The 115343-nt window shown below is 48.3% G+C and carries 85 protein-coding genes, 1 tRNA gene and 1 pseudogene (1 of these 87 cut by a window edge); 47 read left to right on the top strand and 40 right to left on the bottom strand.

Annotated elements, in window-relative coordinates; translation table 11 throughout:
• Window positions 1-284: 284 nt before the first annotated feature.
• The 7 genes from H164_RS15870 to proS all read right to left on the bottom strand — a co-directional run bounded on the left by H164_RS15870 (window position 285) and on the right by proS (window position 7695).
• Window positions 285-2138 carry a GH25 family lysozyme gene (locus tag H164_RS15870; protein WP_019967524.1) on the bottom strand — a complete coding sequence of 618 codons (1854 nt, stop codon included), beginning with the start codon at window positions 2136-2138 and terminating at the stop codon, window positions 285-287.
• A 22-nt stretch (window positions 2139-2160) separates the two neighbouring features.
• A complete protein-coding gene (locus H164_RS0104565; protein ID WP_025829993.1) occupies window positions 2161-2772 on the bottom strand; it encodes a LolA-like putative outer membrane lipoprotein chaperone in 612 nt (203 codons plus the stop codon).
• Between the two features lie 273 nt (window positions 2773-3045).
• Complete coding sequence (gene rny, locus H164_RS0104575) at window positions 3046-4584, bottom strand: ribonuclease Y (RefSeq protein WP_008566444.1); 1539 nt, start codon at window positions 4582-4584, stop codon at window positions 3046-3048.
• Window positions 4584-4931 (bottom strand): cell division protein ZapA, encoded by a 348-nt coding sequence (locus H164_RS0104580; RefSeq protein WP_008566445.1) that lies wholly within the window; start codon window positions 4929-4931, stop codon window positions 4584-4586. Before H164_RS0104580 ends, rny begins: the two co-directional genes overlap by 1 nt.
• Complete coding sequence (locus H164_RS0104585) at window positions 4928-5221, bottom strand: hypothetical protein (RefSeq protein WP_019967527.1); 294 nt, start codon at window positions 5219-5221, stop codon at window positions 4928-4930. Before H164_RS0104585 ends, H164_RS0104580 begins: the two co-directional genes overlap by 4 nt.
• A gap of 129 nt (window positions 5222-5350) precedes the next feature.
• Complete coding sequence (locus tag H164_RS0104590) at window positions 5351-5983, bottom strand: hypothetical protein (protein ID WP_019967528.1); 633 nt, start codon at window positions 5981-5983, stop codon at window positions 5351-5353.
• A 230-nt stretch (window positions 5984-6213) separates the two neighbouring features.
• Window positions 6214-7695 (bottom strand): proline--tRNA ligase, encoded by a 1482-nt coding sequence (proS, locus tag H164_RS0104595; RefSeq protein WP_019967529.1) that lies wholly within the window; start codon window positions 7693-7695, stop codon window positions 6214-6216.
• 125 nt (window positions 7696-7820) lie between these two features.
• Between proS and H164_RS0104600 the strand changes: the two genes are divergently transcribed.
• The 3 genes from H164_RS0104600 to H164_RS0104610 all read left to right on the top strand — a co-directional run bounded on the left by H164_RS0104600 (window position 7821) and on the right by H164_RS0104610 (window position 11587).
• On the top strand, window positions 7821-8498 hold the full coding sequence (locus H164_RS0104600; RefSeq protein WP_008566450.1) for an OmpA family protein: 678 nt from the start codon (window positions 7821-7823) through the stop codon (window positions 8496-8498).
• Between the two features lie 69 nt (window positions 8499-8567).
• Window positions 8568-9302, top strand: coding sequence for a monofunctional biosynthetic peptidoglycan transglycosylase (gene mtgA / locus H164_RS0104605; protein ID WP_019967530.1), 735 nt, complete (start codon window positions 8568-8570; stop codon window positions 9300-9302).
• 8 nt (window positions 9303-9310) lie between these two features.
• Window positions 9311-11587 carry an ATP-dependent helicase gene (locus tag H164_RS0104610; protein ID WP_019967531.1) on the top strand — a complete coding sequence of 759 codons (2277 nt, stop codon included), beginning with the start codon at window positions 9311-9313 and terminating at the stop codon, window positions 11585-11587.
• A gap of 511 nt (window positions 11588-12098) precedes the next feature.
• Here the strand turns inward: H164_RS0104610 and H164_RS0104620 are convergent.
• Complete coding sequence (locus tag H164_RS0104620; protein WP_026356240.1) at window positions 12099-12926, bottom strand: hypothetical protein; 828 nt, start codon at window positions 12924-12926, stop codon at window positions 12099-12101.
• 110 nt (window positions 12927-13036) lie between these two features.
• Between H164_RS0104620 and H164_RS0104625 the strand changes: the two genes are divergently transcribed.
• The 9 genes and pseudogenes from H164_RS0104625 (at window position 13037) to ilvC (ending at window position 22579) form a co-directional block, all read left to right on the top strand.
• Window positions 13037-14308: a replication-associated recombination protein A gene (locus tag H164_RS0104625; RefSeq protein ID WP_025829996.1), complete on the top strand. Its 1272-nt coding sequence runs from the start codon at window positions 13037-13039 to the stop codon at window positions 14306-14308.
• A gap of 20 nt (window positions 14309-14328) precedes the next feature.
• Complete coding sequence (locus H164_RS0104630; protein ID WP_019967535.1) at window positions 14329-15285, top strand: D-2-hydroxyacid dehydrogenase; 957 nt, start codon at window positions 14329-14331, stop codon at window positions 15283-15285.
• 10 nt (window positions 15286-15295) lie between these two features.
• Window positions 15296-15936: pseudogene (locus H164_RS14405) on the top strand (trimeric intracellular cation channel family protein).
• 331 nt (window positions 15937-16267) lie between these two features.
• Window positions 16268-18070, top strand: coding sequence for a dihydroxy-acid dehydratase (ilvD, locus tag H164_RS0104640; RefSeq protein WP_025829998.1), 1803 nt, complete (start codon window positions 16268-16270; stop codon window positions 18068-18070).
• On the top strand, window positions 18070-18222 hold the full coding sequence (locus tag H164_RS15440; RefSeq protein ID WP_154652105.1) for a hypothetical protein: 153 nt from the start codon (window positions 18070-18072) through the stop codon (window positions 18220-18222). Before ilvD ends, H164_RS15440 begins: the two co-directional genes overlap by 1 nt.
• Before the next feature lie 56 nt (window positions 18223-18278).
• Entirely contained in the window at window positions 18279-19994 is a 1716-nt protein-coding gene (gene ilvB / locus H164_RS0104645; RefSeq protein WP_019967537.1) for a biosynthetic-type acetolactate synthase large subunit, read from the top strand.
• A gap of 43 nt (window positions 19995-20037) precedes the next feature.
• Window positions 20038-20595, top strand: coding sequence for an acetolactate synthase small subunit (gene ilvN, locus H164_RS0104650; protein WP_008566462.1), 558 nt, complete (start codon window positions 20038-20040; stop codon window positions 20593-20595).
• Window positions 20579-21346, top strand: a complete 768-nt coding sequence (locus tag H164_RS0104655; RefSeq protein WP_019967538.1) for an acyl-[acyl-carrier-protein] thioesterase — start codon at window positions 20579-20581, stop codon at window positions 21344-21346. The genes ilvN and H164_RS0104655 overlap by 17 nt, the downstream gene beginning before the upstream one ends.
• Window positions 21347-21535: 189 nt before the next feature.
• Window positions 21536-22579 (top strand): ketol-acid reductoisomerase, encoded by a 1044-nt coding sequence (ilvC, locus tag H164_RS0104660; RefSeq protein ID WP_019967539.1) that lies wholly within the window; start codon window positions 21536-21538, stop codon window positions 22577-22579.
• Window positions 22580-22828: 249 nt separating this feature from the next.
• On the opposite strand, the gene H164_RS0104665 is transcribed toward ilvC, so the two are convergent.
• From H164_RS0104665 to H164_RS0104710, 11 genes are all read right to left on the bottom strand, one after another.
• Complete coding sequence (locus H164_RS0104665) at window positions 22829-25603, bottom strand: PD-(D/E)XK nuclease family protein (RefSeq protein WP_019967540.1); 2775 nt, start codon at window positions 25601-25603, stop codon at window positions 22829-22831.
• On the bottom strand, window positions 25600-28824 hold the full coding sequence (locus H164_RS0104670) for a UvrD-helicase domain-containing protein (RefSeq protein ID WP_019967541.1): 3225 nt from the start codon (window positions 28822-28824) through the stop codon (window positions 25600-25602). Before H164_RS0104670 ends, H164_RS0104665 begins: the two co-directional genes overlap by 4 nt.
• Entirely contained in the window at window positions 28824-30884 is a 2061-nt protein-coding gene (locus H164_RS0104675) for a DUF5686 family protein (RefSeq protein ID WP_019967542.1), read from the bottom strand. Before H164_RS0104675 ends, H164_RS0104670 begins: the two co-directional genes overlap by 1 nt.
• A gap of 171 nt (window positions 30885-31055) precedes the next feature.
• Window positions 31056-32486 (bottom strand): right-handed parallel beta-helix repeat-containing protein, encoded by a 1431-nt coding sequence (locus H164_RS0104680; protein WP_019967543.1) that lies wholly within the window; start codon window positions 32484-32486, stop codon window positions 31056-31058.
• A gap of 215 nt (window positions 32487-32701) precedes the next feature.
• Entirely contained in the window at window positions 32702-33520 is an 819-nt protein-coding gene (gene panB, locus H164_RS0104685) for a 3-methyl-2-oxobutanoate hydroxymethyltransferase (RefSeq protein ID WP_019967544.1), read from the bottom strand.
• A gap of 24 nt (window positions 33521-33544) precedes the next feature.
• Entirely contained in the window at window positions 33545-34195 is a 651-nt protein-coding gene (locus H164_RS0104690) for an HAD family hydrolase (RefSeq protein ID WP_025830000.1), read from the bottom strand.
• A gap of 19 nt (window positions 34196-34214) precedes the next feature.
• Window positions 34215-34832 (bottom strand): crossover junction endodeoxyribonuclease RuvC, encoded by a 618-nt coding sequence (gene ruvC, locus H164_RS0104695; RefSeq protein WP_008566472.1) that lies wholly within the window; start codon window positions 34830-34832, stop codon window positions 34215-34217.
• Window positions 34833-34835: 3 nt separating this feature from the next.
• Window positions 34836-35480: an MBL fold metallo-hydrolase gene (locus H164_RS0104700; RefSeq protein ID WP_025830001.1), complete on the bottom strand. Its 645-nt coding sequence runs from the start codon at window positions 35478-35480 to the stop codon at window positions 34836-34838.
• Window positions 35481-35482: 2 nt separating this feature from the next.
• The gene (gene rsmG / locus H164_RS0104705; protein WP_025830002.1) at window positions 35483-36112 is read right to left on the bottom strand and encodes a 16S rRNA (guanine(527)-N(7))-methyltransferase RsmG; all 630 of its coding nucleotides are present in this window, start codon (window positions 36110-36112) and stop codon (window positions 35483-35485) included.
• A 202-nt stretch (window positions 36113-36314) separates the two neighbouring features.
• The gene (locus H164_RS14410; protein WP_019967548.1) at window positions 36315-36524 is read right to left on the bottom strand and encodes a hypothetical protein; all 210 of its coding nucleotides are present in this window, start codon (window positions 36522-36524) and stop codon (window positions 36315-36317) included.
• Between the two features lie 107 nt (window positions 36525-36631).
• Window positions 36632-36719: transfer RNA gene (locus H164_RS0104710), tRNA-Ser, on the bottom strand.
• Window positions 36720-36871: 152 nt separating this feature from the next.
• Here H164_RS0104710 and uvrA point away from each other — a divergent pair.
• The 3 genes from uvrA (at window position 36872) to H164_RS0104725 (ending at window position 42182) form a co-directional block, all read left to right on the top strand.
• Window positions 36872-39691, top strand: a complete 2820-nt coding sequence (gene uvrA, locus H164_RS0104715; RefSeq protein ID WP_019967549.1) for an excinuclease ABC subunit UvrA — start codon at window positions 36872-36874, stop codon at window positions 39689-39691.
• Window positions 39692-39715: 24 nt separating this feature from the next.
• Window positions 39716-40582 carry a glycosyltransferase family 2 protein gene (locus tag H164_RS0104720; RefSeq protein WP_081622260.1) on the top strand — a complete coding sequence of 289 codons (867 nt, stop codon included), beginning with the start codon at window positions 39716-39718 and terminating at the stop codon, window positions 40580-40582.
• A 796-nt stretch (window positions 40583-41378) separates the two neighbouring features.
• Window positions 41379-42182, top strand: coding sequence for an MBL fold metallo-hydrolase (locus H164_RS0104725; protein ID WP_019967552.1), 804 nt, complete (start codon window positions 41379-41381; stop codon window positions 42180-42182).
• 4 nt (window positions 42183-42186) lie between these two features.
• Here the strand turns inward: H164_RS0104725 and tamL are convergent, their stop codons facing one another.
• Window positions 42187-44397 carry a translocation and assembly module lipoprotein TamL gene (gene tamL / locus H164_RS0104730; RefSeq protein ID WP_019967553.1) on the bottom strand — a complete coding sequence of 737 codons (2211 nt, stop codon included), beginning with the start codon at window positions 44395-44397 and terminating at the stop codon, window positions 42187-42189.
• A 515-nt stretch (window positions 44398-44912) separates the two neighbouring features.
• On the opposite strand from tamL, the gene H164_RS0104735 reads away from it, so the two are divergent.
• The 14 genes from H164_RS0104735 to H164_RS0104810 all read left to right on the top strand — a co-directional run bounded on the left by H164_RS0104735 (window position 44913) and on the right by H164_RS0104810 (window position 60376).
• The gene (locus H164_RS0104735) at window positions 44913-46532 is read left to right on the top strand and encodes an ABC-F family ATP-binding cassette domain-containing protein (RefSeq protein ID WP_025830005.1); all 1620 of its coding nucleotides are present in this window, start codon (window positions 44913-44915) and stop codon (window positions 46530-46532) included.
• A 113-nt stretch (window positions 46533-46645) separates the two neighbouring features.
• Window positions 46646-47224: a nucleotide exchange factor GrpE gene (locus H164_RS0104740; protein WP_019967555.1), complete on the top strand. Its 579-nt coding sequence runs from the start codon at window positions 46646-46648 to the stop codon at window positions 47222-47224.
• A gap of 19 nt (window positions 47225-47243) precedes the next feature.
• Complete coding sequence (dnaJ, locus tag H164_RS0104745) at window positions 47244-48389, top strand: molecular chaperone DnaJ (RefSeq protein ID WP_019967556.1); 1146 nt, start codon at window positions 47244-47246, stop codon at window positions 48387-48389.
• A gap of 4 nt (window positions 48390-48393) precedes the next feature.
• Entirely contained in the window at window positions 48394-49716 is a 1323-nt protein-coding gene (locus tag H164_RS0104750; protein WP_019967557.1) for a bifunctional folylpolyglutamate synthase/dihydrofolate synthase, read from the top strand.
• A 627-nt stretch (window positions 49717-50343) separates the two neighbouring features.
• Window positions 50344-51432 carry an aldose epimerase family protein gene (locus H164_RS0104760; RefSeq protein ID WP_019967559.1) on the top strand — a complete coding sequence of 363 codons (1089 nt, stop codon included), beginning with the start codon at window positions 50344-50346 and terminating at the stop codon, window positions 51430-51432.
• Window positions 51433-51445: 13 nt separating this feature from the next.
• A complete protein-coding gene (locus H164_RS0104765) occupies window positions 51446-52759 on the top strand; it encodes an MFS transporter (protein WP_019967560.1) in 1314 nt (437 codons plus the stop codon).
• 87 nt (window positions 52760-52846) lie between these two features.
• Window positions 52847-54016: a galactokinase gene (gene galK, locus H164_RS0104770; protein ID WP_008566489.1), complete on the top strand. Its 1170-nt coding sequence runs from the start codon at window positions 52847-52849 to the stop codon at window positions 54014-54016.
• Between the two features lie 197 nt (window positions 54017-54213).
• On the top strand, window positions 54214-54780 hold the full coding sequence (ahpC, locus tag H164_RS0104775) for an alkyl hydroperoxide reductase subunit C (RefSeq protein ID WP_019967561.1): 567 nt from the start codon (window positions 54214-54216) through the stop codon (window positions 54778-54780).
• A gap of 112 nt (window positions 54781-54892) precedes the next feature.
• Complete coding sequence (gene ahpF / locus H164_RS0104780; RefSeq protein ID WP_019967562.1) at window positions 54893-56446, top strand: alkyl hydroperoxide reductase subunit F; 1554 nt, start codon at window positions 54893-54895, stop codon at window positions 56444-56446.
• A gap of 473 nt (window positions 56447-56919) precedes the next feature.
• Entirely contained in the window at window positions 56920-57525 is a 606-nt protein-coding gene (locus tag H164_RS0104790) for an HU family DNA-binding protein (RefSeq protein WP_008566494.1), read from the top strand.
• 16 nt (window positions 57526-57541) lie between these two features.
• The gene (locus H164_RS0104795) at window positions 57542-58129 is read left to right on the top strand and encodes an isochorismatase family protein (RefSeq protein WP_019967564.1); all 588 of its coding nucleotides are present in this window, start codon (window positions 57542-57544) and stop codon (window positions 58127-58129) included.
• A 77-nt stretch (window positions 58130-58206) separates the two neighbouring features.
• Window positions 58207-59772, top strand: coding sequence for an acyl-CoA carboxylase subunit beta (locus tag H164_RS0104800; RefSeq protein ID WP_019967565.1), 1566 nt, complete (start codon window positions 58207-58209; stop codon window positions 59770-59772).
• 16 nt (window positions 59773-59788) lie between these two features.
• A complete protein-coding gene (locus H164_RS15445; RefSeq protein WP_008566497.1) occupies window positions 59789-59941 on the top strand; it encodes a hypothetical protein in 153 nt (50 codons plus the stop codon).
• Between the two features lie 9 nt (window positions 59942-59950).
• The gene (locus H164_RS0104810; RefSeq protein WP_008566498.1) at window positions 59951-60376 is read left to right on the top strand and encodes an acetyl-CoA carboxylase biotin carboxyl carrier protein; all 426 of its coding nucleotides are present in this window, start codon (window positions 59951-59953) and stop codon (window positions 60374-60376) included.
• A gap of 82 nt (window positions 60377-60458) precedes the next feature.
• Here the strand turns inward: H164_RS0104810 and H164_RS0104815 are convergent, their stop codons facing one another.
• Window positions 60459-61373, bottom strand: coding sequence for a TIGR01212 family radical SAM protein (locus H164_RS0104815; RefSeq protein WP_019967566.1), 915 nt, complete (start codon window positions 61371-61373; stop codon window positions 60459-60461).
• Window positions 61374-61464: 91 nt separating this feature from the next.
• Between H164_RS0104815 and H164_RS0104820 the strand changes: the two genes are divergently transcribed.
• Window positions 61465-63669, top strand: a complete 2205-nt coding sequence (locus H164_RS0104820; protein WP_019967567.1) for a S9 family peptidase — start codon at window positions 61465-61467, stop codon at window positions 63667-63669.
• Window positions 63670-63938: 269 nt separating this feature from the next.
• The gene (locus H164_RS0104825) at window positions 63939-66305 is read left to right on the top strand and encodes a TonB-dependent receptor (protein ID WP_026356243.1); all 2367 of its coding nucleotides are present in this window, start codon (window positions 63939-63941) and stop codon (window positions 66303-66305) included.
• Here H164_RS0104825 and pyk read toward each other — a convergent pair.
• From pyk to H164_RS0104845, 4 genes are all read right to left on the bottom strand, one after another.
• The gene (gene pyk / locus H164_RS0104830; RefSeq protein WP_019967569.1) at window positions 66302-67765 is read right to left on the bottom strand and encodes a pyruvate kinase; all 1464 of its coding nucleotides are present in this window, start codon (window positions 67763-67765) and stop codon (window positions 66302-66304) included. The genes H164_RS0104825 and pyk overlap by 4 nt on opposite strands.
• A 551-nt stretch (window positions 67766-68316) precedes the next feature.
• A complete protein-coding gene (locus H164_RS15665) occupies window positions 68317-68469 on the bottom strand; it encodes a hypothetical protein (protein WP_008566503.1) in 153 nt (50 codons plus the stop codon).
• Between the two features lie 6 nt (window positions 68470-68475).
• Complete coding sequence (locus H164_RS0104840) at window positions 68476-69375, bottom strand: RluA family pseudouridine synthase (protein ID WP_019967570.1); 900 nt, start codon at window positions 69373-69375, stop codon at window positions 68476-68478.
• Window positions 69372-70862, bottom strand: coding sequence for a glycoside hydrolase family 10 protein (locus H164_RS0104845; RefSeq protein ID WP_026356244.1), 1491 nt, complete (start codon window positions 70860-70862; stop codon window positions 69372-69374). Before H164_RS0104845 ends, H164_RS0104840 begins: the two co-directional genes overlap by 4 nt.
• Before the next feature lie 790 nt (window positions 70863-71652).
• On the opposite strand from H164_RS0104845, the gene H164_RS15670 reads away from it, so the two are divergent.
• From H164_RS15670 to H164_RS0104870, 5 genes are all read left to right on the top strand, one after another.
• Entirely contained in the window at window positions 71653-71829 is a 177-nt protein-coding gene (locus tag H164_RS15670; protein WP_008566507.1) for a hypothetical protein, read from the top strand.
• Window positions 71830-71831: 2 nt separating this feature from the next.
• Window positions 71832-73376: a RapZ C-terminal domain-containing protein gene (locus H164_RS0104855; RefSeq protein ID WP_019967572.1), complete on the top strand. Its 1545-nt coding sequence runs from the start codon at window positions 71832-71834 to the stop codon at window positions 73374-73376.
• A gap of 46 nt (window positions 73377-73422) precedes the next feature.
• Window positions 73423-74214, top strand: a complete 792-nt coding sequence (locus H164_RS0104860) for a nucleotidyltransferase family protein (protein WP_008566509.1) — start codon at window positions 73423-73425, stop codon at window positions 74212-74214.
• Window positions 74215-74244: 30 nt separating this feature from the next.
• On the top strand, window positions 74245-75789 hold the full coding sequence (guaA, locus tag H164_RS0104865; protein ID WP_019967573.1) for a glutamine-hydrolyzing GMP synthase: 1545 nt from the start codon (window positions 74245-74247) through the stop codon (window positions 75787-75789).
• 706 nt (window positions 75790-76495) lie between these two features.
• Entirely contained in the window at window positions 76496-77482 is a 987-nt protein-coding gene (locus H164_RS0104870; RefSeq protein ID WP_019967574.1) for a DNA-methyltransferase, read from the top strand.
• A gap of 93 nt (window positions 77483-77575) precedes the next feature.
• Here H164_RS0104870 and mscL read toward each other — a convergent pair whose 3' ends face one another.
• Window positions 77576-78001 (bottom strand): large-conductance mechanosensitive channel protein MscL, encoded by a 426-nt coding sequence (mscL, locus tag H164_RS0104875; protein WP_019967575.1) that lies wholly within the window; start codon window positions 77999-78001, stop codon window positions 77576-77578.
• A 250-nt stretch (window positions 78002-78251) separates the two neighbouring features.
• Here mscL and gap point away from each other — a divergent pair, with 250 nt between their 5' ends.
• Together gap and miaA are read left to right on the top strand one after the other, a co-directional pair.
• The gene (gap, locus tag H164_RS0104880) at window positions 78252-79280 is read left to right on the top strand and encodes a type I glyceraldehyde-3-phosphate dehydrogenase (RefSeq protein WP_008566514.1); all 1029 of its coding nucleotides are present in this window, start codon (window positions 78252-78254) and stop codon (window positions 79278-79280) included.
• Between the two features lie 129 nt (window positions 79281-79409).
• On the top strand, window positions 79410-80366 hold the full coding sequence (gene miaA, locus H164_RS0104885; RefSeq protein WP_051082183.1) for a tRNA (adenosine(37)-N6)-dimethylallyltransferase MiaA: 957 nt from the start codon (window positions 79410-79412) through the stop codon (window positions 80364-80366).
• Window positions 80367-80368: 2 nt separating this feature from the next.
• On the opposite strand, the gene H164_RS0104890 is transcribed toward miaA, so the two are convergent.
• Window positions 80369-81073 carry a Crp/Fnr family transcriptional regulator gene (locus H164_RS0104890; protein WP_019967577.1) on the bottom strand — a complete coding sequence of 235 codons (705 nt, stop codon included), beginning with the start codon at window positions 81071-81073 and terminating at the stop codon, window positions 80369-80371.
• A 270-nt stretch (window positions 81074-81343) separates the two neighbouring features.
• On the opposite strand from H164_RS0104890, the gene H164_RS0104895 reads away from it, so the two are divergent.
• The 9 genes from H164_RS0104895 to H164_RS0104940 all read left to right on the top strand — a co-directional run bounded on the left by H164_RS0104895 (window position 81344) and on the right by H164_RS0104940 (window position 97667).
• Window positions 81344-83278 (top strand): glycogen debranching enzyme N-terminal domain-containing protein, encoded by a 1935-nt coding sequence (locus H164_RS0104895; protein WP_019967578.1) that lies wholly within the window; start codon window positions 81344-81346, stop codon window positions 83276-83278.
• Window positions 83275-84543, top strand: coding sequence for a glycosyltransferase family 4 protein (locus H164_RS0104900; protein ID WP_019967579.1), 1269 nt, complete (start codon window positions 83275-83277; stop codon window positions 84541-84543). Before H164_RS0104895 ends, H164_RS0104900 begins: the two co-directional genes overlap by 4 nt.
• Before the next feature lie 38 nt (window positions 84544-84581).
• Window positions 84582-85958 (top strand): glycoside hydrolase family 57 protein, encoded by a 1377-nt coding sequence (locus tag H164_RS0104905; protein ID WP_019967580.1) that lies wholly within the window; start codon window positions 84582-84584, stop codon window positions 85956-85958.
• 791 nt (window positions 85959-86749) lie between these two features.
• Complete coding sequence (locus tag H164_RS0104915) at window positions 86750-87994, top strand: hypothetical protein (protein WP_248616182.1); 1245 nt, start codon at window positions 86750-86752, stop codon at window positions 87992-87994.
• Window positions 87995-88008: 14 nt separating this feature from the next.
• On the top strand, window positions 88009-89373 hold the full coding sequence (locus H164_RS0104920; RefSeq protein ID WP_019967583.1) for a sn-glycerol-1-phosphate dehydrogenase: 1365 nt from the start codon (window positions 88009-88011) through the stop codon (window positions 89371-89373).
• Between the two features lie 339 nt (window positions 89374-89712).
• Window positions 89713-93018 (top strand): SusC/RagA family TonB-linked outer membrane protein, encoded by a 3306-nt coding sequence (locus H164_RS0104925; protein ID WP_019967584.1) that lies wholly within the window; start codon window positions 89713-89715, stop codon window positions 93016-93018.
• Window positions 93019-93047: 29 nt separating this feature from the next.
• Window positions 93048-94823, top strand: a complete 1776-nt coding sequence (locus tag H164_RS0104930) for a RagB/SusD family nutrient uptake outer membrane protein (protein WP_019967585.1) — start codon at window positions 93048-93050, stop codon at window positions 94821-94823.
• A 59-nt stretch (window positions 94824-94882) separates the two neighbouring features.
• Complete coding sequence (locus H164_RS0104935; protein WP_019967586.1) at window positions 94883-96130, top strand: BACON domain-containing protein; 1248 nt, start codon at window positions 94883-94885, stop codon at window positions 96128-96130.
• 10 nt (window positions 96131-96140) lie between these two features.
• On the top strand, window positions 96141-97667 hold the full coding sequence (locus H164_RS0104940) for a calcineurin-like phosphoesterase C-terminal domain-containing protein (protein ID WP_019967587.1): 1527 nt from the start codon (window positions 96141-96143) through the stop codon (window positions 97665-97667).
• Window positions 97668-98371: 704 nt separating this feature from the next.
• On the opposite strand, the gene H164_RS0104950 is transcribed toward H164_RS0104940, so the two are convergent.
• The 13 genes from H164_RS0104950 to H164_RS0105010 all read right to left on the bottom strand — a co-directional run.
• Entirely contained in the window at window positions 98372-99742 is a 1371-nt protein-coding gene (locus H164_RS0104950; RefSeq protein WP_019967589.1) for an MFS transporter, read from the bottom strand.
• A gap of 29 nt (window positions 99743-99771) precedes the next feature.
• A complete protein-coding gene (locus tag H164_RS0104955) occupies window positions 99772-101940 on the bottom strand; it encodes a S9 family peptidase (RefSeq protein WP_019967590.1) in 2169 nt (722 codons plus the stop codon).
• A gap of 74 nt (window positions 101941-102014) precedes the next feature.
• Window positions 102015-103949, bottom strand: coding sequence for a membrane protein insertase YidC (gene yidC, locus H164_RS0104960; RefSeq protein ID WP_019967591.1), 1935 nt, complete (start codon window positions 103947-103949; stop codon window positions 102015-102017).
• Window positions 103950-105557 (bottom strand): CTP synthase, encoded by a 1608-nt coding sequence (locus tag H164_RS0104965; protein WP_025830044.1) that lies wholly within the window; start codon window positions 105555-105557, stop codon window positions 103950-103952. It abuts the gene before it with no gap.
• Between the two features lie 69 nt (window positions 105558-105626).
• Window positions 105627-106913, bottom strand: coding sequence for a DUF3078 domain-containing protein (locus H164_RS0104970; protein ID WP_019967593.1), 1287 nt, complete (start codon window positions 106911-106913; stop codon window positions 105627-105629).
• A 632-nt stretch (window positions 106914-107545) separates the two neighbouring features.
• Complete coding sequence (locus H164_RS0104975) at window positions 107546-109045, bottom strand: NADH-quinone oxidoreductase subunit N (protein ID WP_036872864.1); 1500 nt, start codon at window positions 109043-109045, stop codon at window positions 107546-107548.
• Between the two features lie 32 nt (window positions 109046-109077).
• Window positions 109078-110580 (bottom strand): complex I subunit 4 family protein, encoded by a 1503-nt coding sequence (locus H164_RS0104980; protein ID WP_025830042.1) that lies wholly within the window; start codon window positions 110578-110580, stop codon window positions 109078-109080.
• A 33-nt stretch (window positions 110581-110613) separates the two neighbouring features.
• Window positions 110614-112596, bottom strand: a complete 1983-nt coding sequence (gene nuoL / locus H164_RS0104985) for an NADH-quinone oxidoreductase subunit L (RefSeq protein ID WP_019967596.1) — start codon at window positions 112594-112596, stop codon at window positions 110614-110616.
• A gap of 5 nt (window positions 112597-112601) precedes the next feature.
• Window positions 112602-112913, bottom strand: a complete 312-nt coding sequence (gene nuoK, locus H164_RS0104990; protein ID WP_004372602.1) for an NADH-quinone oxidoreductase subunit NuoK — start codon at window positions 112911-112913, stop codon at window positions 112602-112604.
• Window positions 112910-113431 (bottom strand): NADH-quinone oxidoreductase subunit J family protein, encoded by a 522-nt coding sequence (locus H164_RS0104995; protein ID WP_025830040.1) that lies wholly within the window; start codon window positions 113429-113431, stop codon window positions 112910-112912. Before H164_RS0104995 ends, nuoK begins: the two co-directional genes overlap by 4 nt.
• Before the next feature lie 6 nt (window positions 113432-113437).
• Window positions 113438-113971 (bottom strand): NuoI/complex I 23 kDa subunit family protein, encoded by a 534-nt coding sequence (locus tag H164_RS0105000; protein ID WP_004372600.1) that lies wholly within the window; start codon window positions 113969-113971, stop codon window positions 113438-113440.
• A 35-nt stretch (window positions 113972-114006) separates the two neighbouring features.
• A complete protein-coding gene (gene nuoH / locus H164_RS0105005; protein WP_025830037.1) occupies window positions 114007-115077 on the bottom strand; it encodes an NADH-quinone oxidoreductase subunit NuoH in 1071 nt (356 codons plus the stop codon).
• Window positions 115078-115079: 2 nt separating this feature from the next.
• Window positions 115080-115343 carry the end of an NADH-quinone oxidoreductase subunit D-related protein gene (locus H164_RS0105010; protein ID WP_025830036.1) on the bottom strand. It continues 1308 nt past the right edge of the window, so the window shows 264 of its 1572 coding nt (coding positions 1309-1572); the start codon falls outside the window, past its right edge; it ends in the stop codon at window positions 115080-115082.

The following is a 115343-nucleotide window of genomic DNA, read 5'->3' on the forward strand; positions in this document are numbered from 1 at the left end:
ATCAGAAATCGCTGTATTCTGTTCAGAAACGCATGTTTCTGAATAGAAAACAGAGAGCCTCCCCCAGCCCCTCCAAAGGAGGGGTGCACGAATTGCACGTAAGCTAATCTGCTCCCGTTTCCGCTCCTCTCCTTTGGAGGGGCCGAGAGAGGCTCTCGTTTCTACTCCCCTCCTTTGGAGGGGCTGGGGGAGGTTCCGATTTTTTTGCAAAATACAGCGATTTCCGCCAAGAAATTGCGATTTATTGGCAGAAGAAGTTTGAGCGTATTGTTTTTTCGATTTATTTATTTGTCCGCGCAGAATTTCTGGAATTCGCTTTGGTATCCGTTGAAGACATTGATGTCGACGGGTCCGTGAATTCCTTTTACTCGGCCGTCGGGCGAGAGCTGCCAGAAAACGAGGCGGACGTCGGGCTTGTATTCGCCGTAGCGCGCTATCCAGATGCGGTAGCGGAGCTTAAGGTCGGGCGCTTGCGGCAGGTAGCGGTTGACGAAAGGCTGGTTGACGTAGAGAATTGGCTTTCGGCCGGTGGCGCGCTCCACAATATGCAGCCATGCCCTTACGGCATGGAACAGCGCGGCGGGACCGCCCATTCGTTTGATTTGCGCGTGGTGTGGTTCGACGTCCAACACGGGTGGGAAGTCGGCAGAGGCGACCGAAGCGTTGCGCAGGAAGTTGCGGGCCTGAAGGGCTGCGGGGGCTGTCGTGAAAAAGTGGTAGCTGCCCACTTTGAAGCCTGCGGCCTTGGCGGCGCGATAGTCTTTTTGATAATAAGGATTGAGCAGCCGTTTGCCCTCGGTGCATTTCAGGTAGATGAAGCTGACGGGATAGTCGACGTGACCCGTGACGCGCTTTTTGCTGATGGTTCCGAGGCTGGTGATGCGGAGTTTGCTCCAATCGATGGCGTAGTATTTGCGGCCTTTGACGTGTTGGTGCTTTGAAACGTCGATGCCGTAGATGCGGTCGCTGGTGTGCGTGATTCGCTCGCCGCGGAAGCGGTCGCTCTTCCATTCGCCGGCTTTCAGACGGTTGTCGGCGGTTATTCCCATGCCGAATCCGTCGCGCCGTCCGGCTGTCCAGTGGCCTTCGTAGTAGATGCCGTCTGATTGGTAGACGCCGTAGCCCTGCGGACGGTCGTTGCGGTCGAAAAATCCCGTGTATCGTCCGCCGAGGCTGTCGGTGCGGGTGCCGCTGACGAGCGTGTCGCAGTTCCACGTTCCGTTGTAAAGATTTCCTGCGGCGTCGCGCATGATTCCTTTTCCGTTCCGCTTTCCGTTCCGGATTTCTCCTCGGTAGAGGGTGGAGTTCCGCCTGATGACGCCGTGCGTGAGGCTGCCGCGGGCTGTTTTCTTGATTTTTTCCGTCATGGCTGATAGCGCGCCGGGCGTGTCTGTTGTCCAGGGCATGATGCTTATCGCTTCCACGCCGTCGGGCGTTTTTCCGTCGTTGGTGCGGAGGAGCAGTTTGTGGTGGGCGCCTCGCGCGACGATGCGACAGGCAGTTTGGGCTGTCTTTCCGTCGGGCGTATGATAAGTGGCCACGTATCGGTCTGCGCGTCTTATCGTGATGTTTGGGTTTTTGACCATTCGCTCGAGGAGGGCGATGTTCTTGGCCAACGTATCTTTGCGCAGAAAGGCGTTTGTGGTGTATTTTGCGACGATATCGTAGCCCTCGTCCTGCACGCCGTGCACGCGCAGGTAGTATTTCAGCTCGGTCAGCAGGTGGCGCAGTTTCGCGAGCTTCAGTTTTTCAGCTCGCAGCTGATTTGTGATTAAAATCGAGGGTGGAATGTCGGCAGCGGTCGGTGTGTGCTCGTCGGGCATGATGGCGATGATGCGGCCGCCGCACGAGGGGTAAATCCAGCTTCGGTTTACCCAGAAGCCGTCGGCGTGGCTGTCGCGCGAACGTATTTTCTGCGCATTCCATGTGAGTTCTTGCAGCAGGGAGTCTTTTCCGATGGCCGCGAAATAGAGTTGGTTTCCTCGCTCGTCGCCGATTTGGTAGTAACGGCAGAGGGTGATTTGCGTGTGTGCCCGAAGCGCGCGCTCGCCATCGTCGGGCCATATCCGATAGGTCAGCCACGCGGCCGCAAGCAGCGCGAGAATGGCTGCGGCCGCTATTGCTCTTCTTCGTTTCATGGTTGCAATTCGCTCGCCTCGGCTATCTTAAATCCACGATTTCGGCCTTCGGGAAGTCCTTGGCTCTGAAGCTGAAGATGGCGTCGCTCAGTCGCTCGGTTTTGAAGTGCGAAATGCTGATGGTGGTCCAGTTCTGCCCTTGTCGGATTTTTACTTTCGAGGGTGTGTGGTCCTTTCCGATGGTGACGAAAAGCTCCTGCAGACTGCGTTGCTTGTTTTGCGCCTGCATGTGGATCAGGTAGGCATTTCCTGCCCTTTTCATTCCCAGCGTATAGCCGGATTTGTATAGAGTTATGAACTTGTAGGGGTTCAGCTGCGCCAGTTTCGCTTCGTTCGGGGTGGTCACGCTGACTTCATTTGTGGATTTCATGTAGGTCCATTGCGTCTTCCCGTTGAACCATACCGTCGCTTGCGGCGTGCGCGCATAAAATTTGTTTCCCTTGATGGCGACGTATCCGTGCGTTGTTCCGATGCTTCCGCCGCCGCCACTGATGGTGAAGCTGGCGCTCGCTCCTTCGCGATGGCCAACGACAGCTGCGGTTTTGTCAAGAATTTCCTTTGCTTCTTTTGCATGTTGTGCCATGCCTTGGAGAGAAGCCAATACCATGAGTGAAAGGATGATGATTTTTCTCATTTTTCTTCGTTTTTTGTCAGCCAGTATCTCCTTCCGGAGAAAAGTTCATGCAGAAAGTCGCATGTATTTCGTTTCTGAAAAAAAGTTCATGCAGCCGGTCGTGTGTATTTCTTTCCTGAAGAAAAGTTCATGCAGAAAGCTGTATATATTTCTTTCCTGAAGAAAAGTCCATGCAGAAAGTCGGCCAATGAAAAGACATGGCGCGAAACTTCAAAATAAGCATGAAATCCATCGCCATGTCGTTGTCTGCACAAGTTTCTGTTCAGCCACGCTCTATTTGGCGTAAGCAATAGAGCGCGTCTCTCGGATTACGGTTATTTTTACCTGTCCGGGATAGGTCATTTCGTTTTGTATCTTCGTTGCGATCTCGTCGCTCAGCTTGATACTCTCGTCGTCGTTCATTTTGTCGGCGCCGACAATGACGCGAAGCTCGCGACCGGCCTGGATGGCGTAGGTCTTCGTCACGCCCGGATAACTCATGGCGATGGCCTCAAGATCGTTCAAACGTTTGATGTAAGCCTCGACGATTTCGCGGCGCGCTCCGGGACGAGCACCGGAAATGGCATCACATACCTGCACAATCGGAGCGAGCAACGTAGTCATCTCCTCTTCGTCGTGGTGCGCTGCAATCGCATTGCAGATATCAGGTTTCTCCTTATATTTCTCAGCAATCTTCGCGCCATACAAAGCGTGCGGCAGTTCATTTTCCTCATCCGGCACCTTGCCTATGTCATGGAGCAAGCCCGCGCGCTTGGCTTTCTTTGGGTTCAAGCCCAGTTCGCTGGCCATCACGGCACAAAGATTAGCGGTCTCGCGTGCATGCTGCAACAAATTCTGCCCGTAGCTTGAACGATATTTCATCTTGCCGATAATGCGTATGAGTTCCGGGTGTAGGCCATGAATTCCCAAGTCTATGGCCGTTCGCTTGCCGGTTTCAATCACTTCGTTGTCGATTTGTTTCTTCACTTTCGCAACGACCTCTTCTATTCGGGCCGGATGAATACGTCCATCGGCAACCAACTGATGGAGCGCCAAGCGACATATTTCCCGACGCACAGGATCAAAGGCACTGATGACAATTGCTTCGGGTGTATCATCAACGACAATCTCAACGCCGGTAGCTGCTTCTAAAGCACGGATGTTGCGACCTTCACGCCCAATGATTCGTCCTTTGACCTCATCGTTGTCAATATGGAACACACTCACTGAATTTTCGATGGCGGTCTCTGTTGCTACGCGCTGAATGGTCTGAATGACAATTTTCTTGGCCTGTTGATTGGCATTCAGTTTTGCGTCATCTATAATCTCATTTATATAGCTTGCGGCATCTAATTTTGCCTGATCCTTCAAGCTTTCTACCAGCCTGTTCTTTGCTTCTTCTGCACTTAAGCCAGAGAGTTCCTCGAGTTTGGTTTGTTCTTGCTTCTGCATCTTCTCCAATTCTTGCTGCTTGACGGAGAGCAGCTTTTTCTCATTCTCGATTCGTTGCAGACTTTGGTCTATTTCCATCTTGCGACGTCCCAAATCTTCCTGGCGTTGATTCAGTGAAATCTCACGTTGCTTAAGCCTATTCTCACTCTGATGAATCTTCAAATTGCACTGTTGGACTTCTTTCTCAAGTTCGCTTTTCTTATTCAGGAACTTTTCCTTGACTTCCAAAAGCTTCTTTTCCTTAATGACTTCGGCTTCTTTAGCTGCGGCCTCAACCATTTCTTTATATTTTCCTTTCGCTACATAGCGGAAGATAGCATATCCAATGGTAAATCCAACCACAAGTGCAACACATACTATTACAATTGTTATTACGTTCATTATATTGTATTTTTAATCATATTCTCGGTTTCCTGTTTCCCAAACGCTTCTTCTATTTCAGAAGTCAACTTACCGAGAATATTCTTATAAGGTTCGGTATCATTGCGAAAAGCCTCACGCTCGTATCGCAAGGCAATATCCATGAGTGCCATATACAGCAAATCCTTGCCGGTTTTGAGTCCTTTGAACTTATCGGCATACTTGTTCACTGTCATGGTTATAAGTTTTGCAGCGTCACGATACAATTTTTCTTCTTCACGAAATATTCTTAATTGAATATCTGTATCATATACCTGCAATCTTATTTTCAGCTTATTTTTATTCTCTTCAGTTATCGCTTCTGTCATTTTTCACTCAGCAGCGTTATACATTTATTGACGTCTCTGATTAAGCTCTGCAAACTCTTTTGTGCCTTCTCCACGTCGCCGTCGGTCACTTCAAGCATTCGGGCCATCTTGAGACTGTTGTAATCATTCTGCATCTGAGTCTGCTGGGCATTAAGCCTTTCTATTTGCGCCTCCCGTTCATTTACCATTGCGTAAAGTTCAGCGTTCCTTTTCACCAAGTCTTTGTATTGAAGGATCATTTGTCTTACGCGAGTGGAAAACAAGGTTAGAGCATCCTCAGTTGCATTCATAAATTAACAATTTGGCTACAAATTTAGCTTAATTAATCGGAATATCCAAATTTTACTTTAATATTTTCCTTCATCGGCATCAAGCCTCCAAACCAAGATAGTCAAGAAAAGTCAATCCGGCTTTTATCTTTACTTCTTGACGTCTTCGGTGCTCGCCGAACGAGGTTCTTTCTTGGCTAACATCACCACTTGATAGACGAAGTCTGTCATCCATTTCTGGCTGAAGCCCAAACGCTTGCTATACTGTCTGACGTTCATTACCGACTTGATTACGCTCGGATCGCTATAGTCGTTCTTCACAAATAAATTAGCAACTGTCTTCTCCGTCATCGAATAGAGTGCTTTTTTCATAAAGGAAGGAAGACGCAACTTGAACTTCATCAAGTTTCCCATGAGCATCATCAAGTCCTGAGAAAAGCCTTGAAACTGAACCATATAGGGCTGTACGTCTTGTATCTTTCGGCAATTCTTGCGGATACTTTGGTCTATTTCTTTGAAGAAATCATCGTTTATAGCATAGATTTCCTTCATGATTTTCCTGCAATGGTTCTTCTCTCCCAAGCCTAATTTGTTGTTCAATGTCGGCACATGCAGTGTTGCTTTGAACGTGCGCAGGTCGGGTAGCATGCCTAAATTATTGATTCCCAAATTAGCTGCAAGCGAAGCTTCAAAATAAACGCGTATCAATGTCATGAAATCTTCCATTCCACCGACTTTCACTTCTGTTGCTTTCTTTCCAAAAAGGTTTGAAAAAAATCCCATAAATATTGTTTACTAAATGTGTTAGTTCTTATTTTAAGTCTTTGCAAAGATACGACTTTCTGCCCAATAAACCTAATGAAGATGAATTTTTACAGTGGTCGCAAATTTATTTCAGCCATATTGCGTTTCAATCTCAGCCATTTTGCCGCGTAATATAGCTGAGATTGCGCGCTAATATGGCTGAGATTGCATTGCAAAACGGTTGAGATAAGAACACAGAATGACTGTTCCTAATAACTCCTTGCAATGATGACCCGATGCTTGGCCGGCTTTCCGGAAACCATGTCCACGCCTTCTGTCTGTTCATAGGCGAAAGGAACGCAACGTATGGTCGCCTGCGTGTCTTCTTTAATTCGGGCCTCTGTCTCTTCGGTTCCGTCCCAATGGCAGAGGAAGAAGCCGCCATCTTTCACGCGTTCCTTGAATTCTTCGTAGTCATCGCATTCGTAAATGTGAGCATCGCGATAGGTACGGGCCTTCTCAAAGAGATTGTTCTGAATGTCTTCCAGCAGGTTTTGCACGCGTTCCACGATGCCGTCGAAGCTGATGTTCTCCTTTTCCAAGGTGTCACGCCGCATGATTTCTATCGTATTGTTCTCCAAGTCGCGACCGCCCATCACGAGACGCACCGGTATGCCTTTCAGTTCGTAGTCGGCGAACTTGAAACCGGGGCGCTTGTTGTCCGAGTCGTCGTATTTAACGCTGATACCTAAGTCCTGAAGCTTATCGATGATGGGCTGCAACTTGTTGCTGATGGCCTTGAGTTGTTCTTCACCTTTATATATAGGAACAATGACTACCTGTATCGGGGCGAGCTTCGGTGGAAGCACAAGACCGTTGTCGTCGCTGTGAACCATGATGAGGGCACCCATCAATCGCGTGCTTACGCCCCATGAGGTTGCCCATACATATTCGGGTTTGTTCTCTTTATTGAGGAACGTCACGTCGAAACTCTTGGCAAAGTTCTGGCCAAGGAAGTGGCTTGTTCCGCTCTGCAAGGCCTTTCCGTCTTGCATCATGGCCTCGATAGTGTAGGTGTCGAGTGCGCCGGCAAAGCGTTCAGTCTCGCTCTTCACGCCTTGTAACACGGGCACGGCCATCCATTTCTCGGCAAAGTTGGCATAAACCTTGAGCATCTTCTTGGCTTCTTGCTCCGCCTCTTCACGCGTGGCATGGGCGGTGTGGCCCTCTTGCCAGAGGAACTCCGATGTGCGCAGGAACGGACGTGTGCGCATTTCCCAGCGCATTACGTTGCACCACTGGTTACACATAATAGGGAGGTCTCGCCATGAATGTATCCATCCCTTGTAAGTATTCCAAATAATAGTTTCGGATGTGGGGCGGATGATGAGCTCTTCGTCGAGTTTTGCAGCCGGATCTACAACAACATTGTTCCCGTCTTCGCCCGATTTAAGACGATAGTGGGTCACAACGGCGCATTCCTTGGCAAAGCCTTTCACGTGTTCGGCCTCTCGGCTGAGGAAGCTCTTGGGTATCAATAGTGGAAAATAGGCGTTTTGCGCACCGGTTTTCTTGAATTCCTTGTCAAGTTGTTGCTGCATCTTCTCCCAAATGGCATAGCCGTATGGCTTGATAACCATGCAGCCTCGCACGGGAGATTGCTCTGCTAAGTCGGTTTTCACGACCAAATCATTATACCATTGGCTGTAATTGTCAGCCCGTTTGGTAAGTTCTTTCAGTTCTTTTGCCATTGCCTTGTATGTAAATATAGTGTAAATTTGCATGCAAAAGTACAAAAAATAGTTGGTATTTGGCATATATTGTTGGAAAAACAATTATCTTTGCACGACATAATAATTAAAAAAAAGAGAGTATTATGAAGAATTTGAAAATGGTAACCGTGGGACTTTGCTTCCTTTCGGTATGTGGTTGTGCAACAAAACAGGGTACAGGAGCTTTGATCGGTGCCGGTGGCGGTAGCGTTTTGGGAGCCATCGTTGGAAAGATTGCTGGTAATGCTGCCGTCGGTGCAGCCATAGGCGGTGCCGTTGGTGCTGGAACTGGAGCCATCATCGGCCGTCATATGGACAAGGTGGCTGCTGAGGCTGCCCGGGTAAAGAATGCCAAAGTTGAAGAGGTGACAGACGCCAACGGTTTGAAGGCCGTGAAAGTGACGTTCGATAGTGGCATTTTGTTTGCAACCAATCAGTCGACGCTGACGGCATCATCTAAGAGCGATCTCGCTAAGTTTTCTACCGTATTGAAGAACAACGCTGACTGCCATGTCGATATTTATGGTCATACCGACTCAACGGGTAACGATGGAATTAACTTGCCTTTGAGTAATAGTCGCGCACAGAGTGTGGTTAACTATCTGAAGAATTGTGGTGTTTCCAATGCACAGTTCCAAAACGTTGTAGGAAAGGGAAGCTCGCAACCTGTTGCCGATAATTCAACGGCCGCAGGTCGTAAGCAGAACCGTCGTGTGGAGGTTTACTTGTATGCTTCTCAAGCGATGGTGAATGCAGCCAAGAACGGAACGCTTTCCGAATAATTAAGATTACTAACGACTAAATTGATGGGAGCACACTACAACAAATGGTGTGCCCCCTTTTTTGCATCAATGAAAACCTTTGTCTGGAAAGCTGTAAGGTGGGGTTTTGCCTTGTTCTTTGCGTCTTCAGTGTTTGCGGTTGTCGTGCTTCGCTTCGTCCCGGTGTATTTCACGCCACTTATGTTCATTCGTTGTTTCCAGCAAGTAGGCGAGGGGGAGGGCATGACATTGCACCATCATTGGACACCCTTGGACGAAATCTCTCCGCATCTTCCCGTTGCTGTGATGGCGAGTGAGGACCAGCGTTTCCTTTTGCATCATGGGTTTGATTATGATGCGATTGAAAAAGCGGCCAGACGGAACATGAAAGGTGGTAAGCGCAAGTTTGGTGCAAGTACTATCAGCCAACAGACGGCAAAGAATGTTTTCCTATGGCCCGGACGCTCATGGCTAAGAAAGGGGTTCGAGGTCTATTTTACGGCCTTGATAGAACTTCTATGGAGCAAACAACGCATCATGGAAGTGTATTTGAATTCGATAGAGATGGGCGACGGCATATACGGAGCGGATGCAGTTGCTGAATACAATTTCGGGAAGAAGGCGATAGACTTGTCTCGGTCTGACTGTGCAACGATTGCAGCAACCTTGCCTAATCCCCGCGAGTTCAGCAGTAAGCGGCCGGGACCTTATGTTAGAAAACGAAGGGAACAGATACTTTCTAATATGCGTTTTATGCCAAGTTTCCCGAAAGAAGGAGAGGATTATAATCCCCATACAGCTTCCGGTGGTGTTTATGCGCGTTAATTATAGTGATGGATTTTGAATTAAACGAAGGACAGAGGGCCGCCGTCGAATATTGTGACGGCCCGCAGTTGGTTATTGCCGGCGCAGGATCGGGCAAGACGCGCGTGCTGACCTACAAGATTGCTTATCTGATTGATGAAAAGCAATACGAACCATGGAGCATCTTGGCGTTGACCTTTACCAATAAGGCGGCAACCGAGATGCGCACACGCATTGCCAAGGTCGTGGGGCAGGACCGCACTCGCTATCTGTATATGGGAACCTTTCATAGCATTTTCTCTCGTATCCTGCGTGTCGAAGCAGAAAAAATCGGCTATACTTCCAAGTTTACGATTTATGATGAGGCCGACAGCCGTTCCCTATTGAAGAGTATCATCAAGGAGATGGGGCTGGACGACAAGGTTTACAAGCCGGCCGGCGTGCATGCCAAAATCAGTATGGCCAAGAACCATCTGATTTTTCCGGAGATGTATGCCAACGACCATGAAGCCTTGCAGCGAGATGCAAGGAGCAGGCAGCCGGAAATCCACAAGATATATCAGGTCTATCAGCAGCGTTGCCAAAAAGCCAATGCCATGGATTTTGACGATTTGCTGGTGCTTACATGGCGATTGTTTAAGGAGAACGATGATATCCGAAAGAAATATGCCGAGCGTTTCAGGTATATCTTGGTCGATGAGTATCAGGACACGAACTACGTGCAGCAATGCATCGTGCTCCAATTGACGATGGAACAACGGCATGTCTGTGTCGTTGGCGATGATGCCCAAAGCATCTATGGCTTCCGCGGGGCGAACATTGATAACATTCTTGAGTTTCAAAAGATTTATCCAGAGAGCAGACTCTTCAAGCTGGAGCAGAACTACCGTTCGACGCAGCGCATTGTTCAGGCGGCCAACAGTCTGATACGGCACAACGCGCGTCAGATACCCAAAGATGTCTTCAGCCACAACGACGAGGGAGACAAGCTGATTTACAAACCGGTGTACAGCGACAAGGAAGAAGCCGTCGTGGTTTGCCGGCAAATCAAGCATCTACGGCAAAAGGAGAATGGCGGATACAGCGACTTTGCCATATTATACCGCACCAATTCTCAGAGTCGGAGCTTTGAGGAAGAGATGCTCAGGCAGAACATTCCATATCGTATTTTCGGCGGAATGAGCTTCTATCAGCGCAAGGAAATCAAAGACATCTTGGCTTACTTCCGCATGGTGGCCAATCCCGACGACGAAGAGGCCGTCAAGCGCATCATCAACTATCCTGCACGGGGCATTGGCAACACCACCATAGCCAAAATAGCCGCATGCGCACAGCTGCAAGGCGTGAGTTTTTGGAGCGTCATCAATTCTCCCGTGAAATATGGGCTGGACGTGAATAACGGCGTCATCGGCAAGTTGCGTTCGTTCGCGGAGCTCATCTCGTCGTTCATCGGCAGAATGCCAACGACAGACGCCTATGAATTGGGCAAGGCCATCATCAAAGAAAGCAAAATCAGTGCAGACATTTTCACTTCTACAGACCCCGACGCACTGTCACGGCAAGAAAACATTGAAGAACTGCTGAGCAGTTTGCAGGCATTTGTCGAGGAAAGAAGAGAAACGGGGCGAGATGAATTTACGGGCTTGCCGGATTTCCTGCAAGAAGTTTCCCTGCTCACCGACGTGGAGAGCGGCGACAGCAACGACGGCAACAAGGTCAGCCTGATGACCATTCATGCGGCAAAAGGTTTGGAATTCCCGACGGTCTTCATCGTCGGAATGGAAGAAAACATTTTCCCCAACGCCATGTGCTTGGACAATCCGCGCGAGCTGGAAGAGGAACGCCGGCTCTTTTACGTTGCCATCACGCGTGCCGAAAGGCATTGCATCCTGACAAGTGCGAAGAACAGATGGCGCTTTGGAAAGCTGGAATTCGGAAATCCAAGTCGTTTCCTTTATGAAATCGACCCGCGCTTCATGCAAATGGATGGCGACAGCCCCGCGACAGAAAGGCCGTTCGTGCGTTCTGCATTCAAACTGGAAGAACAATCTCCCGCCATTCAAACCGCTCATTTGCGACCGATAAAGGTAAGGCAAATTTCTTCGCCCGTTAGCCCTGCGGCCCCCGTGACATCTGCTCCCGACGGACTTCGCGTGGGCAGCGTCATCGAGCATCAACGTTTCGGCATCGGAACCGTCGCCAATCTTGAGGGAACCGGCGAGAACATGAAAGCCACCGTGTCGTTCAAGAACACCGGTCAGAAGATATTGCTGCTGAAGTTTGCCCGATACACAATCATAGGGTAGGGCTTTCTTTTCCATCCCTTTTCGCCTTGCGGTTTTTCCGCTTCTGCATGCTGAAAAATTTTCTCCCGCATGCCGTGAAATTTCTTCCCGTATATAAATTTATTTTCTCCCGCAAAGAAATTTATTTTCATACGGGAGAAAATTTATTTCTTCCCGCAAGAAAATTTTCTTCCTCCCGCATGCTGAAAAACTTCCTACCGTATGCCATAAAATTTTCATACGCATGAAACTCCATTTTCATCCGTATGAAACTACAGTTCCAACCGTATGAAACTTTATTTTCATCCGTATGAAAATATTTTTTCTCCCGCATGCCGTGAAATTTTCTACCGCAAAGAAATTTATTTCCATACGGGAGAAAATTTATTTCTTCCCGCAAGGAAATTCAGGGCCGTGCGGAAGTCCGAAAATAGGGGAGCTTTAACCGTTTCAGATTGACTTGGTCGATTATAAACAAAAAAAGTATGCCCGTGCAAGGCATACTTTATAGTGTCATTTCAAACATGTAAATTTAATATTCCTCTTCGTCGCCCATCTCCGAGGCCTCCAATTCGAGCGTCTCTGGGTCTTCATCATAGGTGGTGCGATAGCTTTCTTCTGTCAGTTTGTCCTCGTCGAAGGTGTCGTCGTCGTCATCTTCGTCGGGCTCATTGTAATGGTCCTCCACGACAACGTCTTCTTCCTCTTCTTCCTCCGTGCTGTCTTGGGGCGTCTCTTCCTTTTCAGGCACTTCTTTGGGTTCGAACTTCGCCTTCGGACTCTCTTCTGTCTTGGGCTTTTCTTTTGCAAAGATGGCCTCGACCCACGTTCCTTTGGCTATTTCGAGCACCTCGTAGCCGTCGTGCACTTTCTTCTCGTACATGCCGCCCGGCTTGTGAAGACGGTCTTTCGGCAGGGTGGTGGTGCTGATGTCGAAACCCCGCTCGATGATGTCTTGTACGCTTTGCGACAGACTCTCCCAGCCGCCGCCGAAGTTCCGCTCGATGACCTCAAGCAGTTTGGCCGCCGAAATGTGGCGTATGTTCTCGTAGGTGAGGTCGGTGACGCGCAGAATGGGCCGCTTCTTGATGGCCCATTTGACTTTTGCGTTGTCGTCTATCTTGACAAGCCCTACTTTGAAGCCGCGTGCTTCATATTTGGAGACGACTTCGGGACGGTCGACTTTGATTTCCTCGATATCGAACGCGCTTCTGATAATGTCGGCATAATGGCGCACATTATCTTTCAAATCGGATTCCTTCTCGGCAGCCTCCCATATCCGAAAGACATCGTTTTCTTGAATGTCCCAGACATTGCTCTTGTTGAGCGTCTTCAGCGTTAATGCTTTTTGTTGTCTCATATCCATTGTTTTCTTTGCTGCAAAAGTATATACTTTGCATCATATCCACAAACTTTTAGCATAGATTTTTTTGCCATATCATGCGAAATCTTTATTTTTGCATGTAAGTTATGAGCGAACCTTTAGCTGAAAGAATGCGTCCTCGCACGCTCGATGAATATGTTGGTCAGCAACATCTTGTCGGAGCGGGTGGAGTCCTGCGTAAGATGATAGACGCAGGGCGCATTTCTTCCTTTATCCTGTGGGGACCACCGGGAGTGGGGAAAACGACTCTGGCACAAATTATCGCCAACAAACTGCAGACACCTTTCTATACGTTGAGTGCAGTGACAAGCGGTGTGAAAGACGTGCGCGAAGTGATTGAAAAGGCAAAGGGCAATCGTTTCTTCAATAGTGCTTCTCCGATACTTTTCATAGATGAGATTCATCGTTTCAGCAAGTCGCAACAGGACTCTCTGTTGGGAGCCGTTGAGCGTGGCATCGTCACGTTGATAGGAGCAACGACCGAAAATCCTTCCTTTGAGGTTATTCGGCCATTGCTTTCCCGTTGCCAGCTTTATGTATTGAAATCCCTTGAAAAGGAGGATTTGCTTCGGCTCGTCAACAGGGCAATCTCTACAGATGTGGAACTGAAGAAAAAGCATATCGAACTGAAAGAGAGTGGGGCGCTTTTGCGATATAGCGGGGGCGATGCCCGAAAGCTGCTGAACATTCTTGATTTGGTGGTCGAAGCAGCCGGCGACGACGTCGTTATCACAGACGAACTTGTCGAAAGCCGCTTGCAAACCAATCCTTTAGCCTATGATAAAGACGGAGAGATGCACTATGACATCATTTCGGCCTTCATCAAAAGCATTCGCGGCAGCGACCCCGACGCCGCACTCTATTGGCTGGCAAGGATGATAGCGGGAGGAGAAGACCCGCAGTTCATCGCCCGGCGTCTTGTCATCAGTGCCGCCGAAGACGTGGGCTTGGCCAATCCGAATGCGCTGTTGCTGGCCAATGCAGCCTTTGATGCCGTGATGAAGGTAGGGTGGCCTGAGGGAAGGATACCCTTGGCGGAAGCCACGGTTTATTTAGCAACCTGCCCCAAAAGCAACTCGGCTTATCTGGGCGTAGATGCCGCGTTGGCTAAGGTGCGCGAGACGGGCAACCTATCTGTTCCGCTTCCATTGCGGAATGCGCCAACCAAGCTGATGGCCGAGCTGGGCTATCACGACGGCTACAAATATCCTCACGACTATCCCGGTCATTTCACGGCGCAGCAATACCTGCCCGACGAGTTGAAAGACGCTCGCTTCTGGTTCGGTCAGCACAGCGCTGCCGAGGAGAAGCTGAACAAGCAGATGAAAGACTGCTGGGGAGACAGATTCAAGGAATAAACCTTTGACGTATCGAAAATATGAAGATCGTAGAATTAGACGGATATGCAGCAAATCCCGGCGATTTAAGTTGGGACGCATTGAGAGAACTGGGGGATTTCGAACTTTATGACCGTTCGGCCCCGGAAGAAGTGGTTGAAAGGGCCAAAGACGCAGACATTATTCTCGTCAACAAGGTGAATATCACGAAAGAAGTGATGGACCGGCTACCGAAGTTGAAATACATCGGCATCTTGGCTACGGGATACAATGTCGTCGACATTGTTGCTGCCAAGGCGCACGGCATCGTTGTCTCGAATGTTCCGGCATACAGTACCGACAGTGTGGCGCAGACGACCTTTGCCCACATACTGAACATGACGAACCGCATCGCGCACTATGCCCGGCTCAATCGCGAGGGAAAGTGGAGTAGGAGCGCCGATTTCTGTTATTGGGACACGCCGCTTCCTGAACTCAGCGGAAAGACACTGGGCATCGTGGGCTTGGGAAACATCGGCTGCAAGGTGGCGCGCATCGCACTTGACTTCGGCATGGACGTCTTTGCCTACACCAGCAAGAACGCCGCCGATTTGCAGGAAGGGATACAAAAGACGACACTTGACGGACTGTTTGCCATCAGCGACGTGCTTACCCTGCATTGCCCACTGACGCCCGACACGCGAGAACTGATCAACAAAGCATCGCTGAAGAAGATGAAACGGGGGGCCTTGCTGGTCAACACCGGGCGCGGCCCTTTGGTGAACGAAGCTGACGTTGCCGAGGCATTGAAGTCGGGCAAGCTGGGCGGCTACGGTGCAGACGTCATGTGCAGCGAACCGCCAAGTGCCGACAATCCGCTCTTCAAGCAGCCGAACGCTTTCATCACCCCGCATATTGCATGGGCGACGAAAGAAGCGCGCGCTCGCTTGCTTGCCACTTGCATAGAAAACATCAAGGCATTCATCGACGGTCACCCGCAGAATGTCGTGAACGCATAAAAGGAAGACGATGATTAATTCCAATCCAGAAGTTGCCCACACCGTCCAGCAGTTGATCGAATTCATCGGTACCTTTGCTTTTGCTATATCCGGCATACGCATGGCCGCAGCCAAGCATTTTGACTGGTTCGGCGGCTTTGTCTGTGGTTTCGCGGTTGCAATAGGTGGCGGAACGATTCGCGACGTGATGCTCGGCGCCACTCCTTTTTGGATGACCTCAAGCATCTATGTCGTCTGCACAGTCTTCGCCCTGCTGGTTGTCATTCTGTTTGCAAAGTCGCTCAACCGCATGGAGAACGCATGGCTTGTGTTCGATACCTTCGGACTGGCCCTCTTCACGATAGCCGGCCTGCAGAAGACATTGTTGTATGAACATTCCTTTTGGGTGGCTATCATCATGGGGTGCATCCGGGAGCGGCCGGTGGCATTATCCGCGATGTACTCCTGAACCAAGAGCCTGTCATCTTCCGGAAAGACATCTATGCCATGGCCAGCGTGGCAGGCGGGCTGGTTTATTGGCTTCTCACGCTGGCGGGGCTGAACGTCGGTCTGTCGTCCATCACCACATTCCTTGTCATTTGCCTCATTCGCTTCCTTGCCGTGAGGTATCATATCTCTCTCCCCATTCTCAGAGACGAAAAGAGGAACTAAACCGTACTTCCTATTGGGAATACAATCGTCTTCCCATTGGGAATACAATCGTACCTCCATTGGAAGTACAATCGTACCTCCATTGGAAGTACAACCCGACCTCCATTGGGAGTGCAATCGTACTTCCACTGGAGGTACAATCACGATGCACAGATTATAATATGACATTATATAGCCTGTTTATGTGATAGTTTTAACGAGATTATGAAACATTTCGTAATAAAATGTTCGGAGATTGCGCTTTTTTCATTACCTTTGCATCATTGTAGGGCGACAAGGCGTTCTTTGTCGCTCCGTTGAGTTGAAGAGAAGAAGTAAACAGAAGAAATTTATGAAGCATCAGTTAAGAAGTTCTGTTTGCACGGAAGGCCGAAGAATGGCAGGTGCAAGGGCACTTTGGGTGGCAGCAGGCATGAAACGCGAGCAGTTTGGCAAACCCATCATCGCTATCGTGAACAGCTTTACGCAGTTTGTGCCCGGGCATACGCACCTACATGAAATCGGACAGATCGTAAAGCAAGAGATAGAGCAAGCAGGCTGCTATGCCGCAGAGTTCAATACGATAGCCGTCGACGACGGCATTGCGATGGGACACGACGGCATGCTCTATTCGCTTCCCTCGCGCGATATCATTGCCGACTCGGTAGAATACATGGTGAATGCCCACAAGGCCGACGCGATGATTTGCATATCCAACTGCGACAAGGTGACGCCGGGCATGCTCATGGCTTCGATGCGCTTGAACATTCCGACCGTGTTCTGCTCGGGAGGACCGATGGAGGCGGGAAGATGGCGCGGCGAGAATGCCGACCTTGTCACGGCCATGGTCAAAGGTGCCGATGCTTCTGTCAGCGACGAGGAGATGGCAGAGATTGAAAGCCGTGCCTGTCCGGGCTGCGGTAGCTGTTCGGGCATGTTCACGGCCAACTCGATGAACTCGCTCGCCGAAGCCATCGGCCTTGCACTGCCGGGCAACGGAACGATATTGGCTACCCATAAGAACCGCATTCAGCTGTTCAAAGATGCGGCCCGACAAATCGTCAGGAATGCCCGTGCCTATTATGAAGACGGAGACGAGAGCGTGCTCCCACGAAGCATTGCCACGCGCGAGGCCTTCCTCAATGCCATGACCTTGGACATTGCCATGGGCGGAAGCACGAACACGGTGCTCCACTTGTTGGCCATAGCACAGGAAGCAGGGGTTGATTTCAAGATGAGCGACATCGACCGATTGAGTCGGCGTGTGCCGTGCCTCTGTATGCTTGCGCCCAATACGCAGAAATATAGCGTGCAGGAATGCAACCGTGCGGGTGGGATACTCGGCATCATGGACGAGCTGGACAAAGGCGGATTGATTGAAGGCAAGACGAAACGTGTGGACGGGCTGACGCTTGCCGAAGCGATGGAGAAATACAGGATAACGGTTGACCATCCCGATGCCGAGGCCGACCGTATTTATCACAGTGCGCCCGGCCGCCGCTTCTCCACGCAGATGGGGAGCCAAGACGCGCAGTGGGAGCAGCTCGACACCGACCGCGAGAAAGGTTGCATCAGAAGCCTTGAACATGCTTATACAAAAGACGGCGGGCTTGGTGTGCTCTTCGGAAACATCGCACAAGACGGCTGCGTGGTCAAGACGGCCGGCGTAGATCCGTCGTTGTGGAAGTTTTGCGGTCCGGCCGTGGTGTTCGACAGTCAGGAAGCGGCCTGCGAGGGCATCTTGAACGGCAGCGTAAAAAAGGGCGATTGCGTCGTCATTACACACGAAGGTCCGAAAGGTGGGCCGGGCATGCAGGAGATGCTTTATCCCACGTCGTATATAAAAAGCATGCACATGGGCAAGGAGTGCGCTCTGATTACCGACGGACGCTTTTCGGGCGGAACGTCGGGGCTGAGCATCGGGCACATCTCTCCCGAAGCTGCCGCGGGCGGCAATATCGGGAAGATAAAAGACGGTGACATCATCGAGATAGACATTCCGAACCGCAGCATCAACGTGAGGCTCTCTGACGAGGAACTTGCCGCCCGAACGCCGCGGCCTTTGGAGCGCAAGCGTGTGGTGAGCAAGGCCCTGCGTGCCTATGCACAGCATGTCAGTTCGGCAGACAAGGGGGGCGTGAGACTGATAGATTGATGCCCTGCTGCAGGGTGCAATCCTACCCAGCGGTGAAGTGCGACCGTACCCAGCTGCTGGGTATGACGCTACCCAGCAGCTGGGTGCAACCCGACCCAGCAGTAGGGTACACCGCTATCCAGCAGTTGGGTATGGCGGCACCCTGCGAATAGGTATAAAATAAGGTGTAACAGGGGTAAGACTCTATATATTTAATGTACGCGAAAGAATGAGCAAAGAAGTTATTACAGGTTCAGAAGCATTGATGCGCGCACTGCATAACGAGGGGGTGAAGACCATCTTCGGTTATCCGGGCGGTGCCATCATGCCGGTGTTTGATGCACTCTACGACTACACAAGGGGAGAGACGAAATGGTTCGACCACGTTCTGGTGCGCCATGAGCAGGCGGCAGCCCATGCGGCCGAGGGCTATGCACGAGTCAGTGGCGAAGTCGGTGTGTGTCTTGTAACCAGCGGCCCCGGTGCCACGAACACATTGACGGGCGTGGCAGATGCCATGATGGACTCAACGCCCATCGTTGTGATTGCCGGGCAGGTGAGCATCGGTGCACTGGGCTCTGATGCCTTTCAGGAAGTAGACCTTGTGGGTGTGGCACAGCCCATCACCAAGTGGGCCTATCAGATACGTCGCCCGGAGGATATAGCGTGGGCCGTCAGTCAGGCCTTCTATATTGCACGCTCGGGACGTCCCGGCCCCGTGGTGCTCGACCTTCCGAAGAATTCGCAGACGCATACGTGCGAATGGGAAGAGGCGAAGGTCAGCTATGTGAGGTCTTATAATCCTTATCCGAAGTTGGATGATAAGGCGATAGAACAGGCTGCCAAACTCATCAACGAGGCCGAGCGACCGTTTGCACTGGTGGGGCAGGGCGTAGAGCTGGGCAATGCACACAGCGAATTGCTCGAGTTCCTTGAGAAGGCCGATATCCCTGCCGGACGCACGTTGCTCGGTTTGTCTGCCCTTGTCTCAGACCATCCCTTGAACATGGGTATGCTCGGCATGCACGGAAGCTATGCCGCGAACATGAAGACGCAGGAGTGCGACGTGCTCATCGCTATCGGCATGCGTTTCAGCGACCGCGTGACCGGGCTTCCTTCTACGTATGCCAAGCAGGCCAAGATTGTTCATTTGGACATCGATGCCTCTGAGATAGACAAGAACATCAAGACGGATGTGGCCGTGTTGGGCGACTGCAAACAGAGCCTGCCCGCCATTACAAGGCTGTTGCGGAAGAATAATCATAAGTCTTGGATTGCTTCTTTCAAGCAATATGCCGATATGGAAGACGAGCGGGTCATTCAAAAAGATATCCATCCTGCAGACGGACCGTTGTTGATGGGCGAAGTGACGAATGTTGTTGCCGAAGTGACAAAAGGAAATGCCGTGTTGGTGAACGATGTAGGGCAGAACCAGATGATATCGAGTCGCTATTTCAAGTTCAATAAGAAGCGTTCTATTGTCACCAGTGGTGGCTTCGGGACGATGGGGTTCGGTTTGCCTGCCGCTATCGGTTCATGCTTCGGTGCACCCGACCGCACGGTCTGTTGCTTCTTCGGTGATGGCGGCTTCCAGATGAGTATTCAGGAGCTGGGAACGATAATGGAGCAGCAGACTCCCGTAAAAATGATATTGCTGAATAACAATTATCTCGGCAACGTGCGTCAGTGGCAGGACTTGATGTTCAAAGGTCGCCATTCTTTCACGGACATGCTGAACCCCTGTTATGGGGATATTGCCAAGGGGTATGGCATTCCTTACGATAGGGTCACCGACCGGAACGACTTGCGGGCAAAGATAGAAAAGATGATTTCAACCGAAGGACCTTATCTTTTGGAGTGCGCCATCAAGCCGGATGAGGATATCGTACCGATGACCATGCCGGGCAAGAGCGTTGATGAAATGCTGTTGGAGCTGGACTATTGAGAGAGCGGTTCCCCGATTTATGAAATCTTATTGGTAAATAGAAATGAATCAAGAAAAGAAATTATATACGTTGCTGGTCTATTCAGAGAATATCGCCGGAATACTTAATCAGATTTCAGCCGTGTTTACGCGTCGTCAGGTCAACATTGAAAGCATGAACGTTTCGGCCAGTAACATCAATAACATCCATAAGTATACGATTACGGCTTGGAGCAATGAAGAGCAAATCGTTAAGATTACAAAGGCCATAGAAAAGAAGATAGACGTGGTCAAAGCAGATTATTATACCGACGAACAGCTTTTCATTCACGAGGTCGCATTGTTCAAGATTTCCACTCCGATATTATTGGAGACGCCGGAAGTGTCGCGTACTATACGTAAACACGATGCACGAATGATGGAGGTGAATCCCACTTATAGTACAGTTCTTTTGGCCGGACTGACAGAGGACATTGTTGATTTGTTCAATTGCTTGAATGAATTCGATTGCATCTTACAGTACACGCGCAGTGGACGCATCGCCGTGACACGTAGTCTTGAGGAACCAATATCCGACATTTTGCACCAACAAGAGGAAGAAGGAAATGGAGATGCTGAGTAAGGTAGGAAGCTATGCGTTCTTGGCCGAGCCGTTTCATTGCGACTTCTCACATCGTCTTTTTCTTGGTCATTTAGGGAATCACATGCTGAATGCAGCTGATTTCCATTCGAATGACCGTGGCTATGGCATGAGCTATCTCAATCCGCTTCATAAAACATGGGTGTTGTCACGTTTGGCCATAGAGATGAACGAGATGCCGCAGGCCTATGAGCGATTTACGATTGACACATGGGTGGACAGTGTGATGCGTTTCTTCACCAGTCGAAACTTCCGTGTGTCGGTAGGAGACACGGTTTGTGGATATGGCAAAAGTATTTGGGCAATGATTGATACCGATTCTCGGCAGCCCGTGGATATCCTTGCCGTGCGTGACGGGCTTATCAAGCAATATATAGAGACTGAAGCAGCATGCCCGATAGACAAGAGCTCTCGGGTGAAGATGGGAGAAGCAGCACGGCAAATAGGTTCAATCGCCACGAACTATAGCGATGTTGATATGAACGGTCACGTCAACAGCGTGAAATATATTGAGCATGTGCTTGATTTGTGGCCGCTCGACTGGTATCGCAGGCACCGTGTGAAGCGTTTCGAAATAGCCTATGTGGCCGAAAGCCATTGCGGTGATGTCTTGAACTTCTATCGTGAAGAGATTGCCGAGAATGAGTATGGCATCAAAATAACCAAATCGAATGGAGATGCGCCCGAAGAGATAGAAGTTGTTAGATGCAAGGTTGATTTTGAAGAATATTGAAATTTAATTTGGTTTATTCGTGTTAATATGTTACCTTTGCATCGAATAAAATAATAAATCCCCGGCCGAGGCTTTGGAGAAGTCTTGGAATGGATCTGCCAAACACGTTCTTTGAATAAGACAAGCATGGTTCATAGGGATAACATTAACCCGCGTTTCCTCAAAGCAGGACGCACATTCTGATTTTTTATGGCAGAACTGAATTTTGGTGGCGTTGTAGAAACTGTTGTCACCAGTAAGGAATTCTCTTTGGAGAAAGCCCTTGAAGTGTTGAAAAACGAAACGATTGCCGTCATCGGCTATGGTATCCAAGGCCCCGGACAGGCTTGCAACCTGCGTGATAATGGCTTTAACGTCATTGTAGGGCAGCGTGAAGGCCGAACCTACGACAAGGCGAAAGAAGACGGTTGGGTTCCGGGTAAGACGTTATTCTCCATAGAGGAGGCCGTTCAAAAGGGAACAATCATCTGTATGTTGCTCTCAGATGCAGGGCAAATTGCTGTATGGCCGAAGATAAAGCAATACCTCACGTCGGGCAAAACCTTATATTATTCGCACGGATTTGCCATCAATTGGCAGGACCGTACGGGCGTTGTGCCTCCGAAAGACATTGATGTAATCATGGTTGCGCCAAAAGGTTCCGGCACATCATTGCGTACGATGTTCTGCGAGGGCCGTGGATTGAACTGCTCTTATGCCGTTTATCAAGATGCTTCGGGCAAAGCTGAGGAGAAGACGATAGCCTTCGGCATCGGCATCGGTGCGGGTTATCTGTTCAAGACCACTTTCCAACGCGAGGCCACATCTGACCTTACGGGCGAACGCGGCTCATTGATGGGCGCCATCGAGGGTCTGTTCGAAGCACAATACGATGTGCTCCGTGAGCACGGCCATTCTCCTTCCGAGGCATTCAATGAGACGGTCGAGGAACTCACGCAGAGCCTGATGCCTTTGTTCGGCGAAAAAGGAATGGATTGGATGTATGCCAACTGCTCGACTACGGCACAACGTGGTGCACTTGACTGGGCACCGCGTTTCCGCGAGGCCATCAAGCCCGTCATGGAGTGGCTTTACCTAAGTGTGAAGACCGGTAATGAGGCGCAAATTGCTATTGACAGGAACTCACAGCCCGATTATCGTGAGAAGTTGAACGCAGAACTCGAGGCAATGCGCAATAAGGAAATGTGGAAGGCCGGCGTTACGGTGCGTACGCTCCGGCCGGAAAACAACTGATTATTCTCGCATACATAATTGTATATATAGGGAGAGGACACATCACATTCACTTTGATGATGTGTCCTCTTTTCTTTTTTAAACGTTTACTCTTTTCCTATCGGATTACCATAAAAATCATTCCGTATTTTAATTTCAGCCATATTGTGGGCTAAAATCAGCCACTTTACCACGCAATATGGCTGAGATTGCACGGTAATATGGCTGAGATGACAAAGTGACCGGAAGGACAGAAGAATTTATCACCTGCTAACCACAGATGTTCCGATAAGGACAATATTGGCATTGCTTTGTATTTCGCGTCGGGGAGAACGGAACGTCGGGATTGAAAATCTCTTCTATGAGTTGCTTCAGATGGTCGGTGAATTCTTCCCGATAGTCGGCAACGTCCATGATGGGCTGCTTGTCGAGTAGCAATGTCGGGTTGTAATCATTCCCAGCAGTGTGCTGGATAAAGAGCAAGGCCGGACTGACGGGGAGAGAAGACGGATTGAGCGAGTGGCTGTCGCGCAGTATGAGCGCATAGAGAATGGCTTGCAGGTAATAATCGGTGTGGTTTTCGATTTTCTCCGGATTAAAAATGTCGTCTATGCTTTTTACTTTCATGTCGGCGTTGCTGCCGGTTTTGTAATCGACGACACGGATGCGCGCGCGGCCTTCAGTCTCTACCTTGTCGATACGGTCGATGTTCCCAAACAGATATATTTGCTTTGCCCCGCAGGAAGTATCGATGTGAAAGGCTTTTTCTACGGGCTCTTCCAATCCGAGTATGGCAAACGGGGTGAGTTTGCAGTCTATCCGTAACAGTTTTCTAAGATAATCGATGATGACTTGCCGGTTGATGAGCTGCAATCCGTTGTATGTGACGTTCTTGTCGGCCTCGACCTCGAAAAGTTTCTCTTTGAATGCCTTGTCGACGAGCCTTTCCAACAAGGATTTGTCTTTCAATGCGGCTTCAATGTCGTCTGCATGAATGATTCCGCCGTGGTTTTTATCGGTATAAAACAGTTCCGCGGCCCGGTGAAAGATGTTGCCGAATATGCGGTTGTCGATTTCTTCGCTTTCGTTATCGGGCTCTTTTATCCCGGCAATGTAGCGATAGTAGAATCTCAACCGGCAGCGCAGATAGGCACTTAAGGCTGTCGGCGAAATCCGATGAAGGGCGTTGACGACGTTCATCACTTCCTCGTTCTTTGCAACGGCCAGTTTCCGACTGCGCATCGGCGTTTGTTGGGCATTAAGGTTCTTGAAATGAATCTCCTGCGGGCCCTCGACCATCAGCTGGAGCATGAAACGACTCATCTCGCCCGTGCTGGTTCGGCTGGTAGCCTTGTTGTATGACAAAGTAATGTCGGTTGCCCGTTGCAGCAGGCTGTGGAAATAATATGCGTATATGGCGACCTTGTTGTCAATGGTCGTCAGTCCGAAAGCCTTTCTGATGGCATAAGGAATGAAGGAAGTGTCGTTGACTCCCTTGGGCATGTTTCCTTCGTTGCACGAGAGGACAAGTATGTGGTCGAAATCGAGGTTTCGGGTCTCCAATACGCCCATGATTTGCAGCCCAGCGACAGGTTCTCCGTGGAAAGGGACCGAAGTCGACGCGATGAGCTGGTTGATGAGCTTGTTGTAGATGTTGAGATCGGCTTCGAGATCTCCCGACACAATCAGCGTTTCTAAACGATTGAAGAGGGTATACATTCGAAAGATGGCTTCCTGCACGAACGGGTCTTCTCCCGATGCAGACGCATAACCGTGGCCGATTTCCTGCAGCAGGCCGACAAGCCATGTGTTCATTGATGCTACATCCCCGTATGCTTTTCCAAACACCATATTGGTATCTTGAACGTATTGCATGTAGGGATGGCGCAAGAGCATTGTCTTCCACTTTTTGCTGAATGTGTTTCTGCTTGTGTTGAACCCTATTGTCTGGAGGTTGATGAGCATTTTGACAAACGATGTGACAGGAGAATACTGCAGTGGGTAGCCCGTGGTGATATTCACATGCTTAACCTCGGAAGGAATACAATGGACGACGGTTGGCAGTAGACGCTCGTCGGCCATGATGATGGCTGTGCGTCGTCCGTCCTCGATACGTTTCTTGTCTTTCAGCCATGTACTGATAAACCGGGTCTGAATGTTTTCCGTCATGGCACTCAAATAAGTAATGTCTTTGGGCTTATCGAAATTATGATATATATCCTTGTCAGAAGCATCGAGTTCGTTGGGGAATTGTTGCAGGTATTGCCGGATATAGGTTCCGGCCTCATGGTTTATACCGTTATGTTCACGCATGTAATAATCATCGAAGTCCCAATAGAAGTGTGCCTTCCCCAATGCTTTAAGTCGTTCACAGAGCTTCTGTTCCACGGCCTGCATCATGTTGAAACCTACGAAAATATAGTCGTCGTATCTGAAGTCTATCTGCTTCTTCTCAACGACTTCTCTGTAAAGGGCACCTTCGTAGGTAAGTCCCTGTCGATATAAGCATTCTTTGAATTGTGTATATATCTCTTCGAAATTACTCCAAAGGTTGATAAATCTCTCTTTGAGCTTGGATTCCATGTCATCAGAGAAATTATCAAAGAACTTCTTCAGCAATTCTTTTTGTTCATCTGTCAGATAGGATACATCATCAAGCTCGTGCATGTTCTTCAGATTGACAAAAATCTGATGCGCATCTCCCATGTTTTTGTCAATATCATCAAAGTCTGTCAGTAACACCTGTCCCCAACCATAGAATCTATCAAGCGTTTCATCACTTCCGGTACATGAATTGAAGACTTTATGTAGGTCGCAAATGAGTTTGATTGGGTCGGCAACCATTCTTTCGGAGTATTCACGAAACAGGTCGCTGATAGTTATATAGGCAGGACTCCATAGCGGTTGGCCAGCATGACGTGCCAACTCTTCGTTTAAGAATAACGAGGCACGCTTGTTGGGGAAGACGACTGCGGTGCGTGAAAGGTTCGTGTCATGTTTCCTTAGTATGTCCTCTGCCACATATTGTAGAAACGTCTTGTTCATAGTTTAATGATTTTATTGGGAAACAGATACCAAATATAGCCGGAGATATTGCTATATCCTATGTCTTTTAACAGTGCCATGTATTCTGCAACCTGGATTTTATGTTCCGCTTGTGGTTTCCCAAATTTATAGTCGACCACAATCATTTCATTACCATCGGTCATGACACGGTCTGGGCGTCGTACTTCAACCTTGTCGGTAAGTGGGTTGAGTTTCAAAATACTGCATTCGTTGAATAATGTCCAATGATTAGAGAACCAAGTGGACACTCTGGGATCATTAAGACGGTCGGTGATGGTTTTTCTTAACTTTTCTTGTGTGATGACTTTATTGTATAAAACACCCTCCTCTTCAAGTTCTTTTAATGCAATATCCATATCATCAGTAGTCTTGATGGTCGAGAAAATCTTATGCATGATATTGCCTAATTGAATATAGCTTTTCTCTTTCAATTCGTCTTCGGCTTCCTCACCGATACGAATGAAGTCTTTACTTTTATTACTCTGCCTGAATTGCAGCTTACTTTCATAGTTTTCAATAATGATATCTATGTCTGTTGCAGACCGATTGAATATATTTTCTGAAGCATTATTTTGTTTTTTTGGTGAAGCCGACACGCCGCTTCCATATGAGAAACATATAGGTTCTTCGTTATTGTTTGGAGCAAAGAACTGTGCTTGCAAGGTTGTGGCGATATCTTGCAGGCAGTTTTCTATGATCCAAGAACGTCCGCTACCATTGTCTCCCTTCTTTCCATATATATAAAGCCCCTTTCCTGCCCGCGTAAAAGCAACATAAAGCAAGTTAAGATTGTCGACCACGTTTTGGAAATGTTCGTAGATATAATCCTGTTCGTAGATGGAGTTCGTCATTTTTTTCTTGCTGAAATCTATAGGGACTATCGGCAAAGCATTGAATGGAGCCTCCTGAGGCTTGCACCATATTATATTATTCTTCTCAAGTTGCCAATCACAAAAAGGTATGATGACATGGTCGAATTCAAGTCCCTTGCTCTTGTGGATTGTAACAAGGTTGATGCCCTCATTGTTGCTGCTTTGAATGGAACAACTGTGAAGACTATCGGCCCATTGTTCCAAGAAGCTATGTAAATCGGGTATGCCATCCTGCATGAATTCATTGAGTTTATCATAGAATGTGCAGATATAAGCAGTCTGCCCGGAGAGAGACTGTAGATTGAAAATTTTATAAAGTGCTTCCGCCATGTCAATGAGAGATAAACTCAACAGATATGTTCTTTTATTGAGGAAATCCTTGGGGAGAGCGTCTTCCATGGCTTTTCCTTTTAACAGGATTTCGCTGTCTGTCACTTGGACATCGGCATTGGACTTAGCATATAGTTTGACAAGAGTTGCTGTTGTTATAGTATCATTCGGATTATCCAGTATCATCATACCGCAGATAATCATATTTACGGCTTGAGACGCATCAAGGTGGAATGCTTCTTCGGACACAAGATGTATATTTGGTTTGTATTGCAGGAAGTAGTCGCCCACTTCTTGGATTATAGAATTTGTTCTGACAAGTATGGCTATATCTCTTTCTTTGACACCGGCATCAATAAGTTCTTGAACTTTGTCTGTCATGAGACGCAGCGTTTCTTGATTATATTCTTTGTTATTTGTGAGTAGCTTGATCTCAACAGTTCCCACATCATCTTTTCCTTGTGGAATATCCTGTGTAACATCTTGGTAAGCCTTTTTTAATTGTTCTGCATTTTCTTCCGTCAATTCCTTTAGTTGTAGGTATTCCTGATGTGAAGCTTTCTCAAAAAAAACATTGTTAAAGGTGATGATTCTTTTCTCAGATCTGCGATTGGTTTTCAGAGGTATAATGTGTATTTCCTGTGTATTGAACTCGTGTTCAATATCGTTGAGCAGTCTCCAATCTCCCGATCGCCAACGATAAATGCTTTGTTTCACATCACCAACTATAAGGTTGCTGTTGTCATGGCTCATGGTCTCACGCAATAACACTCTAAAATTCTCCCACTGTATGGTACTTGTGTCTTGAAACTCATCAACCATGATATTCTTCAACTGAGTTCCGATCTTCTCAAAGATAAAAGGAGAATCATCTTCAGCAATCATCGAACGCAACAGCGTTTGGGTATCACTTAGCATAAAGCGGTTTAACTCGCGGTTTAGTTCTTCCACCTTATCTCCGATACTATCAAGTAATCTTAATTGATTGAGATGTCGGAGAGTTAGTTCTGCACTTTTGTAAAGCCGAGTCTGTTGTTTCCTTTTCTTTTCTGCTTTTACAAGCATTGGCATCAATTGACTGCAGACAAGATCATAGATGGGATCGCCCGCATAAGCTCTCTTTTTGATAACCCACTTTGTCGGGTCTGAGGAAGCAACTTCTGCAGTTTTATTATAAACCTTTTCATCATCAATGAAATCTCCAGACTGTAACTTTAGAAAATAACCACAAACGCCACGACTTCCATTTGAGAAATCGCTGATAGAGAAGCCGTTCAGTTCTATCATGGTGAAGAAATCAGTCCCACATTTCCTAATTTGCTTGTCAGCTTCTGCTCGAATTGTTCTTAAACGACTTGTATAGTGCTTAAAAAAATCCTTTTCTTCAAACACTTCCTTTATTTTCTGTCGGTTCCTCTTATAGTATTCTTTGAATATATTCATGCCAAAATGCTTGATCTGTGCAATGACATTCCATGATTTGTCATCGTCCATATTCTCATGAATGTACTCAAGAATCCATGAGAGTAGGAGAGAGGAATCATTCAAATCTTCAATGAGCTGATCAACAGCCTGCTGTTCTACTTGTGTATCATTAAGTTCTATACGCAGGTTGGCTGTTAGTTCAAGTTCACGTGCTAAGTTTCTTAAAACCGTCTGGAAGAAAGCATCAATAGTCTCTACACGAAAATAGCTATAGTTGTGGACGAGTTCACTGAGCGCATATTTTGCATTATTGATGATGACATTCTTATCTAAAGATGTAAGCAACCTTATGTTATCCAAATAAGGTTTACTTTCTTTCAGGCCTCTTGATATTCCATATAATTGGGTTAGTATGCGCATCTTCATCTCTTCTGTAGCCTTGTTTGTAAAGGTTACAGCCAATGTGTTCCGATAAGCATGCGGATTTTCAATCAGAAGCCGGATATATTGTACTGCAAGTGTAAAGGTCTTTCCAGAACCTGCACTTGCCCTGTATACAGTCAAATTATGCATTACCAATGTCTAAAAAGTTCAAAACCGAATTTACAACCGAATTCCTTGATTTCTCCACTGTCATTGCTTAGAAACAACCCCATTGAAAACAAACGTGTGGTAAATCCATAGCCTAATTCTATATATGGGTGACAGTTTTTTGAGGCAAGAATACTAGCATATAGTCTTTCCATTTCGATAAAGTGTCCCGCCCATGGCAGATGTGAGACTGCCAACAAAGGGCTTTCGTATGTTATATTTCCCCGCATGTACCAGCGTGATTCATTATATTTATCTGAATTCAGTAATTCGAATTCTCCACTCCAATCATCGTTCCAACCTCCGGGGACATGGTTCTCGCGAAAGTTACTGTAGTCTAAGAAGAAAGTGTGTCCGTCTTGTAAGGTGTAACAACCCACTCCCATACGCATCTGTAGAGTTTTAAGTTGTTGCAACTTGAGTTTCCACTGTGCATCAAGTTCCCAACGTTCATAGTCAATGTCTCCTTTCAAAAAATGTTTAATGCCTCGTTCGTAATCTAATACAACATAAGGTCCATACCATCCCGTGGGTCTCCATTGTAATTCAAAAAGAGGAGCCACAGAAATATATTGAAGAGGCATTCTTGCTTTCTTATACACTTCCGGTTCTACAGCTTTTCTCCGGTGAAAAATTAATCCGGCTTGAATTCCCCAATGGGCATTTATGTCATAGTTGTTTAATATTTTGGCATAACTGTCTTTGAAATAATAAATGCGTGGATATTGGTTGATAACAGAATCACCGACTTCCTTTCGGGCATAATTTGCAGCATTACCGTTTGAAATCCAATTCCCATTACCTATCTCCAATTGTATATAACCATTACGATTCTTATTGTACCAAAACATTGTAGGCACAGAAATATGAGGTTGCTTTTGTTTGAAAGAATAACCCGCCTTCAGTCGTGTCGTAAGTATAATGTTCGGGCTGAACATATAATTGAGACGGACATCAAACTTATAGGTGAAGCCTCGTTTATAGTCATAGCCCATGTATAGAGGATTCAAAATAGGATTGATGCGTAAATAGCCTTCATTATTCTTTCCGAAATCACTTTTAATTCTGTTGACGACATTATTTCCCACAATGTCCCATAGGATATGTTTCCAGAGATGCTTCTTTTCAGATAGAGTTCGGCCAACAGAATCCTTATGCTCCTTGCTCCTTTGTTCTGTGGCATATAGTTCTTTTTCCCGATTCGTCAATGGAATAGGACGGACAAGTTCCATATAGTTACTGTTATTCTTGAGCACACTATCCGGTATCACTTCCGGTAGATTATATATTGAGCGATAACTCCCCTCTGTGATATTTCCCAGAAAATTGAATTTGCAATTGAGCTTTATGTCTGAAGGCAATAAAGACTTCGTACCGGTAGTTCCCATAAGTAATCCTAAGGAAAACGTTACCATGTCATATTCACCATCTAAGGTCATACTGATAATTCGACCATCGCTATAATTGACCAAAGCTTGCCCACGTACTAATTGTGTGTTATCGACTTTTGGACGAAAATTGATACGTGCAGTACCGTTGAGAAGGAATGTCACTTGATAATGATAGTATTGCTGATTGGCAACATGAAAAGGGGAAAGTATATTATCTTTGAAGATAGTCGGGGCATAGATGTCCGGGGTTAGGTACTTCGACACCGTAGTGAGACTTTCTCTATGTGAAGGAATTGTAGAAAGTCCGATAAGGCGTTGTACTTCAGATTGGTTTTTATTTGATATTTTGATTTGTTCATAGTTCTCACCTAAGTAATGACGCTTTCCTCCATGCGCAACAGCCCACATGGTGGGCACGGCTAAAAGAGTTATATTGCGCTTACGGATATACAGGGAGTATTTGGTATAGGAATAAGTAGTTTCACACTTTATATCTCCACTATCAACTTTCGTGGAATAGGAGAAAACCCGCTGTAATAGTTCTTTGTCTGGCCTCGGAATATCTAAAGCCTCCGACTCGAAAGGAGTGTGCAGTAATAGAAAGGTTACTGCAAAACTTATCTGCAAAATATGAGATAAACGCGCATTCATCTTTTATTATATCAACCACAAAATTACAAAAAAGGTGCTAATTCGCCAAATTAATCCATCTTTTTAAGGAATTGAGGACAGACTCTTTATGATAAAAAGGTATATACCTTTTTCCGGAAAGATAGAATGATTGCTAAAAAGAGGAGTAAAAGTTTGCCAGCCCTTAAGCCTTTATGGATATGCAAAAGCACCTAAATCTGTGGCTCCGCTTCGCCTTTTTCCGTCGCGGTCGACGAGCGGCATACGGGCCGCGTTGCCCTTATTCCTTGCCGCCGACGGCTTGCTCAGGTGGAAATCATAATCCTGCCTGTCGCCATCCACCTTGACAAAGAGCTTCGTGCCCATGGAGACGGTGTCCGAAGGCTGCTCATACGTCACGTTCGTATAGTTCAGACTGTCGGCCGACTGCACCTTCGGCGTGCGCAACAGGCAATGGTCGAAATGATAGGCCAACGTGTTCTTTTCATCTTTAACGAACTCGATTTGCTCGCTTGCGTAACCGGTTACAAGGCTGTTCTCCACCTTTAATGACCGCAAAGGCTGGTTCGAAGCGATGCACAAGGCCGCACCCCGATTGCCGTCGAAAGGATAAAACTGCGCTATCGTACAGGCATTCACCGCCACAGCCCCGCCATCGACCGAGAGGCAGTTGCCCAGACTGTTCGTCAATTGGCAGTTGACGAGCGTGGCCTTACTGTTGACCAGCCGCACGCCGTCGCCCTGACAGTTGTGCACCGTGACCTGCTCGAGCCTCAGCTTTTCAACGTTCACGTCGCTGCTGTCGCACACGATACCGTCTTGACAGCCATGAACGTCGGCATACGCCAGCCTGTTCTGAAGGGAAGAACCATAGAAATGCAGGCCCTGCCACTGCCCGCTGACACGGTCGTAGGGCAGATAATCGAACATTCTGTCCAAGCGACTGCCACGCAACACCACTTCCTTGCCCGGTGCTCCGCCTATGACCAGCCGCCCGTGGACGTCTATTCCGGCAGCATGGTCGAAATAAAGCGTCGTACCGGCTTCGATGGTCAGCGTGGCCCCTTCGTGCACTTTGATTCCCCGCGAAACGACAATGGGGCGCAAAGGACTGTCGAGCGTCGTGTCGCGCTTGATGTCCATGAAGTCGTAACGCGTCGCATTCCAACTCCATGCCCGCAGCTTTACACGTTGCTCCACGCCGCTCTCCAACGTGAAGACAAGGTCGTCGGTAAACTCCTGCGGGCCGTCTCCGACGTTTCGTCGGGCCGTAGCCTCTACAAACACGCGCAGGCTGTCGCCACGATAAAGCATCATATTGCTTGCTTGAAACCCGTTGTTCCCATTCAAAGGCCAGCCGTTCACATTGACCCTGAAGCCCGTCTGATTGCCACGTGCCAGTCGTATATTGGCGAAACGCAGCCCCGAACGGTTCGGGTTATACACCCAGAACTGATGCGTGGCCGAAGAAGTGTTTGAGAAAAGCGTATCAAGGCTGACCGTCTCCGCCGAGAACGCCAGTCGGTCTGCCCGCGATGTCGAGAAAGTCTCATCGTCATTGCAGGACGACAGGGAAAGCAATGCGGCCCACAGAATGCCGCTCCATATAAATCGTTTCATCATTGCTATAACGCAATTCGTCTGTTTTTATTTCCCACAAACCCCGACTTGGTTTTTGACGGAAGTATGAGTCGTGGACTACGGAAGTATAAGTCGTGCCCCACGGAAGTATGAGTCGTAGTTGACGAAAGTATATATTGTGCCCCACAATAGTATATATTGTACCCCACGAAAGTATATATTGTCAAATCGTGCTGTCGGCAGGCATGTCCCGTCCGTCAGTAACTTTCGTCCACGCTTGGGAAAGAACAGTCTTTCACGGTGCGGATATATTCCTGAACGCCGTCGGTCATGCACCGGTTCACGTCGGCAAAATGGCGCAGGAACTTCGGCTTGAAGTCCCGTGTCATGCCCAAGGCGTCGGCATAGACAAGGATTTGCCCGTCGGTCTCGTGGCCGGCGCCGATGCCGATAGTGGCACAGCTCACCGCCTTCGTCACCTCGGCAGCCACCTTGGCAGGCACCTTCTCCAGCGTGATGGCGAAGCAGCCGGCTTCATCAAGTGCGCGTGCGTCGGCCAAGAGTCTCTCGGCCTCGGCTGCTTCCTTGGCGCGAAGGCCGTAGCCCCCGAACTTATGCACGCTCTGCGGCGTAAGTCCTAAGTGGCCCATCACGGGAATGCCTGCTTCGATGATGCCTCGCACGGTATCCATGATTTCGATGCCGCCTTCCATTTTCAAGGCATCGACACCCGTCTCTTTCATTATCCGGATGGCATTCCTGACGCCTTCCGAACGGCTCACCTGATAGCTGCCGAACGGCATGTCGCACACCACAAGACAATGCTCGCAGGCACGGGCTACGGCTGCGGCGTGATAAATCATCTGGTCTATACTGATGGGCAGGGTGTCTTTGTTGCCGGCCATCACATTGGAGGCCGAGTCGCCGACCAAGATGCCGTCAATGCCGGCGGCATCGATAATCCCAGCCGTCGTGTAGTCATAGGCCGTGAGCATCGTGATCTTCTCACCCGCCTGCTTCATCTCCGTGAATGTTCTTGATGTGATTTTCTTCTTGTCAGTAGCTAAATATCCCATGTTGTTTCGTCTTTCAGCGTTATGTTATCGGGCAAACTCGGCTGCCAGCCAATCGTAGCCCTTGCCGATGTAGTCGGGAATAACCACGTCGGCGTAGGGTCTGATGGCTTCGGCAGGATTGGTCGTAGCCAGCCCCACGGTGAATTCTCCGGCACTGCGGACCGACTTCAAGCCGTTGAAACTGTCTTCAAAGCCTACGCACAGCGACGGGGAAAGGTTGAAGCACTCGGCGCCCTTCAGGTAGGGAGCCGGGGCGGGTTTGCTTGCCGTGAAGTCTTCGCTGGTCAACACACGGTCAAACATATGCTTGAATTCCGGGCGTTTGGCGTAGACCCGCTCCATCTTGACAACATTGCTGCTCGTCACGACGGCCGTCTTGACGCCGTGGAGGCGTAAATCAGCAACGAAGTCCACGAGGCCGTCCACATAGTCAAAGCGCATGTCGGCCTCGAATTGATTGAGTCTCTCGGTAATCTTTACCTGCTCTTCTTTCACGTCGGCAAAGTATTTCTCATAGATTTCAACGAGTGTCTGCCCCTTGATTTCGTTCTCCAATCCCGGCATATCGGGGTGATACAGCCGGCATTGTGTTCGCCAGAACTCCGTATATTGCGGTTCGGTGTTGAACACCACGCCGTCTAAGTCAAACAGTGCTGCTTTTACTTCTTTTCTCATTTGTACAATCTTCTCCATATTATGGGATTTTGTGCGTCCTCGTGGTCTTCACCATGGGTTGTGAAGCCTTGGAAACGACCTGTTTGTTCTTCACGACAAAATCTTTCCAACCGTTATAATGTCGGGCACCGGTTTCCGGTCGGCCCATCTGCAGGAAGTGGCAATAAGCTGCTGCCAAGGCGTCTGTGGCATCCATGAAATCGGGCATATCCTTTTCATCTAAATGCAGCATGCGTTGCAACATGCCTGCCACTTGCTCCTTGGAGGCCTGTCCCTGACCGGTGATGGCCATCTTGATTTTCAGCGGCGCATACTCATGGATAGGCACGTCGTGGCGAATGGCCGCTGCAATGGCTACTCCTTGCGCACGCCCCAGCTTCAGCATGGATTGCACGTTCTTACCGAAGAACGGTGCCTCGATGGCCATTTCGTCGGGCAGATAAGACTCAATGATGCTCGTCACCCGCTCGGAGATATAGCCCAGCCGCAGATACGGGTCGGTCATCTTGCGCAGGTCGATGACACCCATGGCCTCCATCTTCGCCTTGTTTCCCACCACTCGAAGCAGGCCGTAGCCCATGACGTTCGTTCCCGGGTCGATGCCCAATATGATTTTCTCGGCTTTGTTCGTCGGCATGGCTTAGCGGTCAAGATAGGGATTGCCGGCAAGCTCGGCACCGATGGTGGTCTCGGGGCCGTGTCCGGGATAGATTCTCGTGGTGTCGGGCAGCTGGCAGACGATGCGAAGACTCTGTATCATCTGGAACATCGAACCGCCCGGCAAGTCGGTTCTTCCGATGGAACACCGGAAAAGCGTATCGCCCGAAAAGGCCACGTGCTCCTCTTCGTCATAAAAGAAAACACTGCCGGGCGAATGTCCCGGCGTCTCGATGATAGAGAACACATGCGAGCCGAAGGCTATCTTGTCCTTTCCCGTGAGATACTTCCCCACGGGCGGCATCTCGCGCCCCAGTTCCACGCCTGCTATCTGCTGCGCCTGCGCCTTGAGGTTCTGCATCAACGACGCATCGCTGCCATGCACTTCCACTTTCAAGCCATACGCATCGAACACCATGCCGTTGCCGAAGTTGTGGTCGATGTGCCCGTGCGTGGCCAAAAGATGCACGGGCTTCAAGCCCTCGGCACGTATATAATCCTTGATGGCCGCGTGCTCGGCTTCGAAGAACGCACCGCAGTCGATGATGACGCACTCACCGGTCTCGTCGCTGACAACATAGCAGTTCTCCTGCAGCATGTTGCACATAAAACGTTTGATATTCAACATAGTCAACCTATCGGGATATAAATCAGTTTCTTGTTTTCACGGAACCACGGCTCGTCGAAGAACATATCGAGCGGCATCTCCTCGGCGATGTTCCTGAACGGTTTGAGCTCTGCCTGCAAATCGCCGCCTTTGAGGCAGAGCAATCCGTTGGGCAGAGCGTTGCGCTGTTCCTTGCGGATGTTCTTGCGCACAATCTTCATCAAGTCGGGCATCGGCATCACGGCGCGACTCACCACGAAGTCGAACCTTCCCCGCTCTTCCTCGCCCCGACACTGCACGGCCTCCACGTTCTGCAGTCCTAAGGCCTCGGCCACAGCGTTCGTCACCCGGATCTTCTTGCCCGTGCCGTCAATCAACCGGAACTTGCACTGCGGGAACATAATAGCCAGCGGAATACCGGGAAAGCCGCCGCCCGTGCCGAAGTCGAGTATCTCCGTGCCGTCTTTGAAGCGAATTGCCTTTGCGATGGCAAGCGAATGCAGCACATGCCGCTCATAGAGGTTATCGATGTCTTTGCGCGAGATGACATTGATTTTGCTGTTCCAATCCCGATAGAGCGCGTCGAGCATTGCGAACTGTCCGCACTGCGAGGCCGTGAGCTCCGGAAAATATTTCGTGATGAGGTCCATCATTGTCTTTGTTTTGATTGTGCGTTGCAAAATTACGAATTTTCTGCGTAACTCCGTCTGCATGGCCGATAAATCTTCGAGCCGCCTCTCTCTTCAACAGTCCTCTGCCTTGATATAAGGAAGCCTTTCCACTTCCTATAAGGAATCCTCGACCTTTCCTTATAGGAATCCTCGACCTTTCCTTATATGAATACTCGAGGCTTCCTTATATCAAGGCAATGGTCTTCCTATTGGGAACACGATTGCCTTCCAAGTGAGAATACGATTGTCTTCCCAGTGGGAACACGATTGCCTTCCCAATGGGAATACGATTGTACTTCCATTGGGAGTACGATTGCACTTCCATTGGGAGTACGATTGCACCTCCATTGGGAGTACGATTGTACTTCCATTGGAGGTATGATTGTACTTCCATTGGAGGTATGATTGTACCTCCATTGAAACAACAAATAAAAGAAAAATGGATATACTTATAAAAACATATTGAGCGAGCGTTTCATGACAAACCGCTCGCTCAACCTGCGGAAAGGATAGGATTCGAACCTACGAACCGCTTTAGGCGGTTACACGCTTTCCAGGCGTGCCTCTTCAACCACTCGAGCACCTTTCCATTGCTTTTGCGGTGCAAAACTAATACTTTTATTTGGAAAAACGGCAACGAAAAGGCAAAAAAATACGACGCTGGGCATTTTAGCCCGCAAGAATAACCGTGATGTCATGGAAAATAAGTAACTTTGTGCGTCAACATCGCAAAAGTTTATCATGGACGGATATATAGAAGTCAAGGGAGCGCGTGTCAACAACCTCAAGAACATTTCGCTCAAAATACCCCGCAATCAATTCATCACCGTGACGGGCGTCTCGGGCTCGGGCAAGTCGTCGCTTGCCTTCGACACGCTCTACGCCGAGGGGCAACGCCGCTATGTGGAGAGTCTTTCGGCATATGCCCGCCAGTTCTTGGGGCGCATGAGTAAGCCCGAATGCGATTTCATCAACGGACTCCCACCGGCCATCGCCATCGAACAGAAGGTCATCGCACGCAATCCACGCTCAACCGTGGGCACCACCACTGAGATTTACGAATACATGCGTCTGCTCTATGCACGCATCGGGCGGACGTTCTCGCCCGTGAGCGGCGAGGAAGTGAAGCGCCACACGCCCGAAGATGTCGTCCGCTGCATCTGCGGCTATTCCAAAGGAACGAAATTCATGATTCTCTCTCCGCTCCATGTCATTGAAGGCAGAACGCTGGGAAAGCAGTTGGAGATGTACATGCAAGAAGGGTATTCGCGCTTCTACAGCCGAGGAGAGGTCATGCGCATCGAAGACCTGCTGAACAGAGAAGACATCGATACGCAAGACCCGTCGGAGCTTTATCTGATTATCGCCCGCATGAGTGTAGATGACACGAAAGACGCCATATCACGCATGACCGACTCGGCCGAAACCGCCTTCTATGAGGGTGATGGGCTGTTGAAACTGGTGTTCCTTCCCGGCAATATCAGCTACGAGTTCTCAACACGCTTCGAAGCCGACGGTATCAAGTTCACAGAACCCAACGACAACATGTTCTCATTCAACTCTCCGTTGGGAGCCTGTCCTACCTGCGAGGGCTTCGGGAATATAATCGGGATCGACGAGAAGCTGGTCATTCCCAACTCGACGCTTAGTGTCTACGAAGGCTGCGTACAGTGCTGGCACGGAGACAAGATGGGCGGCTGGCAGACCGAATTCATCCGGCGTGCAGCCGCTGACGACTTTCCTATCTTTGAACCTTATTACAAGCTTGAACGCAAGTATAAGGACATGCTTTGGCACGGCTTGCCTTGCGAAAAAGACCGCGATATACACGAAAAGGTCTGTATCGACGCTTTCTTTCAAATGGTGAAGGAAAACCAATACAAGATACAATATCGTGTGATGATGAGCCGCTACAGAGGAAAGACCGTGTGCCCCGACTGTCACGGAACGAAACTCAAGCAGGAGGCCACGTGGGTGAAAGTGGGCGGAAGAAGCATCACCGAACTTGTGGAGATGCCAATCGGTAAGTTGAAGACGTGGTTCGACGAACTTCGGCTCGACGAACACGAAGCAGAGATTGCCAAGCGGCTGCTCACGGAAATCAAGAACCGATTGAATTTCCTTGTCGAGGTCGGGCTGAGTTATCTGACACTCAACCGACAGTCCAGCACGCTCAGCGGCGGCGAAAGTCAGCGTATCAACCTCACTACGTCTTTGGGCTCGTCGCTTGTCGGTTCGTTATACATACTCGACGAGCCGAGCATCGGACTTCACAGCCGAGACACCGACCGGTTGATACGCGTGCTGAAAAACCTTCAGAAACTGGGCAACACCGTTATGGTCGTAGAACATGATGAAGAAATCATGCGAGCGTCTGATTATTTAATTGATATTGGTCCCGACGCAGGCGACCACGGAGGCGAGGTCGTCTTTCAGGGAAGTACAGACGTGCTGGAGCGCAGTGGCCGAGCATTGCTTGAGGAATATCCGCGCTCGCACACCATCAAATATCTGGCGCATCAAGAAACAATTGCCACACCAAAGTCGAGGCGCAAGTGGAACCGCGCGATCGAGCTACGAGGAGCGCGTATGAACAATCTTCGCGGTATCGATGTCAAAATCCCACTCAATGCGTTCACTTGCGTGACGGGCGTCTCAGGATCGGGCAAGTCGAGCCTCGTCAAAGGCATTCTCTATCCAGCCATCAAACGCCGCTTAGACGAAGTGGCCGACGCACCGGGCGAATACACTGCGCTCGAAGGAGATTGGCAGGAAATCAAGCACGCGGAGTTCGTAGACCAGAATCCCATCGGGAAGAGCACGCGCTCCAACCCGGCTACTTACGTGAAAGCCTATGAAAGCATCAGGCAACTCTTCGCCGAACAGCCTCTCGCCAAGCAGATGGGCTTCACGGCACAGTATTTTTCGTTCAACACCGAGGGCGGACGATGCGAGGAATGCAAGGGGGCCGGCGTCATCAACGTCGAGATGCAGTTCATGGCCGATTTGGTATTGGAGTGCGAGAGTTGCCATGGCCAGCGCTTCAAGCGCGATGTTCTGGAGGTGAGATTCCACGGAAAGAACATCAACGACGTGCTTTGCATGACGGTTTCGGAGGCCATAACATTCTTCGCCGCGCATCAACAGAAAACGATCGTCGCCCGACTCAAGCCGCTGGAAGACGTCGGCCTCGGCTACATCAAACTCGGGCAGAATTCGAGCACACTTTCCGGTGGCGAGAACCAACGCGTGAAGCTGGCCTTCTTCATCGGGCAAGAAAAGCAGGAACCGACGCTGTTTATCTTCGACGAGCCTACCACCGGGCTGCACTTCCACGATATCCAACGTTTGCTCGGAGCTTTCAATGCCCTCATTGAGCGCGGCCACACAATATTGGTCGTCGAACACAACACGGACGTCATTAAATGCGCCGACTATGTGATTGACCTTGGGCCCGACGGCGGCGACAAAGGCGGAAGCGTCGTTTTCGAGGGCACACCCGAAGCGCTCGCACAATGTAAGGAAAGTATCACGGCCCGCTTTCTGGCGGCGAAACTCTAAGCCAACATCAAAACAGAACTGAGCATACTCGTCCCCTGCTACAACTGCCGATGTGTAGCACTCGTCAAGGCGCTGGCCATGCAATGCGAAAACATTGAGGGCCTGCGCTACGAAATCATCGTCGCCGACGACGGAAGCACAGACACACACGCGCGCCTCACCAACAAAGAGATGCTCGAGCTCGCGAACGTCGTCTACCTGCAACGCCGTGAAAACGTCGGGCGCGCACGCATCAGGAACGTCCTTGCGCGCCGGGCGACGAGCGCGTGGCTGCTGTTTGTCGACAGCGACATGACCGTCTGCCGAGACGACTTCGTCCTGCGCTACGCCGAACTCGACGACGCCTATGAAGTGGCCTGCGGCGGCTATCTGCTCGGCGACGCGAAGGGCAACAACCTGCGATTCCTCTATGAAAAACAAGCCGCCGACAGCAACACGCTCGCCCGCCGCAATTTTCACCCCTATCACAACCTCCACACGGCCAATCTCCTGATGCGACGTGAAACGGCGTTCGCCCACCCCTTCGACGAGCGTTTCCGCCGTTACGGCTATGAGGACGTGCTCCTCGGGAAGCAACTCATGCAGGCCGGCACACGCATCATTCACATAGACAACCCCTTGCTCTTCGCAGATTTCGAGAGCAACACGCATTTCATGCAAAAAACCGAAGAGGCCCTGCAGACGCTCCATACATTCCGCGAAGAACTCCGGGGATTTTCGCGGCTGCTCGACGTGGCCGACAAAATCAGGCGCCTGCATCTGCAGCCACTCGTTGATTTCTATTGGAAACGAAGAAAGAAATCATGGCGCGCATGCCTGTGCGGCAATCAGCCGAAGCTGAAATGCTACAAATACTATAGATTGGGCTATTTCCTCTCACTTTTTTCATAAGAGAGGGAGAGCCTCCCCCGGCCCCTCCGAAGGAGGGGGGCGCGAACGAGCGGGAACCCACCCCGGCCCTCCCAAAGGGAGGGAGCCATAGCTTGCGGACAAATTTTCTCAAGTTTCTGCTCCCTCCCTTCGGGAGGGTTGGGGTGGGTTGTCAGTTTCTGCTCCCCTCCTTTGGAGGGGCCGGGGGAGGCTCCCAATTTCTGCTCCCTCCCTTTGGGAGGGCTTGGGTAAGTTTAATTTTTTTTGCAGCCAACAATAATTTCCGCGCGGAAATTGGAATTTCTAATCAGGAAACGGTAATTTCTACTCGGAAACTCGAGTTTCTGGACAACCAACGACAATTTTTGTAAAGAATTCTTGGTTTCTAAGCAGAAAACGCTGTATTGTGTCAAGAATTTTGGAATTCTAAGCAAAAAACAGAAAATTTTGTAAAGAATTCGCGAATTTTTTGCAGAAAATGGAAAATTTCGCTCAGAATTCCAAAATTCTTGACAAAAATTCTCATTTTCTGCTCAGAATTCCAAAATTCTTGGCAAAATACAGCGATTTCTGCTCGGAATTCACAAATTCTTGATAAAAATCGGAAAATTCTGCTCAGAATTTGCAAATTTTTGATGCCTTACAGCGATTTTTGATGAAAAACATGCGTTTCTGAACAGAAAATAGCTTCGTTCTGTCCTTCGAAAGGAGCGGAAAGTGAGCCGCACCTATAAAACTGTTAATTCGCGAGAAAGACGGACAAAACCTTTGGCTATTTCGCCTTTTCTTGATAATTTTGCAGGAAAACATCAAATACATGCTGAAATTTATTTCGTTCGGCAGTGGCAGTAGCGGTAATTGCTATTGTCTGTTCACCGAGACAGACGGAATCCTCATAGACGCCGGCTTGGGGCTCCGCACGCTGAAGAAACATTTCAAGGATTACGGCCTTCGGCTGGCCGATATCAACAGTTTACTGGTTACGCACGACCATGCCGACCATATTAAGTCGGCGGGAAGCCTGAGCCACGACTTCGACATCGACGTCTATGCAACGCGGAAGGTGCATGCGGGCATCGAACAGAATTACAGTGTAAAAACAAAGGTCGAGCCCCGGCACGTCAAGGTGATTGAGCAGGGAACGCCCTTTTTGCTCGGTTCGTTCGCCATCACACCCTTCAACGTGCCTCACGACAGCTCGGACAACGTGGGATATAAGGTGGTGTGCGGCGAGGTCGTCTTCGTACTCATGACGGACATCGGCCACGTCACGCAGGAGATAAGAAACTTCGTCGGCGAGGCAAATTATCTCGTGATTGAGGCCAACCACGACGAAGAAATGCTGGCCGGAGGTGCTTATCCGCAACATCTGAAGGAGCGAATACTCGGCCCCAACGGTCATCTGGCCAACGCGGCCTGCGGAAGGGTCATCGCCGAGTGTGCGACCCCTTCCTTGCGGAAAGTTTGGCTGTGCCACCTGAGCGAGGAGAATAATCATCCGGTTTTGGCCCAGAAAACAGTGGAGAATGTCCTTCGCGCGCATGGGATTGTCGCGGGCGTCGATTTTACGGTCGAAGTGCTCAAGCGAAAAGTGCCGACGGGCGTCTACGAGCTCGTCTGATGCGTCAGAAAGGCATTCCGACGGCAAAGTGGAAGGTGAAATCGCGCCCGAAGGCCGGATGAAGCAGCGCGTAGTGTTCATTCTGCGTGCGATAGGCAGGATTGATGGCCTTCATGCCCATGTCGAAGCGTAGAACGAAGTAATCGAAGTTCAGGCGCAGTCCGACGCCGTAAGCCACGGCAATCTGCTTGTAGAACGAGCCGAGTTTGAACTGTCCGCCCGGCTGCTCGGCATAGCTGCGCAGCGTCCAGATATTCCCGGCATCAACGAAGGCCGCTCCGTTCAACTTCCAGAAAAGATAAGTGCGATACTCGAGATTCAGGTCGAGCTTCATGTCTCCCGTTTGGTTAATGAAGTCGATGCGCCCGTTCGAGCCTCTGAAACTTCCGGGGCCGAGGCTGCGCACGCTCCAACCGCGCACGCTGTTGGCACCACCCGAGAAATATCGTTTTTCGAAGGGCAAGACGGTGCTGTTTCCGTAGGGCCACGCTATTCCGAGGCCTACGTGCATGGCCAGCGTGTTGCGGCTGTCGAAATTCAGCAAGCGCGTATAGTCGGCGTCGAACTTTGCGTATTGCGCATAGGCAATATTGAACAGCGTGTGCTGTCCGCTGGCGTTCTGCTTGAAACGAAAGGCGGCCGACAGCCCGTCCAGCAAATTTCCTGCAGTTTCGATGTTGGCCCGGAGTGCGTTCTGCCCGTCGTTGTAGGTCAATCCGGCCCCAACCTTCATGATGAATAAATCTTCGTAGTTGTAACGCAGAATGGCGTTGCGGTTGTTCGGGCTGTCGAGGTAATCGTGCTTAAACGTCGGGCTTATCCACGGCATATAGACATAATTCAGGTCCAGCAGGTCTACCCTGTAATTAATATGATGGCGAGGCTCAGCCCAACGATAGCGCCAGCCCGCCGAGAACACGCGACGATGGAACTCCGGGCGGTTCTGCGAATTATAGCCTAACGAAAGCTCGGACGTAGCCAAGCTGCGACGTTTGAACGTAGGCGAAAGGAAGGGAGCCAGAAAGCGCGGGAATTGTAACCGACCATCAATGCCGTACTCCACGTAGTTCTGGTTCTGATAACCCTCAAGTCCGGTGATTGCTTCAAAGGCGCTGCGTAGCCGCACGGTCAGAAGCTCAGAACCATGGAAGAAGTTGCGGTTCTCCCACGTCAGACTGGCAGCCGCTCCCAAATCGCCCGCGGTGTTCGTGCCTTCCGGCTGGAACGAGAGCGTGTTGGGCTTGTTGGTGCTGATTTGAATGCTGCAGTCGAGCACGGTCGTGTCGGGACGCTCGTTGAAACGGATATTGGTGTATTTCACGGCCTGCAGCCTGGAGAATTTGTTGTAAGTTTCTTGTAGGGCCTCGCTGCTGTAGAGACTTTTCTCATCGAACATGGTTGCGTTGCGCAGCACCTGCTCGCGCAGATGCAATCGGCCGTCGTCGTCGCCGCTCGCATACGAAATACTGTCAACCACATAACGTGGGTGCGGCTCGGGCGAGGCGTCGGACCGGAACGGCATCAGGTGGAGCGTGAGATTGATGTCGCGGCTGTCGCGCGCCGAGTCGGCACTGAATCGAATGAAATCCTTGTGAAACTTATAATATCCGTGGTTTTGCAGGAAGCTCGTCAGGTTACGCCGCTCCGCATTGAGCGCATCCACCGTGAACCGGCTTCCCGATGTCAGCGTGGGCTTAAAGCAGTCGCGCCCGCTACGCACCTCCATCAAGTGGGCGATGGCACTGTCCTGAATATCATAGCGCAGTGATGCGATGCGATAAGGCTCGCCGGGATAAAGCCGGTAGACGACTTCGACCTTCTTCCTCCCCCGTATTCGGGTCAGCAATTCCGTGCGTGCGTGCATATACCCCATGTTCCGCATGGCCGTCGTCAGGTCGTCCATGGAGCGGCGGGCCTGCAATGTGTCGAAAACCACGGGTGCCTCGCCGACATGCTTCAGCATGCGATTGAGCCATTTCGTGGAGTCTCTGCCCGCCAGACTGTAAGTTCCCAGCGGAATTCTGAAGAGCGAGAACCAGCGAGAGTTGCCCTGCTGGCGCACGTAAGTCTGAAGCGTCGAAGCATCGAGCGACTTGTCGGCGGTCTCCACTCTGACTTTGTCGAGCAGGTAACTACCCTCCGGGACGAACTTCGACGCATTGCAACCCATCAGCAACAAGGGAGTCGTCAATATGTAAACCCATCTGAATTTCATAGGCTTGCAAAGATAAGCTTTTTTTCCGGAATATGCAAATCCACCAAGTGGGCCTACGGGGCCGAACACGTGCTATGCCCCCTCCCCGTTTGCTCTGTCCAGTAGTTGAAACCATCGCAAGACGAGCCCGCTTTGCACCGTGGTTTTCGGCCTCGCCCGACCGGGTTTCCCATCTCAGCCATCTTGCTTTGCAATATCAGCCATTTCGCCTCGTAATATCAGCTATATTGCGGCCTGATTTCAGCCATTTCACACGGCACAATGGCTGACCTTCCCCTCTCATTTCAATTACATCCCATTCTCGCGTTCGTGAGACCCGGGTCTCGCGCTCATGAGACCCGGGTCTCACGCTCGTGACATCCCCCTCTCACTTCAATATCCCGCGAGGCAAGGATAAACCGACTATGTTAAAAAGAACTAATGGAACGGGGTGCAAGATGGATAAATCGGAAATATAAAGTTTTTTGTTTACCTTTGCACGCGAATTTCAATGAACAAGGTAATAAGACTAAAAAATGATAACATTAACAAATCTTGCTGTCCAATTTGGAAAGAGAGTGCTTTACAAAGACGTAAACATCAAGTTCACCCGTGGCAACATCTACGGTGTCATCGGAGCCAACGGTGCGGGGAAATCGACCTTACTGCGTGCCATCAGCGGTGAATTGGAGCCGAACCACGGGACCGTGGAGCTTGGTCCGGGCGAACGTCTCTCGGTATTGGAGCAGGACCACTTCAAATATGACGAGTTTCGTGTCATAGATACCGTGCTCATGGGGCACCAGCCGCTTTGGGACAACATGAAAGAGCGTGAACGGCTTTATTCAAAGGAAGAAATGACCGAGGAAGACGGTAACCGGGCCGCGGAACTTGAAGAAAGATTTGCCGAAATGAACGGTTGGGAAGCCGAGAGCGAGGCTGCACAGTTGTTGCAGAACTTGGGCGTGAAGGAAGAGCTCCACCAAAAGATGGTGGCCGAGTTGAGCAATACGGAGAAAGTGCGCGTCATGTTGGCCAAGGCTCTCTTTGGAAAACCAGACAATCTGTTGCTTGATGAGCCTACCAATGACCTTGACCTCGACACCGTGGAATGGCTGGAGGACTATCTATCCGAGATTGATGAGAACCAAACGGTGCTCGTCGTAAGTCACGACCGCCACTTCCTTGATGCCGTTTCCACGCAGACCATCGACATTGACTACGGAAAAGTGACCGTCTTTGCCGGCAACTATTCGTTCTGGTACGAGAGTTCGCAGCTGGCGTTGCGCCAAGCGCAAAACCAAAAACTGAAGGCCGAAGAGAAGAAGAAGCAGTTGGAGGAGTTCATCCGCCGCTTCTCGGCCAATGTAGCGAAGAGCAAGCAGACCACCTCGCGCAAAAAGATGCTTGAAAAGCTGAATGTTGAGGAAATCAAGCCATCAAGTCGCAAATATCCCGGCATCATCTTCCAAATGGAACGCGAGCCGGGCAATCAGATATTGGAAGTGGAAGGACTCAAGGCTGTCGATGCTGACGGTACAGTGCTCTTTGATGACATTCATTTCAATATTGAAAAAGGACAGAAAGTCGTTTTCCTTAGTCACAATCCGAAGGCCATGACAGCACTTTTCGAGATTATCAATGGTAATCGTGAGGCTGCTGCAGGAACTTATAAGTGGGGAGTGACCATCACCACGGCTTATCTGCCCCTCGACAACACCGAGTTCTTCAAGAGCGACATGAACCTTGTGGACTGGTTGGGGCAATATGGCGTGGGTAACGAAGTCATGATGAAAGGCTATCTGGGCAGAATGCTGTTCAGTGGTGAAGAGGTGTTGAAGAAGGTCAATGTGCTTTCAGGAGGTGAAAAAATGCGTTGCATGATAGCTCGCATGCAGTTGCAGAACGCAAACTGTCTGATTCTCGACACCCCGACCAATCATCTCGATTTGGAAAGCATTCAGGCTTTCAACAACAATCTGACGCTTTTCAAAGGCAATATCCTCTTTTCAAGCCACGACCATGAGTTTATCGAGACCGTAGCCAATCGCATCATCGAACTCACACCAAACGGAGCTATCGACAAGCTGATGCCCTACGATGAATATATCCATGATGATGCCATCAAGGAACAGAAAGCCAAGATGTATAACTAAACAAAAGAATGCCTGAAACCTATGTCTCATTTTCTTTCGGGAGATGTCTGAATTGGCTTCAGGCATTGTTTTGGCATGCATTTTGCCCTATTCCACAATAAAAACATATAATAATGAAAAAAGAAGAAGACATAAAGCTAAACGAGAACACGTCGGCTGAAGAGATGGAAAACCTCGAAGACCGTCAGACTGTGGATAATGAAGACGCCGTCAATGAGGTTGAGCCCGAAGAAATGGGAGAAAGCAAAGACTCGGTTGAGGCTTTGAAAGAAGAGAACAGTAAGCTGAAGGATCAATTGCTGCGCACAATTGCAGAGTTCGACAACTTCCGTAAACGTACAAATAAAGAAAAGGCAGAACTCATTTTGAATGGCGGCAAGAAGACGATAACAGATATCCTGCCCGTACTTGACGACTTTGAGCGTGCACTTGAAGACAAGAGCGACGATCCGGTTGCTATCAAAGAAGGCATGCAGATGATTTTCAACAAATTCGTGAAGACACTTGAAGGAATGGGAGTAAAGAAGATTGAAACCAATGAGGCTGACTTCAATACCGACTATCACGAAGCTATTGCCATGGTTCCGGGAGTGGGCGAAGACAAGAAAGGTAAGGTTATCGACTGTGTTCAGACGGGCTATACCATGAACAATCAGGTAATCAGACATGCAAAGGTAGCCGTAGGACAATAATAAAAGGTATAGAACAGACATGGCTCAAAAAAGAGATTACTACGACGTGCTTGGTGTGCAGAAGACCGCCACAGACGAAGAAATTAAAATAGCTTACCGAAAGATTGCTATCAAATATCATCCCGATAGAAACCCCGGTGATAAAGAGGCCGAAGAGAGATTCAAGGAAGCGGCAGAGGCTTACGAGGTGTTGCACGATTCGCAGAAGCGCCAACAATATGACCAATTTGGCTTCGACGGTTTGCAAGGAGCGGGAGGCGGTTTCGGCGGTGGTATGGATATGGACGATATTTTCTCCATGTTTGGAGATATCTTTGGTGGTCACAGTGGCTTCGGTGGTTTTGGCGGAAGGCAAAGACAAACCCAATATCGTGGTGCGGATTTGAGATTGAAAGTAAGTCTGACCCTTGAAGAAGTAGCCACTGGCGTTACCAAAAAATTCAAAGTAAGAAAAGATATAGAATGCAAACACTGCCATGGTAGCGGTGCAGAGGGCGGAAGTGGAAGCGAAACCTGTCCAAACTGCGGGGGACGCGGCGTTGTTATGAAGACAGTTCGCACCATGTTGGGTATGATGCAGACGCAAACGGAATGTCCCCAATGTCACGGTGAAGGTACTATTATAAAGAACAAGTGTAAGGAATGCGGTGGAACAGGTGTTGTCAAAGGAGAAGAAGTCGTTGAGATACAAATACCGGCCGGCGTTGCACAAGGCATGGTTGTCAATGTTCCGGGAAAAGGGAACGCAGGAATGCATAATGGTATCACAGGCAATATTCAAGTACTAATAGAAGAACTACCTCATGAGACTTTCGTCAGAGATGGGCAAGACATCATCTATAACCTGCTACTCGACTTCCCAACAGCTGCTCTCGGCGGCGAGGTTGAAATCCCAACAATTCAAGGTACAAAGGTTAAAATCAAGATTGATGCGGGTACACAGCCCGGAAAGACGCTCCGACTACGTGGAAAAGGACTTCCGGCTATTCAAGGATATGGGAGTGGCATGGGCGATCTCGTCATCAATATCAGTGTTTACATTCCGAAGACGCTTGACAAAGATGAGAAGAAAGCCATAGAGGCATTCAAGGACAGTGATAACTTCAAAGGAGACGCGACCACCAAGCAGACCATCTTCCAAAAGTTCAGAAACTATTTCAACTAAGAAGATGAATTACGCCGAGACTGTAGAATATCTATTCAATAGCACCCCTGTCTTTGAACATGTGGGTGCTTCTGCATATAAAGAAGGACTGTATAACAGTTTAGCTTTAGACGAGCATTTCGGACATCCACATCGTTCATATAAGACAATCCACGTAGCAGGTACCAACGGCAAAGGTTCCTGTTCACATTCCTTGGCTGCCATGCTCCAACAAAAAGGCTATAAGGTAGGGCTTTACACTTCTCCTCATATTATTGATTTTCGTGAGCGAATCAGAGTTGATGGGCAGTGTATCTGTGAAGACTCCGTTATTGACTTCGTGGAGAAAGAACGTAGTTTCTTTGAGCCTCTCCATCCAAGTTTCTTTGAATTGACAACAGCACTGGCCTTTAAGTATTTTGCAGAACAGCGAGTTGATATTGCAATAATTGAGGTGGGACTTGGGGGAAGACTCGATTGTACCAACATCATCACCCCCATTCTATCCCTCATCACAAATATCAGTCTGGATCATGTTCAATTCTTAGGTGACACGCTTGCCAAAATAGCTTACGAAAAGGCCGGTATTATCAAGGAAGGTGTCCCTGTTATTATAGGAGAATATACCATGGAAACACGTCCCGTATTTCATAAAAAAGCCACAGAAATGCATAGTCCCATCTTTTTTGCCCAAGACAATATGGAAGTCATCAGTAGCAAAATAGATAAAAATGGCATGCGAAGCTATAACACAAAGCACTTTGGCCGCTTTCATGCGGAACTTGCCGGTAACTATCAAGTGAAAAACATGAATACAGTTTTAACTGCCGTCAATGTATTAAAAGAGCAAGGAATCGATCTTAGCGATACCATCAGCGCTTTGGGGCATGTGAGCGAGCTAACCCACCTGATGGGGCGATGGATGAAGATAAACAACACACCGAGAACCATATGCGATACCGGACACAATGTCGGTGCTTGGCAATATTTGGCACCACAGATAAACTCACAGCCATGTAAAACGCTTAGGATTGTGTTCGGTATGGTTGATGATAAGGATGTTAACGCTGTGATGAGCATGCTTCCTAAAACTGCCGTTTATTACTGGACACAATCTACTTCAAAGCGTTCTATACCGGCAGAAAAGATTTCCATGATAGCACAAAAATATAGATTAACGGGCAGAATATATAATCATGTAATTGATGCCTACTATCAAGCACTTTCAGAAGCTGACCGAGAAGATTTTGTTTTCATCGGAGGTTCAAGTTATATTGTAGCAGATTTACTTTCGACTATTAGCTTGATTGTCGACAAAAGGACGGCAATGCCACCCTCACGATGGTAGAGCATAGCTCGGGGTAAAAGAATCCACCCGATGGTTCTACGGCGTCGGACAACAGTTCCTTTTTATATTTTTTATCGTCCGAGCCCTCGGAAAACAGTTTAAGCTTTCTTTTTCTTCCATCCGAGGCCTCGGATAGCGTTTTCTGTTAATTAATTTTACATCCGAGGTCTCGGATAGTGTTTTCCGTTAATTAATTTCGCATCTGGGGCCTCAGATAACGCTTTCTGTTAATTAATTTCACATCCGAGACCTCGGATAGCATTTTCCGTTAATTAATTTCACATCTGAGGCCTCGGATAACAGTTCTTTTTCTATTTAGCTCCCATCTGAGCCGTCGGACAAGCGTTCCTTTTTTGTTTTACTATCTTCCGAGCCGTTGGACGAGTGTTCCTTTTTTGCTTTCCGTTAATCCGATGCTTCAGAGACGCAGTTTTTCCTGTTTTTTTCTCCATGGGGTTCATATCGAACTCGCATAGGATAGAGCGCTGCACGAACTTCCCCATCATGATCTTTAAAATATTAGAAAATAAGTAAATAGGTGAAAGTTTTTGTTATTTCATTTGTGGAATTCGTAACTTTTTATTTACTTTGCAATAAGATATGACTAACTAAAAACTTAAAGATATTATGAGCACAATTCCAAATGAAAACATCTGTGGCCTGAAACGTGAGGACTTTCAGACCACAATTAACGGGAAGAGAACCGATTTGTATGTCCTCCGCAATGCATTGGGTAATGAAGTTGCAATCACGAATTATGGAGGAGCGATAGTTGCAATCATGGTACCCGACAGAGATGGTAAATATGCTAATATCATTCAAGGACATGATAATATCAATGATGTAATAAACTCTCCAGAACCTTATTTAAGCCGTTTAATCGGACGCTTTGGAAATCGCATAGCCAATGGAAAATTTCAATTACATGGTAAAGAATACTGCCTACCTATCAACAATGGCCCCAACTCATTACATGGTGGCATAAAAGGCTTTAACATTAAAGTTTGGGATGCCGAATTGATGAATGACCGTTCACTGGTGCTTCATTATGTTTCTGCATACGGTGAAGAGGGCTTCTCCGGAGAATTAAAAACAACAGTCATCTATACATTCAATGACGATAATGAGTTGGTGATAGATTATTTGGCTTGCACTAACAAAAAAACGATTATCAACCTAACACACCACGCATTCTTTTCTTTAGCCGGTATTGCTAACCCTACTCCCACTGTTGACAATTTAGAATGTGAAATCAATGCCGACTTCTACCTACCTATTGATAAAACGAGTATTCCGACAGGGGAAATACTGAAAGTTGAAGATACTCCTTTCGATTTCCGAACACCGATGTCCATAGGGAAGCGTATCAACGAAGACAACGAGCAGTTAAAAAACGGTTCAGGCTACGACCACTGTTACGTGCTCAACAAGAAAGAAGAAGGCGAGTTGAGCTTTGCCGCAAGAATAACAGAGCCGAAGAGCGGCCGCACTATGGAAATGTATACCACGGAACCCGGTGTACAACTTTATACAGGCAACTTTGAGAATGGCATCAAGGGAACTCATGGTGCGACTTATCCTTATCGATCTGGTATCTGCTTCGAAGCACAGCACTTCCCCGACAGCCCAAATCGTCCTTATTTCCCGTCAGTCGTATTGAACCCGGGTGAGCAATATAAACAAAAAACCATTTATAAGTTTGGAATAAACAAATAATTTATATAAATCAATGGAAAATAACACAAAACAACAAGGAAACATCATTGCCATCATCACAATGATGTTTCTCTTTGCGATGATTTCGTTCGTAACCAATCTGGCAGCCCCTATCGGTGTAATCTGGAAAAACGTGTTCCAAGGAACAGGAAGTGAAAACATGATTGGTATGCTGGGAAATGCAATGAACTTCCTTGCTTACCTCTTCATGGGTATCCCTGCCGGTAAGTTGCTCACCAAGATTGGCTACAAGAACACGGCTCTCACCGGTATTGCCACCGGCTTTGTCGGTGTGCTTATCCAGTTCATCTCTGGTAAGTTTGGTGCCGACGTAAGCGGCTTTGCCGTCTATCTGTTTGGAGCATTCATCAGCGGCTTCGCAGTCTGCATTCTCAACACGGTTGTAAACCCGATGCTCAACCTACTTGGTGGCGGAGGAAACCGTGGTAATCAGCTGAACCTCATCGGTGGAACGCTTAACTCATTGGCAGGAACCTTGACGCCCATGCTCGTGGGCGCACTTATCGGAACCGTTACAGCCACTACGAAGATGGCCAATGTCAACATGGTCCTCTTCATTGCGCTGGGTGTATTTGCAACCGCTTTCGTAGTCTTGTTCTTTATCCCGATTGCCGACCCTGAAATGGGAAAGACAACGAGCGATACCGTTTTCGAACATAGTCCATGGGCATTCCGCCATTTCGTATTAGGCACCATAGCCATCTTCGTCTATGTGGGTGTTGAGATTGGTATTCCCGGAACTTTGAACTTCTACATCAGCGATACTTCTGCTAATGGTGCAGGCCTAATGGAGAATGCAGCCGCTATCGGAGGCTTTGTTGCCGGAACTTATTGGTTCCTCATGCTTGTCGGCCGGTTTATCGCCAGTTTCATAGGAGGCAGGGTATCGAGCCGTTCGATGATGATTGTCACAACCGTTGCCGGCATGGCATTCATCATTTTAGCGATGCTCCTCGGTAAGTCCTCTACCGTTTCCATGCCAGTTTTCACGGGTACGACATTCAAGATGGTCGTAGTGCCTATCGCTGCACTGTTATTGGTGCTCTGCGGACTTTGCACATCTGTCATGTGGAGCTGCATCTTCAATCTTGCCACAGAAGGCTTGGGTAAATATTCAGCAGCAGCCTCAGGTATCTTCATGATGATGGTTGTAGGCGGAGGCCTTCTGCCTTTGGCACAGAACTTCATCGCCGACCATTCAAGCTATCTGTTCTCCTACATCGTTCCTCTCGTTGCGTTGGCTTTCATGTGCTACTATGCATTAATCGGAAGCAAGAACGTCAATAAGGATATCCCCGTAGACTAAACATTCACATTGAAAAGCCCCTCACCTGTACAACAGGTCGGGGCTTTATACTTTCAAACCAGAAACACAACCAAAACCTATCAACTTATGGATATTGAAAAAGTAAGAAGTCGCTTCATCAAGCATTTCGACGGTAAGACCGGAAACATCTACATGTCTCCCGGCAGAATTAATCTCATTGGCGAACACACCGACTACAACGGCGGTTTCGTCTTCCCCGGTGCAGTAGACAAAGGCATCATGGCCGAAGTCCGCCCCAACGGCACAAACACCATCATGCTCTACTCCATCGACCTTAAAGACCGCGTAGAGTTCAAGGTCGACGACCCGCAAGGCCCACGTGCAAGCTGGGCACGTTATATCTATGGCATCGTGCAAGAGATGAAGAGCCTCGGCGTAGATGTCAAGGGCTTCAACGCAGCATTCTATGGCGACGTGCCGCTCGGTGCAGGCATGTCTTCGAGCGCAGCCCTCGAGAGTTGCTTTGCTTTTGCATTGAACGACCTCTTCGGCAACAACAAAGTGTCGAAATGGGACATGGTGCTTGCCGGACAGGCCACCGAACACAAGTATGTCGGCGTAATGTGTGGCATCATGGACCAATTTGCCAGCGTCTTCGGACAAGAAGGAAAGCTGATGCGCTTAGACTGCCGCAGCCGCGAATTCGAATACTTCCCCTTCAATCCGCAAGGCTACAAGCTCGTGCTGATTAACTCGAAGGTGAAGCACGAACTGGCAGGAAGCCCCTATAACGACCGCCGGAACAGCTGCGAGAACGTTGTCAAGCACATTGCGGCAAAGCATCCGGAAGCAAAGTTCGAGACATTGCGCGACTGCACATGGGAACAGTTGGAAGAAGTGAGGGCCGAAGTTGGCGAAGAAGACTACAAGCGTGCCCACTTCGTTCTGGGAGAGAAAGACCGCGTGCTCGCCGTCTGCGATGCACTCGAACGAGGCGACTACGAGACCGTAGGCCAGAAGATGTATGAAACCCACGAGGGTTTGAGCAAGGAATACGAAGTGTCGTGCGAAGAACTCGATTTCCTCAACGACCTTGCCCGCGAGAACGGCGTGACAGGAAGCCGTATCATGGGCGGCGGCTTCGGAGGTTGCACCATCAACCTCGTGAAAGACGAGCTCTACGACAAGTTCATCGCCGATGCAAAGACCAAGTTCGCAGCCAAATACGGCCACGCACCCGAAGTCTACCCCGTCGTCATCAGCGAAGGCTCGCACAAAGTGAACGGCATCGACTAAGTTCCGCAGTTCACATCAAACCTCATGCAGGCAACATGAATTCAAATCATGCGGCCTGCATGTGTTTTTATATAGGCCATGACACCGGCGATAAATTATATCTATCGCCGAATAGATTTTATCTGTTGGACATGACGAATGTAATTCATAACTTTGCAGCATCAAACAAAAGATTCAACACATAAAACAATTAAGACATGGAACCAATTATCAATGCACACGCACCAGAGTTCACCGTCCAAGCTTTTCAAGACGGACAGTTCAAAACAGTTTCTAATCACGATATCGAAGGCAAATGGGCACTCTTCTTCTTCTATCCCGCCGACTTCACCTTTGTTTGTCCTACCGAGTTGGAGGATTTGGCAGAGAAGTATGAGCAGCTGAAGAGCATGGGTGTTGAGGTGTTCTCGGTAAGCACCGACACGCATTTCGTACACAAGGCATGGCACGACGCCTCTGACACCATCAAGAAAATCCACTACACCATGCTGGCCGACCCAACGGGTGCACTCAGCCGCGGCTTCGGCGTCTACAAAGAAGACGAAGGACTGGCCTATCGCGGCACATTCCTCGTCAATCCCGAAGGACTCATCAAAGTTGCGGAGATACAAGACAACAGCATCGGCCGCAATGCCGACGAGCTGGTACGCAAGGTCGAGGCCGCACAATTCGTGGCAACCCACGACGGCGAAGTTTGCCCCGCGAAGTGGAAGAAAGGCGGCGAGACCTTGAAGCCGAGTATCGACCTCGTAGGCAAAATCTAAGAAGGCCGAAAGCAATCATTCGTAGTCATAAAACATCGGTGGAGAGACCTGCAGATCAACGCTCGCGAAGCATATCTGCCCGTCTCTCCATCTTTCATAACACCCGACAATCATGTTAGACAAAGACATTCTCCGGCAAGTGAGCGGCGTATTCGGCTCACTCACTTCCGAAATCACGCTCCATGTGGTGCGCAACAGCAATGACGCACAATCGGCCGAGTTCTCATCGTTCGTAGAGGACATCGCCTCGACTTCCGACAAGCTGAACGTAGCTTATGAAGAGGGCGACCGCTTCGGTTTCAGCATCCTGCGCAACGGCGAGCCCACCGGCATCAGCTTCCGCGGCATTCCCAACGGACATGAATTCACCTCGCTGCTCCTTGCCGTGCTCAACACCGACGGACAGGGGAAGAATCTGCCCGACGAGGCCATTGCCACACGCATCAAGGCGCTCAAGGGCGAGATACGCCTGCAGACCTACGTGTCGCTGACCTGTACCAACTGCCCCGACGTGGTGCAGGCGCTCAACGTCATGGCGCTCATCAACCCCCGCATCAGCAACGAAATGATAGACGGCGGGCTCTGCCAAGACGAAATCGAGCGACTGAACATACAGGGCGTGCCGTCGGTCTACGTCAACGGCCAGCCGCTCCACACGGGCCGGGGTGACATCGGCATGCTTTTGCAGGAATTGGAAGACAAGGTCGGCACCGACCACGACGAGACGGCCGTGCAAAGCGTCCGCCCGTATGACGTCGTCGTGCTCGGCGGCGGACCGGCAGGCGCATCGGCCGCCATCTATTCGGCCCGCAAGGGACTGCGTGTGGCCATCGTGGCCGAGCGCATCGGCGGACAGGTGAACGACACCACGGGCATCGAGAACATCATCTCCGTCCCCAAGACCACGGGCACGCAGCTCTCGGCCAACCTGCGCACGCACCTCGGCGCGTATCCCATCGACATCTTCGACAACCGAAAGGTGACCGCCGTGAGCCTGAAAGACAAGGAGAAGCGCATCACGGTGCGCGGCGGCGAAGTGTTCACGGCCCCCGCGGTCATCATTGCCACGGGTGCCGGCTGGCGACGCTTGGGCCTGCCCGACGAAGCCACGTACATCGGCCATGGCGAGCACTTCTGCCCCCATTGCGACGGACCGTTCTACAAGGGTAAGGACGTGGCCGTCATCGGCGGAGGCAACTCCGGCGTGGAGGCCGCCATCGACTTGGCCGGCATCTGTCGCCACGTGACCCTGCTGGAGTTTGCCGACACGATGCGCGCCGACGAGGTGCTGCAACAGAAAGTGGCCTCGCTCGCGAACGTCGAGCTGCATACGTCTACGCAGACCACCGCACTGCTCGGCGAGGACGGCAGACTGACGGGCATCACCGTCAAGGACCGCACGACCGACGAGGAGCGCACCCTGCAGCTCGACGGCGTGTTTGTGCAAATCGGGCTGTCGCCCAACAGCGACACGTTCAAGGACGAACTCGAACTGACACCGCGCCGCGAGATACCCGTCGATGCCACGAACCGCACGTCCGTGCCGGGCGTATATGCCGCCGGCGACGTGACCACCGTGCCCTACAAACAGATAACCATTGCCATGGGCGAGGGCGCGAAGGCAGCCCTGTCGGCCTTTGAAGACCGAATACGGGGCCTCATCTGACCCACGAAAGGAAGGCAGCAGCCTTCCTTTTTTTATGCCCTTCGCCCTCCTTTTTTATATCTGGCGCTTTCCTTTTCAAGGTCTGTCGCCCCCCTTTTTTATGTCCGCCAAGAAGATAATTGGGAAATTGCTTGCACGATACCGTAAGTTTCATTACCTTTGTATAAGGAAAGGTAAATTCCCACTAAGTTGGGAAATTCTTCCCTCTAAGTTGGGAAATATTTCCCACTAAGTTGAAAAATATTTCCCACTAAGTTGGGAATTCGCCTTTCCTATAAGGAGTCGGGTAGGAGTCCTATCGTGCAGGGTGTCGCATCCTAACGTTCAGGGCTTTGTCAACCTAATGTGCAGGCCATTGCCATCCCAATGTGCATTGGCATTGCATGCCAATGTGCAGGGCGTCTCCATCGATAAGCATGTGCGTGGCACGTATAACGGAAATGTCATCCAATATAAACTTAAAATAAAAGATTATGGCTGTACCTTACAAATTGGTGAAATCGAATGGCAATGTGCCTAATGACGCGAAGATGCGCGTGGTGGTCGACCTGTATCCCACGGTGGACATGGAGTTGATGGGGCGCCACATCGAAAAGGCGACGGCGCTGACCGTGGCCGACCTTATCGGGGCGTTCGAGGCGGTGAAAGTGGAACTGGCCGACCAGCTGATGCTGGGCAACCGCGTGCATCTGCCGGGGTTGGGCTACTTCTGGCCCGCCGTGAAGGGTGAACTCTACGAAGACCCGAAGACGCATCGCTTCCGCCTGCGCAACCCCTATGTGCGGACGGTGAACTTCCGGCCCGAGAAGGCACTGATGCAACTGCTGGAAAGCACCGAGTTCGAGAACCGCACGTATCTGGAGAAAGCCTACGACCGTCCGTCGGCCGAAGACATCGAAGCCGCGCTCAAACGCCTCTTCGCCGACGCGGACTATATCTTCATCGGCGACCTGCAATCGGAACTCGGCCTCTCCAAGTCGGCTGCCTACCGCTTGGCCCGCCGGCTCGAAGCCGAGGGACGGCTCTACAATGCGGGGTCGACCTATCGGAAAATGTACAGGAAAGGGGAGACGAAATGAAACTGAAATAAAACAAATGAAAGAAGAAATAACTTTAGTGGTTGTGGATTGTCAATACGACTTCTGCAATCCCACAGGCGCACTCTATGTGAAGGGCGCAGAAACGGCAGTGGAACATATCCTGCAGCTTATCAACACGTATGAGGGGCTGGCAGAGGTGATATTCACCGTTGACTGGCATCAGGCGAGAGATGCTTCGTTTATTCCGCAGGGCGGACCGTGGCCGCCGCATTGTATTGCATTTGCGAAAGGGTCGCAGATTGACGAGCGACTTGTTCAGGCGTGCTTGGATAGAGAGATTCCCTTTCGGGTGATTCGCAAAGGCGAGGTGATAGAAACGGAAGAGTATGGGGCTTTCCAACACGTCGAGAAGCTGGCAGACGGGGATTATCGGCTTTCGACAATGACGGACGAAGTGACGTGTGCAAGCCACCGAATGGTGATTTGTGGCGTGGCAGGCGATTATTGTGTGCTGGAGACACTGCGAAATCTGCTCAACGGGGGACTTACGGTAGATGTGTTCGCCCGTGGCATCGCTTCAATAGATGGCGGCAGGAGGCTCAACGACTTCGTTCGCGAGCAGAAACTTTGCTTTTTTACCTAATTCTCTTCTCGACTTCCTACTTTTTTTACTATCTTTGCAGCCACAACTGCATCTTAATGAATTAATTTATAAAACTTATGAGTAAGCAAGTAGAAAAAATCAAGCAGCTGATTGCAAAACGCGAAGAGGCTCGCCTTGGCGGTGGCGAAAAAGCCATAGACAAGCAGCATGAACGCGGGAAATACACAGCTCGCGAACGTATCGACATGTTGGTGGACGAAGGTAGCTTCGAGGAATATGATATGTTCAAACTACACCGTTGCCACAACTTTGGTATGGAGAAGAAGCAATACTTGGGCGATGGTGTCGTAGCCGGTTCTGCTACCATTGACGGTCGCTTGGTTTATCTTTATGCACAGGATTTCACTGTAAACGGAGGTTCACTGTCGGAAACAATGGCCCAGAAAATCTGCAAGGTCATGGACATGGCGATGAAGATGGGCGCTCCGGTTATCGGAATGAACGATTCGGGCGGTGCACGTATTCAAGAAGGTATTTCTGCACTTGCAGGCTTCGGAGAAATCTTTGAACGCAATATTCTTGCCAGCGGCGTGATACCACAGATTAGTTCTATCATGGGTCCGTGTGCCGGTGGTGCGGTGTATTCGCCTGCATTGACCGATTTCACGATTATGACCGAAGGTACGTCTTACATGTTCCTGACTGGTCCGAAGGTGGTAAAGACCGTGACAGGAGAAGAAATTGATGCCGAACATTTGGGTGGTGCAAGCGTTCATGCCAGCAAGAGTGGTGTTACACATTTTACGGCGAAGACCGAGGAAGAGTGCATGGAACTCATCAAGACGCTGCTTTCCTATATTCCGTCGAACAACACGGAGACTGCGCCGCGCGTAGCGTGCGACGACCCCATTGACCGCAAGGAAGATTTGCTTAACGAGATACTGCCGGACGACCCCAATAAGGCCTACGACATGTATAAGGTCATCGGTGCCGTCGTTGACAATGGCGAGTTCTTCGAGGTTCAGCCCAAGTTTGCCAAGAACATTATCACGGGTTTTGCCCGCTTCAATGGGCAGAGTGTGGGCATCGTGGCCAACCAGCCTGCAGCTTATGCCGGTGTGCTCGACGTGAATGCCAGTCGAAAGGGCGCCCGCTTCGTGCGTTTCTGCGATGCGTTCAACATTCCTATCGTCAGCCTTGTGGACGTTCCGGGCTTCCTCCCCGGCACGGGCCAGGAGTATAACGCCGTCATTCTGCATGGTGCACAGTTGCTTTATGCCTATGGCGAGGCTACCGTGCCAAAGATTACCATCAATCTTCGCAAGAGCTACGGTGGTTCGCATATCGTGATGGGTTGCAAGCAGCTTCGTTCTGACTTGAACTTTGCATGGCCTACAGCCGAGATTGCCGTCATGGGTGCCGGCGGTGCCGTGGCCATTCTGTGTGGCAAAGAGGCAAAGAAGGTTAAGGAAGAAGGTGGCGACGTGAAGGCTTTCCTTGCCGAAAAGGAAGACGACTACACGGAGACGTTCGCCAATCCGTATCAGGCCGCACAATTCGGTTACATCGACGATGTCATCGAACCACGCAACACGCGCTTCCGCATCTGCCGCGGTCTGGCGCAGCTTGCCACTAAGCGCGAGGGACTTCCGGCCAAGAAACATGGCTGCATGCCGATGTAACATCTAAAAACGTAAGATGATGGATAAGAATATTTATGCAGCCATTGCCATGGCACTCTATGAGTTCGAAGGCAATAACGTTCACGACAACGAACCGGGCAAAATAACAATTGCTCCACGTCATACAATGTGGAACGCCAAGTTCTTGTCATTCACAAAGAAACCATAAACATAGAATATGAAAGCGTTTAAATATACCATTGAAGGTAAAGATTATACCGTAACCATCGGCGAGATCGATGAGAACAATGTTGCCAGCGTAAACGTGAATGGTGACGATTTCAAGGTTCAGATGGAGAAAGAAGCCGAACCGGAAAAGAAGAAGGTCGTATTGGGAAAAGCTGCTGAGACCGAGGAAACGGAAGCCGCTCCCACGGCCAATGTCAACACCAACAATGCCGTCAAGGCACCGTTGCCCGGCACTATCACAGCCATCAACGTTGAAGTTGGACAGGAAGTGAAGGCAGGCGATGCCGTCGTCGTACTCGAAGCGATGAAGATGGCCAACAACATCGAAGCAGAGAAGGACGGAAAGATTACGGCCATCTGTGTGAAAGTGGGTCAGAGCGTGCTCGAAGAAGACCCGCTTGTGGTGATTGAATAGGTTGATAGAACCACTACTTATAAACAAGAGAGCCGCGTCTATTTTAATTTAGAGACGGCTCTCTTTTGATTTAGACGTGGTTCTAATTCTTCAACATGGCACCTTGCCGGATATTCTCTTCTTTCAGATAGCGGTGAAGCAGGTTGGTGAACTCATAATTCTTCAGCCCCCACTTGGGCGCAATGAGCAAATCGGCAGGCGACTGACTGACAAATCGCTCCAATACCAGCGTAGGGCGCAGTCGAGAAAGATAAGCGGCAACGAGTCTGATATACTCCTCTACGGAATAGACATGGAAAGGCTGGCGAAGATATTCAAAGGCCAGTTGGGTTCCGCGAATGATTTGCATCTGATGAATCTTCAGTATATCGAGCGGCAAAGACGATATAATCGGTGCCTGACGAATGTTCTCTGCTGCATCTTCGCCGGGGAGTCCGAGAATAACGTGTCCACCACATAAGATGCCGCGTGCGTGCGTCTTCTCAACGGCCTCACGGCAGCAAGCGAAATCGTGTCCGCGGTTTATCCGTGCCAATGTTTGGTCGTTTACGCTCTCTATCCCATACTCTATGAGCACGAAAGTACGCTTGTTCAGTTCGGCAAGACGGTCTAATAGCGCATCACTGATGCAATCCGGGCGCGTTCCGATGACGATCCCGACGACATCTTCCACCCGAAGCGCTTCCTCATACATAGTCATCAGCTCGTTCAGAGGCGCATAAGTGTTCGTGAAAGCCTGAAAATAGGCGAGGTATTTCATGTCGGGATATTTGCGGGCAAAGAAGGCTTTCCCTTCTTCCAACTGTGCGGAAACAGACTTCTGTCGGTCACAATAGGCGGGATTAAAAGTACGGTTGTCGCAATAGATGCACCCTCCTGAACCGATTCTCCCATCGCGGTTAGGACAAGAAAACCCTGCATCGATGCTGATCTTCTGCACTCTGAAAGGGAATTTGGTCCTTATCCATGAAGAGAAATCATTGTAAAAGCTGTTCATAGCATGCAAAGTTATGAAAAAAGCAGGCAATAAGCAAGCTGTTCTCATCGCTTTTTAGTAACTTTGTCAACAGAACAACAATTCAACAGCTATGAACAAACTATTCATCATGTGCGTAACGATGCTTTTAGCCTCATCTCAGCTGATGGCCAACGATAAGATTACACTGAAAGACATCACCGGACAGACCTTCACTGCACAGTCTGTCACGAAAATAGAACCTGTCAATGGCACTGATTTATATGTCGGCATGAGCGATGACGGCAAGCAAATCATCGAATATTCATTCAAGACCGGCAAACAGACACGTACGCTTTTCGATGTGTCTCACACGCAAGGCGAACAAATCAAACAGCTTGAAGGCTTCGTGCTTTCGCCCGATGGAAGGAAACTGTTGATACAAACCAACACAAAGAAGATTTACCGACGCTCATTCACGGCTGACTATTACATTTATACCCTGCAAAGCAGAAAACTCGAAAGGCTTTCTGCGGGTGGCCCGCAACAAGTACCCACATGGTCACCCGACGGTAATCAGGTTGCTTTCGTCAGAGACAACAACATCTTCCTCGTGAAACTCCTCTACGACAATGCTGAAAGTCAGGTCACAAAAGACGGCAAGCAGCGTGAAATCATCAACGGTATCCCCGATTGGGTCTACGAAGAAGAGTTCTCCACCAGCCGTTCCCTCTGTTTCACGGCCGACAGTCGCATGCTTTGCTGGCTTAAATACGATGAGAGAAAGGTTAAGGAATATTCCTTGCAGATGTTTATGGGTAGTCACCCCACGCTGAAAGCCAATGAAGTATACCCCGGGACCTACACTTATAAGTATCCCAAAGCCGGCGAAGATAACGCCATCGTTTCAGCGTGGAGCTTCGATATTCAAAGCCGAAAGACTAACAAGCTGCAAATCCCCGTTGAATCCGACGGCTATATGCCGGGAATCAGACCTACTGCTTCGCCCGATCGCATCATTATCTTCACGATGAACCGTCATCAGAACGTCTTGAACCTCTATGCCGTCAACCCTCGTACCACTCTCTCTCAACTACTTATCAAGGAGAATTCGGAGAAATATATAAAGGAAGAGGTGCTCGGAGGCATCATTATCGGCCAAAACAACATCTTACTTCCAAGCGACCGCGACGGCTATATGCACCTTTATATATATAGCATGAACGGAAGTCTTACCCGGAAAGTCGGCAACGAGAATGATGATATCACCCGCGTATATGGTTATGATGAACCAACCGGCGACGTTTATTATCAGGCAGCAGCCGTCAGCCCACACGACCGGCAGGTGTTTGTCAGCCACAAGAACGGCAAGGTCGAACGATTGACCAACGAAAATGGCTGGAACACGGCAGTCTTCTCGGGCGACTATAAGTACTTCCTCAACACATGGAGTAACTATAACACGCCTTATGTATGCACAATCCGCAACAATGACGGGAAGATTCTCTCAACACTTGTAGACAATAAAACGCTGAAAGAAAAGCTACAGGCCTATGGTTTCAACGGGCGCGAACCGTTTTCGTTCACCACCGCTGAAGGTATCAAACTTGACGGCTGGATGGTCAAGCCCGAAAACTTTGATGCCCGCAAGAAATATCCTGTCATCCTCTTTCAATATGGCGGCCCGGGAAGCCAGCAAGTCATCGACGCATGGAATGCAGGCTCTATGGGAAATGGCGGTGCTTTCGACTATTATCTTGCACAGCAAGGGTTCATCGTCGTCTGTGTTGACGGACGTGGCACGGGAGGACGCGGAGCCTCGTTTGAGAAATGCACTTATCTGAAACTCGGTGTGCTTGAAGCGCGCGACCAAGTTGAGACGGCTTTATGGCTGGGCCAGCAAAGTTATGTCGATAAAGACAGGATAGGCATTTGGGGGTGGAGCTTCGGAGGCTTCAACACGCTGATGAGCATGAGCGAAGGACGCGCGGTCTTCAAGGCTGGAGTAGCCATTGCACCACCGACCGACTGGAGATACTATGACACCGTCTACACGGAACGCTATATGCGCACGCCAAAAGAAAACGGAACCGGCTATGATGCCAACCCCATTCAGCGTGCAGACAAACTCCATGGTGCCCTGCTCATTTGTCACGGACTGGCCGACGATAACGTCCACCCGCAAAACACGATGGAATATACAGAGGCTTTGGTGCAAGCCGACAAGGATTTCAAGGAGAATCTTTATACCAACCGAAACCATGGTATATATGGAGGAAACACAAGAACGCATCTGCTTCGACAGATTTCAGCTTGGTTCATGGAACATCTCAAGTGACCTATCTGCATCAAATCCGTCTTTGAGGCAGTAGATATTCCGTAAAGAAAAAGACATCGCGCCCACTATGCCGGCCATGTGTTTTCACATTAGATTCTCATTACATTCATTCTGAGATTTTATTTCAGCCATTTTACCGTCTCATCTCAATCATTTTACCGCACAATATGGCTGAGGTTAGGCGATAAAATGGCTGAGATTGCCAACCAATGCGACCAAGGCCGCAAAACAGGCAATAAGTTTTGAGCTTGTGCGTTAATCAAAAAGATATGAGAATAAGAATTTGTTTGATAGCGCTGCTCTTTGCTTCTGTGTTTCAACTTCAGGCACAGAGCGTATCGCTTCACGGGAAAATAACCGACATAAACGGTAAACCTATCGAATTTGCAAGCATCAGCAGTCAGGGAAAACTCACCTTTTCGTCCTTAAAAGGTGAGTTCTCTATGACGCTTCAAAGTGCAGACTCCGTGGTCGTGAAGTTCTCGATGATCGGCTATAAGACGAAGACGCGTATCTTGCGACGGCCAAAAGGGACGCAAAGACTGATGGTGACGCTTCTTGAAGAGGAGAACACACTTGAGACCGTCGATGTGAAAGGACAGAGAATACAGACCGGACAGAACCAACAATTGAGAAAGGAAGACCTCAAACAAATCAATGCTGCCAACGGTAATGGCGTGGAAAGGTTTGTTCAGTTGCAAGCTGGCGTGTCCACACACAGTGAACTCTCGTCGCAATACAACGTCCGTGGTGGGGCGTTCGACGAGAACAGCGTCTATATCAATGGCAATGAGGTCTATCGTCCGTTCCTTGTAAGGAGCGGACAACAGGAAGGCTTGTCGGTCATCAACCCACACATGGTTGATAATATCGATTTCTCTACGGGTGGATTTGCAGCGAAATACGGTGATAGAATGTCATCGTCTCTCGATATCACCTATAAACAACCGAAGCGTTTTGAGGCTACGGTTGCTGCAAGCCTGATGTCGGCTGACGTCTATATCGGTTTTGGCCATCAGAACTTCTCATGGACCAACAGCTTCAGGTACAAGTCAACCGCAAATCTCTTAGGTTCATTGGAGACCTCGGGAGAATACAAACCCAAGTTTCTTGATTATCAAACTTATCTGCACTATGCGCCCAACCAACGATGGACGGTAGACATTATAGGAAACATCAATCAGAATCGCTTCGACTTCTATCCTGAGTCAAGAGAAACATCATTTGGTACGTCACAAAACGTGAAGTCGTTCCGCGTCTACTTTGACGGACAGGAAAAGGACCTCTTCAAGACCTACTTTGCATCGGCCACCTTGACACGCCATTTCAGCAAGAATACGCGGCTGTCCCTTACTGCTTCGGCTTTCAAAACAAACGAAAGAGAGCAATATGACATACAGGGACAATATTGGTTGACGCAAACCGAGACAAGTCGAAGGCTGGGTGTAGGTACCTATTTCGAGCATGCGCGCAATTATCTCAAGGCACAAGTCAAGGCCGTTAAACTGATGTTGCAGCATAAGACAGCCAAACATCATTTCGAAGGAGCCATCTATTTCAAGAAAGAACGTATCGAAGAGCACAGCAATGAATATGAAATGCGAGACTCAAGTGGCTACAGCATTCCGCATACCGGAAAGGATCTGAACCTCATCTACGCACTACGCGCACAAAACAAGATGACTTCCGACCGCTTTGAAAGCTATTTGCAAGACACATGGCACTTCACAAGTGCCGCTGAGCATACGCATTTCACGCTGAACTACGGCATTCGCATGAGCCATTGGAGCTTCAATAAGGAAACTATCGTTTCGCCACGCCTTTCGCTCGGCATTATTCCTCCGTTCAATAACCACGTTACGCTACGCTTTGCAACGGGACTTTACTATCAAGCGCCCTTTTTTAAGGAATTGAGAGACACGACAACGGTGAACCATATCACGGTGGCCCGCCTCAACGACAAAATCAGAAGCCAGCGTTCCATTCACTTCATTGCCGGCTTTGACTATCATTTTATGATGAACAAACGACCGTTCAAATTCACGGCAGAGGCGTATTACAAGATTCTGAATAATCTTATCCCCTATTCCATCAACAACGTAAAAGTGATATATCACGGAACGAACAGCGCCACCGGGCATGCAACGGGCCTTGACCTGAAACTTTATGGTGAGTTCGTGCCCAACACGAATTCATGGATAAGCCTTTCGCTCATGAATACGAAGATGCATCTCCACCATACAAGCATACCGTTGCCGACCGATCAACGCTATGCGCTGAACATGTTCTTTACGGATTATTTCCCGGGGACCGACAAATGGAAAGTAGCATTGGCAATGAGCTATGCCGACGGCCTCCCGTTCTCGACGCCACACAACGAACTTGGGCGCAATTCCTTTCGTGCACCGGCCTACAAACGCGTGGATTTGGGCATGAGTTATCGCCTGCTTGACAACACAAAGCAAGAAAGCAAGCTGATTAAAAACATTTGGCTCGGCATGGAATGCCTCAATCTTTTCGGCATCAGCAACGTCAACAGCTATTATTGGATAACCGATGTCACGAATGTACAGTATGCCGTCCCGAACTATCTCACGGGCAGAATGCTCAACGCGCGACTGACCGTTGATTTCTAAGCGTCTTCTTTCTTCAGCGGCATATCGGGCAGATGGAACTGATAACTTCTGTTGAATACCTCTTCAACCTTGTTGATTTCAAGGAAAGTAGTACCGCCGCCCTCTCCGAAACTACCGCTCAAGTAAGCAATCTTGTCCTCTTCTTTGATATAGCCTTTCTGGCGCAGCATGCGCAAGGCCGCAAAGAACATATACTGCGAGCTGACCTGTTCGCGCTGGTAAATGGGAATGACGCCGTAGCTGAGATTGAGCCAGCGCTGGGTTTTCTCGTTATAGCAAATCGCCAAGACGGGAACCGGGCCACGGAATGCTGCCAGATTGCGTGCCGTCTGCCCCGTCTCGCTGTCGGTAATGATGCCCGAAACGCCTAATTTGCGGGTGGCGTCGATGGCTGCATGGGCAAGGAAAGCACGCTGGTCAAGCTCATCGTCAGACCAAGGCACTGCGATATCATTGATGTGCGACTTGTCTTTCTCGGCCTGCTCGGCTATACGGGCCATCGTCTGAACGGCCTCGAGCGGATATTTGCCACTTGCGGTCTCGCCACTGAGCATCAGTGCGTCGGTGCGGTAATAGATGGCGTTTGCGATATCGGTCACTTCGGCCCGCGTCGGACGCGGGTTATTGATCATCGTGTGGAGCATCTGCGTCGCCACGATAACGGGCTTGCGCTTCGCCACACACTTGCGGATAATCTGACGCTGAATACCGGGAATGCGCTCGATGGGCACTTCTATCCCGAGGTCGCCGCGCGCAATCATGATACCGTAAGAAGCATCGATAATTTCATCGATGTTGTCAACACCTTCTTGGTTCTCAATCTTGGAGATAATCTTAATGTCACTATGATGTGCATCAAGAATTTGTTGTACTTCCCTCACATCGTTCGCGTTTCTGACGAACGAATGCGCGATAAAATCAATATCCAGCTCGATAGCCAAAAGAATATTCTGCTTGTCTTTCTCGGTAAGCGCAGGCAAGTCGATGTGCTCGCCGGGGATATTCACACTCTTGTGCGCCCCCAGCACGCCCTCGTTCTGCACCTGGGCAACCAGCATCGGACCATTGTTCTCAATAACCCGCATGTCGAGTTCGCCGTCATCGAACAGGATATCGTCGCCCACGCGGACATCTTTCGTGATGTCGCGGTAGGACACGTTGACGATGTCATGCGAACTGTCCATTTCGGGCCGCCCGAATATCTTCACCACGTCACCCACCTTGTATTTCAAAGGAGCATCCACGCCCGTGGTGCGCACCTCCGGCCCCTTCGTATCAATCATGATACCGATATGGGGCGAAACGGCACGCACGTTCTTCACGATGTTGCGTATGCCGTCGGTCGTTGCATGGGCCGTGTTCATGCGAACGACATTCATTCCGGCAAAGAAAAGCTTGCGGATGAAATCCTGTTCACATCTGCGATCGCTTATCGAGGCCACTATTTTCGTCTGTTTCATGTTGCTATCTTGAATTTTCCCACAAAGTTAGCTGAAATCTCGCACAATACAAAGTATTCCGCACGAGTTTTATTTCTTTTTACGAATTGAACGGCCGCTCACGGACGGGAGAAATCATCTGTCCGCCCATCAGAGCCGTCTCTCTTTTCAATCAGAGCCGCCTCTCTTTTCAATCAGAGCCGCCTCTCTTTTCAATCAGAGCCGTCTCTCTTTTCAATCAGAGCCGCCTCTCTTTTCAATTAGAGCCGCCTCTCTTTTCAATTAGAGCCGTCTCTCTTTTCAATCAGAGCCGCCTCTCTTTTCAATCAGAGCCGCCTCTCTTTTCAATCAGAGCCGCCTCTCTTTTCAATCAGAGCCGCCTCTCTTTTCAATTAGAGCCGCCTCTGATTTAATTCCGACGCGGCACGAAATCAATTCCGATGCGGCACGAAACGAATTCCGACGCGGCACGGAGAAACGCGAGAGGGGGATCTCAATGAAATGAGAGGGGGATCTCACGCTCGTGAGACCCGGGTCTCGCGACACTGAGAGGGGGATGTCGTGAAAAGCACTTATACGCCTCGTATAAAATAGAGCCAGATGATGATGCCGATGACCACCACGGCCACGATGGCTTTGAAAAGGCAACTTGTCACTTTCTTGATGACGAAAAAACCGACAACTATCGCTGCCAGCATAAAAATGTAGTAAAGGAAATTATTCATAAATCTCTATTTGAAAATTCGGAGAAACGAAGCAGGTATCGGCGTCTCGAACGTCATCGCTTCATGCGTGACGGGGTGGCGGAAGCACAGCACATAGGCATGAAGACACAGCCGCCCGACCGGGTCGTCGCCGCAGCCGTATTTGGCATCGCCGCAAACGGGGTGCCCCATGTCTGCGGAATGCACGCGGATTTGGTTCTTTCGGCCAGTCTCCAGCTTGTATTCCACCAAGGAATAGCCGTTGCGACGGTTCAAAACGTGAAAATGGGTCACGGCGAACTTTCCGCCGTTGTCCGTCGGAGAGGAATAGGTGAAGTAGGCCTTATTGTCTTTCAGCCATCCGGAAACGGTCCCTTCGGTCTGCTCCATCTCGCCCGACACCACGGCCACGTATCGGCGGTCGTAGACGATGTCGTGCCAATCCTGCTCCAAAAGCAATTCCGTCTGCTTGTCCTTGGCGTAAATCATCAGTCCGCTCGTGTCGCGGTCTAATCGGTGGACGACGTGGGCCGTGCATTTCTGCCGACTCTTCTTGAAATAATCGTCCAGCACGGCCTTCACGTTGAGCGAAGCGTGACCGGCAGCCATCGACAGTATGCCGGCGTTCTTCTCCACCACGACCAAGTGGCGGTCTTCATACACAATCTTTACGTATCGGTTCTTGAAGATGTCGTTGTTGCGCTTGGTCTTGCTGAAAGTGATTTTCGTTCCTGCCGTCAGCGGATAATCAAATTGCGTGACGGTCTTCTTGCCCACCTTTACGCCGCGGCCTTGAAGCGTCTGCTTGATTTTCGACTTGCTGAGGTGCTTCACGTTCTCCAGCAGCCATTCCAGCAGCCGTCCGTCACGCTCAACGACATAGTTGGCGTATTCGCCGGACTTGTCATAGCTGTTGCGGCGCATCATAAGCTTATCTTTTTCTTCACGGTCTTGCTCTCGTTGCTCATTCTGTCAACGGCGGTCACGACATAAGTGTAGCGCGTGCGGCCGTCGGCATAAGGCAGTTTGTAGTGGCAGTCGGGAGTGATGGCCACGATTTTCGACGGATCTTCGGTGTTGATACGTTCTCCCTTGTCAAAGCGATATACGACATAGCGCACTGCCTCGTCGGCCCACTTTTTGGCTTTTGGGGCCTGCCAAAACAGCACGTAGTCCCCGTTTGCCCATACGGGCATCACGTGTTTGGGCTTTTTGGGTGCCTTGTTGTCTATGAAAGGCATCTTGGGTTGCAAGGCGGGATACTTCCAATATCCGGTGCGCATGGCCGAAGCGTAATTGCCGATGTTGTCGCAGAAAGACTTTGCATACCACAGCACGGTGCCGTTGACATGCCGCATCTCTCTGTGCAATCTGCGTTTGGCTTTCAGCTGATGACTGTTTGCATCTTGTGGGTCGGCATATTTTACGGTTCGTTCCACGTCTTCACCGATGTATAGCGGACGATTGGCAGCATGACTGTCCCACCATCGAATGAGCTCATCATAATCGGCTGCGGGATGCCCTATTTGCCAATAGAGCTGAGGGGCGCAGTAATCCACCCAGCCATTATTGACCCATAAGAGCACGTCGGCATATAAATCATCGTAATTCTGCAGGCCTTTCGTGTTGCTTCCTGCAGGAGAATTGCTCTTGTTCCGATAGATGCCAAAAGGCGAGACACCGAATTTCACCCATGGCTTTACATGGTGTATGCTGTCACACAGTTGCTTCATGAACAGATTGACGTTATACCTTCGCCAATCTCCCCTGTCCTTGATGCCATTGCCATAAAGCGCATACTCTTGGTCGTCAGGTATGGCCTGCCCTGCAGCCGGATAAGGATAGAAGTAGTCGTCAATGTGGAAACCATCAACATCATAGCGGCGCACGATGTCGCTTGCTATTTTACAAATGTATTCCCGGTTCTCCGGTTGCCCTGGATTAAGAATCAGCTGGTTATCGTAAGCAAACACAGCTCCCGGTTTTCTTATGGCAATATGATTAGATGCCAATGTATTAGTGGTCTTTGTCTTTGCACGATATGGATTGATCCATGCATGAAGTTCCATTCCGCGCTTATGGCACTCGCTTACCATCCATGCCAAAGGATCCCAATAGGGTTGTGGGGCTTTCCCTTGTTGCCCTGTCAAGAAACGACTCCAAGGCTCATAAGGACTTGCATATAATGCATCACACTCTGCTCTGACTTGGAAAATAATGGCATTCACTCCATCTTTATTCATCTCATCTAACTGACGAGTCAACATCTGTTGCATTCCGTCTTTCCCCAATCCGAGGAACTGACCATTCACACACTGAACCCATGCGCCACGGAATTCACGCTTCTCTTGACTTTGCATTTCTTGAATTCCTGCCAGCAGTAAAATAAATGCTAAAAATATATTACGCTTCATCTTGTTTTTATTTTCCGTGGCAAAAATAATAAAAAAATATGAGTTCGATATAGGCCCCATGGAGAAAAAACAGGAAAAACTGTGTCTCTGAAGCATCAGATTAACGGAAAACAAAAAAAGAACACTCGTCCGACGGCTCGGAAGATAGTAAAACAAAAAAAGAACGCTTGTCCGACGGCTCGGTTGGAAGCTAAATAGAAAAAGAACTGTTATCCGAGGCCTCAGATGTGAAATTAATTAGCGGAAAATGCTATCCGAGGTCTCAGATGTGAAATTAATTAACGGAAAATGTTATCCGAGACCTCGGATGTGAAATTAATTAACGGAAAATGCTATCCGAGGCCTCGGATGTGAAATTAATTAACAGAAAGTGTTATCCGAGGCCTCGGATGGAAGAAAAAGAAAGATTAAACTGTTTTCCGAGGGCTCGGAAGATAAAAAATACAAAAAGAAACTGTCGTCCGACGCCGTAGAACCATCGGGAGGGTTCTTTTACCCCGAGCTGGCATAGTCTGTTTCTCATAATCATACTCCTCCTCTAAGCGCGATTCGCTTCCGTTAAAAGAAACAAAAAAAACGGGAAAAGGCTTTGAAACTATTGGGAAATATTGTATCTTCGCGTCAATTATGATATTAAAGTATCGGATTGTTTCCGAGAAATATATTTTTGATTTGTTTTAGTAGATTAGTTTTTAAAGTAGTTTGTTTTTGGAAATCGGTTGTCGTGACGACATCCGATTTTTTTGTTTATTCACTTTGATGTTTATTCCTTTATTCCTATCTTTGCAGCATGAAAATTAAAATCGATTGGAAACATGTGGTATTGTTGGCCTTCGTGGCCTCGTTGTTGCTTTACGTCACGCGGTCGTTCTTCATGTCTTTGGGCATCATGATGATACTGCTGCTCATCGATGCGCTGTTGGTACAGTGGGAAAACAATCGGAAGAACAGGAATAAATACAAGTAATCATGCAGCAACTGACAGCACTTTACGTGCGCTACACGGGTGAGAAACCGGCTTCGATAGCGCAGATACCCGGTGCGGGCAGCAATCGGCAATACTTCCGTTTCGTGGGAAACAACGGTGAAAGCATTGTCGGTGTGATTGGAACAAGCCGCGACGAGAACCACGCTTTTATCTATCTCGACCGCCATTTCATGCTGCGCAGGTTGCCCGTTCCTCGTGTCTTGGCGGTGAGCGACGATGAGTTGCGTTACCTTCAGACCGACTTAGGCCACACGTCGCTGTATGATGCTATCAGCGGAGGGCGTGAAGCAGGTGGCCGTTACAACCAGAAAGAGCAGCAACTTCTTGTCTCTGCAATTCGGGAATTGCCCAATTTCCAGATGCGCGGCGCACGTGGACTCGACTGGAACAACTGTTATCCGCAGCCTGAATTTGATGAGGAAAGCGTGTTGTTCGACCTCAATTACTTTAAATATTGCTTCTTGAAGGCCACCGGACTCGATTTTCATGAGTTGAAACTTGAGGCCAATTTCCGTATGTTTGCCAAGGACTTGACGGCCGAGAGCGGTGAGAGCTTCCTCTATCGCGACTTTCAGGCACGCAACATCATGCTTGACAGCGACGGCAATCCCTACTTTATCGACTTCCAAGGTGGCCGAAAGGGTCCTTATTATTACGACCTTGCTTCTTTCCTTTGGCAGGCATCTGCCCACTATTCATTCAAGCTTCGTCGTCGCTTGGTCTATGAGTATTACGACGCCTTGAAGCAATATACAGAGGTTCCGAGCGTGCGCCATTTCGTCAACAGACTGAGTCTTTTCGTGCTGTTCCGCCTGCTTCAGGTGCTTGGAGCATACGGTTTCCGCGGTTATTTCGAAAGGAAGAAGCATTTCCTTGACTCCATTCAGCCGGCAATGGACAATCTCCGAGAGCTCTTAAAAATGAATTCCGGCATGTTCCCTTACCCTTATCTGATGGACATGTTGCGGCGTCTGACCGAACTACCGCAGTTCACACAGATTGAAAAACCGGCCATGTCGCGTGCCGATGGCTATAAAACAACCGATAGTAAAGTATATGAAGCGCACCCTCAAGACGGTCCGGCTACGTTCTCGAAGTATGACGGTAAGGGGCCGTTGGTCGTTCGGGTGAATAGCTTTTCCTATCGCAATGGCATTCCGGACGACCCTTCCGGAAACGGCGGAGGTTATGTCTTCGATTGTCGGAGCACGCATAACCCCGGACGATATGAGCCTTATAAGAAGCTCACAGGGCTGGACGAACCCGTCATTCGCTTTTTGGAAGACGACGGCGAAATCCTTTCTTTCCTTGAACATGTCTATAAATTGGCCGATCATCACGTAACCCGCTATCTGCAACGTGGCTTCACCAGTCTGATGTTTTCATTCGGTTGTACGGGTGGTCAGCATCGTTCGGTCTACAGTGCCCAGCATCTGGCCGAGCATATTCACCAGAAGTTCGGCATAGAAGTGCAGCTCGAACATCGTGAACAGCATATCCGACAGGTATTGAATGCAAAGAATTAAAGTCGTAAGTTCACAGAACAATCACAATTGACGCATAAAACAGAAGATGATGCAAGCAATGATATTCGCAGCAGGCTTGGGAACTCGCTTGAAACCGCTTACCGATCGTATGCCGAAAGCATTGGTAAGGGTAGGGGGGAAGCCGTTGCTTGAGCGCGTTCTCTTTCGATTGAAAGATGCCGGATTTAGCAGAATCGTCATCAACGTGCATCATTTTGCCGACCAAATTACAGACTATCTACGGGAAAACGATAATTTCGGGCTCGATATACACATCAGTAACGAGACTGAATTGCTTGAAACCGGAGGCGGCATCAAGCGGGCACGTCCGCTCTTTACCCTTGATGCGCCCGTCTTGATACACAATGTGGACATCTTGAGCAATGTCGATTTACGGGAGTTTTATACATCAGACCGCAAAGTGATGTGTGCTTCGTGTGGTGTTCCGCATGAAATGGCAGGCGCAGTGCTGCTTGTCAGCCGGCGAAAGACCAAGCGTTATCTGCTTTTCAACAATGAGATGCGTCTCGTGGGTTGGGTGAACATCGAGACAGGAGAGGTGAAAAGCCCTTACAAGGAAGTGCATAAAGCAACGCTTGATGACTTGCAGAAGCGTTTCCACATGTATGCTTTCTCGGGCATACACTCGTTTTCTCCGCAGCTGTTCCCATTGATGGAAGCCTACCCCGACAAGTTTCCTATCATGGATTTCTACTTGCAAAACTGTGACCGCGTAGCCATCAAGGGCTATGTGAAGGCTGATTTGAAGCTGATGGACGTGGGAAAACTTGACACGCTCGAGCAGGCTGAGGCCTTCATCGAAAGCCTACATCAATAACGAAATAACATTAATCATCATATAATCATTATGCAACAGAAGATAATCATTCTTGACTTCGGTTCACAAACCACGCAGCTTATCGGCCGCCGTGTGCGCGAATTGGACACCTTCTGCGAGATTTTTTCCTACAACAAGTTCCCAAAAGACGACCCGGATATCATCGGTGTCATCTTGAGTGGCAGTCCTTATTCCGTCCATGACAAGGAAGCTTTCAAGGCAAACTTGGACTTGTTCGTTGGCAAATATCCCGTTCTGGGCATCTGTTATGGCGCACAATATATCGCTCATGCCAATGGAGGAAAGGTTGAACAAACCGGAACGCGCGAGTATGGTCGTGCCAATTTGGAGACAATCGACATGGATTGTGCCGTGTTCAAAGGCTTCGAGAAAGGCTCACAAGTGTGGATGAGCCATGGAGACACGATAACTTCCATTCCCGAAGGCTTCCATGTTACCGGATCGACCGGCGACGTGAAGTATGCAGCCTTTGCCAATGAGGCCGACCGCGTGTGGTGTGTTCAGTTCCACCCCGAGGTATATCATTCCACACAAGGCATGCAGTTGCTCCGTAATTTTGTGGTAGACATCTGCGGAAGCAGGCAGGAATGGAGCCCTGCTTCATTCGTTGAAAGCACTGTTTCTGCGTTGAAAGCACAGTTGGGTAACGACAAAGTGATCCTCGGTTTGTCGGGAGGTGTTGACTCATCTGTGTGTGCCACCTTATTAAATAAGGCCATCGGGAAGAACCTCACCTGCATTTTCGTGGACCATGGCATGCTCCGAAAGAACGAGTTCTCCAAGGTAATGGAGGCTTATCAAGGCTTGGGACTGAACGTAATTGGCGTTGATGCAAGTGAGAAGTTCTTCAAAGACCTTGAAGGAGTGACCGACCCTGAAGAGAAACGTAAGCTTATCGGCCGCGATTTCGTAGAGGTGTTCAATGCCGAAGCCAAGAAGATTAGCGATGCCAAGTGGCTGGCTCAGGGCACAATCTACCCCGATCGTATCGAGAGTTTGAGTATCACGGGCATGACAATCAAGAGCCATCACAACGTAGGAGGGCTGCCCAAAGAGATGAAACTCAAGCTTTGTGAACCCTTACAGTGGCTCTTTAAGGACGAAGTTCGACGTGTGGGTTATGAATTGGGTATGCCGGAACGTCTCATCAAACGGCATCCGTTTCCCGGTCCGGGCCTTGCCGTTCGCATCTTGGGTGACATCACTCGCGAGAAAGTTCGCATTCTTCAAGAGGCCGATAACATCTATATTGAGAAGCTACATCACTACAAAATGCCCGACGGAACGCCTCTTTATGACAGCGTATGGCAGGCAGGTGCCGTGCTGCTTTCAACTATTCGATCGGTCGGAGTGATGGGTGACGAGCGCACATACGAGCACCCTGTGGCCCTCCGCGCCGTGACTTCGATGGACGCCATGACTGCGGATTGGGCGCATCTGCCTTATGATTTCATGGCAGAAGTGTCCAACGAGATTATCCGAAAGGTGAAAGGTGTCAACCGTGTTTGCTATGACATTTCTTCGAAACCGCCTTCGACGATAGAGTGGGAATAGGCGTTTGCTGCTCCTGTTTTGTCAAAACAATATCAGAAAAAACGGGGTTGGAAATCTGTGAAATAGAATTCGGATGGTTGAAAATACGTGGTTGCAAGGAGAAGCTTGTGAGGTTTTGAGCTGCAAAGACAGGGTTTTTCGTGCAAGTGATAAGGTTTTGCATGCCAACTCGCTACATTTCGCTGCTTGTTTCAGCCATTTAAGCGCATAACCTCAGTTATATTGCACGCTGAAATGAGCCATATTGTACGGTGAAATGGCTGAGATTGCATCACAATATGGCTCGGTGTGGTAAACTGCTGAGCGAATGTAGGGACACACGGTTCCTGCGTCTGCTCTAACAATCTTGTATATTCGGTTTCCCTTTTCACTTGAGCGGACGCACGAACCGTGCGTCCCTATATCTCTGTTTCGGCCATATTTCGCGTAGAAGTGGGTATATTGCACGGTGAAATGGCTGAAAAGGTGTGTCTTTTTAGTCTGTATTCTTGTTTGATTATTGTAAAACTTTGATAATAAGTGGATTATAAAGCTATGAAAACCGGGCTTGTTTTGAGTGTGATAGGACTTCGTGAACGATACGAAAGCATTTTGTAAATAATTTTACGATTGCAATGTATGCGTTTTGCGGAGGTGTGTTTCCGGATTTGGATAATTCATTTTAATTGCTTAATTTTGCTTCATAGAATTGGAATTTATAGGGAATATGCCGGGAAAAACTAAGGAACGGGCACACAGAAACAAGACGCTCAGCGTGTCGGAAGCAGAACGTCCGATGTTGGAGTCGCAGATTTGTAGTCTTGATGACTTGAAATCAAACTTCCATGACGACATGGTTGTGCATGGAGATTTGCTTGAATGCTTGGATTTTATCCCTGATGCATACTTTGATCTGGTGATTATCGACCCACCGTATAATTTGGATAAGGATTTCAACGGACGTCGGTTCTCGGCTATGGACACCGAGGCTTATGAGGAATATCTGCACAGTTGGTTTGGTAAAGTGTGCGATAAATTGAAAGAGACAGGCTCGCTTTACATGTGTGGAGATTGGAAATGCACATCAGCCATGCAAAGGGTGGTAGAGGAAAAGCTGACGGTTGTGAACCGAATCACGTGGCAACGGGAGAAAGGACGGGGCGCAAAGGCTAATTGGAAGAATGGAATGGAAGATATTTGGTTTGCAGTCAAGAACCCGAAGCGTTATTATTTCGACGTTGACTCGGTGATGGTCAGGCGGAAGGTCATGGCTCCTTATAAAGAGAATGGGGAACCCAAGGATTGGGAGGAGACACAACAGGGGAATTTTCGGCTGACCTATCCTTCTAATTTCTGGGATGACATCAGCGTTCCTTTTTGGTCTATGCCCGAGAATACGGATCATCCAACGCAAAAGCCCGAGAAATTGTACGCAAAGTTGGTGCTTGCTTCTTCAAAGAAAGGCGACAAGTTGTTCGATCCCTTTCTTGGCAGCGGCACTTCGGCTGTTGTTGCAAGGAAACTCGGCAGAAGTTTCTGTGGCATAGAGGTCAATCGGGAGTACTGTTTGTGGGCCGTAAAGCGGCTCATCAATGCCATTTCCGACCCAATTATCCAAGGATATGCCGATGGTGTCTTTTGGGAAAGGAACTCTTTTGGCTTTCAAAAGCGGGCATCAACGGCCAAAACTCATAATGGGAGCCGTAAGAAATGATGCTTATCTATCTCATTGAACGGTGTTTATGCCATAAAAGCCCGAAACCGAATGCACGATTTCGGGCTCTTATAAGGCCTGAATAGAAATCGTTTACTTGTTTTTCAGCAGGTCACGTATCTCTGTCAGCAACTTCTCTTCAGCTGTCGGCTCGGGTTTCGGAGCCGGAGTTGCAGACTCTTCTACCTTCTTTTTGGCCAGTTTGTTGATGCCTTTCACCAGCAGGAACACGCAGAAAGCGATGATGATGAAGTCGAATGTCGTCTGTAGGAAATTGCCATAGTTGATGGAAACGCCCTCCATCTTCTCTACACCGGGGATTTCTACGGTTGGAAGGGTAAGCTTTAGGTCGGTGAACTTTACGCCTCCGATGAGCCAACCGATAGGCGGCATGATGATGTCATTGACGATTGAAGTGACGATTTTGCCGAAAGCGCCACCGATGATCACACCGACAGCCATGTCGACTGCATTGCCTTTCACGGCAAAGTCTTTGAATTCTTGAATGAATTTACTCATGTTTGTTATATTAATAATGTGTGCTTAGGTGTAAATTTGTAAGCGGTTCGTTTGCCATATAGAGTTTACAATCTCCTCAATGATGAAATCCTGTAGCCTTATATATGCCATAGAACCCGATTTTTTAATATATTTAATACACCTTGCGCCTGCAAAAATAAAAAAAATATTGTATCTTTGCAATCGTAACAGACAAAATATTGATTAAAAGATATTGTTTTATAAACCTTTATAAAAATTAAAATTAAAAATGGTAAATGTAGCTATTAACGGCTTTGGCCGTATTGGTCGTCTCGCATTCCGTCAGATGTTTGAGGCAGAGGGTTATGAGGTTGTTGCTATCAATGACTTGACAAGTCCTAAGATGTTGGCTCATCTCTTGAAGTATGACACTGCACAGGGTGGCTTTGCCGGCAAGTTCGGTGAGGGCAAACACACTGTTGAGGCAACAGAAGACTCTATCATTGTTGATGGAAAGGAAATCAAAATCTCTGCAGAAAAGGACGCTGCCAACTGCCCATGGGCTGCCAACAAGGTAGATGTTGTCCTTGAATGTACTGGTTTCTACACTTCTAAGGAGAAGGCTTCGGCTCACTTGAAGGCTGGTGCAAAGAAAGTTGTTATCTCGGCTCCTGCTGGTAACGACCTGCCTACTATTGTGTACAACACCAACCACAAGACTTTGACCGCAGCTGACACCGTTATCTCTGCAGCATCTTGCACCACCAACTGTTTGGCTCCTATGGCTGCAGCATTGAATGCATACGCTCCTATCCAGAGTGGTATCATGTCTACCATTCACGCTTACACAGGTGACCAGATGATTCTTGACGGTCCGCAGCGCAAGGGCGACCTCCGTCGTTCACGTGCCGGTGCATGCAACATTGTTCCTAACTCAACTGGTGCTGCCAAGGCTATTGGTCTTGTTATCCCAGAATTGAACGGTAAGTTGATTGGTTCTGCACAGCGCGTTCCGACTCCTACAGGTTCTACAACAATCCTTGTTGCCGTTGTTAAGGGTAACAACGTTACTGTTGAGGGAATCAACGCAGCCATGAAGGCAGCTTCAACAGAAAGTTTCGGTTACACAGAGGATCAAATCGTTTCTTCAGATATCATCGGTATGCGTTTCGGCTCATTGTTCGATGCAACTCAGACCATGGTAAGCAAGATTAGCGATGATTGCTATCAGGTACAAGTTGTTTCTTGGTATGACAATGAGAACTCTTACACCTCTCAGATGGTTCGTACGATTAAGTACTTCGCTGAGTTGAAGTAATACCACGTACAAGTCATCAGCTTCTTTTTCCTTTTTAGGAAAGAGATCGCAGACAAATATAATCCCTACCGCTTTGTCGGCAGGGATTTTTTTGTTATTTTTGTTGGCATGAAGCATGGAAACAGTGATATGAAGAGCTTTGAGACGATAGACAAAGCCGGCTCTTTGATAACGATTTTAGGTCCGACTGCATCGGGAAAGACAAGTCTTGCTGCGCATCTGGCGTATGAAATAGATGCCGAGATCATCAGTGCTGACAGCCGACAGGTTTATCGTGGCATGACCATTGGAACGGGAAAGGATTTAGGGGATTATATGATTAAGGACCGACAGATACCTTATCATCTGATAGATATCTGCGAACCGGGAACGAAATACAATCTCTTTCGCTATCAGGAGGACTTCATAAAGGTATATGCCGACATGATGCAACGTGGAAAACAAGCCATTCTCTGCGGTGGAACCGGGCTGTATATAGAATCTGTTCTCAAGGGATACCATCTTTCTCCCGTTCCTCAAAATCAGGAATTGCGCGATGCTTTAGCGGATAAATCGCTTGAAGAGCTGACAGAAATGCTGAAGTGTCTGAAGGAACAAAGTGACAGCACGATGCATAATAAGACCGATGTAGACTCCTGTCAGCGTGCAATCAGGGCGATAGAGATTGAAACCTACAATCTTGAACACCCCACGGAGGATAGAACGTTCCCTGTAATAGAATCCATCATTATCGGTGTGGCTATTGACCGTGATGCCCGTCGTGCCAAGATTAGCAGGCGTTTGCGGAAACGGCTTGACAGTGGAATGATAGATGAGGTCAAGGGATTACTTGATTCGGGGATTCCTGCTGCAGACCTTATTTATTATGGTCTGGAATATAAATATATCACGGAATATATAATAGGGAAAATCGGTTTTGAAGAGATGTTCCGTAGACTTGAAATCGCCATTCATCAGTTCGCCAAACGGCAGATGACATGGTTCAGAGGAATGGAACGCCGTGGCTTTACGATACATTGGGTTGATGCACTCTTACCAATGGAAGAGAAAGTGGGCATGATTAAGGAACTGATAAATGCAAGGTGAACTCAACCTAACTGGCTGATTTTTTTCAGTTCTTCGCCATTGACGATTTTGATTTTACGGCCATCGATAGCAATAATCTTTTCGTATGCAAAGGAAGATAGGGTTCGGATGGCATTGCTGGTCGTCATGTTGGACAGACTGGCCAAGTCTTCACGGCTCAAATAAATGCTCAATGTATAGCCGTCTTCTTCGGTTCCATAATTATTCTTGAGCAACAACAAAGCTTCGGCCAGCCGTCCTCTGATGTGTTTTTGGGTCAGATTAACCGTCCTGTCGTCGCTATGGCCTAATTCCTTGGAGAGATGTTTTAGGTAAAAAAAACTGATATTGAAGTTTTCTTTCATCAGTTGGACAATGACATCCATATCAAAGAAAGCAATGGTAGACTCTTCGAGTGCCATGGCAGCGGTCTTGTAATCTTCTGCAGCAAAGTAAGCTCTGAAACCGAAGAACTCCATAGGTTTGATTGCCCGTATAATTTGACTTCTGCCTCCAATGCCCATTTTGAAAACCTTGACCTTGCCTTGATAGAGCAGCATCATACGCGTGGGACCGTCAAAATCCTTGTAAATAAGTTGATTTTTCTTGAATGATTTTATCTGTATATTATCGAGAAGAGTGTTTTGATGTTCTTCCGAAAGAGGGCCCCATAATTGTGAGAGAGAATAAATGATTTCACTCTTATTGTTATTTTGCATTTCCGCCATGAAAAGTTTTTTAAGCTACAACCTTTTTAATTTTGGTTACAAATATACGAATAATCTTTCAATAAATAATTTTTTTTAACGAAAATATATTATTGAATATGAAAAAAGTATCTATGAAAAAAAACGCTTTTCTTTTTTGGTTGTTTTGCAGAAATTGTTTAACTTTGAGGACAAGTGAGGCAATGAGGTGTTTTGATGCTCATTTGAATGTAAAATATTTATAAACCTTAATAGAGAACTATGAGTTATCTAAAATTTGAAAGGGCTCTTATGACGAACTTGGAAGAAGCGTTGCCAAGGGAGTTGCTTCGAACGAATCGTTCGGGGGCCTATTCTTGTTCTACTATAGTTGACTGTAATACGCGCAAATATCATGGCTTATTGGTTGTTCCTGTTCCCGAGCTTGATGATGAGAACCATGTGCTTTTGTCTTCTTTGGATGCTACCGTTATCCAGCATGGTGCAGCGTTCAATTTAGGGCTCCATAAATATCAGGGCAATAATTACAGTCCTAAGGGGCACAAGTATATTCGCGAGTTCGATTGTGGCAGGGTTCCGACCACCATTTATCGTGTAGGAGGTGTCATATTGAAACGGGAAATCGTCTTCCAACACTATGAAGACCGGATTCTTATTCGTTATACGCTTGTCGATGCCCATTCTTCAACGACACTTCGGCTGCGTCCTTTCCTTGCTTTTCGAAGTGTAAGGCAGTTCACACATGAGAATATGGTTGCCAATCGTGATTATCAATTGGTAGATAAAGGTATCAAAACGTGTATGTATGCCGGTTATCCTGAACTCTATATGCAGTTGAGCAAGACGAATGAATTCAAATACCAGCCGGATTGGTATCGTGACATCACCTATCCGAAGGAGCAGGAACGTGGTTATGCTTCTAACGAAGACCTTTATGTCCCCGGCTATTTTGAGATGAATATCAGGAAAGGTGAAAGCATTGTCTTTGCGGCATCGACTTCAGAGATAAAGACATCAGCGTTGAAAGCATTGTTCGATGAGGAAGTCAACGAACGTACTCCTCGAGATAATTTCTTCCATTGTTTGGTCAATGCTGCTCACCAGTTCCATATCCATGAAAAGAATGGAGATCGCTATATCCTTGCCGGTTACCCTTGGTTCAAGTGTCGTGCCCGTGATATGTTTATTGCTTTGCCGGGGCTTACGTTGTCTATAGAGGAGCAAGATTACTTTGAGCTTGTTATGAAGACGGCCCAACGAGGACTCACGGAGTTTATGGAAGGTAAACCGTTGACGGTGAAAATCTACGAGATGGAACAACCTGATGTTCCGCTATGGGTTATATGGTGTCTGCAGCAATATGCAAAGGAAGCTGGGACCGAAGAATGTCTGAAGCATTATGGCGGATTGATGGAGCGACTGATTAAGTTTATCGAGAACGGCAAGCATCCTAATCTGAAAGTAATGGAAAACGGGCTCGTTTATACCGATGGACGCGAGACTGCTGTCACGTGGATGAATTCTACAGTCAATGGCAAGCCGGTTATTCCGCGTACAGGATATATTGTAGAGTTCAATGCCTTGTGGTATAATGCGCTGAAATTCTGTTCAGCAATGGCCGATTTGAGTGGGAATAAAAAAGATGCAGCGCATTTTGAGCAACTTGCACAGCATTGCAAACAATCGTTTGTCGATGTCTTCCTCAATGAGTATGGCTATCTGTTTGATTATGTTGATGGGAATATGATGGATTGGAGCGTGCGTCCGAATATGATTTTTGCCGTTGCTCTTGATTATTCCCCGCTCGCACAGGAACAGAAAAAGAGCGTTCTCGATGTTTGTACGCGCGAATTGCTGACGCCGAAAGGCCTGCGCTCACTCTCTCCGAAGAGCGGAGGCTACAATCCCATGTATACGGGGCCGCAGACACAACGTGATTACGCTTATCATCAAGGTACGGCTTGGCCATGGCTCGGCGGATTTTACATGGAAGCATGTCTGAAGCTCTATAAGCGCACACGTCAGAGCTTCATAGAAAGGCAGATGGTTGGTTATGAAGATGAAATGAATCAACATTGTTTGGGCACCATACCCGAACTCTTCGATGGTAACCCGCCGTTCAACGGGCGCGGAGCTATCTCTTTCGCAATGAATGTGGCCGAGATTTTGCGTACGCTTGAACTTCTTGAGCGTTATAACTTTAATTCAGGGGAGGAAACAAAATGAAAATATTGATGTTTGGTTGGGAGTATCCTCCTCATGTTTACGGTGGGTTAGCTACGGCTAACTACGGGATTACCGAGGGACTGCATGCGCAGGGTGATATGGATATTACGCTTTGCTTGCCGAAACCTTGGGGCGACGAAGACCGTACGCCGGCCAATATCGTGGCCATGAACTGCGTGCCGGTGGCATGGCGCGACGTGGATTACGATTATGTGCAGGGAAGGGTGGGGAATATCATGTCGTCCGAACTCTATTATCGGCTGCGTGACCACATCTATGGCGACTTCAATTACATGCATGTGAACGACCTTGGCTGCTTGGAGTTTGCTGGTGGTTATCCTTCGAACCTGCATGAAGAAATCAACAACTATTCGGTTATTGCGGGAGTCGTTGCCCGGACATTGGACTTTGATATTATTCATGCGCATGACTGGCTGACCTATCCTGCCGGTATTCATGCTAAACTGGCAAGTGGAAAGCCTCTGTGCATTCATGTTCATGCGACCGACTTTGACCGAAGCCGAGGTCATGTCAATCCTACGGTCTATGGGATAGAGAAAGATGGAATGGACAATGCTGACTGCATCATGTGCGTGAGCGAACTGACGCGTCAGACGGTCATCAATCAATATCATCAAGACCCGCGAAAGGTGTTTACCGTCCACAATGCTGTCTATCCGTTGAAGCAGGAGTGGCAAGATATTCCCCGACCGGACCATAAGGGAAAGGAAAAGGTGGTCACATTCTTGGGCAGATTGACGATGCAGAAAGGACCGGAATATTTCGTCGAGGCAGCCAATATGGTACTCCATCGCACACGTAACGTGCGCTTCTGTATGGCAGGGTCGGGCGACATGATGGACCAGATGATTTATCTTGCTGCGGAACGAGGCATAGCCGACCGCTTCCATTTCCCGGGTTTCATGCGCGGTGAACAGGTGTACGAATGCCTGAAACGGTCGGATGTCTACGTGATGCCGTCCGTGAGCGAGCCTTTCGGTATCTCTCCGCTCGAAGCCATGCAGTGCGGAACCCCGTCGATTATCTCGAAGCAGAGCGGTTGCGCTGAGATACTGACTAACTGCATTAAGGTAGATTATTGGGATATCCATGCCTTGGCCGACGCCATCTACAGTATTTGCCATAACGAAAGCCTCTTCGAATACCTTTCCATGGAAGGCAAACGAGAAGTCGACCAAATCACATGGAACAAGGTCGGGCTGCTCATTCGCCGGCTCTATGAGCAGGTACTTGCCCAAAGATAAAACCGTTCACCACGATTAACCATCAAAACAACAATGATATGAAAACAATTTGCCTATATTTCGAGATACATCAGATTATCCACCTGAAGCGTTACCGTTTCTTTGATATCGGGACCGACCATTACTACTATGACGACTATGAGAATGAGCACGGTATCGCAGACATTGCGGAACGTTCGTATATGCCGGCACTGGGCACGCTGCTTGAGATGATTAAAGCCAACGGCGATTACTTTAAAGTGGCTTTCTCGTTGAGCGGGGTGGGGATGGAACAGTTGGAGATGCATGCCCCCCAAGTGCTTGAGAAGCTGCAAGAACTCAATGATACCGGTTGTGTGGAGTTTCTCGCGGAGCCCTATTCTCATGGTCTTTCTTCCCTGGTGAACGAGGAAAGCTTTGCCAAAGAAGTGAAGCGGCAATGTGCAAAGATGAAAGAGTATTTCGGCCACTCGCCCAAGGTGTTCCGCAATTCATCCCTCATCTACAGCGATGACATCGGACTGCAGGTTTCGCAGATGGGTTTTAAAGGCATGCTGACAGAAGGAGCCAAGCACGTGTTGGGCTGGAAGTCGCCCCACTATGTCTACAGCAGTGCCATGGCACCGAACCTGAAGCTTTTGCTGCGCGACATCAAGTTGAGCGACGACATCTCGCTCCGCTTCAACAACAGCGAATGGGACGGCTACCCGCTCTTCGCCGATAACTATATCAGAGAAATCGCCTCGTTACCGCAAGAGGAACAGGTGATAAATATCTTCATGGAGCTTTCTGCGTTGGGGATTGCACAGCCGTTGTCGAGCAACATTCTCGAATTCTTCAAGGCCCTCCCAGCCTGTGCCAAGGAAAAGGGCATTACTTTCTCTACGCCCACAGAGCTGTGCATGAAGATGAAACCTGTGGACCGGTTAGACGTGCCCGATACGCTGAGTTGGGTAGATGAAGAGCGTGACGTCAGCACGTGGCTCGGCAATCCGATGCAACGCGAGGCCTTCAATAAGCTTTACAGCGTGGCCGACCGCGTCAGAATAGCCGATGACCCACGCATCAACCAAGACTGGGACTACCTGCAGGCAAGCAACAACTTCCGCTTTATGACTACCAAGCCGTCTAACATCGTCCTTGACCGTGGCATCTACAGTAGTCCGTTCGACGCGTTCACCAACTATATGAATATCCTCGGCGACTTCATCAACCGCGTCAACAACCTCTATCCTGCCGACATCGACAATGACGAACTGGCCGGACTGCTCACGACTATCAAGAACCAAGGCGACGAACTTGAAATGAAAGACAAGGAGATTGTTCGCCTACAGGCGAAAATCGAAAAGATAGAGGAAGCAACGAAAAAAGACACGAAGAAGAAAAGATCGGAAATGGGGAAAAAGAAGACCACGGTGAAGAAAGAAAGGCCGTGAGCACGAAAAAGCAGAGACGGTATTTCACAGTCTGTAAGATCCCAAACCGGTAGCGTCATCAATAAGAAAAGGAACAAGCCCTGCGGCCTGTTTCTTTTTTTGTAAAATCTACGCCAGTTCGGGATAAGAGTATTCTGGTCGGCAAGTCTCGGAGAGGTGGCAGTTGAGTATAGTGGCCCCCTGCCTGTAATCCATCGTCCCTCCATAGCTTACCCGTGTCACCGTAGGAGAGAAAACAAATAGAAAACGACAAAAGTGACCCCACAATTGAAGAAAAAAAAAACAGCGAGAGTGCCCCCGAATAGAGGAAAAATAAGAAAAAACGGTAAAAGTGATCCCACAATTGAGGAAAAATAGAAAAAAACGGCGAGAGTGCCCCCGAATTGAGGAAAAATAAGAAAAAACGGTAAAAGTGACCCCACAATTGAGAAAAAATAGAAAAAAAACGGTGAGAATGCCCTCACAATTGAAGAAAAATGGAAAAACACTGAAAGCAGGCCATCTTCCGGCCTTTTATTCCTGGAAAACTCTAAGTTCTCAAGGTCCGTTTCCTCACACGCCACATTATATTACTGCACAAAACCTGAGATTACCGTTCCAATATGGCTGCGATAAACTCATCGGAGAGTTACTTTGGTACCCAACTTAGTTAAAAATAAATAATGAAGCAGGAAATATTTGCTTTGTATATACTTAATCTGTATTTTTGTTTCGCAATGAAAGACGTTTTATGATATTTGTTTATTTTGCGAAACTGTTGGTTACTTCATTTGTTAAGCTATTATTCACCTATGAAATCTAAAAACCTTGTAAATAAAAAGATGATACCGTTCCGTAGTTTTCCATTTTTTGAAGTCTTATTTGAGCTGTTCCTCGTATTTCCACTTTGTATGAATGCAGCTCCGCAAGTAGATTCCTTGCCCGAGAGCATACCCGTCGGAGCGCAAGGAAAGTTTCATATTCAGGGCATTGTCATGGATAAAGCGCGTCGTTATCTATACATCTCGTATACCACCCAACTTGTCAAGTTGGATTTGAACGGGTGTGTTGTCGGTTCGGTCAGTGGTTTGTTGGGCCATTTGGGGTGTATTGCTTACAATCCGGAGGATGGTAAGGTCTATGGTTCGCTTGAATACAAGAACGATGAGATAGGTCGTGACATCAGTGATAGGAGCAATGGGCATCGGGAGTCGGCCACCCAGTTTTATGTTGCGGTTTTCGATGTGGATAAGATAACACATACGGGTATGGATGGCCTGCGTGACAGTGTTATGAAAACCGTGTGTCTTCCCACCGTAAAAAGACTTTATGAAGACAGTTCTACCATCCATGGCGTAACCCGTGAGCATGTTTATGGTTGCAGCGGAATTGACGGCGTCACTTTCGGCCCTCGTTTTGGAAGCAAAGGAGGAGAAATGTTTCTTACGGTGGCACTCGGTATTTATGGTGATACACTGCGCACAGATAATGACTATCAGGTGTTGTTACAATATCCTTGGCCTGCAGTCATGCAATATGCACGTCCTCTCGATCTGAACCGTATGCATACGGAAGGTCCGTCAAAGCCTGCTGCAACTTATTTTGCCTACACGGGCAATACAACTTACGGCGTGCAGAACTTGGAATACGATGCTTTTTCAAATCAATGGTTCATGGCTGTATATAAAGGAAAGAAAAAGCGATTTCCGAATTACCGGCTTTTTGCTATCGACAACAGCGTGAAACCACGCCGCAGGCTGCTTTCAGGGTATGGCGGTGAGCGTGGCCTTGTTGTAGAACTTGGTAAAACAGGCCTATATGATGCTTCTTCAGGCGTTTGGGGTTGGAATTTCCCTTATGGAAACATGGGAATGCAGTCTGTGGGCAACGGCTGTTTCTACTTCTTCCACCCCGATAAAAATAACAAGGACGGCTATAGTGGCCGTGTCGAACTTTATCGTTATGAGCCGGACACGAAGATTCCCTTTGTCAGAGTGACCCATGACGGCTTTTTCAAAGTAGATCACCAACAGAAGAATATAAATATGATACCTTAAATGAAGAATGAATCATGAACAAAAGATTAAACTTGGCCCTTGAAAAGGCTACCCAAACGAAAGCACTTGTCCTAAGGCAAGGTGCTATCAACGAAACAGCACGTGTCTTTCGGGAACTTTTTCCTGACGAAAGGGCTGTCGTGATAGCCGATAAAACCACTTTTGCCGTTGCCGGTAAGGCGGTTGACGCGATGTTACACCAAGAAGGAATATCCGTAGATGCACCCGTAATCCTTGATTATCCCGACATGCATGCCGAGTGGAAGTATGTCGAACTTCTTGATGAAGTGTTTTCCAAGACCAATGCCATTCCCATAGCTGTCGGTTCTGGCACAATAAACGACCTCACAAAGTTGTCTTCTTATCACAACGATCGTCATTATATGGTTGTTGCTACGGCTGCGTCCATGGACGGATATGTTGCTTTCGGGGCCTCTATTACGAAAGATGGCTGCAAGACAACCTTCCCGTGTACTGCACCCATTGCCGTTGTTGCCGACATTGATATTATTTCGAAGGCTCCGGCCGACATGACAGCCAGTGGATATGCAGACCTTTTTGCCAAAGTTCCGGCAGGTGCAGATTGGATTATAGCCGATGCCATAGGCATAGAACCCATAGATCCAGTGCCATTTGCTATAGCACAGGACGGGCTACACGATGCCTTGTCCAATCCCGAAGGCGACCGTGAGGGGCGTCCCGAAGAGATTTCGAAACTCATGGAAGGCCTTCTGCTCGGTGGTTTCGCCATGCAGGCCTATCCGAAATCCAGTCGTCCGGCCAGTGGAGCCGACCATCAGTTTTCCCATTTGCTCAATATGCAGCATTACGTGATGTCCAATGGAAAGGCACCTTCACATGGTTTTCAAGTGGCATTAGGCACGCTCGCCTCTCTTTTCTTTTATCGCGAACTGCTCAATGCCGACATTGAAAAACTGGATATCGAGGCATGCGTAAGGGAATGGCCCGACCTTGAAGTGCAAGAACAGGAGGCTATCCGAATGTTTCATGGAACTGACTTCCCGATGCTTGGTGCGACAGAAGTCAAGGCAAAGTATGTAGACCGTGAGGGGCTGCGCCGTGAGTTGACAACCTTCAAATCAAAGTGGCCGGAAACGCGCAGAAGATTGGAACGGCAGATTATCCCCGTGGAAGAGGCGATGCAGCGGCTACGGCTCGTTGGTGCTCCGACACTTCCTGAAGACATCGGGCTCAGCCGTCAGCGCATGCGCGACAGTATTCTTCTGGCACAGAAGATTCGTCGGCGTTACACCATTCTCGACCTTGGGCTTCGCATGTGTATGCTCGATAAGTGGACCGATGCATTGTTCGGCAGGGAAGGAATATGGGAAATAAAATGTCCCCCGATCAATCATTAGTCTTTGCGCCCCGGGGCGGAAACGTCAAACGGAAAGAAATGTTGGTTGCGCCCCGGAGCGAAGGCTTCAAACGTAAACATGTGTTAACTGCGCAAGGTGCGCAAGTTTCAAACGTAAACGTGTGTTAACTGCGCAAGGTGCGCAAGTTTCAAACGTAAACGTATGTTAACTGCGCAAGGTGCGCAAGCTTCAAACGTAAACGTGTGTTAACTGCGCAAGGTGCGCAAGTTCCAAACGTAAACGTGTGTTAACTGCGCAAGGTGCGCAAGTTTCCTAATGACCGATTTAAGATAAACCGCTGTGTTCAAAACCTATCATATTAATCTAACAATTTAAGAAATGAAGAAGTACAATCATGCAGGAAGCAAGGCAAATTGCTTCCGAATCGTCGTTCTTTTGGCATTACTGATAAACGTGATGACGATTCATGCACAGTCCTTAGTCAAAGGAACTGTCACGGATACCAATGGCAATCCGCTTATTGGTGTCACCGTGCAGAATGCTACAACGAAAGGAGGGGCTGTCACGGATATCGAGGGAAATTTCTCGGTTCAGGCCAAGAAAGGCGATCTGTTGAAAGTCTCATACGTGGGCTACTTGACGCAGAACCTTCGTGCCTCGGGAACTCACATGACCGTTACGTTGAAAGAGAATGTCAGTTCGCTCGACGAACTCGTAGTTGTGGGCTACGGCGTGCAAAAACGGCGAGACATTGTGGGTGCGATTGATAAGGTGTCGGGCGATGTCGTAGAGAACCGCGCCAATACCAACATCACACGCTCCCTGCAAGGGCAGATTCCCGGGCTCACCATCACGCAGACCGACGGACGTTCCACCCGTGGTGGCGGTGTCCATATTCGTGGTAACGTGAACTCTATTGGCGCCGGAGGCTCGGCACTTGTGCTTATCGATGGCGTGGAGGGAAGTCTCTCGCAGGTCAATCCCGATGATGTGGAAAGCGTTTCCGTGCTGAAGGATGCATCGTCGGCAGCCGTCTATGGTGCGCGCGGAGCTTTTGGCGTTATTCTTGTTACGACCAAAAGTGCGAAGGCCGGGAAAACCGTCGTGAAATATTCAGGGCAGGTCTCGCTGGTTAAGCGTACGGTGAAGTATGATGTCGTCACGAATGGCCTGCAGTGGACGAATGATTTCTACGAGGCTTATATGGGATATCGGGGAACTGAGCCCAGTACAATCAATAATGTGTTCAATGCCCACAACAAAAGTTGGAGTGATTGGTATTCAGAGCTGCAGCGACGCGACGCCAATCCGTTGCTTGAGAAACAGCGCACCAACGATAACGGTTACTACGAATACTACGGCAATACCGATTGGTTGGGAGCTATCTACCGCAACAACAACTTCGCTACCCGGCACAACATCTCTATCAGTGGTGGTTCGGACCGTTCGACTTTCTACATCAGTGGCAGATACGATGGTAACAACGGGATTTATAAGGTCGGCAACGAACGTTTCAACCGATATAACATCCGTGCGAAAGGTATGTTGAAACTCAATCGCTGGCTTCGCCTGGAGAATAATACCGACGTTTTCCTGCAAGACTATCATGAGCCTATCGTTATGTATGCTTACGACCGTAACAATTTGGATACGCGCATACCTATACAACGGCAGTTCGAGACGCAGGGCTTCCCCGTTGCAACAATCAGAAATACGGATGGCACTTGGACGCAGGCAGCCGTATATACGGGTTACGCAGGGTTTGCAGAAGGAACCTCGTGGCGTCAGAATAAGTGGTCTAACATCACCAACACCACGACCCTTTATGCGGATATCATCAAAGACGTGCTACAGGCCAAGGCCGACTTTACCTACAAGCGAAGTCATCAACGGCGGGAGCAGGTCGGCAATATTTATGATGCCATGATTTCTCCTACGGAAAAATGGTCATGGTCTAACTATAGTCATCTTGAGCATCGCTATTACGACACAGAATACATGGCTGGGAGTGCCACTCTCACTTACACTCCGAAGCTTCTCGGCGGACATTATCTCAAGGGTATGGGAGGCTGGAATCTTGAGCAAGAGAAATATCGTTCTACGCGTGCCATGCGTCAAGGACTACTTGAACCAAATATGCCTAATTTCAATTTCACCGATAGTGACGCTTACTACATTAATGATAATGGTTCCTATGATTGGACTTTCGTAGGTTTCTTCTATCGTTTGAACTATAATTGGAAAGGACGTTACTTGTTGGAGACAAGCGGTCGTTATGACGGAAGTTCCAAGTTCCCGACTAGCCAACAGTGGGGTTTCTTCCCTTCGGCGTCCTTGGGTTGGCGCATCAGCGAAGAACCTTGGATGGAACCGCTACGCACACGCTTCCTCGATAACTTTAAGTTGCGTGCATCTATGGGAGAGGCCGGAAACGGACTCGTATCTCCCTATCAATATCTCTCAACGATGAGCATTCATCGTGGCACCAGTGTTATTAACGGTAAGCTGGCCAATTATACACAGGCTCCTGCTCCTGTACCAAGTGGACTTACTTGGGAAAAGGTTATCACCTATAACTTTGGTGTTGACATAGATATGTTTAAGAACCGTTTCACTTTTTCTTTTGATGTTTATCGAAAAAACACGAAAGACATGTATGTTGTCGGTGATGAACTTCCTGCCGTGTATGGTAATAATCCTCCAAAGGGCAATAATGCCGACATGCGCACTGATGGTTGGGAAATCAGTCTTGGTTGGAGGGATCGTGTAATGGTTGCCGGTAGCCCTCTCAAATACCATGTCAAGGCAGCTTTGTGGAATGCTAAAAGCAAAATCACCAAATATACCGCTACCACTAACACCCTCACCTCTTATTATAAAGGTAAGGAAGTTGGCGAGATATGGGGATTCGATTGCCTTGGATTCTTTCAGAGCAAAGAAGACGTGTTGAAATCTCCCGACCAAAGCTGGCTCCACAACTATAACCGTTCTGGCCAGATATGGGAGGCTGGCGATCTGAAGTTCAGAGACGTGAACGACGACAAGAAAATTAATATAGGCAACAACACGCTTGAAGACCATGGCGACCTTGTCAAGATTGGTAACACAACGCCCCGCTATTGCTATAGCTTCAGTTATGGCGCTGAATGGAATGGTATTGGCTTTTCGATGTTCTGGCAGGGGGTGGCTAAACGCGACTGGTATCCCAATAGCGAGGCCGGCCTTTTCTGGGGAAATTATGGACGCGTTTACGGATATGACCTTCCTTGGCAGAACGCTTCCAACCGTGCCGGAGTTGATGCAAATGGAGATATAACCAATCCCACGGCTTATTGGCCTCGTCTACGCGGTTACATAGCAGAAGACAACAAGGGAACACTTTCCCGTAGAAACAACCGTTATCTGCAGAACGCTGCTTATCTGCGCTTGAAGACCGTCAGTCTGTCTTACGCCTTCTCGCAAAAGTTTATATCCAAGTTAGGACTCAACAGCCTTGTGGTCTACGTCTCAGGAGAAAACCTTCTGACGATTACACCACTACACAAGTGGGCGAAGAACTTCGACCCTGAGGTGATTAGCTCGGGCGACGCTTCTGGATGGAACGGACAGACCGGCACTGCTGGCGACGGATATAGTTATCCGATGCTGAAGAGTATGTCTTTGGGACTCAATATCACTTTCTAATGAATAACTACATATAGACGAACAGCCTTATGAAAAAGATATATATATGCTTGGCCCTTGCCGCACTTTCTTTCTGTGCTTGCGACGACTTCTTGGACCGAAAGCCGATTGCCAAGATGGATTCAGAGAAGTTCTTTGCCAATGAAGAACAACTTCAACTTTATGCCAATGGACTGTACATCAACATGACACCGGATGCGGAAGAACTGACTACCGGAAAGTCTACATGCGATTACTTAGCTCGCAATACCACCGATGCTCTTCTTCAGAAGAACTTCACCGCTAACCAAATGTCCGGTTGGACAATAGGAGCTTGGAAAGACCTTTTCCGCGTAAACTATTTCTTGGAGCACATGGACAGGGCCAATTGTCCCTCAGAAGTGATAAACCACTACCGAGGGATTGCAAGGTTCTGGCGCGCATACTTCTATTTTGACAAGGTGAAGACCTATGGTGACGTGCCATGGTATAACCACACGATAGACTCCAAGGATATGGTAGCACTCTACAAACAGCGCGACGACAGGGAAGCTGTAATGGACAGTGTATTGAAAGATATTAACTATGCTTGCGACCATATACGCAACCGTAGCGAAACCACCATAACACCATGGATGGCGCTTGCCCTTAAGTCGCGTATATGTCTCTTTGAGGGAACTTATCGCAAGTATCACGCAGTCAATCCTTCGACCGGGCAACCTTGGAAAGAGCAGAATGCTTCTGAAAGATTCCTCAAAGCTTGTATAGACGCATCTGAGAAGATTATCGATTCGGAACAATTCAATCTCTATAATACCAAGAACCCCGAAACCGACTACCGATACGTCTTCCAACAGGAGAAACCTGTATCCGAAGAAGTGATTTGGGCCAAGGAATATAGTGCGAGCCTAAGCTCGTTCCATAACCTTACGCAGGTTTTCGTCTCTTCGGGCAATCTGTCGAATCGCTGGTCACCGACACAGGACTTCGTTAATACCTATCTTAATCGAGATGGAAGTCGCTTTACCGACGACCCTGACTATTCTACGAAGGGCTTTGCCCAAAACGCTGCCAACCGAGATTGTCGACTTGCACAGGAGATCATGATGCCCGGCTACACAAAATCCAATAATAACGGAAAGGCAGTTGCAACTAACCCCAACTGGAGTGTAACAATGACGGGATATCAGATTATTAAGTACAACATGGACGGCACATACTATGAGGTGACCAATCATTGCAGTAACTCGGTTCCCGTTATCCGCTATGCAGAGATATTGCTCAACGAGGCGGAGGCCAAAGCTGAACTCGGGCTGATGACAAACAAGGTTTGGGACCAAACGATACGACCCATCCGAGAGCGCGCCGGTGTCAAAGGCAGTGCACCAGTCACAGCCGACCCTTACCTCATCGCTTACTACAACAACACGGTGACCGACAAATGGATACTTGAAATCCGACGCGAGCGAGCTATAGAGCTTTTCCTTGAAGGCGGAGGGTTGCGATATGACGACCTTATGCGATGGCGGGCAGGCGATCTGCTTACGAAAGATTTGGGTTCCATTTACATCGGCAGTAAGAACCTTGCCGTGGATTCCGACGGAGACGGTAAACCCGACCTCATGGTTGTTGACAAAGTTCCGGGGAACAAGAACAAGGATATCACCTACATTGATTTAAGCAAGACACGCTTCTATACGTTTAGAGACGGTCGCCTCTATGTTGCAAACAATAATGTGTGGGAAAACAAGAAGTACGTTCATCCTATTCCAACGGCAGCAATCGTGAAGAATAACAACCTCAAGCAGAACTATGGATGGGAATAACCCGACCCACAAGAAGTGAAGAAGGACTTTAAGTATAACCATTTAGCAATATAATCAGTATGAAAAGATACAGCATCTTCAAATGTGCAGTGTTCATGATGACACTCCTATCGCTACTGGGTGCTTGCAGTGACAATAGTGAAACTGTTCTTCTCGGAAGCGATGACCAACTGCGGTTCTCTTCATCGGAGACGAGTAAGAAGTTCACCGTGTGTGCCACAGGAGAATGGAAGATTACAACCGATGCCCCTTGGCTTTCGTTCAGCAAGCGCAGTGGCGAGGGAGACGGACAGACGCGCGAACAGATAGTGGTCACGGCAGCCCGGAACACAAGCTCCGCTCGACAGGCTTCCTTTCATTTGTCGGCCGGTGGAAAGACACTCGTCGTGAATTGCGAGCAAGAGGAAGGCCGTCCCTTTGCCTTTGGCGCAATCGGCCTCTCTGCTTCGTTGCAAGTAGGGACTTCTGTTGCAGGCATCATGCTCAACATTCCTTACGAGTATGGTTACAAAGGTATGAAGCTCACGCTCCACACTGCCTTCAGCGGAGACGGTTCCGAAGGACTGACCGCAGAAGATCAAAGCTTCACGCTCGACACCGACAAAGGAACGCTGTCGGTTCCTCTTGGCGGAAAGCCTGTCAAGTCGGGTAGCCTCGTCATCACCGTCAGCACCGATCAGGCAGAGATAGCCCCCGTTGTCCTTAACACCACAGTCAACGACAGAATCATTCTCGAACAACATTTCGACCTTTGCATCTATGGAGGAGACTTCGTTGCGGGCAAACCGGGGAACATGCCGGTATGGGTTAAGGACGAGAACGGAAAGAACATTCCACCCACTCCGCTCGGTGAACTGCAGCCACGAACGCCCAACCACGATGGCTCCAACGACCTTTTCTCAACAATGGCCCATTCCTATCTTGTTTCCAAGGGACTCGACTCATGGGAAGGCACCAAAGTCTATGAACGGCCCGGCTACGTGAAGATTGGCACGGGAAGCGCTGTTGGAAAGATAGCAACCCCGAGCTTCGCTGCGCTTGGTACGGAAAATGTCGATGTAGCGGTAAGTTTGAAGGTGGCCGAGTGGCCCGATGAACAGGGCGGAAAGCTCGTCATCAGTGTCGAAGGCTCGGGAACGGCTTCGCTCTCCACTTATGCCTATCTGCACAAGAAAGCTAAGAGCGGAAGCGAATGGGAAGAAGTGAAGTTCGCCATTCAAGGTGCATCAGGAAACACGCGCCTCGTCTTCACGACCAAGGGAAACAAGCGCTTCGCTATCGACGACCTTATTGTTTCAGTAAAATAAATCAAAGCATATGAAAACAAAACTAAAGAATATCCTTTCACTGTCAGTGCTGTTCATACTGACTTTCCCTGTCGCTTCGTGCGGTTCGGGCAGCGACACACCATCGCCCGCTACTCCCGGCGGAGGGGCTGAGTCTTTCAAACCCAAAACCGGAAACGACCTCTATGGACAGATTACCGACGACCGCGGACAAGGAGTGCCTGATGTCGTAGTGAGCGACGGCTATCAAAGTGTAGCAACCGATGCCAAGGGATGGTATCAGATGAAACGCCGGAGCGGAGCACTCTATGTGAACTACTCGGTTCCAAAGGATTACAAGGCCAGTACAACGGCATTCTACAAGCCTCTCAAACCGGCAGAGAAACGCTACGACTTCAAACTTACCCGTCTCAATGGTGACGAGACCCACTTTAACCTGCTTGTCATGGCCGACCCCCAGGTGAAGAGCAATCATGACGTAGAGCGATTCAAATCGGAAACGATGCCCGATGTCAGGCAAACCATCGCGAACAGCAAACTTCCCATCTACGGGCTATGCCTCGGCGACATTGTTGACGAAAAGCATCAGGAGCTTACCAATTCCATGAGGGTGCTCCTGCAATCTACGTCAATGCCTTTCTTCGTGACCATCGGTAACCACGACAAGCAGACGGGAAAGACCGGAGACGAGGTAACGAAGAACTTCCGCGATAACTTCGGCCCCCTCAACTATTCATTCAATCGGGGCGACGTCCACTTTATCTGCCTTGACAATATCCTTTACAACTCTACCAAGGACTATAAGGGAGGCATCACCGACGATGTTTTGGCCTGGATGGAAAGCGATTTGAAGTATATATCGAAAGACAAGATGATCGTTGTCTTCTACCATATACCTTGGCGACAGACGAACAACAGGAACCGCACTGCGATGATGAAGCTACTCGAAGGCTACGCCAACTTGCTGCTGCTCTCCGGTCATACGCACTACCAAGAGAACTTCCACGGCACACAGCCTTATCGTTTCGCCGAGCGCATACATGGCGCAGCTTGCGGAGCGTGGTGGCACTCCAACATCTGTGGCGAAGGCACTCCTAACGGGTATCAAGTCTACGAGATAAAAGGAACCAAGGTGGTGAACAACTACTACAAGAGCACGGGATACGAGAGGAGTTTTCAAATCCGTCTTCACCATGGCACGGGCTCGTGGGGAGGGGACCACGGTTCCTTCGGTTACGAATTGTCGGCCGACTACATTGTAGCCAACGTTTGGAACTACGACACAAACTGGAAGGTTGAAGTGTTTGAAGACGATGCCTACAGCGGAGAGATGACCTCTTCGTTTGCGGACTACTTCAATCGCGACGCATGGGCGCGGGCCTATCACATTGGTGTTCTCGGGCGCAACCCCAACAACTACAGTCCGCTGACCACTCACGACTTTGTCTATAAACTCAAGAAACCGGGAGCCAAGGTGCGTGTCGTAGCCACCGACAACTACGGAAACCGTTACGAACAAACCGAGTTTACGGAGGACCTCGAGTCGGCTCACAAGTGAAACTCACATCCCAGTCCTCCCAAAAGGAGGGAGGAAGTGCTTTGCGGGCTTGCCTCACGCTGTCGCTCTTTTTGAGGGTTAGAATCAGTGTTTTGGGAGGAAGAATTAGCTTGCAGGCTTGATAGATGATGTATATTATTTCTTTCCGTATGCCGTAAGATTTCCTCCCGTATGCCCGTGAATTTTCTCCCGCAAGAAAATATTTTTTCTCCCGCAAAGAAATTTATTTTCATACGGGAGAAAATTTATTTCTTCCCGCAAAGAAATTTATTTCTTCCCGTATATAAATTACGTGAATTCGGTTGAAGCAGTTTCTTTAACCGAATTCACGTATAGAACAATCATTTGAATGCCTATTGGGAATGCGATTGCCTTCCTATTGGAAACACGATTGCCTTCCCATTGGGAATACGGTTGTCTTCCTATTGGGAATACGATTGTCCTCCCATTGGGAATGCGATTGGACCTCCATTGGAGGTAGGACAGGACTTCCACTGGAAGTAGGACAGGACTTCCATTGGAGGTAGGATTGGACTTCTATTGGAAGTCCGATTGGACTTATATAAGGAGTCGGATAGGACTTATACTTAGAGTCCTTGACAACTTATACTTAGAGTCCCGAAGGACTTATACTTAAAGTCCTCGACAACTTATACTTGAAGTTGTCGAGGACCTTAAGTAGAGGTTCCCAAAGGGAGATACTGTCACTTTTTCACGTTGGCCTGTTGCAGTCCGTAGCCTTTCTTCTTGTCGATAGCAAGCAGGACGACGGCGATGACGATGGCCGCTATGCCGCAGCATGTGAAGAATGTCTCCATGCCGACGAACGTGGGGTCGGCTTTGTTGATGCGGCCGATGGCCATTGGGATAAGGCTCAGACCGATGTTCTGGATATAGAAGATGATGGCATAGGCCGAGCCGAGGTATTTCAGTGGGATAATCTTCGGAACGCTGGGCCACATGGCTGACGGAACCAGAGAGAAGGCGATGCCGAGGACAATCATCATGACGACGGCAAACCAACTGACGGGTAGCACGTGGAGCATGAAGATGAAGTGCACGAGGGTAAGTATCACGCTTCCGATAATCATGAGGGTCGCGCCCTTGCCGATGCGGTCGTAGATGATGCCGAAGAGCGGGGTGAGCCCGATGGTGCCGAGGGGTATGGTGCCGGGCAAGGAGCCTGCGAAGCTCTCGGACACGCCGTAGTTATCGACCATCAGCTTGGTGGCGAACTTCAGGAAGGGAAACACGCCGCTGTAGAACATCAGGCAGAGGAGGGTGATGCACCAGAAGCCGGGGTTGGTGAAGATGAGCCGCAGGTCTGACAGGTGGAACCCTTCGTCTTCGGCTGTCTTGTCCTCCTGTGTCATAGCCTCTGCTGATGCGTCGAGTTTCTTGTCCATCACGGTGTAGACGATGAAGGCAAGGAAACCGATAATCAGCAGCACCATGCCTAACAGCACCGATGCGCTTACTTGGTTGCCGAAAGCCTTGGCAAAAGGCAGCGAACCGGCCATGGCAGCCGTGGTGCCCAATCGTGCAAGGCCTACTTGTACGCCCATGGCAAGTGCCAACTCGTGGCCCGTGAACCATTTGGTGATGACCTTCGAGATGGTAATACCGCAAATCTCACAGCCTACACCGAAGATGGCGTAACCCAATGAGGCCACGGCGGCTGACATGGGTAGGGAGAAGTCTATGAAGCCGAGCGTGAACATCGTATCGCCGAAGTCGGTGGAAACGCCGATATACTTGATGAAGACGCCGACCACCATCAGTCCGCTGGCCATCACGCCGGTGAAGCGAATGCCCATCTTGTCTAAGATGAGTCCGCCGAAGAAGAGCATGAGGAGGAACACGTTGATGAGTCCGTAGCTGCCGGCAAAGAAGCCGTAGTCGCTCGACGTCCAACCGAGGCCGCCTTGTGCTTTCGGGGTTTCGAGCAAGACTTCGAGCGGCGACATTACGTCAGTGATGAAATAGCCCATCATCATGGTGAAGGCTACGATGATGAGCGCTGTCCAGCGTGCTCCGGCACTGTCGTTTAGTTTTTTTCTTATGAGTGCTGTCATATTCTTTTGAGTTCTTATTTATATTAGCGTTATTGTTTCAACCACTTGTCAAGCCAATTGAAGAAGGTACGCTGCCACAGGATACCGTTTTGTGGCTTCAATACCCAATGGTTCTCGTCGGGGAAGAGCAGCAGCTCTGCGGGAATGCCCCGCATTCGTGCCGCATTGAAAGCACCCATGCCTTGGTTGGCGTTGATGCGATAGTCTTTCTCTCCGTGAATGACGAGGATAGGCGTGTCCCATTTGTCGACAAAGCGATGCGGACTGTTCTCGTAGGTTCTTTTGGCCCGCTCGCTCTGGTCTTTGTTCCAATAGGCGTCGTCGTATTCCCAATTGCTGAACCATGCTTCCTCGGTGTCGGTGTACATGCTTTCAAGGTTGAAAGCACCGTCGTGAGCGATGAATGCCTTGAAACGCTTGTTGTGATGTCCCGCAAGATAGTAGACGGAAAAGCCGCCGAAACTTGCACCGATGCACCCCAGTCGGTCTTTGTCTACGAAAGGAAGATTGTTCGTAGCGTCGTCGATGGCACTCAGGTAGTCGTCCATGCATTGCCCCGTCCAGTCGCCGCTGACAGCTTCGTTCCATTCGCTACCGAAGCCGGGAAGCCCACGGCGGTTGGGTGCCACGACGACATAACCGTGAGCAGCCATGATGAAGAAGTTCCAGCGATAGCTCCAGAACTGACTGACGGGGCTTTGCGGACCGCCTTCGCAGAAGAGTAGGGTAGGGTACTTCTTGTTAGCATCAAAGTGAGGAGGCAGGACAATCCAAACCAATTCCTCTTTCCCGTCAGTGGTTTTCACCCAACGCTGTTGCAGTTTGGGCATGGCCAACTGGTCGAGAATGTGTTCGTTCTCAAAAGTCAGCGGCACGAGCTTGCTCTTCTTCTCAGTCTTCGAAAGCGTGAGCAGGTAGAGATCGTCGGGCTGAAGCATCGAGTGGCGAGAGACAAGCAGGTTCTTGGTATTCCCCAATGGTTTGATGCTTCCATAATCATACCAGCCGTCTGTGAGTTGCAGCACTTTACCATTGAGCGTTGCCTGATAGACATTTACGCAGGCATGCCAACAACCGAGGAAATAAACACTCTTGCTGTCGTTGGCCCATACATAATCATCAACGTTGCTGTCGAAATTGTTTTTGTTGACGAGGTATTGCTTCTTGCCTGTGCTCAGTTCCATAATGCAAAGCCTGTTGAGATCGCTCTCATAGCCGTCGTGCGCCATACTCTGCCATGCAATGAACCTGCCGTCGGGCGAGAACTTTGGATTAACGTCATAGCCCACTTGCATATCTCCCTTTTGCAAGTTGACCTGTTGGTTTCTCATCGTCTTGGTTGCATTGACTTGAGGGGCGGTATAGTCTGCAGGCTTGCAGAGATTGACGGTCTTGCCGGTTGTAAGGTCATAAAGATAGATGTCCGTGTCTGTGGAGATAGCATATTGCGGCCCTTCTTTCTTGCGACTGGTATAGGCTATCCGCTTAGAATCTGTACTCCAAGCCATCTGTTCTATACCTCCGAACGGAGCCACAGGTGATTCATAAGGTTCTCCAGCCATGATGTCTTTTTCATTGCTTATACCATCCGGCGTAACATTGGCCACAAAAGGGTGAGCTATGGTCTCTACATAATGATCCCAATGACGGTAGTTCATATCGGTGATGAGTCTTCCTGTTGCTTTCGGTAGGTCGACAGGGGTCTCTCTGATGGTCCCATGGTAGGGAATACTTTTAATCATGATCACTTTACTACCGTCGGGTGAGAAAACAAAGCCTTCAATACTCCCTTTTGTTTTCGTAAGCTGTCTGCGGTCCTTACCCTCGGGTGTCATTGTCCATATTTCGCCACCACGCAAGAAAGCAATCTTCCGTCCGCCTTCTATCCAAACAGCATCACTTTCGTTTTTAGTATCTTGTGTAAGTTGAACCCTATTCTTGCCATTGATATTTTGGACAAAGAGCATCGTGTGGCTCTTGTTTTGTTCAACACTATAATAGGATACTTGATATACAATCTGTTTGCCATCGGGAGAAGCAGACGAGGCACCGATACGTCCCATGCCCCATAAGGCTTCCGGTGTCATCAGGTCGGATTGGAGGTTCAAGTTGTTGGGGCCTATCATCGCTTGTGCATTCGTTTTAGGCGAAGTGGTCAGTAGTCCTGCCATCATCGCAATAACAATACTTTTATTCATTGTATACAACTGAAAAAACACAGACTCGTCAATTGTGGGCATAGCCTTTTGGCGAATCTGTGGTTATCTGTTTGTTAGAGTCCTCGCTTCTTTTTATTCAATTCTTCTTGTTTACGGTGCAACTCTTCTTGCTGCTTCTTTTGTATTTCTTGGATAGCTTGCAAGCGAGCAGCCAGTCCGCTTTGCTTCTTTGGATTAGCCTTGTTCTCCTGATAACGTTTCTCAAGCAGTGCAAGTAGCTTTTTGTCGTTGGTTGTTTTGCGGAGTGTCCACATGATGGCAGCACTGAAAAAGAGGCTAACGAAATAATAGAAGTTCAGACCGGCGCTATAGTCGTTGAACATGAAGAAGAACATCACGGGCATCAGGAACATCATCCATTGCATCATCTTCATCTGATCTGCTTGCTGTCCTACCATCTGGTCTTTCTGCTGACGCATGGTCATCACGGTGTAGAGCACGTTGGCGACACAGAAGAGGATACATGTCAGACTCAAGTGATCGCCAATGAGCCAGATATTGTGGCTCCATTCCCAAACCGGGTCATAGGTACTGAGGTCATTTATCCATAGGAAGCTCTCACCACGTAGTTGAATAGCATTTGGAACGAAGTTGAACATCGCAATCCAAATGGGTGCCTGAATGAGTGTGGGCAGACAACCCGAGAGTGGGCTCACGCCATATTTGGCATATTCGGCCATCATGGCTTGTTGTTTCTGCATTTGATCTTCGGGCTTGTCAAACTGTTTCGTAGCTTCATCAAGTTTCGGTTTCAGTACACGCATCTTGGCACTGCTCATATAGCTCTTCTTTACCATTGGGTAAGTGAGAAGCTTTAGGAGAAGAGTAATTAAGATGAGAACGATACCCATATTGATATTCATGCTTGTGAGGAAGTCAAACACGTAGAGCGTAAACCATCGATTGATGATGCGGAAGAGTGGCCAGCCTAGATAAACAAGGCGTTGTAACTGCAGGTCTTTTCCGAAATGACTTTCTTTCTCCATCTTCTGCAAAAGGCGGAAGTCGTTGGGACCATAATAAAACTCAAATTCAGAAGCCTGCTTACCCGTCGGATCGAAAGATGTTTTGAGTTTAGCTTGATACTCCTTTAGATAGCCACTTGCCTTCGATTGGGGGATAGAGGTCATCAGAGCGTTCTCCTGAAAGCCCGAACCAGAAATCATCACAGCACTGAAGAACTGGTTCTTGAAAGCTACCCAGTCTGTCTTATCCTTGATAGCCTCATCAATGACTTCTTTGCCCTCATTGAGATAATCCGTTCCGCCTTCGGTCTTATGATAAGTGAGCGTAGCATATCGGTTTTCAAAAGAGAATCCTCTTTCCTGTTGACGTACCTTGTCTTTCCAATCTACGTCAATAGTCTGCATACTTGGAGCAAAAAGTCCAGCCATTCCTTGTACGCTCATCTGCATGCGGAGCAAATAGTCGCTACCCAATAGATATTTCATTGTTAAGGTCTGCCCTTCACCAGCCTTGGCTGTAAAAGTTATGGTGGAGTCGGTTATATTAGAGGGCTCGAAATAGAGATCAGCCGTATTGATATTGGCTTCTTTGGTGCTGAATATGTAGCTCAGGCTTTGATTCGTCTCATCAAAAAGTGTAACGTTTTTTTGGTCAGCCGCTCCATTTTTGACTTTTATATTATGGCCAACATATCCTTTAATGATAGCTTTTTCTACGGTTGCTCCCTTGGTACTGAATGTCAATTCAACCCTTTTGTTTTTTAGCACAATCCTCCGAACATTTCCTGTCAGTGCGTTATGGAATAAGGAAGTCGTATCTTCCAATACCTTTTGTCTTGCTGCTTGTTGTCTTTGTTGCTGTGCTATTCGAGTTGCATTCTCCGATAGACTTTTTTTACTCTGTGCAATAGAGTCCTGCACAAAGGCGGCACGTTGTTCTTCGGCTGAAGGTTGGTTATACCAACTAAAGCCTATCAGGACAACCGCAATGAGCAGAAACCCGATGATGTTGTTCTTATCCATTTATTTTTTCTTATTTGCTATTGTCGTTTTCACAAAGTCCACAAACAAAGGATGAGGTTTGAGGACGGTAGATTGATATTCCGGATGATATTGTGTGCCGATATACCACTTCAGGCTTGGGATTTCAACAATCTCAACCAAATCGCTCTCCGGGTTCTTGCCCACGCATTTCATGCCATGCTTTTCAAATTCAGCTTGGTATTCATTATTGAACTCATAGCGATGACGGTGGCGTTCTTGAATATTTTCTTTCTTATAAATATCGAAAACGCGACTTCCCTGTTTCAGTACACATTCATAAGCTCCCAAACGCATCGTTCCACCCATGTTGGAGATATTCTTCTGTTCTTCCATGATGTCGATAACATTGTGGGATGTCTTCTCATCCATCTCTCGACTGTTGGCATCAGCATAGCCCAGCACATTGCGTGCAAACTCAACAACCATCATTTGCATACCTAAACAAATACCGAAGGTGGGTATATCATGCGTACGGGTATAGTGAGCTGCAATCACTTTTCCCTCTATTCCCCGCTGTCCGAAGCCCGGACAAATCATGATACCGTCTTGACCGGCCAGCTTGTCGGCCACGTTAGCTTCGGTTATCGCTTCGGAATTGATGAAGCTAATATTGACCTTATGGTCGTTGTAGGTGCCGGCGTGGGACAGACTTTCGCGGATACTCTTGTAAGCGTCTTGTAAATCGTATTTTCCCACCAACCCTATATTAATGATTTCTTTGGCATGCTTCCTACGTTCTATGAATTCTTTCCATGGACCCAGTGTCGGAGTTTTACCGATAGGCTCACCCACTTTACGCAGGATAGCTTCGTCGAGTCTTTGGTTCTGCATGTTTACGGGTACTTCATAAATCGATGGCAAATCCTCGCTTTGTACCACACAATCGAAGTCTACATTACAGAATGCCGCAACTTTCTTTCTAATGGCATCATTCAAATTCTTTTCTGTGCGCAAAACAAGAATATCAGGTTGAATACCTATGCTCTGCAGTTCCTTGACACTATGTTGTGTAGGCTTTGTTTTGAGTTCTCCGGCTGCCTTGAGATATGGTACGTAAGTCAGATGAATATTGATGGCACGCTTTCCCAATTCCCATTTCATCTGACGTATGGCCTCCATAAAGGGGGCACTCTCAATGTCGCCGATGGTACCTCCGATTTCAGTGATAACGAAATCGTAGTGGTATTTCTGCCCGAGAAGTTTGATGTTGCGCTTAATTTCATCGGTGATATGGGGCACTACTTGGATGGTTTTTCCCAAATAATCTCCACGACGCTCTTTGTCTATGACAGCCTTATAGATGCGGCCAGTCGTCATGCTATTGGCTTTGGTGGTCTGAATGCCGGTGAAACGCTCATAGTGTCCCAAGTCAAGGTCGGTTTCCATACCATCAACAGTGACATAGCACTCGCCGTGTTCATAGGGATTGAGCGTTCCGGGGTCGATATTGATGTAGGGATCGAACTTTTGAATGGTTATATTGTAGCCTCTGGCCTGCAGAAGCTTACCGATGGAGGCACTGATGATTCCTTTTCCCAGTGAGGAGACTACGCCGCCGGTGACGAAGATATACTTTGTTTCAGCCACAATTCTTTTGTTTTTATGTATTCGACGTGCAAATTTACCTTTTTTTTGCGAAATCGACAAGTGTTTCCATCAGAAAGAATAAGAAAAGCCAAGGCTTGCATACTCTTTGATTTGCCAATAACCGTAGTGGTCGTCGGGAGAAACGCCATCGTCAAAGCGAGGATAGATGAAGATGTTGCTGCTGATATAGCGATTGAAGCGGAAGACGAGCGTATTCTCCCATTCAATCTCACCGCGTCGATAAGTGGTGTAGCCGTAGAGTCGGGTCTTCCATCTGATCATTTCACTGAAGTTCCAAGCCAAGTCAAGCGTACATTCCGAACCGAGATCGTGCAGTGTATGCTCTCCTTCGCCGAGTCCGTAGCGTTTACTCAGTGCCAATCGTCCGACGTATCTGAAGTTATAGGCTGCCGGAGCAAGGTGAATAGTGCCCGTGAGACGCTTGTCGAACCATGACACATTGTAATCCATACCAACAGAGAGGTTAGTGTTGACCGGACTAAGGAAATCACTGTAGACAAGGGGATCGTTGTTCTTATAGCCTCGCATGAACTGGGTATTGACAATGAGTTGCACGGTATAGTACCATCTCTTCGTGGCTTGAAAGCCCAGCTTACCCGTGTAGCGCAGCAAATCCTCGCTCGTCTTGAGCTTGTGTAAGTCGTCACTGCGCGAAGTCTGCAAGCCTAATTTCATCTCAAGCTTATTATCCCATTTCACTTTCTGCTTGTTATTGTAGTTAGCTTGCATGGTCACTGCACCTACCATGCTATAGTTACTCTCGCCACCTTTATACCAATTGCCCGATACAAAGTTCTGAATGAATTGAAGATAATAATCTCCTGCGTAACTCCAGAAGCGAGGCTTGTAGATTTTGATGCCGTAGTCGTCGGGTTGAGGGGTAGGGACGACCGTTTCAGAAACCGTATTCACCGGAAGTTGGCGGACGGTGGGTTTGATGGCTTTGTGCACTTCGCGCACCGGACCGACTGCTTCAAGCCGGCTTTCCGTGTTTTTGACGAGGTCCGGACGGGAAAGGTAGATGTTGAGCAATGCGTGGTCAATCAATGCTGTGCGTACCGTAGTGTCGACCGCATCGAAAGTGAAGGCCCTACGACTCACTCCCTTGTAGAATGTTGGCGGCAAGAAGAGTGAGGCATAGCTGCTTTTAAGCGTCGGCGTACTGTCGAAAGTTTCTCCGGCAAGGCGCAATTGCACAGCTTTCAAACTGTCGGTATATTGCTCGGTGATACTAAGCGTTCTGTTTGCAGGGAACATCTTTAGGAGTTGCGCTTGCGACGTGACGCCTGTTGCACATACAAAAATAGCTGTAAGGGTAGTCTTTAACTGTTTCATAATCTTTGGCAAAGGTAATGCAAAAATAGAAAATAACCAAAGATGAGGTCCGGAAAAGTATCGCTCAGGCTGATGCTTTGCCAAATTGTTTCTTTATTGCTGTTCGATAATGAATTTATTTCTTCCCGTATATAAATTTATTTCTTCCCGTATGAAAATATTTTTTCTCCCGCAAAGAAATTTATTTCCTTGCGGGAGAAAATTTATCTCCTTCCGTATGCCTCAAAATTTCTTCCCGTATTCCCATAAATTTTCAACCGTATATAAATTTATTTTAATACGTATGAAAATATTTTTTCTCCCGTATGCAAATTTATTTCCAACCGTATGAAACTTTATTTCCATTCGCATGAAACTGTAGTTTCATACGGATGAAACTTTATTTCACAACGTATAGAATTTTAGTTTTTCCCACTAAAACGTGTACTTTTGTGCATGTTGAAGATGTTTTGTTGTCGAAACAAAAAATAAAAGTAACAAAAAGGGCTGAAATCCAAACGAGGATTTTAGCCCTTTAATTTTATATGCGGAAAATGTTTGTCGGGTATAATCAAGTAATTAGTCGTGCCCCTTAAAAAGGGGTTATTTCAAGGATTTATAAGTAATTATACTCCTTTTTAAGGGGCGACTAATTATAGAGATGCCATGGTCGCACTGTCAATCCATTCATACACCATACTGCATACACCAAAGAGGAGGATACCTGCAGTGCAGATCGCCAAAGCCAGCTTAGTGCTTGAAGCACTCTTGAAGGTTGGCAGTGGATTTTCGTTGTGCTTGATATACATCGCCTTGACAATCAGCAGATAGTAGTAGAGACTCACTACAGTGTTGACCAACGCAATGAATACGACTGCATAGGCAAGTGAGCCGGCTGTCGTGCTGATTGATGCTCCTTTCACAGCGGCCATGAATACGAAGAACTTGCTGAACATACCTGCAAATGGAGGAATGCCACCCAGGGAGAACAGTGCAAGTGTCATCAAGAAGGCCAAACGTGGATTGGTTTTGTAAAGACCATTGTAGCCTTCCATGTCAACCACGCCGTTATTATGCTCTTCGATGCTGCTGATAACCGAGAAAACGGCCATGTTAGCTGCAACATAAATAAGCACATAGAAACTCAAAGCCGTGAAGCTCATGGCAGAATTGCCGATAAGTGCCAACACAATATAACCCGCCTGAGAAATAGAACTGAAGGCCATGAAGCGCTTCAAGTCACGCTGACGAATGGCAAAGAGGTTGGCAATCGTGATAGAAAGCACGATGACTATGAACAGAAGATACTGCCAATATTCAACCATCGGGGCAAACACTTTCATCAGAATGGCGCACAACGCAAAGGCTGCAGCACCCTTACTGACAACAGAAAGATAGCCGGTGACAGTTGTAGGAGCACCTTGATAGGTGTCGGCTGTCCAGAAATGGAAAGGAACCAAAGACAACTTGAACCCCAACCCACTGAAGAAGAACACCATACCTGTTATAGTAAGCGGTGTTGCCTGCATCTTCATGGCAAGGTCGTCGAAATAGAGAGTTCCCATAGCGCCATAGAGGAACGAAATACCAAAGAGCATCACACCACTTGAGAAGGTAGCTGTCAAGATGAACTTAGCAGCTGCTTCTGCCGAATTGTGACGGTATTTGTCAAGTCCTACGAGGCATGCCATTGGCACAGAAGCCATTTCAAGACCGAGGAAGAACAACAGGAAGTGATTGGCACTGACCATCATGTTCATACCTAACAAGGTTGAAATCAGCAGCATGTAGAACTCGCCCTCCTTGAACTGTGTATCGGGACGAGACAGCCACTCACGACTCTGAATGAGCACAATGAGTGCACCCAAGGCAAGAATGGTCTTGATGACTCCGATAGCAGGCGTTGTATAATACATGTTGCCAAAAGCAGTAGCAGCGGTTACAGGGAAAATATTGATGACAATATGCACGGTCATCAACAAGCAAACCAATGGATTGAACCACGCACGTGGCGATACTGCCTTGCTTTCGGCATTAGGCAAAACAACACGCTGAGCGGTCGCAAAGTCTGCAATGAAGATGATAATCAGAAGTGCCACGAGTGTCACTTCGGGTATCATGCTTAGAAATTGACTATAATCTATATTCATCATAAATCTTTATTCTTTATCATTTATAATCTACATTACAGTGCAGCAACCGTTGTACCAAGGATATGATTGATGATAGGACCAACAGAATCGCTGATGATATTGTTTGCCCAGAGAGGGAACATACCCAGACCTGCAACACAGAAAATCAGACCTCCAATGGCAAAACGCTCGTCCCATGTAGCATCATGAAGTTCGAAGAACTTGGGATTGGCAACCTTCTGGAAAAGGATTTTACCGACAACACGCAGGATGTAAACTGCTGTTACTACGATTGAAGAACAAGCAATGATGGTGCAGACACGATGGAACATATCGCCATTCTGGAACGAACCAACGAAAATTGTCATCTCAGCAACGAAGCCAGAGAAACCTGGCAGACCAAGATTGGCAAGACCAGCCACAACATAAGACACAGAGAGGAAAGGTAAAACTTTCATCAATCCACCGAGATAGCGGACATCACGTGTGCCGGCACGGTGATAAATCATACCGATGCAAGCAAAGAACAATGCCGTCATCAAACCATGAGAAAGCATCTGAAGAACAGCTCCCGTGATAGCAGTCTGGGTCATCATGCAAAGTGCAAAGAGCACCATACCACAGTGGGAAACTGACGAATAAGCATTGATATACTTCAAGTCGGTCTGTACACAAGCTGAAAGTGCACCATAAACCACAGAACAGGTGGTAAGGATAAGGAATATCCAAGAAAGCTCCTGTGCTGCTTCAGGAAGCAGATACATGGCAATACGGAAACAACCATATCCACCAAGTTTCATCAACACTCCGGCATGAAGCATAGATACTGCCGTCGGAGCTGATGCATGACCGTCGGGTGACCATGTATGGAATGGGAACAAAGCACCCAACACACCGAAACCAATGAAGATGAATGGGAAGAACACTTTCTGAACAGATACAGGAATATTGTGCAGAGCTGCAATCTCATTGATATTCATTGTGGTGGCACCACTGAAGTAGTAGATGCCAAGAATACCGATAACCAACAACGCACTACCACCCATGAGCATCAATGTAAGTTTCATGGCGGCATACTCCTTAGGCCCTGTTCCCCATACACCGATAAGGAGATACATTGGTATCAAGGCTACCTCATAGAACATAAACATGGTGAAAAGGTCGGTCGAAATAAAGAATCCGAACACACCAATGCTCAAAAGAACAAACCAAAGGAAATATTCTTTCTTCATCGGTTCAAGTTGCCATGATGCAAAAGTTCCTGTGAAAACGATGACCGCAGACAGAAGTATCATCACTACAGAGATACCGTCTACACCCACACTGTAGGCTATATTCAATGGAGCAAACCAAGGAACGCTATAGGTAAACAACATCAAATCGGTGTTGCCGGCATTGCGCATCTGAATAAATGTGACAGTGAGCCAGATTGAAAGGCCAAGCAATGCGGTAGCACCGACAACCATCACGCCACGTACCTGATTATCGTTCTTTGAAAGCCAAAGACCAACAAGCATCAGGACTGGAATTACTACAAATAATGTTAATATACTCATTTTTTACTTGTCTTTATTCATGTTCATGATTCATTAGCTGAAAATACAAAGCAAGATCAGTGTCAATGCAATGGTACCTGTAAGGAACCATGAAGCGTATGAACGGACATCGCCACTCTGCCAAGGACGGATAGTCTCACCAGCTTCCTGAGCACCCCATGCCATGAAGTTGAACGTACCGTCAATAACATGACGATCGAACCATGCAATTGGTTTAGAGAAACAATTGAACACAATCTTGTGCGTGAAGAACTGCCATGCATCATCAATATAGAAACGGTTGAGCGCTGCCTTGTGAAGACGTGGCATCTTCTTCTGCAACATGTCTGGAACAGGATTGTACTTGGGGAGATACATCCATGTAGCCAATCCAATACCAATGGCTGCTGCCAAGAGACTGAACCATGCCACACTTGAGAATTCAAAATGTTGCAAACCGATTTCCATGGATTGGCCTGTTGCTGAAACGAAGTGTCCGAATGGAATCCAACCTGCAAAAATTGAGATAACAGCAAGGAAAACCAATGGACCCCACATAACGAAAGGTACCTCTGCAGGACGCTTGCGGTTCTCCGGATCAAGCTCATAATAGCTTTGTCCCCAGAAAATAACATAGTAGAGACGGAACATATAGAATGCTGTCATTCCCGAAACAAGGGTCATAAACCAGCCAAGGAATGGAGAGAACTCAAAGCAGGCAGACACAATTTCGTCCTTTGAGAAGAAACCTGCGAACGGCCATACACCACTGATTGCAATACAACCAATAAGGAAACAGGCATTCGTGATAGGCATATACTTGTGGAGTCCACCCATATATTCCTTGAAGTTGCTTCCGATAATCACAATGATAGCACCGGAGCAAAGGAACAAGAGAGCCTTGAACATGGCATGTGTGAACAAGTGGAACATACTTGCCATATAGCCGAGACCACCTTCATGGTTGTCAAGAGCATAACAAACACCCAAAGCTACAAGCATATAGGCAATCTGGGAAATCGTTGAGAAAGCCAAGCCACGCTTAATATCGCGCTGTGCACAAGCAACAGCTGCGGCATAGAAAGCGGTGAAAGCTGCTATATAAGCTACCCAGTGAAGTTGTTCGGGGGCATATTCTACCCAGATTGGGAAGAGACTTGCTACCTGATAAACACCGGCAACAACCATGGTTGCAGCATGGATAAGTGCTGAAACAGGCGTTGGGCCTTCCATTGCATCCGGCAACCAGATGTGAAGCGGGAACATGGCACTCTTACCTGCACCACCAATGAACATCAGGAACAAGGCTGTTGGAAGCACCCAAGCATATTCTTTAGCCACACTTGCAAGCTTACCAATCAGTTCAGGATTTGCATTCAGGTCGTAGTTGAACGTGCCAACATAGAAACTGAAGAACAGAATACCAATGAGGAAGAACAGATCGGCAAAGCGTGTAACAATGAATGCCTTCTTAGAGGCATGCACAGCCGCATGCTTTGGATAATAGAAACCAATCAAGAGGTAAGAACAAACGCCCACAAGTTCCCAGAACATATACATCTGGAAGATGTTTGTAGCAACCACCAAGCCCAGCATACTCATTGTGAAGAGTGACAGATAAGCATAGAAACGCTGAAAACCATGTTCGTATTCCTCAAACTTATAATGCTCGTCACGCTCAGCCATGTAACCGAAAGAATAGATGTGAACCATGAAACTTACCGTTGTAATCACAATCAACATCATCACACTGATAGGCGTCAGACGAAATCCGATATTGAAAGTAAGCAGTTCAGTAAACTTCAACCAGGTAAAATTGAAAACAGTAACTGTCGGGTACATACCTGTGGCAGCATCCCGTCCGATGACAAAGAAATACTCATAGGCTGTATAGACAGACATTGCAAAAAGGCTGCCCAACATGATTGTACCGATAAGACCAGCTACCTGCTTCTTCATCTTCATGCCCAAGAGTCCCAGAACCAAGAAGCTCAGGAAAGGCAGAAGAAGTATTAAAAATGCATAACTGTATTCCATCTCTTTTAGAATTTCATGTTTTCAATACTGTTCACCTGATCACTATGGTAGTTACGGTAAACATTAATAATAATAGCAAGTGCCACTGCCGTCTCTGCCGCACTGACTCCTATAGAGAACAACGTGAAGAAGAAACCTTCAAGCTGTCCGGGGAAAAGGAGACGGTTGAAAACTGCAAAGTTCAAGTCTACAGAGTTCAACACAAGCTCAACAGAAATAAGCATGGCAACCAAGTTGCGACGCGTAACAAAGCCAAAGACACCAATGAAGAACAAAAGTGTGCTGAGCACGAGATAACATTCTACAGGGATATTCATTTGTTATCCTCCTTTCTTGCAATCATAATACCACCAATGATACATGCCAACAGGAACAGTGAAATGAATTCGAAAGGCAACACATATTGATACTTGTCGCTTCCGAGAAGCGCTGTACCTATCTGTTCCATCGGCACTTCTGTGTCGGTAGCCTGCATCGCTGCATTATAAAAATTGTTTTTAATAAGAACTAAACCTACCGTCACAAGACCAACAATACTCAAGAGAATTCCATTGACAACACGGCTACCCTTGAAACGCTCAACAAGACCTTGCAACGTACGCTTAGACACAAGCTGAATGGCGAAGATATACATAATCGTGATACCACCGGCATAGACAGAAATCTGTGCTGCACCTAAGAACGTATAGTCAAGAAGGAAATAAATTCCTGCAACACCAAACAACACGAACAGCAGGAATGTAGCTGAACGCATGATGCGTTTGGTTAGAACACACATGATAGCTGAACCAAGAATGACTACAGCTAAAATGCAAAACATAACTAAATTTGCCATAATCTATTACTTGGTTTTAGTGTTAAACTTACCGATTGTCAGTGGTGCACCACCTTCAATCAGATTGGGCAGGCTACCACCTTTATATACTTCCTTATCGAGATGATAAACCAACTTGTCACGATCGAATACAGAGTTCTCGAAATCATTCACAAACTCTATAGCCCCGAAGTTACAAGCATTGACACAAAGCTGACAGAACATGCAGTCGCCAAGGTCATACTGGTAGTCATCAAGTTGTTTCTTCTTGCGACCCGTTTCTGGGTTCTCCTCCAAATGGGCTACAATCTTGATCGTATCATTAGGACAAGCTTTCTCACACATGGTACACGCCGTGCATTTATAGTTCTCATCTTCATCACGCAAGAAGACAAGACGGCCACGATGACGCTTTGCAACATGCAGGGTAGTCTTGCGGTTTTCAGGATACTGCTCCGTGGTCTTCGGCGTGAAGTATTCCTTCATCGTCACCTTCAGACCTGTTCCAAGTGTCTTCAGTGCAGCACCTATTTCACCGAAATATGATTTGTTATTTTCCATTTTAATTAAATTCCTTAATCAATTTCATGAAAGAATTAAACCAAGGCAACCCAAACGGTTGTCAAAGTCAGAATGACAAGCATCAATGGCATGAGATACTTCCACTCCAATTTCAATATCTGGTCAATACGAAGACGAGGGAATGTCCAGCGAATCCACATCAGAATCCACACAATTGCAAACGTCTTTACAAAGAACCAGATGATGCCCGGAATGAAATCCATCACGGCATTGAAACCGTCAAGACCGGCTACATGCAAAGGCATCCAGCCTCCTAAGAACACTGTAGCAGCAATACCCGAGATAACAAACAGGTTCAAGTATTCAGCCAGATAATAGAAACCGAAGCCCATACCGGAATACTCTGTATGATAACCGGCTGTCAACTCACTCTCAGCCTCTGCCAAGTCAAATGGGCCACGGTTAGCCTCGGCATTGCCTGCAACGAGGAACACCAAGAAAGCAAGCCATGTAACTGGGGTCTGGAAAATGAGCCATGCCCCGTGTTGTGCTTCCACAATACCACCAATCTGCATGGTACCTGTCAAGACAACTGCACTGATAAGGCACAGGCATAATGACATTTCATAGGATATCATCTGAACTGCACCACGCATGGCACTGACTACAGAATACTTGTTGTTACTACCCCAACCTGCCAGGAAGACACCCAGAATGCCAATACTCGAAATTGCTGTCAGCAGGAAAACGCCAACATTGAAGTCGAGCACTACAGCACCTTTGTTCCAAGGAAGGAAAGAGAATGTGCCGACAGATGCAATGATAACCAAGAAAGGAGCAATGTAGTAAAGCATCTTGTCTGCCTTATCAACAGCAAAGATTTCTTTAATCAACATCTTCAACACGTCAGCAAACACCTGGAAGATACCCCAAGGGCCAACACGCATCGGGCCAAGACGACACTGGAAGTAGGCACAAACCTTACGTTCCATGAAGATTAACACGATAGCAATCAGTGCATAGGCTGTGAGAATGCAGATGCCTACCAGTATACACTCTATCAAAATCGACCAGAAATCTCCAAGATTCAACGTGTGACGGAGAAGACTGTCAATCCATCTTGTTACTATACTAAAATCATACATAATTATCTATCAATATCTGGTATAACGAAATCAATTGCAGCACCTGTAGCCACAAGGTCGGCCAACTTCTGTCCCTTCAGCATCTTGTCGAATGCACCTGTAAGGGTCAGACCCATAGGACGCATCTTCAGACGGTAAGGACTCTTGTCGCCACGTGAGTCAAGATATACGCCAAACTCACCTGCTCCACCCTCAACAGAGAAGAACCACTGGCCTTCAGGCACCTTGATAATAGGCTTCTGCTTGATATAGAATTCACCCTCAGG

Source organism: Segatella maculosa DSM 19339 = JCM 15638, from assembly GCF_000382385.1.
In the GTDB taxonomy this organism is placed as follows: domain Bacteria; phylum Bacteroidota; class Bacteroidia; order Bacteroidales; family Bacteroidaceae; genus Prevotella; species Prevotella maculosa.

Bases quoted from the DNA above. Each gene is read 5' to 3' on its own strand.
- H164_RS15670 (WP_008566507.1), top strand. From the start codon at position 71,653: ATGAAAATTAAAATCGATTGGAAACATGTGGTATTGTTGGCCTTCGTG.
- H164_RS0104620 (WP_026356240.1), bottom strand. From the start codon at position 12,926: ATGAGACAACAAAAAGCATTAACGCTGAAGACGCTCAACAAGAGCAAT.
- guaA (WP_019967573.1), top strand. From the start codon at position 74,245: ATGCAACAGAAGATAATCATTCTTGACTTCGGTTCACAAACCACGCAG.
- H164_RS0104625 (WP_025829996.1), top strand. From the start codon at position 13,037: ATGAGCGAACCTTTAGCTGAAAGAATGCGTCCTCGCACGCTCGATGAA.
- ahpC (WP_019967561.1), top strand. From the start codon at position 54,214: ATGGAACCAATTATCAATGCACACGCACCAGAGTTCACCGTCCAAGCT.
- gap (WP_008566514.1), top strand. From the start codon at position 78,252: ATGGTAAATGTAGCTATTAACGGCTTTGGCCGTATTGGTCGTCTCGCA.
- H164_RS0104825 (WP_026356243.1), top strand. From the start codon at position 63,939: ATGAGAATAAGAATTTGTTTGATAGCGCTGCTCTTTGCTTCTGTGTTT.
- H164_RS0104925 (WP_019967584.1), top strand. From the start codon at position 89,713: ATGAAGAAGTACAATCATGCAGGAAGCAAGGCAAATTGCTTCCGAATC.
- ilvN (WP_008566462.1), top strand. From the start codon at position 20,038: ATGAATCAAGAAAAGAAATTATATACGTTGCTGGTCTATTCAGAGAAT.
- ilvB (WP_019967537.1), top strand. From the start codon at position 18,279: ATGAGCAAAGAAGTTATTACAGGTTCAGAAGCATTGATGCGCGCACTG.
- H164_RS15445 (WP_008566497.1), top strand. From the start codon at position 59,789: ATGATGGATAAGAATATTTATGCAGCCATTGCCATGGCACTCTATGAG.
- H164_RS0104935 (WP_019967586.1), top strand. From the start codon at position 94,883: ATGAAAAGATACAGCATCTTCAAATGTGCAGTGTTCATGATGACACTC.
- H164_RS0104895 (WP_019967578.1), top strand. From the start codon at position 81,344: ATGACGAACTTGGAAGAAGCGTTGCCAAGGGAGTTGCTTCGAACGAAT.
- mscL (WP_019967575.1), bottom strand. From the start codon at position 78,001: ATGAGTAAATTCATTCAAGAATTCAAAGACTTTGCCGTGAAAGGCAAT.
- H164_RS0104580 (WP_008566445.1), bottom strand. From the start codon at position 4,931: ATGACAGAAGCGATAACTGAAGAGAATAAAAATAAGCTGAAAATAAGA.
- rsmG (WP_025830002.1), bottom strand. From the start codon at position 36,112: ATGATGGACCTCATCACGAAATATTTTCCGGAGCTCACGGCCTCGCAG.
- H164_RS0104680 (WP_019967543.1), bottom strand. From the start codon at position 32,486: ATGATGAAACGATTTATATGGAGCGGCATTCTGTGGGCCGCATTGCTT.
- nuoL (WP_019967596.1), bottom strand. From the start codon at position 112,596: ATGGAATACAGTTATGCATTTTTAATACTTCTTCTGCCTTTCCTGAGC.
- H164_RS0104915 (WP_248616182.1), top strand. From the start codon at position 86,750: ATGAAATCTAAAAACCTTGTAAATAAAAAGATGATACCGTTCCGTAGT.
- H164_RS0104670 (WP_019967541.1), bottom strand. From the start codon at position 28,824: ATGCATAATTTGACTGTATACAGGGCAAGTGCAGGTTCTGGAAAGACC.
- H164_RS0104590 (WP_019967528.1), bottom strand. From the start codon at position 5,983: ATGGGATTTTTTTCAAACCTTTTTGGAAAGAAAGCAACAGAAGTGAAA.
- H164_RS0104820 (WP_019967567.1), top strand. From the start codon at position 61,465: ATGAACAAACTATTCATCATGTGCGTAACGATGCTTTTAGCCTCATCT.
- H164_RS0104995 (WP_025830040.1), bottom strand. From the start codon at position 113,431: ATGGCAAATTTAGTTATGTTTTGCATTTTAGCTGTAGTCATTCTTGGT.
- nuoK (WP_004372602.1), bottom strand. From the start codon at position 112,913: ATGAATATCCCTGTAGAATGTTATCTCGTGCTCAGCACACTTTTGTTC.
- tamL (WP_019967553.1), bottom strand. From the start codon at position 44,397: ATGAAATTCAGATGGGTTTACATATTGACGACTCCCTTGTTGCTGATG.
- H164_RS0104975 (WP_036872864.1), bottom strand. From the start codon at position 109,045: ATGATGAATATAGATTATAGTCAATTTCTAAGCATGATACCCGAAGTG.
- H164_RS0104610 (WP_019967531.1), top strand. From the start codon at position 9,311: ATGGATTTTGAATTAAACGAAGGACAGAGGGCCGCCGTCGAATATTGT.
- ilvC (WP_019967539.1), top strand. From the start codon at position 21,536: ATGGCAGAACTGAATTTTGGTGGCGTTGTAGAAACTGTTGTCACCAGT.
- H164_RS0104600 (WP_008566450.1), top strand. From the start codon at position 7,821: ATGAAGAATTTGAAAATGGTAACCGTGGGACTTTGCTTCCTTTCGGTA.
- H164_RS0104735 (WP_025830005.1), top strand. From the start codon at position 44,913: ATGATAACATTAACAAATCTTGCTGTCCAATTTGGAAAGAGAGTGCTT.
- H164_RS15665 (WP_008566503.1), bottom strand. From the start codon at position 68,469: ATGAATAATTTCCTTTACTACATTTTTATGCTGGCAGCGATAGTTGTC.
- panB (WP_019967544.1), bottom strand. From the start codon at position 33,520: ATGGGATATTTAGCTACTGACAAGAAGAAAATCACATCAAGAACATTC.
- uvrA (WP_019967549.1), top strand. From the start codon at position 36,872: ATGGACGGATATATAGAAGTCAAGGGAGCGCGTGTCAACAACCTCAAG.
- proS (WP_019967529.1), bottom strand. From the start codon at position 7,695: ATGGCAAAAGAACTGAAAGAACTTACCAAACGGGCTGACAATTACAGC.
- H164_RS0104700 (WP_025830001.1), bottom strand. From the start codon at position 35,480: ATGTTGAATATCAAACGTTTTATGTGCAACATGCTGCAGGAGAACTGC.
- H164_RS15440 (WP_154652105.1), top strand. From the start codon at position 18,070: ATGCCCTGCTGCAGGGTGCAATCCTACCCAGCGGTGAAGTGCGACCGT.
- H164_RS0104585 (WP_019967527.1), bottom strand. From the start codon at position 5,221: ATGAATGCAACTGAGGATGCTCTAACCTTGTTTTCCACTCGCGTAAGA.
- H164_RS0104630 (WP_019967535.1), top strand. From the start codon at position 14,329: ATGAAGATCGTAGAATTAGACGGATATGCAGCAAATCCCGGCGATTTA.
- H164_RS0104800 (WP_019967565.1), top strand. From the start codon at position 58,207: ATGAGTAAGCAAGTAGAAAAAATCAAGCAGCTGATTGCAAAACGCGAA.
- H164_RS0104815 (WP_019967566.1), bottom strand. From the start codon at position 61,373: ATGAACAGCTTTTACAATGATTTCTCTTCATGGATAAGGACCAAATTC.
- H164_RS0104675 (WP_019967542.1), bottom strand. From the start codon at position 30,884: ATGAATGCGCGTTTATCTCATATTTTGCAGATAAGTTTTGCAGTAACC.
- H164_RS0104690 (WP_025830000.1), bottom strand. From the start codon at position 34,195: ATGAGAAAAGAAGTAAAAGCAGCACTGTTTGACTTAGACGGCGTGGTG.
- H164_RS0104920 (WP_019967583.1), top strand. From the start codon at position 88,009: ATGAACAAAAGATTAAACTTGGCCCTTGAAAAGGCTACCCAAACGAAA.
- H164_RS0104725 (WP_019967552.1), top strand. From the start codon at position 41,379: ATGCTGAAATTTATTTCGTTCGGCAGTGGCAGTAGCGGTAATTGCTAT.
- H164_RS0104950 (WP_019967589.1), bottom strand. From the start codon at position 99,742: ATGACAGCACTCATAAGAAAAAAACTAAACGACAGTGCCGGAGCACGC.
- miaA (WP_051082183.1), top strand. From the start codon at position 79,410: ATGAAGAGCTTTGAGACGATAGACAAAGCCGGCTCTTTGATAACGATT.
- H164_RS0104765 (WP_019967560.1), top strand. From the start codon at position 51,446: ATGGAAAATAACACAAAACAACAAGGAAACATCATTGCCATCATCACA.
- H164_RS0104565 (WP_025829993.1), bottom strand. From the start codon at position 2,772: ATGAGAAAAATCATCATCCTTTCACTCATGGTATTGGCTTCTCTCCAA.
- H164_RS0104890 (WP_019967577.1), bottom strand. From the start codon at position 81,073: ATGGCGGAAATGCAAAATAACAATAAGAGTGAAATCATTTATTCTCTC.
- pyk (WP_019967569.1), bottom strand. From the start codon at position 67,765: ATGAAACAGACGAAAATAGTGGCCTCGATAAGCGATCGCAGATGTGAA.
- yidC (WP_019967591.1), bottom strand. From the start codon at position 103,949: ATGGATAAGAACAACATCATCGGGTTTCTGCTCATTGCGGTTGTCCTG.
- H164_RS0104795 (WP_019967564.1), top strand. From the start codon at position 57,542: ATGAAAGAAGAAATAACTTTAGTGGTTGTGGATTGTCAATACGACTTC.
- H164_RS15870 (WP_019967524.1), bottom strand. From the start codon at position 2,138: ATGAAACGAAGAAGAGCAATAGCGGCCGCAGCCATTCTCGCGCTGCTT.
- H164_RS0104905 (WP_019967580.1), top strand. From the start codon at position 84,582: ATGAAAACAATTTGCCTATATTTCGAGATACATCAGATTATCCACCTG.
- H164_RS0104980 (WP_025830042.1), bottom strand. From the start codon at position 110,580: ATGAGTATATTAACATTATTTGTAGTAATTCCAGTCCTGATGCTTGTT.
- H164_RS0104810 (WP_008566498.1), top strand. From the start codon at position 59,951: ATGAAAGCGTTTAAATATACCATTGAAGGTAAAGATTATACCGTAACC.
- H164_RS0104840 (WP_019967570.1), bottom strand. From the start codon at position 69,375: ATGATGCGCCGCAACAGCTATGACAAGTCCGGCGAATACGCCAACTAT.
- H164_RS0104740 (WP_019967555.1), top strand. From the start codon at position 46,646: ATGAAAAAAGAAGAAGACATAAAGCTAAACGAGAACACGTCGGCTGAA.
- ahpF (WP_019967562.1), top strand. From the start codon at position 54,893: ATGTTAGACAAAGACATTCTCCGGCAAGTGAGCGGCGTATTCGGCTCA.
- H164_RS0104790 (WP_008566494.1), top strand. From the start codon at position 56,920: ATGGCTGTACCTTACAAATTGGTGAAATCGAATGGCAATGTGCCTAAT.
- H164_RS0104665 (WP_019967540.1), bottom strand. From the start codon at position 25,603: ATGAACAAGACGTTTCTACAATATGTGGCAGAGGACATACTAAGGAAA.
- H164_RS14410 (WP_019967548.1), bottom strand. From the start codon at position 36,524: ATGGAAGTACAATCATACCTCCAATGGAAGTACAATCGTACTCCCAAT.
- dnaJ (WP_019967556.1), top strand. From the start codon at position 47,244: ATGGCTCAAAAAAGAGATTACTACGACGTGCTTGGTGTGCAGAAGACC.
- H164_RS0104845 (WP_026356244.1), bottom strand. From the start codon at position 70,862: ATGAAGCGTAATATATTTTTAGCATTTATTTTACTGCTGGCAGGAATT.
- H164_RS0104655 (WP_019967538.1), top strand. From the start codon at position 20,579: ATGGAGATGCTGAGTAAGGTAGGAAGCTATGCGTTCTTGGCCGAGCCG.
- H164_RS0104750 (WP_019967557.1), top strand. From the start codon at position 48,394: ATGAATTACGCCGAGACTGTAGAATATCTATTCAATAGCACCCCTGTC.
- galK (WP_008566489.1), top strand. From the start codon at position 52,847: ATGGATATTGAAAAAGTAAGAAGTCGCTTCATCAAGCATTTCGACGGT.
- H164_RS0104970 (WP_019967593.1), bottom strand. From the start codon at position 106,913: ATGAAACAGTTAAAGACTACCCTTACAGCTATTTTTGTATGTGCAACA.
- H164_RS0104900 (WP_019967579.1), top strand. From the start codon at position 83,275: ATGAAAATATTGATGTTTGGTTGGGAGTATCCTCCTCATGTTTACGGT.
- H164_RS0104870 (WP_019967574.1), top strand. From the start codon at position 76,496: ATGCCGGGAAAAACTAAGGAACGGGCACACAGAAACAAGACGCTCAGC.
- ruvC (WP_008566472.1), bottom strand. From the start codon at position 34,832: ATGCCGACGAACAAAGCCGAGAAAATCATATTGGGCATCGACCCGGGA.
- rny (WP_008566444.1), bottom strand. From the start codon at position 4,584: ATGAACGTAATAACAATTGTAATAGTATGTGTTGCACTTGTGGTTGGA.
- H164_RS0104760 (WP_019967559.1), top strand. From the start codon at position 50,344: ATGAGCACAATTCCAAATGAAAACATCTGTGGCCTGAAACGTGAGGAC.
- H164_RS0104940 (WP_019967587.1), top strand. From the start codon at position 96,141: ATGAAAACAAAACTAAAGAATATCCTTTCACTGTCAGTGCTGTTCATA.
- mtgA (WP_019967530.1), top strand. From the start codon at position 8,568: ATGAAAACCTTTGTCTGGAAAGCTGTAAGGTGGGGTTTTGCCTTGTTC.
- H164_RS0104855 (WP_019967572.1), top strand. From the start codon at position 71,832: ATGCAGCAACTGACAGCACTTTACGTGCGCTACACGGGTGAGAAACCG.
- H164_RS0104955 (WP_019967590.1), bottom strand. From the start codon at position 101,940: ATGAATAAAAGTATTGTTATTGCGATGATGGCAGGACTACTGACCACT.
- H164_RS0105000 (WP_004372600.1), bottom strand. From the start codon at position 113,971: ATGGAAAATAACAAATCATATTTCGGTGAAATAGGTGCTGCACTGAAG.
- H164_RS0104860 (WP_008566509.1), top strand. From the start codon at position 73,423: ATGATGCAAGCAATGATATTCGCAGCAGGCTTGGGAACTCGCTTGAAA.
- H164_RS0104930 (WP_019967585.1), top strand. From the start codon at position 93,048: ATGAAAAAGATATATATATGCTTGGCCCTTGCCGCACTTTCTTTCTGT.
- nuoH (WP_025830037.1), bottom strand. From the start codon at position 115,077: ATGTATGATTTTAGTATAGTAACAAGATGGATTGACAGTCTTCTCCGT.
- ilvD (WP_025829998.1), top strand. From the start codon at position 16,268: ATGAAGCATCAGTTAAGAAGTTCTGTTTGCACGGAAGGCCGAAGAATG.